Below are 112,445 nucleotides of genomic sequence, written 5' to 3'. Positions count from 1 at the left end.
GCCGAGCGAGCTGCCGGCCAGGTAGCGCTGGGCCGGGTCGGCGCGGTAGTCGCGCTCCAGCAGCGGGAAGATGTCCTTCTCCAGCGACGCGATGAACTTGTCGGCATTGCCGGTGGCGCCGGACAGCGGGTTCATGCGCACTGGCGACAGCTCCCAGCCGCGCATCTGGCCGTAGTCGACGTTGTCGCCGGCATAGCCAAGGCCCACGGTGATGAACTCTGGCACGACCTGGTCGTAAGCCAGGTTGTTGTAGGAGGCGACGATGGTGGCGAAGTCCCAGTAGCCGTCGGTGACGTAGAGCACCGGATAACGACGCTTGGGCTCCTTGGCAAAGGACGCCGGCAAGTGGATGTGCAGCTGATACGTGCGACCGTCAGCGTTCTTGGGCAGCGCGCGCAGCAGCGTGTTGGGAACGCTGTGCTGGGGATAGGCGGGCGCATCAGCGGCCTGCGCCTGAAGGGCGCCGAACAGGAGGGCCAGGGACAAGACGATTCGCTTCATGGCGTGGGCATTGAGTGAATGGCAGCGTTGTCAGTGTAGGCCTGCAACAGCGCCGGATCACACGCAGTGGCACCCCACCGGCATGGCCAGTGGGGTGCACCCGAGCGGAAGCGGCTTCAGCGCGCGGTACCGCGCCGCAGCAGGTTGACGATCGCCAGCAGCACGATGGCGCCGACCAACGAGACCAGCAGTCCGGCGACGCTGAAGTCGTTGCTGTTGATCGTTCCCGTACCGAGCATGGGCGCGATCAGCCAGCCGCCGAGCAGGGCGCCGACGATGCCGACCACCACGTTGAGGATCACGCCCTGTTGGGCGTCCGTTTTCATGATCAGGCTGGCGACCCAGCCGATCAGCCCGCCGACGAGCAGCCAAACGATGAAGTTCATGAGAAGGTTCCTTTCAGTTGAAACGATGGAATTGCGGACACCTTGGACGCAAAGGTGTGCAGGAATTGCACCTTCTCGCCCCTGCCACCGATGGCCTGGCAACCGCCAGCCGGATAGCGGCAAGCGGCGGTCCTGCCGCAAGCCGCGCAGCGGCGCGACGACCCGGCGACAATCATCCCGGTGAGCCTGCCTAACAAAATTTCCCTGTTCGTTTCCTGTGCCGGCGGCGTCGAGCCGCTGCTCGAGGAAGAGCTCAAACGCTTCCTGCCGCCCGGCGTGCGCAGCAAGGTTGAACCGCTGCGCGGCGGCTGCGGCCTGATCGGCACGGCCGAGGACGTGCTGCGCATCAACCTCGAAAGCCGCCTCGCGCAACGCGTGCTGGTCGAGCTGATCGAGGGCCCCTACCGCCATGAAGAAGACCTTTACACGCTGGCCCGCCGCGTCGACTGGCGCGACTGGATCACGCCGCGCGAGACGATCCGCGTCGACACCATCGCCCAGCGCTCGCCGCTGAAGAGCCTGAACTTCACCACGCTGCGCATCAAGGACGCGATTTGCGACCAGCTGCGCGAGCACACCGGCGAGCGCCCCAGCGTGGACACGCATTCGCCCGACCTGCCGGTGCTGCTGCACGTCGGCCCGGAGCGCGCGGCGATCTATGTCGACACCTCGGGCGAGCCGCTGTTCAAGCGCGGCTGGCGTGTCGACAAGGGCGACGCGCCGCTGAAGGAGACGCTCGCCGCCGCCATGCTCGCCGCCGCCGGCTGGCGCGGTGAGTCGGCATTGCACGACCCCTGCTGCGGCTCCGGCACCATCCCCATCGAGGCCGCACTGATCGCCTGCGACTCCGCGCCCGGCCTGCTGCGCCGCTTCGCCTTCGAGCGGCAGATCCCGTTTTCCACGCCGGCACTGAAGGCCACCTGGGGCGAGATGGCCCAGGCCGCCCGCGCCCGCGTGCATGCGCCCAAGGTGCCCATCTACGCCAGCGACGTGGCCTTCCGCATGGTCGACTTCGCGCGCCGCAATGCCGAGCGTGCCGGCGTGGCGCAGTACATCCAGTTCAACGGCGGCGACGCGCTGGAGCGGCCCGCGCCCGTGCTGCCGGAGGGCATGCCGGGCAGCATCATGATGAACCCGCCCTATGGCGAGCGCATCGAAGTGCGCGGCAAGGCGGCGATGTCCCGCGACGCACAAGGTTCCGAGGAGCTGGACGCCGGTGACGACTTCTTCCCGCGCCTGGCCGCGCACTGGAAGCGCCAGTACACCGAGAACCCCGCCGGTTGGACGGCCTGGATGCTCAGCCCTGACATGAAGCTGCCCAGCAAGATGCGGCTGAAGGAAGCGCGCCGCGTGCCGATGTGGAACGGCCCCATCGAATGCCGGCTGTTCCGCTTCGACCTCATCAAGGGCTCGGCGCGCAAGCCGCCCGGTGACGCTCAGGCGGCCGACGCGCGCTGACGCAGCTTCAGCCACGCCAGCGCCGCCGCGCACAGCGCGATGGGCACGAGGCTGGCCCAGTTCATCCACTGCCAGCCGCCGGTCGTGACCAGCGCGCCTGACGAGAACGACGTCAGCGTCATGGTCGCGTAGACGCCAGTGTCCATCAGCCCTTGTGCGCGCGTCTTTTCCTCGGGGCGGTAGGCCTGCGTGAAGAGCGTCGTGCCGCCGATGTAGAGGAAGTTCCAGCCGATGCCGAGCAGCAGCAGCGCGCCGAGGAAGTGATCCAGGTCCTGCCCCGACAGCGCGAAGGCCACGCAGCCGAGGTTGAGCAGCACGCCGACCGCCATGACCGGCAGCACGCCGACGCGCTTGATCAGCGGCCCGGTGAAGAAGCTCGGCACGAACATGCCCAGCACATGCCACTGCAACACCGTGCCGGCGTCGCTGAACGGCAGGCCGCACTGGCCCATGGCGATGGGCGTGGCGGCCATCAGCAGGCTCATGACGCCGTAACCGAGCGCACTTGCGGCCATCGCAACGATGAAGACCGGCTGGCGCATCAGCTCCGCGCCCGACCGGCCGCCTGCGCCGGGCGCTGGCCGAGGCAGCGCCGGGAAGTCGATCAGCGAGATCAGCGCCAGCCCCACCAACGCGACGACGATCAGCAGCAGATAGGCCCCCGCGAACGGCGCCACCAGCAGGTTCTGGCTCTCGCGTGCCAGCAGCGGGCCGATGAAGGCGCCCAGGCAGCCGCCGCCAAGCACCCAGGAGATGGCCGCCTCGCGCTTGTCCGGCGCGACGATCTCGGTCGCTGCGAAGCGATAAAGCGCCGCGTTGGCGCTGTAGTAGCCACCCACCAGCGTCGCCGCGACGACGCCCCAGAACTGCTGATGCAGCACGCTCCACAGCGCCAGGGCGGAACTGACGATGGCCACGCCCAGGCCGATCTGGAAGCCGCGCCGCCGGCCGAAGCGCAGCTGATGCCGGCCCACCATGCGCGCCGTCAGCGCGCCGCCGGCCACGTAGGCGCAGATCGGCAGCGTCGCCATCCACGGCACGGGCGCCAAAGCCAGGCCGACAAGGCCGTTGATGGCGATCAGGCAGACATTGTTGGTGAGGAAAAAGCCCTGCGCCAGCACGAGCAGCGCGAGCTTTCGGTTCACGACAGGGCGAGCCAGGCGAGCACGGCCAGCGGCGCGGTGTCAGCACGCAGGATGCGGGGGCCGAGCGAGACGGCCGCGAAGCCACGGGCGCGGGCGGCGTCTTCCTCAGCGTCGCTCAAGCCGCCCTCGGGGCCGCTCAGAAAGAGCGCTCGCCGCTGCGCAAATGGGGCCAACTGCTGCGCCGCCTGAGGGCTCAGCAAGCCGCGCCACTCATCATCGGCCGGCGCCGGCAGCGCGGCGAGCCAAGCGGCGAGCGGCATGACGGGCTCGACGCGCGTCGGCACCGTGCGCCCGCTCTGCTCGGCCGCAGCAATGGCCACACCCTGCCAGTGCGAACGTTTCTTGTCGGCCCGCTCGCCAGAGAGGCGCAGCACCGAACGGTCCGAAACCAGCGGCTGCAGCGCCGCAGCGCCCAGTTCAGTGGCCTTCTCGACAAGAAAATCCATGCGGTCATTGGCCGGCATGACGACGGCCAGAGTCACTGCACGCGCAAGTTCGCGCTGCGGCTGCTCTGGCGCGAGCAGGCTCACACGCACCTCGCTGCGTCCCATCGCCGTGACCTCGGCGCGCCATTCCGGGCCGCTGCCGTCGAAGAGCGTCAGCGCGTCACCCGGCTGAAGCCGCAGCACCTGCACATGGCGCGCCGCGCCAGCAGGCAAGGCAATCTCGCCGGGCTGCAAGAGCGGTGTATCGACGAAGAAACGAGGCAAGGCGTAGGGCTTTCTGCGGGCCGAGCGCCGGGCCGCTCCCAAGCCGGCCCGTCTGGCGATGTGCGACCGGGGCAAGCCCCGCGAGCATCGCCGTCCCCTCGGGGGACCGACCAGTCTTGCGCGCGTTCAGCGGCAAGACTGGGCGAGGGGCTCACTATTTAGCGGCGATCTGCGCGTCCAGTTCCTTGCAGGACGGCGAGCACACCGGCTGCGACTTGCCGAGGAGTTTCTTGGACTTCAGCATCGCACGGGGGCGATGTTTGCCGCATAGGAAGCAGGACATGGTTGCTGCGCCGAAAGACGAGGTCGCCGCAAATGGCGAGCCCGGAGCTTTGGAACGGTAGCGCAGGCCATCTGCTTCGATGGTGGTCTTGGTGGTTTCTTTGGCCACACTGGTCCTGTCGAAGAGTTTGAAAAGGGGACGGCGCCGGAGGCGCTCGGGCCCTGTATTTTCCACCATGTCTGAGAGAGCCGCCCTAGGGCTTTCAACACCCCTTGAACTTGGCCGGTCTCTTGCCCGCCCAGGCGGCCTGTCCCTCAGCCAGATCGGCCGAGTCGCGGGCCTTCAGGATGTCGGCGGCCAAGCGACTCTCGTCGAGCCGGCCGGCGGCGATGGCATTGAGGTGATGCTTCATCGGCAGCAGGGCCAGGGGCGCCATGGCCAGCAGTTCGGCCGTCAGCGCGGCGAGCGCCGCATCCAGCGTGTCGACGTCAGGCAGCAACTGGTCCAGATAGCCGCAGGCCAGCAGGGCCGCCGCGTCCAGCGTGCGGCCCGCAAGCAGCACCTGCCTGGCCGTGGCCAGGCCCAGGCGGCTGACAAAGCGGCGCAGACCACCGGCATAGAAATGCAGGCCAACGCGCGCGGCCGGCACGAACATGTCGACGGCCGGCGCGCCGAGGCGGAAGTCGCAGGCCAGCGCCAGGTCGGCCGCGCCGCCGTAGACGCCGCCATGCAGCCGCGCCACGGTGATCGGCCGCGCGGCCTCCAGTGCATCGGCCAGTTCACCAAAACGCGCGCCGGCATCGACGGCGACGAGCGCGCCGAGGTCGAAGCCGCTGCAGAAATGCCTGCCCTCGCCGGCCAGCACCAGTACACGCACAGCGGCGTTCGCATTGACGTCGGCGATGAAGCCGCGCAGCGTCGCGAGGTCGTCCACCGTCAGGCGGTTGGCCTGCCGCGGCCGGCGCAGCGTGATGCGTGCGACGCCTTCCTCGACGTCCAGATGCGGCCCCTGGCCGCTCATGGGCGGCGCCGCGCGACGCGATTGCGCAAGGCGTAACCGTCGTTCAGCCGCGCAAACGTCGCGCCCCGCTCGGCCTCCGCCAGCTCGCGCAGCGCCTGGGCCTGGGTGGCGCGCAGGCGGGCGTCCTGGTGCAGCACGAGCTCGGCGATGAGGGCCCAGTCCACCTCCAGCTCGGCCGGCCAGACCAGCGCCTCGGGCGGCAGCTGGACGAGCAGTTGGTGCAACGCGCCGACGGTCGTCTCCGCAGGGACAAGGGCGGCCAGTTCGGGCCAGCGGCCCAGTACCGGCGCTTCCAGCCGCTGCGGCCGCCACAGCGCGCACAGCCACTGCGGCGCATGGTTCTCGACGACCGGCCCTCTGGGCGCCTGCACGACCTCCGCACTGGCGCCGCGCACGCGCCGCACCAGCGCCGTCCACGCGTGGGGCTGCCAGCTCGTCAGCAGCTGGGCGGGGCGCTCGGCGCGGGGCACGGGCAGGTTGACGCGCGGCACATCGTTGATCGGCGGCGGCGGCGCCACATGAGGCAGCTCGATGTCCTCGATGTCCTGCATCTCGTAGCCGCGCGCCTTCAGCCGCGCCTTCTTGGCTTCGTCGATGTTGGTGCGGCCCGCGTCCAGCAGGCGGCCCAGATCCAGGTCAACAGGCGGCGGCGCAGGCGCACGCCAGCCGTCGAGGACGCGCGCGGGATCGAAATCGTCGGTCTTGGCCATGGCTGTGCGGCATTGTGACGACGTAAGCTCGCACACCGTCCCCCCATGCCACGAACCGTCATGCCGATGCACACCCGCCGCCGCCTGCTGGGCCTGGCGCTGTCCGCCGCCCTGCCCCTGATCAGCGCCTGCACGGCACCGCCCGCCATCCCGGCGACGCGGTCACAGGCCCCGAAGCTGCTCGTCCTCGTCGTCATCGACGGACTGCCGATGCGCCAGGTGAGCGGCTACCGCGACCAGCTCGCCCCCGACGGCTTTGCCCGCTTCCTGGACCGCGGCCGCTGGTTCGCCAACGCGCATTACGGCCACGGCCACACGGTCACGGCGGCCGGCCACGCGGTGATGCTCAGCGGCGCCTCGCCGCAGCGCAGCGGCATCATCAGCAACGAGTGGCGCGACCCGGCCACCGGGGCACCCGTCTACAACACCGGCGACGCGGCCTACCAGTACATCGACAGCCCCACCGCGCCGCTGTCGGGTACCAGCCCGCGCAACCTCAAGGTCGAAACGCTGGGTGACGTGCTGCGCACCCGCTCGCCCGAGTCCAAAGTCATCGGCATTTCAGGCAAGGACCGCGGCGCCATCCTGCCGGCGGGCCACAAGGGCACGGCCTATATGTACATGAGCGAGACCGGCCGGTTCGCGTCCAGTACCTATTACATGCAGGCCCATCCGCAATGGGTGACCGACTTCAACGCCGCCAAGCCGGCCGACGCCTTCTTCGGCAAGACCTGGGCGCCTCTCCTCCCCGAGTCGGCCTATGCCCGCTCCGTGCCCGATGGGCAGACCTGGCAGATCGCCAGCGGCAACGGCAACCGCCTGCCCGCCGTCATCGGCGACAAGATGGACGGCCCCGGTCCGCGCTTCTACAGCGGCGTGGCCGCCTCGCCCTTCGGCGACGAGCTGACGCTGGCCTTCGCGCGCGCCGCCGTCACCCATGAAAAGCTGGGGCAGCGCGGCGTGCAGGACATCCTGTCCGTCAGCCTGTCCAGCCACGACTACGTCAACCACGCCTTCGGTCCGGAGTCGCGCCTGTCCCACGACCACACCCTGCACCTGGACCGCCATCTGCAGGCCTTCTTCCAGTTCCTCGACAAGACGGTCGGCGCCGGCAACTATGTCCTCGCGCTGACCGCCGACCATGGCTTCACCGACACGCCGGAATGGGCCGCGACCCAGGGCCGCGACGCCGGCCGCTTTGCGTCGTCGCCGTCGCTGGCGGTGGTGAACGGCGCGCTGGCCGCGAAATTCGGCGTCGCCAAGCTCGCCCGCGACTTCTCCGCCGCCGGCCTTTTGCTGAACGACAAGCTCGTCGCCGAGCGCGGTCTGAAGTTCGCCGACGTGCAAGCCGCCGCGCGCGATGAACTCCTGAAGCTGCCGGGCGTGGCCACCGTCTTCACACGCGAACAACTGCTTGGCAGCGACACGGCGACGCCCTACCTGGAAGCGATGCGCAAGTCCTTCGACCCGACGCGCGCCGCTCAGCTGCAGGTCGTGCTGAAGCCGAACTGGATCCACAGCTATCGCCCCGGCGGCAGCAGCCACGGCACGCCATACGAAACCGATACCCACGTGCCCCTGTTGTTCTGGGGGCCGGGCTACGTCGGCCAGGGCGAGGTCAAGGCGCACGTCGAGATCGCCGATCTGGCGCCGACGCTCGCCGCCATCGCTGGCCTGCCTGCGCCGGCACAGGCGCAGGGTCGTGATTTGCAGCTCAAGCCCTGAGCAGCAGTTCGGTCGCCGACTCGCCCCACTGCGCTTCGGTCAGCGCCAGCCCGCCCAAGCGCTCGCACAGGCCGGCCGCCTGGGCGGGGCCGGTGGCCGGCAGCACCAGCAACAGCCGCCCGTCCGCCAGCCGCGCACAGCCGTCTTCGCCGCGGATGCGCGCCAGCAGTGCCTGAGGGTCGGCGCCGGGCGCCGTCGTCGCGACGCACAGCGGCCAGGCGCGCGGGTCGCTGAGCAGGGATTGGAGCAGGGCCAGCCCGCCCGCCTCCGACAGCAACTGGCCCGAGGGCGGCCGGGGCCGGCTCAGCGCGCTGATGTCGACGCCCGTGCAGGCCCAGCCGCCGTCGACCGTCGACTGTTCCACCCACCACAACCGGCGACCGTCCTGCCACGCCTGCTCGTAGCCCGACCGCAGCGCGCGCTGCCGCCGCCCAGGCGCATCGATCGGGCCGATGCCCGCTGCATGCGCGGCGTCGACGATCTCGGCCCGCGTCGGCTGCTCGTCGTCGCCGAGAGCCCAGGCCGCGCGGTAGGCTGCATTGGCCAGCCGGAGCCGGCCGTCGGCGTCGAACAACGCCAGCAGGAGCGGGCCATCGGCCAGCGTCTGCCACCAGAGATCGCTTGAAGTCACCCGCGCATTGGAACCCAGGCTGTCAGGCGCTAGGCGTGTCCGCTGACGCTTGGGCGCAACTGCCGCCTTAGGATCGCTGCCACAGCAGCAGGAGAGCCGCATGAAATGGGAAGGCCAGCGAGAAAGTGACAACGTCGAGGACGCGCGGGGCGGCGGCGGGCGCGGCGGCCTGCCGATCGGCGGCCGTGGCCTTGGGGTCGGCGGCATCGTCGTCGCCCTGCTGGCGTCCTGGGCCTTTGGCATCAACCCGATGACGGTGCTCGGCCTGCTCGACGGCGGCGGCGGCCAGCCCGTGCAGACGTCCGCGCCGGCCGAATCCCGCCCGCAGGACCCGGCCGGGCGCTTCGTCAGCGTCGTGCTGGCCGACACCGAGGACGTCTGGGGCGCTTATTTCCAACGCAGCGGCCAGCAATACGCAGCTCCCAAGCTGCGCCTCTTCCGCGGCCGCGAGCCCACCGCCTGCGGGACCGGCGAATCAGCCATGGGGCCTTTCTACTGCCCTGCCGACCGCAAGGTCTACATCGACCTCGGCTTCTTCGACACCCTGCGCGAGCGCCTCGGTGCGCCGGGCGATTTCGCCCAGGCCTATGTCATTGCCCACGAGGTCGGCCACCATCTGCAGAACCTGATGGGTACCACCGAGAAGCTCGACCGCGCCCGCGGCCGCGTCTCCGAGCGCGAGATGAACGCAATGAGCGTCAAGCTGGAACTTCAGGCCGACTGCTATGCCGGCGTCTGGGCCAAGCTGTCCCAGCAAGGCAAGGGGTGGCTGGAGAAGGGCGACGTTGAGGAAGCGCTGAACGCAGCCGCGCAGATCGGCGACGACACGCTGCAAAAGCGCAGCCGTGGCAGTGTCGTGCCGGAAAGCTTCACCCACGGCAGCAGCGCCCAGCGCTCGCGCTGGTTCCGGCGCGGCCTGGACACTGGCGAGCTGAAGGCGTGTGACACCTTTTCGTCAGCCGCGTCCTGACCGTTAAAAATCCCCCCCGAAACCGCCCACCCAATCAAGGGGGCGTCAAATGACCCTCTCCAGGCTTTGTGTGAAACACTTCCGTCCAAAGCGCCGGACCGTCTATTAGGATCGGCCCCTTTCCAGAACAGAGCAAAACGGTTCCACGAGGCCCACTGTCATGAGCGAACACCAACCCCAGCACCCGCAGCAGATGCCCGAAGCGCAGCCTGCGGCTGTGGCGCCTGGTGTGTCCAGGGTGCGCCGCAACCTGCTGCGAGCCGGCGCCATCGGGGCCCCGGCCCTGATTTCGCTCAAGCCCGCATCCGTCATCGCCTGTTCCTGCAAGCTCCCGTCCGGCTTCACGGTGTCCGGCAACGCCAGCCGCGGCCCGAAGAACTGCGTCGACTACGGCCGCAAGGCCAGCACCTGGCGCGCCGACAGCAATTGCAAGAACAGCTCGTCACCCGCCTACTACTACAGCGGTGGTTCTACCTTCTCGATCAGCAAGACCACGCTGATCAGCAGCCTTGGCCTGAGTCTCGGCACCTATACCGGCACCACGGTGGACGCTTGGCTTCAGAAGGGTGACAGCAGCGATCAGGGCCTGTTGATGGCCTGCTATCTCGAGGCCGTCGCCAGCGGCAACGACAGCACCTGGCCGAAAAAAGACAAGTTCGTGACCATGTGGAACAGCGGCGTCATCGCCGGCAGCTACACGCCGCCCAACCAGACGACACCCTGGACCAAGGCCAAGGTCATCGCCTACCTGAAGTTCCTGACCAACCAAGCCTGATTGCCATGCTGCTGGGCGGCCCGGCTCAGATCTGGCTGGCCACGCCCGCGGCGGGCCGGTTGCTGTTGCAGGAATTCGAGGACGGCTCCGTCTGCTTCGATCCGGAAACCGGCGAAACCTTGTTGCTCTCCCACCTTTCCAGCTTTCTGCTGGACCTCTGGAAGCAGAACGCCGTCGCCCCACTGACGCGCGACCGACTGCTGGCAGAGGTGCTTGCCGCCGACGACTCGGCAACCGACGCCGGCGCTGCGGCAGAGCTGATGGATCAGTCCTTGAACGAGTTGCAACGGGCCGGCCTCGCAGCCAGCAGCGCCAGCGCGTGACGCGGGTCAAGGACCTGGGCGCCGCAGGCTGCAGTGCCGCGCTGCGGCGCGGCCTCGACATCGTCACAGGGCCTTTCAACTGCTCGCTGCGCACCGACGTGGACAGCATCGCCGCCGAATTGGCGACTCTGTACGCCGAGCATGAACTCGCGCCTGAAGGCGACATGATCGACTTCCACGTCGAGGTCGCGTCGACGCCCGGCCTGCGCCGCTGGTTGCGTCCGCAGGTGCAGTTCCTGGCCGACGGCGTCACGCCCTTCACGCCGTTGCCGCGTGCCCAGGCGCTGCCGATGCTGGAATGGGGCCTGAACTGGTGTGTCACGGCATATAGCCATCACCTGCTCGTTCTGCACGCGGCCTGTGTGGCGCGGGACGACCGCGCCGTCATCCTGCCAGCGCCACCCGGCTCGGGCAAAAGCACGCTATGCGCTGCACTGGTCAATCGCGGCTGGCGGCTGCTCAGCGACGAGCTGACGCTGGTGGACTTCGACGCCGGTCAGGTATGGGGCCTCGCGCGGCCGGTCAACCTGAAAAACGCGTCCATCGATGTGATCCGCCGCTTCGCGCCCGAGGCGTTTCTGACGCAGCCCGTGCACGACACCAGCAAGGGCACGGTCGCGCTGATGGCGCCGCCGGCGGCCAGCGTGCGTGCCGGCAGCCGGCCGGCGCGGCCCTGCTGGATGGTGCTGCCGAAGTACGAGGCCGGCGCCGCGGCGACACTGCAACCCATGCCACGCGGCCAAGCCTTTCTGCAGATCGCCGACAACGCGATGAATTACCCAGTCCTCGGCCGCCAGGGCTTCGAGACGGTGGGCAAGTTGACCACGCGTTGCGAGCATTTCAACTTCCGCTACGGCAATCTCGACGAGGCAATGCAGGTCTTCGACGACCTGGCCCGCAGCCACGCATGACGCCGTCACTGCTGACCGGCGTGCTGCGAGATGCGGACCTGGCGCGGGGTCTGTCGATGCCGCAGTGGGACGTGTTGGTCCGCCAGGCCCGCCACGCCAACCTGCTCGGGCGCCTGCACCACCATCTCACCGCTGCCGGCATCGACGTACCTAGGCGGCCGGCCAACCATCTGCAGTCCGCGGCGACGATGGCGGACCGCCAGCATCTGTCGGTGCGCTATGAGGTCAGGACGCTGCTTGGCGCCCTGCAACCGCTGCGGGTTCCGCTCGTCCTGCTGAAGGGCGCCGCTTATGTGATGACTGACCTGCCCGCCGCCAGAGGCCGGGTCTTCTCCGACGTGGACATCTTGCTCCCGCGCCCAGTGCTGGACGAAGCCGAGTCGCTGCTGGCGCTGAACGGCTGGAGCGGCGACAAGCTCGACGCCTACGATCAGCGCTACTACCGCCGCTGGATGCATGAGCTGCCGCCGCTGATGCATATCTTCCGCGGCACGGCGCTGGACGTGCATCACACCATCCTGCCGCCCACCGGTCGCAACCACGTCGATGCGGGCGCCCTCCTGCGCGACAGTGTGGAACTGCAGGGCTGGCCGGGTGTCCATGTGCTCGCGCCGGTGGACATGGTGCTGCACAGCGCAGCCCACCTCTTCCACGAAGGCGAGCCGGACAATCTGCTGCGCGACCTGAGCGACCTGGATCTGCTGATGCGGCATTTCTCGGCCCAGCCTGATTTCTGGCAGCGCCTGCTGGCGCGTGCGCAGAGCCACGGGCTGCAGCAGCCACTGCGCTTGGCGCTGCGCTACTGCCGGCAGGAATTGCTGACGCCGATTCCTGATGAAGTGTTGCGGCAAGGCGGCGCCGACCGCTCCACAACCTGGGGTGAACGCGCGCTGGACTTCATTTACGCCCGAGCGCTACGGCCAGCCCACGCCAGCGCCGCCGATGCCTGGACGGCCTGGTGCTGCCGCGCGCTCTACGTTCGATCACACCGGCTGCGTATGCCGCTGCCGCTGCTGGCCTATCATCTGTTGCACAAGGCCCTGCGCCCGCCACAATCGATCACGCTGGACGACAACCAACGTTGAACTCAGCGCACGCCAGTGGGCGGCACATGCTCTGTGGATATGGTCTAACCGCTGAGAAGCGGCGGATTCTTCAGGCAGTGCGGCGCGACAGCCAGGCCAGCGGCGAATCCTGCGACGTGCGGCTCGACTGCGATTCAAGAAAATCGCTGGGGCCCTGGCTACGGTACTCGCTGACGGCGCCACCATCGAGGCAGGCATCCAGGCCGAAGGCAGTGCCCAGGTCGGCCGGATCCGGTTCACTGCGAGCGGCAGCGTCACGGCGGAAAAAACGCAGCGCTGGGACGAATCGCATGGCAAACCTCTTTGGCTGAAAGGCCGATAAACATTTCGGCTCAGTGCAATCAGTGTGCGGGATTCATATGACAAGCGAACCCCGCAACTGTGAGTAAATATTGCCCCTGCTGGGATTACCACACGTTCAGGGTGGGTCCGCCCCCAGTAGGCAACCCGGTTTGTGGCTGATTCACGTCAATCGCTGAGCGTTGCGCGATTGCAAAAGACGGTAAGTCTGCCTAACTGTGTTGAGCCAAACCGGTGCGGATGCACTTAAGCTGCGCGCCTCTCTCGATGTTCGGGCTTTCCCGCATGACCTCTCTCGCACTGAAATGGATCGCCAACGGCATGATCGGCCTCGTCGTGGCTGGCACGTTGTGGATCGCGCACACAGTGCAGCCGGGCGACCCAAGCGCGATTCTGGTGGCGCAAGCCGTAGCTGCACCGGCAGCAAGCGCTTCGGCGCCGGTCCGCCGCTGATCAGCCCAAGGCGCGGCGGGCACCGTCCGCGAGCGCGTGCCCGATCTGATCCAGCAGGGCACCGCGCCCTTGCAGCTGCCACTGATGCCAATAGAGTGTCACGTCGGCGCTGATTTCCGGCCGCAGAACCACCAGTTGGCCCGCCTCCACGAGCGGTCGCACCTGGATTTCGGGCGCCACGCCCACGCCCCAGCCCATGACGACGGCCGCCACATAGGCCTCGCTGGATGGCACGAAGCGCTCTCGCAGCCGGGGCGCGCGGACGCCGAAAGCTTGCGACACCCACTGCACCTGGCTGTCGTCCTTGCGGTTGAAGACAAGAAAGGGCGTGTCGGCGAAATTGCCGGCATGCAATCCGTTGGGTAGCTGCGTTTCCAGGAAGCCGGGGCTTGCCACGGCCACATAGCGCATGACACCCAGTGGCTGCACCCGGCAGCCCTGCAGCGCTTCGGCCACCGTCGACACGCAACCGAGAACGGCGCCCTGGCGCAGGCTGTCATGGGTAAAGTCCTGGTCGTCGACGACGATCTCCAGCCCGTAGCCCTGGCGCAAACCTTGCTGCACCAGGTCGTCCAGCGCCGGCAGCACCCAGGTCGCCAGGCTGTCGGCATTGACGGCGATGGCCAGGCGGGACTGGGGCGCGACACGCTCGCCGAGTTCGCGGGCCACGTCCACCCGCAGCGCCTGCAATTGGCGGGCGAAGCGCAGCAGCACCTTGCCGGCCTCGGTGAGGCGCAGCGGGCGCGAGCGCACGACGAGCGGCTGGCCGACCTGCGTCTCCAGCCCGCGCAGTCGCTGGGAGACGGCGCTTTGCGTGATGGACAGGCGTTGGGCGGCGCGCTCAAAGCCCTGTTCATCGGCCAAGGCAGCCAGGCAATGGAGAGCGGCGGGATCGAACTCGTTCATAAGCCGTCCTAATGTACGGCGATCAATATGAATGACGCTTCTTGAAATGAGGCGGGGTGAGGAGAATCCGGCGATGCCCGCCGCTCTCGTCACCAGCCCCGCACCCGCCGCCTTTGCGCAGGGCTGGGCCATGGGGGCCGGTCTCATCCTCGCCATAGGCGCGCAGAACGCGCTGGTATTGCGCCAAGGACTCAGGCGCGAGCATGTCGGCGCCGTCGTGGCGGTCTGCACGCTGTCGGACTGGCTTCTGATCGCGCTGGGCGTCTTCGGCCTGGGCGCGCTGATCCAGGGCAGCCCGCTGCTGCTGGAGGTGTTCCGCTTCGGCGGCGCCGCCTTCCTGCTGGGCTACGCGCTGCTGGCTGCCAAACGCGCCTGGCGGCCGGCCGCCAGTTTGGAGGCCAGCGGGCCGGCGGCCAGCCTCGGCGCGACGCTGTCGACCGCCTTCGCCCTCACCTATCTGAACCCCCACGTCTACCTCGACACCGTCGTGCTGCTCGGCGGCCTGGGCGCGCGCCAGCCGCCGGAGTTGCGCGCGGCCTTCGCGGCCGGGGCGGCCGTCGCGTCGGCGATGTGGTTCGGCCTGCTCGGCTTTGGCGCGGCGGCTGCAGCGCCTCGTCTGCAAAGCCGCCACACCTGGCGGGTCATCGATGCGCTTGTCGCTTTGCTGATGACCGGCCTGGGTTTACAACTGCTCCTGCAACCGCTTTAGGCGCCCGTTCATGAAGATCGTTGTCCTCGGCGCCGGCATCATCGGCATCGCCACCGCCTGGTATCTGCTCGACGAAGGCCATGAGGTCATCGTCGTCGACCGCCAGCCCGACGCCGCGCTGGAGACCAGCTTCGCCAACGGCGCGCAGATCTCGGTCAGCTTCTGCGAGCCCTGGGCCAACGCGGGCGCGCCGTTCAAGGTAGCCAAGTGGCTGCTGCGCGACGACTCGCCCCTGCTGTTCCGCCCAACCCTGGACCCGAACCAGTGGCGCTGGGGCCTGGCCTTCCTGATGCAGTGCACGACCGCCGCCTTCGAGCGCAACGTCGAGGAGCTGGTGCAGCTCGGCCGCTACTCGCACGCGTCGTTGAAGGAACTGGTGGCGCAGACCGGCATCGACTACTGCAGGCTGGAGCGCGGCATCCTCCACTTCTTTTCCAGCCAGGCCGACTACGACAACGGCGCGGCCGGCGCCGAGATCATGCGCCGCCACGGTGTCGACCGCCGCGTGCTGAACCGCGAGGAGGTGTTGAAAGTGGAGCCCGCGCTCGCCGGCTTCGGCGCCAAGGTCTGCGGCGGCACCTTCACGCCCAGCGACGAAAGCGGCGATGCCAAGGTCTTCACCCAAAAGCTCGCGAGGCTGTGCGCGGCGCGTGGTGCGCAATTCCTGTACGAGCATGACGTGTTGGGCTTGCAGCGGGCCGGTGACGGCATCGAGGCCGTCCAGATCGCCCATACGCGCAACGGCGAGCGCAAGACGCTCAAGGCCGATGCGTTCGTCGCAGCCATGGGGTCCTATACGCCCGCGCTGCTGCGGCCGCTGGGCGAGCATCTCAACATCTATCCCGCCAAAGGCTACTCGGCGACGCTGCGGTTGAAAAAGCCCGAAGCCGCGAGCGTCGTCAGCCTGCTGGACGACAGCCGCAAGATCGCCATCTCGCGCCTGGGCGACCACATCCGCATCGCCGGCACGGCCGAGTTGTCGGGCTTTGACCTGAGCCTGGATACACCCACCGCCCGCGTGCGCTGTGCGGCCCTGGTGCGGCGCTACGAGGAGCTCTTCCCCGGCGTGGCCGACACCAGCGAGCCGCACTACTGGGCTGGCCTGCGCCCCAGCACGCCGACCAACATTCCCTACATCGGCCGCAGCCACAAGGCGCGCAACCTGTGGATCAATGCCGGCCACGGCACGCTGGGCTGGACGCATGGCGCCGGCTCGGGCCGCGCGCTGGCCGAGCTGGTCGCGGGCCGCAAACCCGAGATGCAGTTCGGCTTCTACTAGAGCGTCTTCAGCAGCGCCTCGACATCCTTCTGCTGCGGGAACTTCGGGCCCAGCCTGGCCAGGCTTTCCAGCTCGACCTTGGCCGCCGGCTTGTTGCCGGACTGGATCAGGATCTGCGCAAGGTTCAGCTTGTAGCTCGGCTGGTCCGGTTGGTCGGCGATGAGCTGGCGCTGTGCGCTGACGGCCTTGTCGAACTGCTTGTCGTTGGCCAGCACGGTGGCGTAGGTGTCACGCAGCGCGCCATCCTCCGGTTTGAGCTTGAGGCCGCGCTCGGCCAGTTCGCGCGCGCCGGGCTTGCCGGCCTTGCTGCGCAGCCAGGCGACGTTGTTGATCAACGGAATGACGTCGGGGTGCTTGGCCAGCAAGGCCTCGTAGCGAACCAGCGCGCCGTCGAAGTCGCCGCGCGCCAGCGTCACGTCGGCTGCGGCGGTCGTGAAGGCGTTGTCGCGCGGATGGGCGGCCTGCCACTGGCTCTCGAAGGCCAGGGCCTCATCGCGCTTCTTGGTGGACAGCAGCAGCGCGAACAGGCGCGGCGCAGCATCGCCCGGGTCGGGAAGCGCAGCGGCCTTGCGCAGCAGCGCGATGGCGGGCTCGGGGCGCTGGCGGCTCAGTTCGACGTCGGCCTCGACGACCAGGGCGTAGGCCTCCTGCGGATACTTCTTCTGGCGCTCGCGCAGTGCGGCCACGGCCTCGTCCGTGCGGCCCTGGCGAATGGCGAGCTGGATCAGCAGGCGCTGGGCGGTGACCGAGCCCGGCTCGGCCCCCAGGGCCCGCTTGACCTCTCGCTCGGCGCCAGCGTAGTCCTTGTCCATGAAGCGCAGTTGCGCCAGGCCCAGCCAGCCGTGTGCGCGTGCCGGTGCCAGCGCGGTCAGGCGGGAGTAGGTCTTGCCGGCCTGGGCCTTGTCGCCCGCGGCGAGCTGGGTGCGCGCCAGGCGCTCCAGCAGGTCGGGGTTGTGCGGCTGGGCGGCGGCCGCCTCCTGGGCGGCCTGGGCGGCTGCGGCCATGTTGCCCAGGCGCAGCTGGTGGTCGATCAGCGCCAGGCGCAGGCCCGCCTCGTTGGGTTCCTCGCGCACGGCGGCGCTCAGCACCTCGGTCACGCGCTCGACCGGCGCGCGGGTTTGCACCAGCAGTTCGGCCAGGGCCAGGCGGGCCTGGGGGGAGCCCTTCTGGTTGGCGATGAAGTCTTCCAGGCGCTTGATGGCCGCGTCGCTGCGGCTGGCCTGCATGTCGATGGCGACCAGGCCGAGCACGGCGGGCAGGTAGCCGGCGTCGGCCTTCAGCGAGGCGTCAAAGGCGGCCTGGGCGGCCGGCGTGTCCTTGCGCACGAGGTGGATGCGCCCGCGCAGCGCGCCCGGCACGGGGCTGTCCTTCATCTTGGGCGCGAGCTTGTCCAGCGCGACGAGGGCGCCGGCCAGGTCCTGGCGGCGCATCAACGCGTTGACCACCATCAGGTCATAGTTGCTGCCGGTGTCCTTGGCGGCCAACTCGCGCAGCTGGTTCAGCGCGGCATCGGCCTTGGCTCGGCCGGCGCCCCCGGGCGCTGCGGAGTCGCGCGCAATGGCCGTCAGCGCCAACGCCGCCTGGGTCGTGGTGTCATCGGGACGCACCTTGGCGGCAGCGCTGAAAGCTTGGTCGGCGGCCTCGAAATTGCCCTGCATCAGCTGGGCCTTGCCGGCCAGCATAAGGGTCTCGGCGTCGGCCTTGCCGTTTTCCAGCGCGGGCCGCAGCGTCTCCAGCGTCTTGGCCGGCGCACGGCGCTGCAGTTGCAGGCTGGCGAACTGTCGGCGCAGGCCGGGTTCTTCGGGCGCGAGCTTGAGGGCCTGGTTCAGCAGGTTCTCGGCTTCGGCCAGCTCGCCCAGTTGCTGGTGGGCGCCCGCGGCCAGGCGCAGCAGCGGCAGGTAGTTGGGCATGAGCTTGAGCAGCGGCAGAGCCAGCTCACGCGCCTTGGCCGCATCGTTCCTGGCCAGCGCCAGCTGGGCCTGCAGGAAGCGGCCCTGCGGCTTCTTGGCCAAGGCTGGCGGCATGCCGTCGACGAGCCGGGCGGCCGCGTCGATATCCTTCCGGCCGAAGGCCAGGCGCACCAGCAGCGAGCGAGCCTCGTAGTTGTTCGCGTCCAGCGCCAGCACCTGCTTGAGCAGCGGCTCTGCGTCGTCGACCTTGCCGCGCGCCAGCAGCACCTCGGCCTTGAGTTGCAGGGCCTTGTTGGCCTTGGGAGTGCGCGCCAGCAGCACGTCCAGCGCGGCCAGTGCCTCGTCGGCAAAGCCGGCGGCCAGCTTGGTGCGCGCGCCGACGACGACGGCGCCTTCATCCTCGGGCGTCAGCTGCAGCGCCCGCACGGCGGTGGCCTTGGCCTCGGTCAGGTTGGCCTGAATCAGATAGGCCAGCGACAGCTGCTGCAGCAGCGTGGACATGGCCTTGGGGTCGGCCAGGCTCTGGTCAGAAAATTCGCTGATCAGCTTGCGCGACTGGCCCGACTGCAGCAGCGTCTGCGCCAGCAGCGGCGCCAGCACGTCACGCGGCGTGCCCAGATCCCAGGCGCGGCGCAGTTCGATCTCTGCGCCGGCCATGTCGCCGGCGTCCAGCAGCGCCTTGCCCAGCAAGTGGCGGCCGGTCGCGTTCTCGGGGTTTTTCTGGAGCAGGTTCTTCAGCTCGATGACGGCGCCCGCCGGGTCCTTCTCCTCGAAGCGCTTTTGCGCGGCGGCAAGCATGTCCTGCTCGGAGCGTTGGCCGCAGGCGGCAAGGGCGGCGACCAGCAGGAAAGGGGCGAAATGGCGCGTCTTCATCGTGTCTCCAGAACAGGCGCGCGATTGTGTTCCTAGAATCCCGGGCCCTCGTCAGTGAAGCCCCCAGGGGCAGGCACGCTCCGGCGTGACGTCATGAACACCATCCCCAGCTTTTGCGCCATCGACTTCGGCACCTCGAATTCGGCCGTCGCCGTTCCCGACAACGCGGGCGCCATGCACCTCATCGAGCTGGAGCCCGGCCAGCGCACCATGCCCACGGCCGTCTTCTACTTTGCCGAGGGCCGGCACGACGCCGATGGCCCGCCGCGCGCCTTCGGCCGGGCCGCCGTGGCCGCCTATGTCGACGGCCACGACGGCCGGCTGATGCGCTCGATGAAAAGCATCCTCGGCTCGCCCCTCATCGACCAGACCACCGATGTCGGCGGCGGCCGCGGCGCCAAATACTCGGACATCGTCGCCGGCTACGTGAAGCGCCTGCGCCGCCTGGCGCAGGAGCCGACCCGCGCCGTGCTGGGCCGGCCGGTGTTCTTCGTCGACGGCGAGCCCGAGCGCGACGCCACCGCCCAGGCCCAGCTCGAGGCCTGCGCCCGCGCGGCGGGCTTCCGCGAGGTGCACTTCCAGTACGAGCCCATCGCGGCGGCGTTCGACTTTGAGCAGCAGGCCACGCGCGAGCAGACCGTGCTCGTCGCCGACATCGGCGGCGGCACGAGCGACTTTTCCGTCGTGCGCGTCGGCCCGGAGCGCATGACCCGCCTGGCGCGGCGCGACGACATCCTGGCCAGCCACGGCGTGCACATCGCCGGCACCGACTTCGACCGCCACATCGAGCTGGCCGGCCTGCTGCAGGAGTTTGGCTACCGCGCGGTCGGCCCCAGCGGACGCGAGGTGCCCAGCGGCATCTACTTCGACCTGGCCACTTGGCACCTCATCAACACCTGCTACTCGCCGCTGCGCGTGGCCGAGTGGCGCGGCATGAAAAAGTGGTTCAACGATGTGCGTCACCACGCACGGCTGATGACCGTGCTGGAGGAACGCCTGGGCCACGAGCTGGCCGCGCGCGCCGAGGGCGCCAAGATCGCCATCTCCGGCGGCGCCGACACGACGGTGGACCTGAGCCACGTCGAGGCCGGCCTGGTGCTGCCACTCAGCGAGAAGACCGCCGTGGACGCGCTGCGCGCCGACCTCGACCGCATCATCTCCACCGCCCACGAGACGGTGGCGCTGGCCGGCCTGAAGGCCGACCAGATCGACGCGCTCTATTTCACCGGCGGCTCGACCGGGCTGCGCCTGTTGGTGGACGGCATGGCCGCCGGTTTCCCCGCTGCGGCGCGCGTCACCGGTGACCGCTTTGCCTCGGTCGCCACCGGTCTGGGGCTGCACGCCCAGCGCTTGTTCGCCTAGCCAACTGTTAGGCTGCCCGGCTTCATCTTTCCGAGCCGCGCCTCATGTTGAAAGCCCTCACCTGGGCCACCGCCGCCCTGGCCGCCACCGCGGTCCAAGCTGCCGAACCCACGACCTACCAGCAGCCCTCCGCCGAGATCCGCGCGGTGCTGGACGCGCCGGCCCTGCCGGGCCATTCACTGTCACCCGACCAGCGCACGCTGGCCAGCATCGGCCTGCGGCGCTACCGCAGCGTCGCCGAGCTGGCCCGGCCCACCCTGGGCCTGGCGGGCTTGCGCATCGACGCCGCCGCCAACAGCCCGCAGCTGACGACCAACATCGAGACGATCTCGCTGCGCGAACTGGCCAACCCCGGCGCCGCCGAGCGCGTGGTCAAGCTGCCGGGGGGCGGCAGCTTCTCGGCACTGCGCTGGTCGCCGGACAGCCAACACTTCCTGCTCAATCGCCGCACCGCCAACGCCACCGAGCTGTGGGTAGGCGACGTGGCCACGGCCCAGATCCGCCAGCTCAAGGGCGTCAGGCTCAACACCGTCCTCGAAAGCGCCGTGGCCTGGGTCTCGCCTGACGAGATCATCGCGCTGACCGTGCCCGACAAGCGCGGCCCCGCTCCGGTCTTCGACGCGCCGAGCGGCCCCAGCATCCAGGAATCCATGGGCCGCACCTCGCCCGAGCGCACGCGGCAGGACCTGCTCAGGAACAGCCAGGACGACGCGCTGTTCAGCCACTACGCCAGCTCGGCGCTGCGCCGCATCAAGCTGTCGACCGGTGCCTCGCGCGAGATCGGCACGCCGGGCCTGTACAGCAGTCTCGAAGTCGTCGGCACCCAGGGCGCGCTGATCACCGAACGCTTGGTGCCGCCGTTCAGCTACCAGGTTACGTGGATGGACTTCGCCCGCCAGGTCGAGCTGCGTGATTTCAACGGCGGGCTGCTGCGGGACCTGGGCGCCGTCAAGCTCAAGGAGGGTGTGCCGGTCGAGGGCGTGATCACCGGCCCTCGCAACTTCTGGAGTTCTCCGCAGGCCGACGGCGCCGTCTACTGGGTCGAAGCCCTGGACGGCGGCGACCAGCGCAACAAGGTGCCGTTCCGCGACAAGCTGATGCGCCTGAACCCGCCCTACCAGGGCGAGGCCCGCGAGGTGCACCGCAGCGTGGGCCGCCTGGCGAGCCTGAGTTTCGTCGAGGCGGGTGACCGCGCCATCGTCTCGGACTTCGACCGCGACCGCCTCTGGATCGCCGCCGACCTGATCGCCCTGGACGGCTCGGCCAAGCCGCAGCGCCTGCAAGACCGCTCGCTGCGTGACCGCTACGGCGACCCGGGCCAGCCGTTGACGCGCGTGCTGCCCAATGGCCGCGCCGTCGCCCGCGTGGACGGTGGCGACCGCCTGCTGCTGGCCGGCGCGGGCGCCAGCAAGGAGGGCGACCTGCCCTTCATCGACAGCTACAGCCTCAAGGATGGCAAGGCCACGCGCCTGTTCCGCTCGGGCCCGACGCACTACGAGCGCCCCATCACGCTGCTGGACGGCGGCCGGCTGCTGACCAGCCGCGAAAGCGCCGCCGAGCCGCCCAACCTCGTGCTGCGCAGCGGCACCGGCTTCGAGCAGATGCAGGCCCTGACCCGCAACGTCGACCCCGCGCCGCAGCTGCGCGCGGTCAAGCGCGAGCTGGTCAAGTTCAAGCGCGCCGACGGCGTGGAGCTGTCGTTCTGGCTTTACCTGCCGCCCGACTTCCAGCCCGGCGAGCGCCGGCCGACGCTGGTCTGGGCCTACCCGCTGGAGTTCACCGACGCGTCCACGGCCGGCCAGGTCAGCGGCTCGGGCAGCCGCTTCGTCACGCTCGCGGGCACCAGCCCGGTCATGATGGCGCTGGATGGCTACGTCGTGCTGATGGACGCCACCATGCCCGTGGTGGGCGACCCGAAGACCGTCAACGACAGCTTCGTCGAGCAGATCACCGCCAACGCCAAGGCCATCATCGACAAGGCCACCGAACTGGGCGTCAGCGACCCGCAGCAGATGGTGGTGGGCGGCCACAGCTACGGCGCCTTCATGACGGCCAACCTGCTGGCCCACACCGACCTGTTCAAGGCCGGCATCGCCCGCAGCGGCGCCTACAACCGCAGCCTCGCGCCCTTCGGCTTCCAGAGCGAACGCCGCACCTACTGGGAGGCGCAGGACGTCTACCTGAAGCTGTCACCGTTCAACTACGCCGACAAGATCAAGGAGCCGCTGCTGCTGATCCACGGCGAGAGCGACGACAACCCCGGCACCTTCCCCATCCAGACTGCGCGCTTCTACCAGGCGCTGGCCGGCACCGGCGGCCAGGTGCGCTACGTGGTGCTGCCGCACGAGTCGCACGGCTACTCAGCGCGCGAATCCATCGGCCACACGTTGTGGGAGATGAGCGCCTGGATGAAACGCCAGACCCGCGATCCCAAGGCCCCTCGCCCAGGCACGCCGGGCTGAACGCCGGCGGGCCTGATCGGTCCCCCTGGGGGACGGCGATGCTTACGGCATTGAGCCGCAAGCACATCGCCATGACGGGCCGGCTTGGGAGCGGCCCGGCGCTCGGCCCGTGGGAATCAGCGCCGGGGCGGCGGGCCCCGGCGGCGCTGCGGGGCAGGTCGGGGTGGCGCCTTCAGGGGCCTCGAGACATCGGCGAGCATCAAGACCGCACTGACCAGACCTTCGACGGCCGCTTCCAGGTCGGTCGGCGGCTCCAGCGACTCGATCTCCTCCAGCAAGGTGTCGGCGTCTTCGAGATCGTCCGGGTCCAGGTGCAGATAGAGCGCCGCCAGCGGCTCCAGCAGCGGCTCCTCGGGCAGCTTCATCAGCGCCGGATGGGCGTCCAGCGCATGGGCAAAGCCGGCCACCCAGGGCAGCACCGTCTCGCTGGGGCTGGCGTCTTCGTCGAGCTCGAACACCCAGGGGTCGAACCACTGCCGGCCGACGATGGCGAGGTTGAGCTCCTTGTGGCGGCGGCGCAGCAGCGCAATGAGCTCGTCGTTGATGCGCGCCGGCAGCGGCCGACCCTCACTGTCCAGCAACGCAGGCAGCCAGCGCTCCAGCGGCACGGCCTCGGGCTGCAGCAGCACGCCGCAGAGGTAGCCGTCGGCCATGCTGACGTCCAGCGGCTCCAGTGGCGCGGGCAGCGCGTCCAGCAGAGCCTGCAGGCGCTCCAGGTCGGCTTCGGAGAGGGCTTGATCGACACGGTGCTGGGAGGCTGACATGGCCGGATTATCGGCAGCACGGCCCTTCCTTATCATCGACAGGAACCGACCGGGCATGCCCGGCGCAGCAGGGACCTGGATCGCCAATGAAAAGCCGTAGCGTTGCCGTCATCGTCGACGCCTGCTATCCCTACCACCGCGGTGTCATCTCCGGCGTGCTGGACGTGCTGGAAGCACGGGGCGTGGCCACCACGCTCTACGTTGGCAAGGAACTGGACACACCGGACTGGGGCCGCGGTCTGGCCAACGAGCTCTACAAGCAGATCGACCCCGGCCTGCATGACGGCACCCTGGTCCTGGCCTCCACGGTGGGCAAGTACGTGTCGGATGCCGAGCTGCTGCAGCGTCTCGCACACGTGTCGGCCAAGCCGCTGGTGTTGATGGCGCGCGATGTGGCCGGTGTCCCCCGCGTCGTGGTGGACGACCGGGCCGGCATGAAGCAGGTGATGGACCACCTGATCACCGCCTGCGGCCGTCGGCGCTTCGTGCTGATGAGCGGGTTGCGGGGCCATCCGGACTCCGAAACGCGCGAGCGGGCCGTGCGGGATGCACTGGCCGAGCACGGCATCGACCTGCCCGAGGACCATGTCGCCTACGGCGGGTTCTGGTCCGCCGATGCCCGCGACGGCATGCAGCGAATCGTTGACCGATCACGGGACTTCGATGCCGTCGTCTGCCTCAACGACCCCATGGCGTTTGCCGTCATCGAAGTGCTTCAACACGCCGGCATCCGCGTGCCGGAGGACGTGGCCGTGACTGGCTTCGACGACACGGTGGACGCGCAATTCAACATCCCGCCGCTGACGACGGTTCGACAGCCGCTGGAGAAGATCGGCCGCTGCGCCGCAGAGCATCTGCTGGACCTTGTGGAAGGCAGGGCGCCCACCGCCGAGCGGGTCGTGCTGGGCACGGAGCTGAGGGTGCGCCGTTCCTGCGGGGCGCCGGTGTCGCAGTGGCTGGGTGGGTTGATGAAACCGGAAGACGACGCGGATCAGCGGCCCATCTCGGCAGTCGAGGCGGAGCTGCTGCGTGCCGTGCGCGGCCCCGCCGAGGCCGCGGTCCTGCTGCATGAATGGCAGACCCGGCTGGCCGACGCCCTGGGCCGCGGCGCGGATCAGCAGTCGCTGCGAACCGACGTGGAGAAGGCCTCGGAACGTGTCGCGCGCTTGCTCGACGAAGCCGGCCGCAGCCGGTTGAACGCGCTGCTTGTGCAGATGTATCCCGTCTTCTCGGCGTTCGAGCACTTCGCCTACCGGCTCGGGCACTTTCATCAGTTGCGCCACGATCGTTTCGCCAGCGAGAACGTGGCCCTGCTCGGCAGCCGCGAAGACCTGCGCTCGGTGCTGGAAGGCTGCGCCTGGTACATCAAGAACCTCGGCCTGGTGAGGTACTTTCTGGCGACCTACGAGCCGGCCACCGCCGGCACGCGTCGGCTGGCGCGGTTGCGGCTCGCGTCGTCCACTGCGGCGCATGTCGACGACGAGGAGCCGTATCCCGCGTCCCAGCTGCTGCCGGATGGCCTGGCGCACGAGCTGGCAAGCGGCCATCTCTTCGTCTACCCGCTGTGCTGTGCGGATGGCGAATACGGCCTCATCCTCTTTGAGGCGCCGCGCGACTGGGACCTCGACCACGAGGGGTTCTCGGGCGCCCTCAGTGCTGCCCTGCATCAGCAACACCAGCGCTCGGCACTGGAAGCGCATGCGTCCGAACTGGAAGCGAAGGTGCGTCGGCGCACGGAACAGCTGGAACGCGAGGTCGACGTGCGTCGGCGCGCCGAGCAGGCGCTGGACGAAGCCAACGGGGAGTTGCGGCGGCTGGCCTTCATGGACGGGCTGACCGGCATTGCCAACCGGGCCGCATTCCAGCAGGCGATTGCCATGGAGGTGGCGCAGCACCAGCGCAGCGGGCTGCCGCTCGGGCTGATCCTGTGCGACGTGGACTTCTTCAAGCGCTACAACGACCACTATGGCCACCTGCAAGGTGACGAATGCCTGAGCCGCGTGGCGCAAGCCATGCAAGGCGCTGCTCGCCGGCCGCGCGACGTCGTCGCGCGCTATGGCGGCGAGGAGTTCGTGCTGCTCTTGCCGGAAACCGATGCGCAGGGCGTGCACAAGGTGGCCGACACCGTTCGCGAGGCAGTGGCCCGGCTTGAGATACCGCATGCAGACTCGGACGCGGCCGGGCACGTCACCATCAGCCTCGGTGCCATCAGCATCTGCCCCGCCCCGGGCACGACCAGCGGCATGCTGATCGACGCTGCGGACCAGGCGCTTTACCGGGCAAAAGCCGACGGTAGAAATCGGGCTGTGATGGGCAGCGGCACCTGACGCGGCGCGCTTGCTGATCGCCGTGAATATTGCCTGCCCGTGGCCGACCGAGCCTTCTAAAGTGGACTTCCCAACGACGCCCTCGACCTTGAGGGCTTGCAGACCCGGCAGCCCGCTGACCGGGTCTTTTTTTGCCCGCTGATCCGTTGAGATGCGGGCTGGATCCGTGTTTGATTCGGCTTTCGCGTGAAGGCTGTCTCACAGGTGGTAAGGCAACCATGCGCTCGCCGCAGGCTTGCCGGCCATACTGAAAACATGCCCTTCGCCGACCTCGCGCTGCGCTTCGACCCCGGCGTCGTCGTGCTGTCCTACCTCACCGCTGCGTTCGCTTCCTTCGTGGCGCTGGACCTGGCGCAGCGGGTGCGCACGCCCGACAAGACGAGCGCGCGCGTCTGGTGGATCGCCGGCTCACTGTCCATGGGCAGCGGCATCTGGGCCATGCACTTCATCGGCATGCTGGCGTTGCGCCTGCCCTTCCTGGTGGGCTACGACGCCGCCATCACCGCCCTGAGCTGGCTGGCCGCCGTGGCCGTGTCGGCCATCGCGCTGCGCGTGGCCGCGTTGGACCAGCTGACGCCCAAACGCCTGGCGCTGGGCGCCGTCAGCATGGGCGCGGGCATCTGCGGCATGCACTACACCGGCATGGCCGCCCTCGTGCTGGCGCCCGGCATCCGCTGGAACTGGACGCTGGTGGCCGCCTCCGCCGCCGTGGCCACCGGTGCCGCCGCCGCCGCTCTCCTCATCTTCTTCCTGTTGCGACGGCTGAGCGCCGCCCAGGCCCGCTGGGGCCAGCTCGCGGCCGCCCTCGTCATGGGCGCCGCCGTGGCCGGCATGCACTACACCGGCATGGCCGCCGCCGGTATCGCCGAGGGCAGCGTCTGCCTGAGCGCCAATTCGCTGGGCGGTGACAACCTGACCACGCTGGTGGCCGGCGCCACGCTGGCCCTGCTGCTGCTGACGCTGTTCACCTCCAACCTCGACGACCGGGTGCGCCGCCGCGCCAGCGTGCTCAAGCAGTCGCTGCGCGCGGCCACGACCGAACTGGCCGAGCAGGCGCTACGCGACCCGCTGACCGGCCTGGCCAACCGCCAGCTGCTGGACGACCGCATCAGCCACGCCATCGCGCGCAGCCGGCGCGACGGCTCGGGCGTGGCGCTGCTGATGCTCAACCTGGACGGCTTCAAGCCGGTCAACGACTCCTTCGGCCATGCCGTCGGCGACGCCGTGCTGCGCCAGGTGGCGAACCGGCTGCAGGCACAGGCGCGGGGCCACGACACGCTGGCCCGCATCGGCGCCGACGAGTTCGTGCTGCTGATCGAAGGCGAATCCGCTGAAGGCGTACTCGCCCAGATCGCGCAGCGCCTGCTGGAATCGCTGGGCGTGCCCATGTCGGTGAACCTCGGGGCCCACGGCCAGGTCAGCCAGATCAATCAGTTGCTGCGGCTGTCGGCCTCCATCGGCATCGCCCTGCACACCGGCCCGGACATCCCCAGCCGCGCCCTCATCGCCCAGGCCGACTCGGCCGCCCAGGCCGCCAAGCGCGGCGGTGGCAATGGCTTCGCCTTTTTCGAGGCCCACATGCAGGACGGCGTGCGCGACCAGCTCGAGCTGGCCCGCGACCTGCGCGGCGCGCTGGAGGACGGCGGCGCCGGCCTGAGCCTGCACTACCAGCCCAAGGTGGCCGGCGACACCGCGCGCGTGCTCGGCGTCGAGGCCCTGCTGCGCTGGCAGCACCCCAGGCGGGGCCCCATCGGCCCGAACAACTTCATCCCGGTCGCGGAGCGCTTCGGCATCATCATTCCACTGGGCGACTGGGTCATCGACGAGGCCTGCCGCCAGATCGCGGAATGGCGCGACCAGGGTCTGAAGCTGCGCGTTGCCATCAACTTGTCCGTGCAGCAGCTGCGCCAGCCGGAGGCGCTGCTGCAGCGGCTGCAGCAGGCGCTGCAGCGCCATCACCTGGACGCCTCGCAACTGAGCTGCGAGATCACCGAATCCGTCGCCATGGAAGACGCCGCCGCCACCGAGCGCACGTTGCAGCGCCTGGGTGCCCTGGGGGTGAGCCTGTCCATCGACGACTTCGGCACCGGCTATTCCAGCCTGTCCTATTTGCGCCGCCTGCCGGTGTCGCAGCTCAAGATCGACCGCAGCTTCATCCAGGACCTGGAGACCAGCGCCGACGCCCGTGCCATCGTCAATGCCGTCATCGAACTGGCCCATGCGCTGGGGCTGGAGGTGGTGGCCGAGGGCGTGGAGACCGAGGGCCAGGCCGAGGTGCTGCGCGCCAAGCACTGCGACAAGCTGCAGGGCTTCTTCTTTGCGCGCCCCATGCCGGCTGCGGCGCTGGCCAAATGGGCCATGGGCCCGCAGGAAGCGGATGCGCGGGTGGACTTCAGCGACTCGCTGTTCGCGGAAGCCCGCTAGGGCCTGCTGACACCTAGACCGCCATGCGCTCCGGCGCGACGTAGAAGCGCCGAAACGCCTCGAAGTCCAGCGTGTCGGCCGCCTCGATGCGGGCCTGCTCGGCGAGCGAATCGGCCGCCATCTTCTCGAAGCGCTGCTGCAGCGCCTCGCTGAAAGGCAGGGCCAGCAGCTGCGCGCGGGTGGCGTCGCTCTGGCGGCGGATGAAGCCGACGTGGCTGTCATCGAAGTCCTGGTCCATCACCGCGAGCACGCGCGCCGACGGACACAGCTCGGGCCGCTGCAGGCGCTCGGCCACGCGCCTGAGCGCGCTGCGGTAGGCGTTGCCGCCGTGGGCTGCATCCAGCGCCTCGGCATGCGCGGCGCAGCCGGCCAGGATCTCGCCGGCCCAGTCCTGCAGGCTGCGCTCGCCGCCCTGCCAGTGCTCCAGCTTCAGCCCCGGCTCGCGGCCGCGTGCGGCCACTCGGTGCTGGTTGCGCGCGTTGGCGGCGATCTCGTCGGGTGTGTCCTGGGGGCTTTCGCTGTGCAGGCAATGCAGCAGGAAGGCATCCAGCACGCGGATGGCGTCGGCGCCGATGCCGACGGGCTCGAAGGGGTCCAGGTCCATCAGCCGCACCTCGATGTATTCGACACCGCGCTCGCGCAGCGCATGCAGCGGCCGCTCGCCGGAGCGGATCACGCGCTTGGCGCGGATGGTGCTGTAGAACTCGTTCTCGATCTGCAGCAGGCTGGTGGAGAGCTGGTTGTAGTCGCCGCCGGGCGTCTGCACGCCGATGGCTTCATAGGCCGGGTAGGGCCGGCTCAGCGCCTCCTGCAGCGAGGCGGCGTAGCTTTCCAGGCAGTTGTAGGTCACGGCGATGCTGGCCTGCGCATCGCTCTGGTAACCCAGGCGGCCCATGCGCAGCGATGTGGCGTGCGGCAGGTAGAGGCTGTGGTCGGACAGGCGCTGCAGGCCGTGCTCGCGGCCGGCGACGAAGCTGTCGCACAGCGCCGGGCTGGCGCCGAAGAGATACAGCAGCAGCCAGCCGTCGCGGCGGAAGTTGCGGATGGCGCCGAAGTAGCCGTCGGTGGACACGCCCGGCAGCGACCAGTTGTAGTGGATGCCCGAAATCGTCTGCATGCGCCGGCCATAGCGCTGGCCCAGGCCCATGCGGTAGATGCTCTTGGCACGGCCGACATTGCTGCTGCCGTAGCGGCCCAGCGGGATGGTCTCGTCGGTCGGCAGGCCGCAGGGCATGGAGCTGACCCACAGGCGCTCGTCGGCCAGCGCGCGGTAGACGGCCTGGTGGATCTCGGTGAGTTCGCGCAGGCAGTCTTCGACGCCGGCATGCACCCCGGTGATGAGCTCGACCTGGGACTCGCTGAAATCGGTGGTGATGTGCGGGTGGGTCAGCGCCGAGCCGAGGGCGATCGGGTGCGGCGTCAGCGCCAGGCCGCCGCCGGGCATTGCGCGCAGGCTTTCCTTCTCGATGCCGCGGCGGATGCCGAGCAGAGTCTCTTTGTTGTTCATGGCGTCCTGGGACCGCTAGCTGGGCCGGAACGGTATCAGAACGGCCCGGGCCTGTTTGCGCTATGGGAATCGGCGCGGCCGTGGCTCAGACAGGCCCTACAGCTGGCCGGGCGCGTCCATGTCGGCCTGACTGGGCCTCAGGTCATGCTCGCCGGCCTGGATGCCGTCGTGGTGGCTGAGGTAGAGCGACACGTCGTAACGCTCCAGCCAGCCGACGGCGTTGAGGCGGTCCAGCACCGGGCCCTTGACCTCGGAGAAGGCCAGCTTCAGGCCCTCGCCCGCCAGCGCCGCATGCAGCTCCTGCAGCGCGGTCAGCCCCGACACGTCGATGTGGTTGACGGGCGCCATCAGCAGCAGCACGCGGCGGGGCTCGCCGACGCTGGCGCGGTGCTCGCGCACATGGCCCAGCACGACGTCGACCAGGCCGCGTGCGTTGGTGAACACCAGGCTCTCGTCGATGCGCAGGCCGACCACCTCCGGCTGGCATTCCACCGCGTAGCGCGCCAGGTTGCGGTAGTGCTGGGTGCCCGGCAGGCGGCCGATGCGGGCGACATGGGGCCGCGCGGTGCGCTGGATCAGCAGCGCCACGGAGCCGACGACGCCGATGGCCAGCGCCGCGCCGACGCTCCACAGCAGCACGGTCGCCGTGACGACCGCCATCAGGAACCCTTCGGCCCGTGCATAGCGCCAGGCCTCAGCGTAGGGCCGCAGCGTGAAGCCGCCCAGCACGGCAACGATGATGACCGCCGCCAGCACCGGCTTGGGGCAGTGGGCCAGCGGCCCGGCCAGCAGCAACATGGCCAGGGCCATGAAGGCGGCGACGAAGACCAGCGTCCAGCGGCTTTGCGAACCGGCCTCGTGCAGCAGGATGCTGCGCGAGAAGCTGCCCGCCACCGGCATGCCGCCACTCAGCGACGCGACCAGGTTGGCCGCTGCCAGGCCGCGCAGCTCGGCGGCGGGCAGCAGCTTCTCGCCCCGGCGCTGGGCGAGCGACTCGGACACCGCCAGGCTGGACACGAAGGCCATCAGCGCCACCAGCGCCGCAGCCGGCAACAGATGCAGCCACAGCGCCGCCTCCAGCTGGGGCAGGCCCATCGGCAGGGCCAGCGACGGCAGCGCGCCGACCTGTGCCACGCCGTCGGCAGCCGGCGTCCATGCCGACAGCGCCATCGCTGCCACCAGCAGCAGCAGCGGCGCCAGGCGCGCCAGCAGCCGGGGGCCGCTGCGCCGCGACAGCAGCAGCAGCGCCAGCGCTGCCACGCCCCAGGCCGCGCTGGCCATGCCAAAGCCGCCCTGCCGGGCCGACGCGACCAGGTCGGGCAGCGTGAAACCCGCCGCCGCACTGCCCAGCAGCACGGGCAGTTGCCCGGCCGCGATCGTCAGCGTGGCGCCGGTCTCGAAGCCCCGCAGCGCCGGCACCGACAGCAGGCTGGACAGTGCATCCAGCCGCAGCAGCGCCGCCGCCGCGAGCAGCAAGCCCACCTCGGCGGCCAGCACCAGCGCGCCGTCCTCCGGCGTCACACCGGCCGGCAGGCCGTGCAGTGCCTGGGCAATCATCAGCGCCAGCACCGCCACCGGGCCCAGGCCCAGCACGGGGCTGGAACCCAGGGCTGCGTAGGCCAGCAGCGGCAGCAGGCTGGCGTAAAGCCCCACCTGCGGCGGCAGGCCGGCCAGCATCGCGTAGGCCAGGCTCTGCGGGATGAGCAGCACGGCGACGACGGCGCCGGCCATCAGATCGGCGCGCCAGGTCGCCTTCATGGCCTCAACGATCCACTTTCACGCCGGACAGTTGCACGACGCGTGCCCATTTCGCCGTTTCGGCGGCAATCAGCGCGGCGAACTCCGGCCCGCCGCTGCCATGCACGAGCAGGCCGCGGGCCGTCATGCGCTCGCGCACCGCCGGGATGGTCAGCGCACTGACGCTGTCGCGCTGCAGCCGCGCGAGCTGCTCGGCGGGCTGGCTGCTGGGCGTGAGCAGGCCGATCCAGGCGCTCGCCTCGTAGCCCTTCAGCGCCGGGCCGCCGGCCTCTTCCACCGTCGGCAGGTCGGGCATGCCGGGGCTGCGCCGGGAGCTGGTCACGGCCAGCGCCAGCAGCTTGCCGGCGCGGATCTGCGGCAGCGCCGAGGGCAGGGAGTCGAACATCAGGTCCATGTTGCCGGCAATGACGTCCTGCTGCGCCGAGGCCGCGCTGCGGTAGGGGAAATGCAGCATGTAGGTCTGGGTCAGCCGCTTGAACAGCTCGCCGGCCAGGTGGGTCGGGTTGCCATTGCCGCTGGAGGCAATGTGCAGCCGCCCCGGCTGGTGGGTGGCGGCGTGCACGAGGTCGGGCAGGCGGCGCACGCCCAGCGCCTGCGCCACGGCCGGGTTCATGACCAGCACCAGCGGCACCGTCGCGACCAGGCTGATGGGCGAGAAGTCCTTCACCGCGTCGTAGGGCAGGCGGCGCGACAGCAGCGGGTTGATGGCATGCGTGCCGACGCTGCCCATCAGCAGCGTGTGGCCGTCGCTGGCGCTGGCAACCTCGGCCGTGCCGATGTTGCCGTCGGCGCCGGGGCGGTTGTCGATGAGAACGGGCTGGCCCAGGCTCCGGTGCAGCTCGGGCGCCAGCAGCCGCGCGGCGATGTCGCTGGCGCCGCCGGCCGGGTAGGGCACGACGATGCGCAGCGGCTTGGTGGGCCAGGCGGCACCACCCGGCTGAGCGGATGCGCCGCTGCTGGCCAGCCAGAGCAGCAAGGCGCGGCGTTGCAGGATCGCATTCGTCATGCCGCGGGTCCCAGCAGCACGTTCAACCGCACCTGGCCGTGCATGCAGGCGGCGTCGAAGTCCTGCAGGATGGCGGCCAGCGTGTCGGCGTCGGGCGCCTCGACGGCGGCGATGCCGACGCCACGGTTGCGGCCCTCGGCCTTGGCCTTGTAGAGCACCATGTCGGCCCAGTTGACCGCCTGCTCCCAGTGCAGGCGCAGGCCGGCGCCAGCGCCGCCAGACCCTCCGAGCGGGAAGCTGGCGAAGCCGATGGACGCGGTGATGCGCAGCGCGCCCTCGGGCGTGTCTATCGTCGCGCCGCCGATGCCGTTCAGCACGCGCGCCGCCATCTGGGCCAGGTCGGCGTTGGGCAGCTCGGGGGCGAAGACGAGGAACTCCTCGCCGCCCCAGCGCACGACGAGGTCGCTGTCGCGCACGGCGGCGCGGATGCGGCGGCCCACTTCGACGATGACGGCGTCCCCGGCCGCATGGCCATGCTCGTCGTTGACGTTCTTGAAGTGATCGATGTCGATCATCATCAGCGCGCCGCGGAAGCCCTCGGCGCCGGCCTGGCGGGCGCGCGGCTCCATGACGGCGAGGAAGTGGCGGCGGTTGGACAGGTCGGTCAGCGGGTCGCGCTCGCTCTGGGCGCGCAGCAGATGCTGGTTGGCCGTCAGCCGCGCCTGGGCACGGCGCATGCGCAGCAGCGTGAGGCCGATCAGCGCGATGGACAGCAGCAGCAGCGCGCCGACGGCGGCGCCGACCTTCTGCGCCAGCCGGCCGTTCTCCAGCTGCTGGTCCTTGAGCTGGCCGTCGCGGGCCAGCAGGTCCAGGTCGCGCTGCTTGGCGGTGGTGTCGTACTTGCGGCGCAGCTCTTCGAGCGCCGCGGAGCGGTTGCGTTCATTGGCGCGGGCGTTCAGTTCGCGCTCGCCGTGGAAGGCGGCCAGCGCCTCCTTGTGCTGGCCGGCCTCGGCCCAGGTGTCGCCCAGCTCACGCAGCTCACGAGCTCGCGGCACGAATTCGGACGGGTCGACGGCGATCTCGGCCACCCTGGCGAGCTCGTGGCGGGCGGCGTCGAACTGGTGCAGCTTGATGTGGGCGACGGCCAGGTTGTGGTGCAGGCCGCGCTCCTGCAGGCGATCGCGGAAGCGCTGCAGCACGGGCAGCGCACGCTGTCCGGCGGCCTGGGCCTCCTTCAGCAGGCCCAGGTGCATGTAGGCGTCGACGAGGTTGGAGCGCAGCTGGGCCGCGAGGTGAGGCGCGTTGGCCTGCTCGGCGAGCGCGAGGCCGGCCTCCAGTGCGGCGCGTGCGGCGGCCACGTCCTTGGAGCGACGCTCCACGACCGCTTCGTAGTTGCGCACGCGCGCGCCGGTCACGGGGTCACCCTGGGCCTCGACGAGAGCAGCGCGGATCTCGGCGCGGGCGGCGTCGATCTGCTCCTGGAACTGCAGCATGACGGCGAGCTGCCCCAGGCTGAGGGCGATCAGGTGCTTGTCGCCGCCCGCGCGGGCCAGCGCCAGCGCACGGCGCGCACCGGCCTCGGCGGCGACAAAGGCGCCTTGCGCGCCCTGCTCGCGCACCTGCATGCGCAAGGCCTCCCAGACGGCGCGGAAGTCGCAGCCCAGCTCGCGCATGGCGCGGGCCTCGTCGCCCGCGGGGCATTGCTTCTCCAGGCCGGACAGCGCCCGCGCCGCCAGGGTGCCGGCCGGCTTGCCCGCGCGTTCCTGGATGAGGGCGCGCAGCAGCCAGCTGCGGTCCACGCCGTCCTGGCGCGGCATCAGCTGCACGGCGACGTTGTCGGCCGCATCGGCCTGGCCGGCGGCAAGCAGCACGCGACCGCGCGCGAACAGCCAGGCGGCCTCGCGCGCCGGCGTGGCGCCGGCGGGCCAGCGCTTGTCCAGCTCGGCCAGCATGGCGCTGGGGTCGTCGTAGGCGCGCCGCGTGATGGTGGCCAGCAGTGCGTGATCCGCCGCCAGGTCATCGGCCGGCGACGCACCCGCCGTGGCGGCGAGCAGGGCCAGCGCGAGCAGGGCGGCCTTCATGCGCTCGCCGCCCTGGCCACGCTGGGGCCGCTGAGCGCCGTCAGGCCCACCAGGCCCTCGCTCCAGGCGGCCTCCAGGCGCGCCGTCAGCTGGGCCGCTGCGATGGCGTCGGTGGCATGGATGCGGTCGACGCCATAGGCCTTGTTGCGGCCGTGGGCCTTGGCCAGGTACATGGCGGTGTCGACCAGGTCGATGGCGCGCTCCCACGGCAGGCGCAGGCCGTGCGGCGGCACTGGCAGGTTGACGAAGCCGATGGACGCGGTGACGGGGATGCGGCGACCTTCGTGCACCACTGGCTGGCCACCGACGAGGTCGAGCATGCGCTGGGCGAGCTGCGGTGCGAACAGGGCCTCGCGGGTGCGGGCGATGATGAGGAACTCCTCGCCGCCCCAGCGCACGACGAGGTCGCCGTCGCGAACCGCCTGTTGCAGGCGTCGCGCCATCTCGATGAGCACGGCATCGCCCGCGGCGTGTCCGAAGCCGTCGTTGATGCGCTTGAAGTGGTCGACGTCGATGAGGAAGAGGCTGGCGGTCAGGCCGTCGGGGCCGGCCAGGCCCTTGATGACGGACTGGAAGTGGCGGCGGTTGGCCAGGCCGGTCAGCGGGTCGGTCTCGCTCTGGCTCTTCAGCGAGGCATTGCTCTGCACCAGCGCCTGGTTGGTGCGACGCACGCGGCGGAAGGCCTGCCAGAGCAGGCCCAGCGACACCAGCACGCAGCCGCCCAGCGCCGCCCACAGCATGCCGGCGAGGTTGCGCTGGTGGACCTGTTCGGCCTTCAGCGCGTTGTCGCGGTTCAGCAGTTCGATGTCGCGGGCGCGCTGCTCGGCGTCCTGGCGCTCCTGCGCCTCGATCAGCAGCTTGCGGGTCTCGTCGCGCAGCACGCGGTCGACCAGGCGGCGGTGCTCGCGCCAGGCGGCCACGGCGCCACCCAGGTCGCCGGCGCGCTCCAGGTAGTCGGCCAGCTCCTTCCAGCCGTCGGAGGCATAGGCAATGGCGCCCTGCTGCTCGTCCAGCGCGATGGCGGCGCTGGTCTCGCGGCGGCCCTCGGCCACGCGGCCCAGCGCGATCTTGGCCAGGCCGATGTTGGAGCGGGCCACGGTCTCGGCGCCGAGGTTGCGCGTGGCGCGGGCCAGCGGCAGGGCCTGCTCGGCCAGCTCCAGCGCCCGCGCCGGGCGGCCTTGGCGCAGGTGGTAGTCGGCAAAGTTGGCCAGGCCCAGGGCGCGCACGGAGTCGGCGCCGGCGGCGGCGGCCTGCTCCAGCGCGTCGGCGTTGGACTGAAGCGTGATGCTGGTGTCGCTGTCGTCCGAGTGGACGATGCCGCGCATCGCATACACCTGGTTCAGCGTCATCGGGTCGGGGTCCTTCAACGCCTCGGCCAGGGCCTGGGCAGCGAGCTGGCGGGCACGGGCCGGCGTGTCGGCGCGCAGCGTCGTGAAGGACAGGTCGGCGAGCGAAAGCGCGATGCGCCAGACCTGGCCGGTCTGCTGGGCCACGCGCAGCGCCATGTGGCCCTCGGTCAGCGCGGTGTCCAGCTCGCCGGAGTCGCCGCTGACGGCGGCGACCAGGCCATGGTGGCGCCAGCGAAAGGCCGGGCCGGCCGCGTTGAGCTGCGCGGCGTCTATGCCGGTGAGCAGCTTGCGGGCCTCGCGCAGGTCACCCTGCGCGCGCAGGTATTCGGCGCCGATGTTGGCCGCGGCGACGCGGGCGTCCGCCTGGCGCTCGCCGGCCGGCCAGTCGCGCAGCTGCTGGGTGAGCTTGTCGCTGAGCTCGCGGTCGCGCGCCATGGCGGCGAGCAGACCGCGCAGGGCCAGGACGTCGACATGGGCCGGGCTTGCGGCGGGCAGGGCCTTGGCACGCTCGCGCAGCTCCTGCTCATAGACAGCCGGTTTGGCGCGGGCGGCGCGCTCGATGCGCTCGAGCTCGCGTGCCAGGCCGGCGTCGCCATGCCCGCTGCTGGCGGCGGGGACCGAGGCCGCGGCGGCAGGCGATGCGGCCGGGTGACCCCCTTCGCCCGGCGAACAGGCGGCAAGCAGCAGCGCGACCACGGCGGCCAGCGCGGTGGTCAGCGTCGATGAAGGGGCCTGGATTCGGTAGGTCACGGCGGCGGGAACGGGAACTTATGGTTCCGAACCGCTCATTTCATCGCGGTTCGGCCGCAGGGGCGCATGCCGCCGGTCCGAGACCGTTCAGATTCCACGCGCCGCGCCCGGTCGGCCGGTGTAGCCGCGCGGCACGGCGCCCAGCAGGCGGCGCGTGTAGTCCTCTTTGGGTGCGGCGATGAGCTCAGCCGTGGCGGCCTGCTCGACGACATCGCCGTTCTGCATGACCAGCACTTCGTCGGCAATGAACTTGACGACGGCCAAATCGTGGCTGATGAAGATGTAGCTAAGGCCGAACTCGTCCTGCAGGTCCTTCAGCAGATTGAGCACCTGGGCCTGCACCGACACGTCCAGCGCCGACACGGCCTCGTCAAGCACCAGCACCTCGGGCTGCAGCGTCAGGCAGCGCGCGATGGCGATGCGCTGGCGCTGGCCGCCGCTGAACTCGTGCGGGTACTTGGCCATGGCGGATTCGTCCAGGCCGACCTTGATCAGCAGGGCGACGGCGCGCGCCTCGCGCTCGGCCGCGTTCGCACCGATGCGGTGGATCTCCATCGGCTCACGCAGCGTCTGGCCGATGGTGAAGCGCGGGTTGAGCGAGGCGTAGGGGTTCTGGAAGACGACCTGGATGCGGCGGCGCATCTGCTGCCAGTCCGGGCCGCTCATCTTCAGCAGGTCCTGGCCCTCGAACAGCACCTGGCCGCCGGTGGGTTCATGCAGGCGCAGCAGGGTCAGGCCCATCGTCGTCTTGCCGGAGCCCGATTCGCCGACGACACCCAGCGTGTGGCCCTTGCGCAGCTTGAAGTTCACACCCTTGACGGCCTTGAACTCGCGCTTGCCGAACAGGCCGTCCTTGAGCCAGAAGCTCTTCTGCAGGCCGGTCACTTCCAGCACGACGGGCGCGCTGTCGTCCTTGACCCGGGCGCTGTTGCCCGCGCCGCGGCCGGCGATGTGGTCGTCGATCACCATCAGCCGCGCCGGGCTCTCGGTGAGGGACGGCCGGCAGGCCAGCAGCGCCTTGGTGTAGGCGTCCTGCGGCGCGTTGAAGATCTGCTCGACTGGCGCGTTCTCGCGCACCTGGCCGTGGCGCATGACGACGACCTGGTCCGAGATCTCACCGACGACGCCGAGGTCGTGCGAGATGAACAGCAGGCTCATCTTGTGGCTCTCCTTGAGCCGCGCCATCAGCTCCATGACCTGGCGCTGGATCGTCACGTCCAGTGCCGTCGTCGGCTCGTCGGCGATGAGCAGCTTGGGCGAGCAGGCCAGGGCCACCGCGATCATCACGCGCTGCTGCTGGCCGCCCGACAGCTCGTGCGGGTAGGCCTTCAGGCGCCGCCGGGGCTCCGGGATGCCGACTTCGTTGAGCAGCTCCTCGGCGCGCACGAGCGCCTGGCGGCGGCTCATGCCCATATGCTTCATCAGCGGTTCGCAGATCTGCGTGGCCACGTTGAAGACGGGGTTGAGCGAGCTCATCGGGTCCTGGAAGACGCAGGCGATCTCCTTGCCGCGAATGGCCTGAAGCTCGCCCAGGCCCGTCTGCAGCAGGTCGCGGCCCTGGAACAGGATGCGGCCGGTGCGCTCGGCGTTGCTGGGCAGCAGGTTGAGCACGGACATGGCCGTCACGCTCTTGCCCGAGCCCGACTCGCCGACCAGCGCGACGGTGCCGTTCTCGGGCACGTCGAAGCTCACGCCCTTGACGGCGATCTGGCGCTGCATGGCGCCATCGACCTTGCCCATGCGGAAGGCGACCTTGAGGTCTTGAATACTGAGCAACATAAATGCCTTAGTCAGTTGGGGTCAGAGCTACTCGCTCCGCTCGGGCGGTCTGACCCGCAATTACTCAAGACCTCTCAACTTGGGATCGAGCGCATCGCGCAAGGCGTCGGTGAACAGTGCGAAGGCCGTGACGAACACCGCCATGAAGGCCGCGACGACGGTCAGCTGCCACCAGTAGCCCAGGATCAGCTCGTTCTGCGCCTCGGCGAGCATCGTGCCCCAGCTCACCTGGTTCACGCCGACGCCAAGACCCAGATAGCTCAGGATGACTTCGCTCTTGATGAAGCTGACGACATGCAGGGACAGCTGCACCAGTGCGACGTGCGACACATTGGGCAGGATGTGCTTGAACATGCGCGACCACTGCGATGCGCCGATGGCCTCGGCCGAGCGCACGTACTCGCGCACGCGGTGCTTCATGAACTCGGCGCGGATCAGGCGGTAGATGCCTGTCCAGCCGGTCAGCGCGAGGATGAGCACGACCGAGGTCACGCCGCGATGGAAGATGGCCGCGAAAGCGAAGATCAGCAGGATGCTCGGGATGGCCGTGAAGACGTTGTAGATCCACTCGAGGAAGTCGCCGATCTTGCCGCCGAAGAAGCCGGAGATGGCGCCGAGCAGCGTGCCGATCAGCGTCGCGACGACGGCCGCTGCGAGGCCGACAACGATGGACACCTCGGCGCCCTTGACGACCTTGGCCAGCACGTCCCGGCCCAGGCGGTCGCCGCCCAGTGGCAGCGTCTCGGCCTTGGCCACCTCGTCGGTCTTGAAGGCCTTGGCGCGCTCGGCCCATTCGGCATAGCGCGGCGCCAGGGGGTCGATGTCGGACAGGTCGACGTTGGGGCCCTTGGGCGCTGCGATGGTGCCGGTGTCCTCGGCCGGCTGCGGGCCGAGCAGCGTCGGCGGCGCGTTCGGCACGCCGACTTCCTGCTGCCAGTTGGATGCGACCAGGTTGGTGGCCGCGAGCAGCACCAGCAGCAGGAAGGCGCCGACGATGCCCATGGACACGACGCCGACGCGGTCGGTCTTGAGGCGACGCCAGGAGGCGGCCCAGACGCCGCCGGAGGAGTTGGATGTCGTGCTCATTTCAGTACGACCCGCGGATCAACAAACTTGTAGAGCACATCGACGAGCAGATTGACCGTCATCGTCAGCGCGGCCAGGTAGATGGCGAAGGCCTGGATGACCGGATAGTCGCCGCGGTTGACGGCCAGCAGCAGCTCGCGACCCAGCCCAGGGATCGAAAAGAACACCTCGATCAGGAAGCTGCCCACCAGCACGCCCGGCAGCAGCACCGACACATTGGTCAGGATGGGAATCATCGCGTTGCGCAGCACATGCTTGAGCAGCACGGTGCCCTCGGTCATGCCCTTGGCGCGGGCCGTGCGCACGTAATCGTGGCCGATCTCGTCGAGGAAGAAGCTGCGGTACAGCCGGATCTGCGGCGCCATCGACACCGCCACGGCCACCAGGATGGGCAGCGGCGCGTAGGTGGTCAGGTTGGTCCAGTGGTTGGCCGTCCAGCCCTGTACGGGGAACCAGCCCAGGCGGAAGGCGAACAGGTATTGCGCCAGGATGACGTAGATCAGCAGCGAGATGGACACCGCCACCGTCGTGCAGACCATCACGGTGCGGTCGGTCAGGCTGCCGCGCACGGTGGCCACGGCCAGCGCGAACGGGATGGCCAGCGCGACTTCGAGGATGAGGATGGGCACCGTCACCGTCAGCGTGGCTGGCAGGCGCGTGGCGAACAGGTTGGCCACCGACTCGTTGGTCGCCCAGCTCTTGCCCCAGTCGAAGGTGACGATCTGCTGGATGAAGATCCACAGCTGCTCCCAGACCGGCTTGTTCAGGCCGAGCTGGTCGCGGATGGACTCGATCTGCTCCGGGCTGGCGTTCAGGCCACCGAGGATGATGGCCGGGTCGCTGCCGAAATACTTGAAGAGGAAGAACACCAGCAGCACGACACCGAGCAAGGTCGGGATCATTTGCCAGATGCGTCGGATCAGATAGGCCGCCATCGGGGCTCCAGGAAACTGCAAAACCCGCCGCCGGTGCCGGGTTACACGGGAAAACCGGGGCGAGTCTATGCGAGGCGACTTGGCCGGCGGCCTGACGGTTTCACTAGACTCCGCGCTTCCCAAGAGCCTGCGCGCCTTTCTGCAATGAAGTCTTCCCTCCTGCTGACCGGCCTGCTGCTGGCCTGCACCATCCTTGTCACCCCAGTCCGGGCCCAGGCGCAGGAGAAGGTGCTGCGCCAGGCGTTCAAGGTGGCCGAGACCGGCTTCGACCCCGCCCAGATCAGCGACCTCTACTCCAAGGCCATCGTCGCCGGCATCCTGGATGCGCCGCTGGAATACGACTTCGGCGCCCGCCCGTTCAAGCTGCGCCCCGCCACGCTGGCCGAGATGCCCGAGATCAGCGCCGACTTCAAGACCATCACGATGCGCGTCAAGCCGGGCATCTACTTCGCGGACGACCCGGCCTTCAAGGGAAAGAAGCGCGAGCTGACCGCCGAGGATTACGTCTACAGCGTCAAGCGCCACTACGACCCGCAATGGAAGAGCCCCAACCTCTACCTGCTGGAAAACGTCAAGATCGTCGGTCTGTCGGAGCTGCGCCAGGAATTGATGAAGGCCAAGAAGCCGTTCGACTACGACCGCGTCGTCGAGGGGCTGAAGACGCTGGACCGCTACACCTTCCAGCTCAAGCTGGGCGTGGCCGACCCGCGCTTCGTCTACCAGTTCAGCGACCCCGGCTTCCTGGGCGCCGTGGCGCGCGAGGTGGTGGAGTTCTATGGCGACAAGATCATGGAACACCCGGTCGGCACCAACGCCTGGCGCCTGGCCGAATGGCGGCGCAGCTCGCGCATCGTGCTGGACAAGAACCCCAACTACCGCGACGTGCGCTACGGGGAGACCGCGCCGCCGGGCTCCAGCGCGCAATTGCAGGCCGAGGTGGCTGCGTTGCAGGGCAGGAAGCTGCCGATGGTGGACCGCGTGGTCATTGACATCATCGAAGAGGCCCAGCCGCGCTGGCTGTCTTTCCTCAGCAGCGAGTCCGAGGTCATCGAGGAAGTGCCCATCGACTTCGCCAGCATCGCCATGCCGGGCAACAAGCTGGCGCCCAACCTCGCCAAGCGCGGCATCACGATGACGCGCTATCCGCGCGCCGACATCTCCTTCAGCTACTACAGCATGGAGGACCCGGTCGTCGGCGGCTACACGCCCGAGAAGATTGCGCTGCGCCGCGCGATCAACCTGGCCGTCGACCTGGACAAGGAGATCCGACTCGTGCGCCGCGGCCAGGCGCTGAAGGCCCAGAGCCCCATGCCGACCGTCGCCTACGGCTACGACCCGGCCTTCAAGTCGGAGAACAGCGAATACAACCTGCCCAAGGCCAAGGCCTTGCTGGACATGTACGGCTACAAGGACGTGGACGGCGACGGCTACCGCGAACTGCCCGACGGCAAGCCGCTGTCCATCGAGTACTCGACGCTGACCGACGGCGAGCGCCGCCAGATGGCCGAGCAGTGGCAGAAGAACATGGACGCCCTGGGCATCCATATCCGCTTCAAGATCGGCAAGTTCCCCGAGCAGCTCAAGGCCGCCAACGCCGGCAAGCTGCAGATGTGGAACGTCGGCTGGGTGGGCACCACGCCCGATGGCGACACCTTCCTCGCCCTGGGCTCCAGCGCGGCCAGCGGCAAGGCCAACAAGCCGCGTTTCTCGCTGCGCGCCTTCGACACCCTCTACGAAAAGCAGAAGGCCCTGCCCGACGGCCCCGAGCGCGCCGCGCTGATGCTGGAGGCGCAGCGCCTGCTCGTTGCCTACGCGCCCTACAAGTTCCATGTCCACCGCATCTGGACCGACATGGCCCAACCCTGGGTGCGCGGCTACAGCCGCAACATCTTCGTGCGCGACTACTGGAAGTACGTCGACATCGACCCCTCCGCCCTGCCCAAGCCATGAAACAACTGCTCGCCGCGCTCGCCACCTGCCTCTGCCTCGCTGCGCCCGCAGGGGCGGCCGAGCCCGTCAAGACGCTGCGTTATGCCTTCCGCATCGCCGAGACCGGCTTCGACCCGGCACGCATCTCCGACATCTACTCGCGCACCGTTACCGCCCACATCTTCGAGACGCTCTACGCCTTCGATCCGCTGGCCCGGCCGACACGGCTGATGCCGCTGATTGCTGCCGGCGAGCCCGAGGTCAGCGCCGACTTCAAGACCTTCACGATCAAGGTCAGGCCCGGCATCTATTTCGCCGACGACCCGGCCTTCAAGGGCAACAAGCGCGAGGTCGTTGCGGCCGACTTCGTCTATAGCATCAAGCGCTTTGCCGACCCGGCCACCAACGCCCAGGCCTGGGTGGCGTATGAAGAGAACAACCTCGTCGGCCTGGCCGAATTGCGCGAGAAGGTCATCAAGTCCAAGAAGGCCTTTCCCTACGACACCGAGATCGAAGGCGTGCGTGCACTCGACCGCTACACGCTGCAGATCAAGACCAGCGCGCCCCGCCCCCGCCTGATCGAATCCATCTTTGCCGGCAACGACCTCTACGGCGCCGTCGCCCGCGAGGTGGTCGAGTTCTATGGCGACAAGATCATGGAGCACCCGGTCGGCACCGGCCCCTTCGTGCTGAAGGAATGGCGGCGCAGCTCGCAGATGGTCTTCGAGCGCAACCCGGGCTACCGGGAGCGCCACTACGAATCCCAACCGGCGGCCGACGACAAGGAGGCGCAGGCCATCTACGCCCGGTTCAAGGGCCGGCGCATCCCGATGGTCGACCGCGTCATCGTCGACGTCATCGAGGAGAACCAGCCCCGCTGGCTGTCCTTCCTGAACAACGAGCACGACTTCATCGAGCGCGTGCCCGAGGACTTCATCACCCAGGCAGCGCCGGGCGGCAAGATTGCGCCCAACCTGGCCAAGCGCGGCATGCAGGCTGTGTTCACGCTGTCGCCGGACATGACCCTGACCTGCTTCAACATGGAAGACCCCGTCATTGGCGGCGTCACGCCCGACAAGGTCGCGTTGCGCAGGGCCATCTCGCTGGCCTACGACGTCAACAAGGAAATCAAAAGTGCACGGCGTGGCCAGGCGGTGCCGGCCCAGGCGCCCATCGTGCCCAACACGAGCGGCTACGACCCGGCCTTCAAGAGCGAGATGAGCGACTACGACCCGGCGCGCGCCAAGGCCCTGCTCGACATGTATGGCTATGTCGACAAGGACGGCGACGGCTGGCGCGACCTGCCCGACGGCAGGCCGCTCGTCATCACGCGCAACACCGAGTCCAACTCCCTGAGCCGCGCCGTGGACGAGCTGTGGGAGAAAGCCATGCGCGCCATCGGCATCAAGCTGGAGATCAAGATCCAGCAATGGCCGGAGAACCTCAAGGCCGCCCAGGCGGGCAAGTACCAGATGTGGCCGGTGGGTTCGTCGGCCGCCTCGTCGGACGGCCAGGAGGCCCTGCAGCGCCTGTACGGGCCGGCCGCAGGCACGGCGAACCTGCCCCGCTTCAAGAACGCCCAATTCGATGCGATGTACGAGCGCATGCAGGCCCTGCCCGACGGCCCCGAGCGCGAGGCCTTGTTCAAGGAAGCCAAACGCATCGCTGTGATCTATCTGCCTTACAAGGTGAATGCCCACCGCATCGTCACCGACATCGAGCAGGCCTGGATGAGCGGCTATCGCCGCCCGCTGTTCTGGCAGGACTTCTGGCAGTTCGTGGACGTGGACCCGGCCAAGCGGCCTGTCCATTGAAAACCGGGGGCGCATCCCAAGGATTCGACCGACCGTCGCAAGCGGCTCGTGGGCACGCGCCCTGCCGTTAGGCTTCAGCTCATCAACCGCCAAGGAGCCCCAGATGAACGACGCAGAAGAACTCAACAAGCTGGCCGACCTGCACGCCCGCGGCGTGCTCAGCGACGACGAGTTCGCCAAGGCCAAAGCCCGCGTACTGGAGCGGTCACAGGGCCATGCGGCGCCAAGCTATGGCAGCACGCCCAGCCCCAACCTGGGCGCCGTCAACGGCCTGCGCCGCGCGCGGCTGGACCGCTGGATCGGCGGCGTCTGCGGCGGCATCGCCCGCACGACCGGGCTGGATTCCTGGGTCTGGCGCCTGATCTTCGTCGTGCTCTTCCTGGCCTTCGGCAGCGGCATACTCCTCTACATCCTCCTCTGGATCTTCGTTCCGGAGGAATAACAGAGGCCGCAAGGCCGACTCCTCAAGTGACTGCCACGGATCCGGCTTTGCCGGGCCGTCGGCAGTGCCCCCTTGAGGGGGCGGCCGCCAGGCCGTAGGGGGTGGTCTCATGAAACAGCTCGCCGGCCTCGACGCCAGTTTTCTGTACCTGGAAACGCCGCAGATGCCGATGCATGTCGGCGCCCTGCACCTGCTGGAGCTGCCCGCCGGCTACGACGGCGACTACATCGAGGACCTGCGCGAGCACATGCGCGTGCGCATGCCGCTGCTCCCGGCGCTGCGCCGCAAGCTCATTGCGATGCCCCTGGGCCTGTCCAACCCCGGCTGGGTGGACGCCGATCCTGACCTCGAGGAACACATCGTCGAGGTGCCGCTGCGAGAGGGCAGCGGCCTGGGCGACCTGGAGGCGCAGGTCGGCGCGCTGCACCCCGTGCTGCTGGACCGCAGCCGGCCGCTGTGGAAGTTCCGCGTTTTCACCGGCCTGGAGCCGGGCCCCGAAGGCCAGGTGCGCGTGGCCCTCTACACCCAGCTTCACCACGCCGCCGTGGACGGCCAGGCCGCCGTGGCGCTGGCCCAGGTGATCCTCGACCTGAGCCCCGAGCCGCGCCCCATCGAGTCCACCGCCGCGCGCGGCAAGAAGCGCGGCCAGCTCGGTACGGTCGGCATGCTGCGCGCGGCCGTCTCGCAGCAGTGGCAGCAGACGGTCAAGCTCGCCCGCTCCCTGCCCAGCGCGGCCAACATCCTGGGCAACATGGCCGTGGGCTATGTCGGCGGCGCGGCGGCGGGCGGCTCGGTCGACAAACTGCGCACGCTGCTCGCCAGCGTGGCCGCGCAGACGAGTTCAATCGTGCGCGGCAAGACAGCAGTGTCCAGCCTCGGCCCGGCGCCGCGCACACGCTTCAACGTCAGCCTGTCCGACACACGCTCCTTCGCCGGTGTCACTTTGCCGCTCGCCGAGCTCAACCGCACACGCAAGCGCCACCACGCGAGCCTGAACGACGCCGTGCTCTTCGTCATTGGCGGCGCGCTGCGGCGCTACTTCGCCAAGCACGGCCCGCTGCCGCGCAAGAGCCTGGTCGCCGCCGTGCCCGTGTCCACCCGCGCAGCCGGTGACACCACGGCCAACAACCAGGCCACCATGACCTTCATGAGCCTGGGCACCCACCTGGCCAATCCGGCCGAGCGCCTGGCCCACGTCATCGCCGCCAGCAAGGCCATGAAGGCGCAGATGGCCCAGCTCAAGAGCCTGATGCCGACGGACTTCCCGAGCCTGGGCATCCCCTGGCTGATGCAGGCCGGCGCCATGCTCTACGGCCGCGCCAAGGTGGCCGAGAAGCTGCCGGTGGTGGCCAATGTGGTCATCTCGAACGTGCCCGGCCCGCAGCTGCCGCTGTATCTCGCCGGCGCGCAGATGCTGACCAACTACCCCACCTCCATCGCCGTACACGGCCTGGCCCTCAACGTGACGGTGCAGACCTACAACCAGTCCCTGGACATCGGCCTGATGGCCTGCGGCGAGGCGCTGCCGGAGATGGGTGAGCTGGCGGCGTATGTGGATGCGGCGTTCATGGAGTTGCAGGCGTTGCCGGTGGCGGAGGTTGCGCCCGACCCGGCGCCCGCGCCCGCGCCGCCAGCCAGGAAGCCGGCTGCTGCGAAGAAACCGGCCGCCAAGAAGGTCGCGACCAAGAAGCCAGTCACCCAGGCGACAGCCAGGCCCCGGGCAAGCACGCCCCGGAAGAAGGCGGTAGCCGGCTAACAATGGCAGGGCCTCGCCCGACCTCGCCTTTCGCATGCCCGCTACACGCTCGCCACGCGCCCCGCGCGCCAACCCGCACCGGCCCCAGACGCCCGCCGCCGCCCAACCCGACTGGCACGACCTGCGCGCCCCCAATGCCTGGCTGCTGATGCTCGAAGGCCGCGCGCCCTGGGAGTACGCGGCCCTGCTGGCCACGCTGCCTTGGATGAAGAAGCTGCCGCACGGCGACGGCCACCCGGTCCTCGTCTTCCCCGGCCTGGGCGCCAACGACCTGACCACCGCACCACTGCGCGCCATGCTGGACTCGCTGGGCTATGCCACCCAGCCCTGGGGCCAGGGCTTCAACTTCGGCCCGCGCACCGGCGTGCTGGAACGGGCCAAGGCCGACCTGACCGAGCTGAGCCGCCGCCACGGCGGCCGCAAGGTCAGCCTGATCGGCTGGAGTCTGGGCGGCATCTATGCCCGTGAGCTGGCCAAGGAGTGCCCGGAGCTGACGCGCTGCGTCATCACGCTGGGCACGCCCTTCACCGGCCACCCGCGCGCCACCAACGCCTGGCGGTTCTTCGAGATGGTCAGTGGCCAGACCGTGGCCGACGACCATCAACTGCTCGCCCAGATCCGCCAGGCCCCGCCGGTGCCGACGACGTCCATCTACTCGAAGAGCGACGGCGTCGTCGCCTGGCGCTGCAGCGTCAACGAGCCGTCGCCGCTGGCCGAGAACATCGAGGTCCAGGCCAGCCACGTCGGCCTGGGTGTGAACCCGATTGCGCTGTACGCACTGGCGGACCGCCTGGCGCAGCCGGACGGAGGCTGGCAGCCGTTCGAGCCCAAGGGGGCGAGACGGTGGTTCTACAAGACGCCGGCAAGCGCCGCGGATGAGTAGCGCGCAGCCACCCGTCTTGTCGATCCGCTGCTACTGCGCGGCGGTCAACATCAAGCTGGACGCAGCGCCCAAGAGCGTCGTCAACTGCCACTGCGGCCAGTGCCGCCGCTTGAGCGGTGCGGCCTTCACCACCTGGGTGAGCTTTCCGGGAACGGCCGTCAGCACCACCGGCACTGAGCCGATCAGCTCGTTCCCCGTCACGCCGAACGTCACGCGGCATTTCTGTCGTGTCTGCGGGTCGCATGTCTTCACGGCGGACGCACGCCTGCCGAAGATCCTCGGGGTGCCGGCAGGCGCGCTGGAAGGCAGGCCCATCGGTTCGCCCAGCGCGCACTACTTCGTCGACCACAAGGCGTCATGGCATGCCATCTGCGATGACCAAGCCCAGTTCGGCGGTGAGTCGGGCATGACGCCGACGGGCATCAGTGGCTGAAGGGTTATCGTCCACTCGTTCCTTCTTCCGCTCGCCTGCCGACGCACACCTGACCCGTGCCCTGGACCTTCGCCCACCCCGCCGCCGTCCTGCCGCTGCGGTCTCTCTGCCCCCGCTGGCTCTCCTTCCCCGCCCTGATCCTCGGTGCCATGGCGCCCGACATCAGCTACTACGTCGGCATGCACGGCAAATGGCGCGCGTTCTGCCACACGCCCGAGGGCATCGTCACCGCCTGCCTGCCGGTGTGCCTGCTGATGCTGGCGCTGCTGCTGCGCTTTGCCGGGCCGCTGACGGTGCTGCTGGCTGAACCTCACCGCGCCCTCGTGCGCGAACAGCTGCAACGGCCGCCGCACACCATGTGGAGGGCCGTGGCGGTGGCCGTGCTGTCCGTCCTGCTGGGCGCCGCCACACACGTGCTGTGGGACTCGTTCACGCATCAGGGCCGCTGGGGCGCCGAGTTGCTGCCCGAGCTCGAAGAACCGCTGCTGGACGCCATGGACCGGCAGTTCCACGCCACCCACCTGCTGCAGCACCTGAGCACCGCCGTGGGCGTGGCGGCACTCGCGCTCGTGTACCGGCGATCAATCCGCGCCCGGCCTCGGCCTGCATCCGCCCCAAAGGACGCGCAACGTCGGCGCCTGCTGCTTGCCTGCCTGGCCGTGGCCACCGTCGTCGGTGCCGCATCGGCCTGGGCGCTGACACCCGCCACGCTGCCCGCCTACACCTCTCGCCTGCTCGTGCGCACGGTCGTCTGGAGCACCAGCTGCTTCGCCGCGCTGTTCGTCCTCGCCAGCGTCGCATGGTGGCGCCGGCTGGGCGACGCCTGACCCCTCGTTCACGCCGCCGCGCTTCTCGCGGTAAGGTATCGCCCTCAACCCGGACCTCCCCCCATGCAACACCACACACTCGCCGCCGAAGACAAGGCTGCCAAGAAAGACGCCCCCGAGAAGCAGGAAGAGCAGCTGCTCTTCAAGGGCCGCTTCGTCATGGTCTTCGGCGAGATCGACGACAAGATGGCGCTGGCCACCTGCCGCCGCCTGCTGGCCCTCAGCCAGGAATCCGACGCGCCGATCACGCTGCTGATCTCGTCGCCCGGCGGCCATGTGGAGAGCGGCGACGCCATCCACGACATGATCCGCTTCGTGCGCGCGCCGGTGAACGTCGTCGGCACCGGCTGGGTCGCCAGCGCCGGCACGCACATCTACCTGTCCGTGCCCAAGGAGCGCCGCTTCGCGCTGCCCAACACGCGCTTCATGATCCACCAGCCCGCAGGCGGCGCCGGCGGCCAGGCCAGCGACATCGCCATCCAGGCCAAGGAGATCCTGCGCGTGCGTTCGCGGCTCGCCGCCGTCATTGCCCGGGAGACCGGCCAACCGCTTGAGCGCGTGGCCGTCGACATCGAGCGCGACTTCTGGATGAACACCGACGAGGCCATCGCCTACGGCCTGGTGTCACGCGTCATCGAGCGCCAGGTCGACCTGGGCTGATTTCTTCGACATGCAGGTCTCCGCCAACGGCGTCCGGATCGAAGTCGACATCCGCGGCCCCGAGAGCGGCGAGCCGCTGCTGATGATCATGGGCCTGGGCATGCAGCTCGTCGCCTGGCCCGAAGGCTTGGTCGATGAGCTGGTGGCTCAGGGCTTTCGCGTCATCCGCTTCGACAACCGCGACATCGGCCTGAGCCAGCCCTTCGACGAGCTGGGCGTGCCCAGCGTGCCGCTGGCGGCGCTGCTGCACACGCTGCACCTGCCGGTGAAGGCGCCCTACCAACTCGCCGACCTGGCGCGCGACGCCGTCGGCGTGCTGGACGCTCTAGGCATTGCCAAGGCCCACGTCTGCGGCGCCTCCATGGGCGGCATGATCGCCCAGCACATGGGCTTTGCCCACGCGGACCGGCTGAAGAGCCTGACGCTGATGATGACGAGTAGCGGCGCCCGCAATCTGCCGCGCGAAAGCCTCAAGGTGCGCCGTGTGCTGATGTCGCGCCCCAGGCGCGGCGCCACGCCGGCACAGACGCTGGACAACATCCTTGACCATTTCGTCCGCTTGTACGGCGTCATCGGCAGCCCGGGCTACCCGACCGAGCCGGGCAAGCTGCGCGAGCGCATCGCCGGCGGGGTGCGGCGCTCCATGCGGCCCCAGGCCGTCGCCCGGCAGATCGTTGCCATCGCCGCAGACAGCCACCGCGCCGCGCGGCTGTCGCGCATCACGGCGCCCACGCTGATCATCCACGGCGAAGGCGACGCGCTGATCCCCGTCGCCGCCGCGCACGACCTGGCCCGGCGCATTCCTGGCGCTCGGCTGGAAACCATCCCCGGCTGGGGTCATGACTTGCCCGAGGCGCTGTGGCCACGGCTTGCCGCCGAGGTCGCGGCCATCGCCAAGGGCGGCTGAGTGCCCGCCAGACGCTGATCGGGCGTCGACGCGCTTTACACCTGTAACCGCACCAAACGCGGCGCGCGCGTCAAATAACACACGCAATCAAGGACTTGACGCTGAGGGCCAAGTGCGGCACGCCTTATGCGTACGCTAGCTCAACCCGCGGCTGTTCCGCGCGGGCTTTCCACCCCCCAGGCCGCACATCGGCCAACAGGAGAGCCGCTATGGCCCGTATTTCCTCTTTCACGTCCCTGGCCGCCGGCCTGTGCATGGCATTCGCGGCCTTCACCGCGTCGGCCACCATCGTTGGCGGCGCCGTCACCGGCGGCACTGCCAAGACCAACGGCGGCACCTTCGTGAAGCTGTTCGTGCCGTTCACCGCCTCGACGCCGGACAACACCGTTGGCAACGACAACTTCCAGTCGCCCAACCTCTACGGATTCGACGAGAGCCAGAACATCCTGCTGGCCAACCTGCTCGACATGGACGTCGGTGCCGACATCGCGGCCGGCACCCAGGTCGCCAGCCACTACATCTTCTTTGATCCCGTGTCGGCCACCATCGTCGGCACCGTCGACTTCGACTCCGACATCCTCGGCATCATCACCAGCACCGGCCTGCTGCTGGCCAGCGACATCCTGGCCAACACGGGCGTCAACTACCTGAACCCCGGCCAGCGCGGCCTCGAAGCGGGCGACCTGGTGACCATCAACGGCCCGCGCCAGATCCTGTTCAACACATCCGCCGGCACGCCCGGCGACTACGTGCGCGTCATCACCGCCTTCTCGCCCGGCGCCGTGATTCCCGAGCCGGCCTCCATCGCGCTGGTGCTAGCTGCACTGGCAGGCGTGGGCATCGCCCGCCGCCGCCGCTGAACTAGCGGCGCTTCGTCGGGTCGCCCAGCTGCGCGTTGAGCGCGACGGCGGCCCGTACCAGCGCCAGCGCAGTGGCGCGTTCGAACGGCGTGCTCTCGTCCAGATACAGCGTGCGCAGTTCGAACTTGCCGCCGCCCTGCATGCGCGGCTCCAGGTCGAGCAGGCGCTTGCCACGCCAGAAACCGAACAACACGCGGCTTTCCTCCGCACGTATCAACAGCACCGGGCCCTCGCTGAAGTAGACGAGGTGGCCCCACTTGAGCCTCTCCTCGCTGCCGGGCGCCGCCTCCCGCACCACCGCACGCAGCGCTGCGACGCGGGCCTGGCGCCAGCCGTCCACTGCCGCGACGTAGGCGTCCGGGCTGTCGGCCTCAATGCGGTACATCAACGCGCCTGAGCCTTGACCTCGACCGCTGTGCGCTTGCCGTCCTCGCCTTCGACCGTCAAGGTCAGCGGCACGGTCTCGCCGGCCTTGATCGGGCCTTTCAAGCCCATCAGCATCACGTGATAGCTGCCCGGCTTCAATGCAACGGCCTGGCCGGCCGGCAGCGGCAGCGCGTCCACGGCGCGCATCTTCATGACGCCGTCATCCATCTTCATCTCGTGGATCTCGACCATCGCCGCCACCGGCGAGCTGGCCGAGACGACCTTGACCGGCTTGACCGCAGTGAGCTGCATGAAAGCCCCAGTGGCCTTTTGCGGCGCGACCGTGGCGCGCACCCAGGGGTCGTCGACCTTGACGGCAGGACTTTGAGCCTGGGCGCCAAGGGACGCGAGCAGGACGGTGGCAAACAGCAGACGGCGCATGGCGGGTGGCTTCAACGAACAAGCAGCCATTGTTGTTCTGATGAATCGAAGCCGCAAACCGCCCTCAAGATTTTGCGCGCGCCAGTGGCCAGCCCATCAGGGAGCCGAGAGGCTCCCCGCCAGCTCAGCGCATCACGATCAGCTGAACACGCCGGTTCGTGCTGCGGCCTTCACGGGTGTTGTTGTCGGCCAGGGGCGCTGATTCGCCGTAGCTGATCGTTGCCATGCGCGCCAGCGGCAGGCCGGCGCGGGCCAGGTGCGTGCGCACGGCTTCGGCCCGCTTGAGGCCCAGTTGCTCGTTGGCCGTGTCGGGGCCGGTCGCGTCGGTGTGGCCCTGGATTTCAACGAACACCGGCTGGTTGTCGGCCTTCAGCTTGGCGACGAGTTGATCGAGTTCCTGGCCGGCCTGCGGGGTGAGCTGGGCGCGGCCCGAAGTGAACTTGATCTTGTCATCGGTCAGCACGGTGCTCATCAGCAGGCCGGGCGGCTTGGGCAGGTTGTTGAAGGCCTGGGTTCGCGCCGCAGCCTCTTGCTGCAGCATGGCCGTCATGCGCGCCTCGCTGCTCTGCAGCTTGCCATCCAGCGCCTTGAGGCCATCGTCCTGCGCCTGCACGCGCGTGTTGAGGCCGTCCACGCTGGTCTGCACCGGAGCGACCGTCTCCTTGACGAACTCCTTGGTGGCGCAAGCGCTCAGCATCAGGGCGCTGCAGGCAACGATCAGGGGCGAAAGTCTTGTCATAAGTGGCTCGTGAAGAAGAAAGTGGCGCGACTCTAGGCATTCCTTCACGGACAAACGTACCGAGCTGTGACCAATCCATGCGCCGTTAACGCGCCTCAACAATGCCTTACCTTTGTGCGCTGCGGCGGGACGCGAGCACATTTGAAAACGCTAGCCCTCCAAGCTCTATATAGCCACCGCGAGCGAAGTCCTGCAACAGCCTGTTGACGATGGCGCGAGAAGCGCCCACGCGTTCGGCAATGCGCTGCTGGCCCAGCGGGCCGGGCACGACACGCTGGCCTGGTCGTCCGCCATGTCAGTTGAGCCGCGCGGCGCGGAGCCATTCAGCATTGCGCACGGCCGACGGCGGCAGCCCCAGGGCTTCCAGCACCTCACGGTGCCAGGGCATCACGCGCACGATGCGCTCGCGCACATCGCCGTCGTCGAAGGCGCCCAGCACCTGGTCGAGTTCGTTCGCCGCCAGGGCCAGCTGGCCAGCGGCGACCGTGTCACCGGCCCGCCGCAGCACACGCCACGCGGCCAGGCGCGCGGCCTCGCGGTAGGGGCCCTTGATCGCCGCGCCCTGCGCCTCGGCAGCCAGCTCGGCCAGCACGGCCTGGTGCGCAGCCGCCACGTCGTCGGGCTGGCCGGACGCCGCAAGGGCGTCGGCCAGCCGCAGGCGCGGCGCATGGATGCGGTTGGTCTCGCCCAGTTGCTCGCAGGTCGCCACCATCTCCTGCCAGATGGGCACGGCGTCACTGCAGCGGCCACTGCGCCAGGCCGCCTCGGCCTCGTGGGCACGGCCCTTCAGCGCGTCCACGGTGTTGGCGGCCGCGCGGGACGTCGCCACGCTCGCCGCGCCCGCCTCGCCGGCCTGCGCCCAACGCTCCTGCAGCAGGTAGAGGAAGGCGCGTGCGCGTTGCGTCATCGGCAGCATGACCTGCAGTTCGTACTCGCGCGTCAGCCGCTCGGCGATCTCAAGATGCGCGGTGGCGAGTGCCAGGTCGCCGCGCACGAAGGCGTCCGTGACCAGCGTGCCGTGGCAGTTGGTCTGGAGCAGCGGCCGGTCGGCGCCCTCCATCGCCGCCACGGCGCGCCGCGAGGCATCGGCCGCCGCTGCGTGGTTGTTCTCAGCGGAGTGCAGGTGGTTCTCGATCAGCAGCATCTGCACCTCGTAGACGTCATCGCCGGGCACCTGCAGGCGCTCGCGCGCCAGCCGGGCCCATGGATGCGCCTGCGCCAGATGACCCCGCACCGCATCGAACTCCCGGCGTTCCAGATGGAGGTAGGCGATGTTGCCGATGCATATCGCCGCCGAGGCCGCGTGGTCGGCCGCGACGGCGACCTCTGCGCCGCGGCGCGCCAGCGCCTCGGCCTGGGTCATCAGCCCGCGGCGGTAGGACCACAGCGTGAGCGCGGCCAGCGCACGGGCGAGCCAGTCCTGCCGGCCGTGGGCCTCGCCGAGGGCAAGCATCCGGTCGAGCACCTGGCCCTGGTCATCGGACAGGCCCAGGTGGACGCAGCAGTTGGAGCGCAGCCATTCCAGTTCGAACAGCAGTTCGGCCGGGCAGGGCTCGGGGGCGAGCGCCGCCTCGGCCAACGCGCGGTCGATGAAGTGCAGCGCCTGGCGGCTGGCGTAGCGCCGCGCGGCGAGTCTTGCTGCGCGTTCGAACCAGTCGGCCGCCTGCGCATGCTGGCCGGCGCGCGCGTGATGCTCGGCGGTGATGGCCAGGTACTCGTCGCTGCGGCCACCGACGCGCGCGGTCAGCCACGCGGCAACACGTGCATGCGCCTGGCGCCGCTGCTCCTTCAGCACGGTGTCGTAGCTCACCTGGTGAAGCAGGTGGTGGTGGAAGGCTTCCTCGACAGCGTCCTCGAACACGCTGGTCGGCCGCACCTGCACCATGGCGCGCGCCTGCAGCACCGGCAGCGACGCCGCAGCGGCATCGTCCAGCGCATCCAGCGCCTCGTCCCAGAACACCGGGCCGATGACGCTGGCCAACTGCAGCGCGGTTCGCGCGTAGGGCGTCAGCGCGTCGATGCGGGCCTGCAGCACGCCCGTCAGCGTGGTCGGCAGCCGCCCGGGCTGCAGCCGCGCCGCATGGAAGTGCCAGCGACCCTCGTGCGTCTCGATGACGCCATGGTCGAGCAGCATCTTCACCAGCTCTTCGGCGTAGAACGGATTGCCCTCGGCACGCTGGCGGATCAACGTGCTGAGCATGACGGGCACCTCGTCCAGCCGCTGCAGCAGCGCATCGGTCAGCTCGCCCTGCTCCTGCTCGTCCAGCGCCTGCAGTGTCAGCCGCCGGTGCTGGGCCCACCCCTCGCCCCAGTCGGGCCGGCGCTCGATCAGGCCGGGCCTGGCACACACGAGCGCCAGCAACGGCATCGTCGAGCGCTTGAGCAGCACGGCCAGCGCGTCCAGCGAGGCGTCGTCGCTCCACTGCAGGTCATCGAGCAGCAGCACGACGGGCGAACCGTCGCTGGCGCTCAGCCGCTCCAGCCACACGCGCAGCGCCGCCAGGCCGCGATCGCGCAGCAGGCTGGCGTCGGTGCCCAGGCGCACCAGCGCCGGCGTGCCGCTGAAGTCCAGGCCGATGAGCTGGCCCAGCGGTTCGGGCGCGGGGTCGTCCGGCTGGGCCAACCAGGGCGCCAGCCCGGCGATGAGCTTGGCCTTCGCGACCTCGGCGCTGTCGCTGTCGGCAATGTGGAGCCGGCGTGACACCATGTCGCGCAGCAGGCCATAGGGCTGCAGGCCGCCCGAGGGCTGCGAGCGCGCCTGCATCAGCCAGCAGGTGGCCGCGTGCGCCGACAGCCGGTGCTGGAACTCGTGCAACAGCCGGCTCTTGCCGAGCCCGGCCTCGGCGATCAGCGTCAACGCGCGCGGTGCGCGGTCGGCGAGAACGCCTTCAAAGGCGGCATCGAGCTGCGCCAGTTCGGCACGACGGCCGACGAGGGCAGTCTCCAGGCCCTCGATGCCACGCGCGACCAGCCGGAAGGCGCGCGGCTTGCTGCCGCGCACCAGCCAGCTGGCGATAGGCGCGTCGTGGCCCTTGACGGTCAACGGCGGCTGCGCGTCGGCATCGAACACCCCGCGCACCAGGGCCCAGGTGTCCTGGCTGACGCGCAACACGCCCGTGGGCGCGGCCTGCTCCAGCCGCGCGGCGATGTTGACGGCCAGGCCGCTCAGGCTCTTGTCCTTCTCGATGCCGCCGCCCATCACCACAGTGCCGGTGTGGATGCCGACGCGGGCGTCAAAACCCTCGTGGCCATGCTCGCGCCGCACGGCATTGCCGCGCCGAGCCGCTTCCTGCAGCAGCGCCAGCCCGCACAGCACGGCGCGCTCGGCGTCGTCCTCGCGCGTGCCGCTGACGCCGAATGCCGCCTTGATATTGTCGCCGGCATAACGCATCACTTCACCGCCGTGGCGCTGCACGATGGCGGTGAATGCCGCGAGCGCGCCGTCCACCACCGACTGCGCGTCCTCAGGGTCCAGGTGCTGGATGAGCTGCGTGGAGCCGACGAGGTCCAGGAACAGCACGCTCACCTGGCGCAGCCGACGCTCCGGCTCGGCCGTCTCGGGGGCTGCGGCCCGCAGCTGGCGCAGCAGCGGCGCCAGCGCTGCGTCCACCACGCCATCGCCCAGCGCCTCACGCTGGCGTTCCAGCGCGCCGATGGCATCGATCAGGGCCTGCTGGTGGTCATCGTCTGTCGGCATTGCCGACGATGATAGGCCGCTAGGGTCTCGTCGACTTGACGGCAACGGGTCGTTGCCACCCTGGTCATAGGGCCCGGAGCACCGTCATCACACGGGCCATCACACGCGCCATCAGCTGCGTCGCTGCGTTGGAACGTGGACATGCAGGGACCGGGGTGCGAACAGCGCAGCGAACGTGCTTGACGCGACTGTCTATGTGTACTATCGTACTAGTACACGTTTGCAGTAAACCATGGACCCCACCCGCTTCGTTCACATCAACACCGGCTCGCCCGAGCCCATCTACCGCCAGCTCATAGAGCAGGTGAGGCGGCGCGTGGCGGCCGGGCAGCTGAAGGCCGGCGACGAGATTCCGTCGGTGCGCGAGTTGGCACAGGCGCTGGCCGTGCACCCGATGACCGTCTCCAAGGCCTATTCGCTGCTGGAGAGCGACGGCGTGCTGGAGCGGCGACGTGGCCTGTCCATGGTCGTGGCGGCCCAGCACCAGCGGGCGCAATCCACCGCCGACCGCGTCGAGCTGCTGAGGCCGACGCTGGAGAAAGCTGCCGCCGAATCGCGCCAGCTGGAACTGCCCAAGGCGCAAGCCCTGACCCTTTTCAAGAAGATCCTCGACGAGCAGGGGGCCTCCTGAGGCTACGGAAGGTGGATGCGTTGCCACTCAAAAGCCCGCGAGCAAGGCGCGAAACGAAGCTGGGGTCGACCCCAGCGAGGCTTCGCAACGCCGCGCGCGGGCTTTTGAGTGACAACCCTTCGGGAGAGGGTCTGCGCGGGCGCATGGCGTCGTTGCGCAGCTTGCCTGGGATGAGCCCGGGCGGCGTCGCACGCCCAGCCCTGCGCCCGCGCAGACCCTCTCGCACCACCTTCCGTAGCCTCAAGAGGCCCCTTCCATGAGCCCTCACTTCCCCCACACCGAAAGCGCCAGCGCCGAGTTGAACGGCCTGAGCCTGTCCTACCCCAAGGGCGACCTCGTACTGAATGGCCTGGACTGGCAGCTGCTGCCCGGCCAGGTCGTCGGCCTGCTCGGTCGCAACGGCGCCGGCAAGACGACGCTGCTGGAGGCCCTGCTGGGCCTGCGCGAGCCGCAGGCCGGCACGGTGAAGCTGTTCGGCCACGATGTGCAGCAACTGGACGACGCCACCCGCGCCCGCATCGGCTACGTGCCCCAGCACAGCGACCTGTTCGAAGGCTTCACGCCGGCCCAGCTGCTGTCGTACTTCCGCAGCTTCTACCCGCGCTGGAACGAGGCCAAGGTGGAGGGCCTGATGTCGCGCTGGGACATCGCCCGCGACAAGCCCATCCGCAAGCTCAGCGGCGGCCAGAAGCAGCGGCTGTCCATCATCCGCGCGCTGGCCCACGAGCCCGATCTGCTGGTGCTGGACGAGCCCGTGGCCAGCCTGGACCCGGCCGGCCGGCGCGACTTCCTGCGCGAGCTGGTGGGCGAGGTACTGGACCGAGGCGCCACCGTGGTGTTCTCAACCCACATCCTGTCCGATCTGGAGCGCGTGGCCTTCAACCTGGCCTTCATGAGCGGCGGCCGCATCGCGCTGCAGGCGCCGCTGGACGAGCTGCTGGACCAGGTGCGGGCCTTCACCGGCACGGTCACCGAGATGGCCACGCTGATGGCCCGCCTGAACGCCCAGCCGCTCAAGCGCACGCCGCTGGAGGCCGGCCGCGAGCGCGTGCTGGCGCGGCTGCCGGCGGGCGGCGAACTACCGGGCGGTGTGGCAGCCGAGCGCGTGAACCTGGACGATCTCTTCACGGAGCTGACCTGATGACCGCCACCTCCCGCCACTCGCAGGTGCTGCTGGCCTTCTGGCGGCAGCGCGACATGGACGCACCGCTGGGCCGGTGGCTGGTGACCGCGCTGCTGGTGATGATCTGCATGGCCGGGTTGATCGCGCTGCCTCCCGAAGTGGGATGGCTGTTGATGGCCGGCGTGCTGCTGCTGGTGGGCCTGGGCGTCTGGCTGGCGGTATGCGGCAGCCTGCAGGAGCAGAACCAACCGACCGCCGCCCGCACCGTGCCGGGCCATCTGCGCACCTTGAAGCGCGCCGCGCTGCTGGGTTGGGCGCTGTGCACCGCGCTCTCCACTCTGCTGCTGTGGGCCATCTTCCCGCCCGGCGACATCGTTCCCATCCTGCTGCTCAGCTGCGGCTTCATCGCCGTGTTTCTTCTGTGGTCCTCACGCACGGTGTGGCTGTGGTTGCTGATCACGCTGCTGTCGCCGCTGCTGGGTGCATTCGCCGATTCGCTGGCACCCGCCGGGCGGGCGCTGGCGGCGCTTTGGCACGAGCACACGGCTGCAATGCTGGTGGCCGGCCTGCTGGCCCAGGCGGCGCTGGTGACGCTGGCCTTCGGTGCGGGCGATGCTGGGCACCGCTCGCGCCACGCCCGTCAGACGGTGATGCGCAACGCCATGCGCATGCAGCTGGACGGCCGGCAAGCCAACGCGGCGGTCTGGGGACGCCCCATCGAATGGCTGACGCGTCCGTTCGGGTTGGCGCTCGAGGCCTGGCAGCGCCGGCTGGTGGCGCGCGCCGACAACCGCAGCCCTGGCAACGTGATGGCGCGCGCCGCCATCGTCCTGCACGGCTTTCAGCATTGGATGTACCAGCTGATGGGCCTCGTCGCGCTGTCCACCCTCGTGCTGATCGCGTTCTTGGCGGTTTCCCACCTCACACAGGTATCGCTGAAGACCTTCCTGCCGGGCGCCTTCGGCATGGGTGTCGCCATCGCGAGCATGGGCTTCAACCCCGGCTTTGCGCTGCCCATGGCGCTGTGGCAGAGCCGGCGCGAGCAGGCCCTGCTGTGCCTGCTGCCGGGCATGCCGCGCGGTGCGGCGCTGAGCCGCGCCGTGGCGGCGGGCCATCTGCGCAACGCCGCTGCGGCCTGGCTCGGCACCAGCCTCGTGCTTCTGGCGCTGGGCATCGCGGCCGACAACCGCTGGCTGCTGTGCCTGCCGCTGGGGGCGCTGCCGGTGATGGCGGTCAACCTCACCCGCCGCCCGGCCATCATGCGCGCACCTAAGACCATGACGACCGTGTGGCCCGTGCTCTCGTTCCTTGCGGCGACGGGGCTGCTGTATGGCTTGTCACAACTGGGCGTGCCGCTGGCGCTCCTGGCCGCCATGGTTGCCGCGCTGTCGGCCGCCCTGCTGGCCTGGCGCTGGCGTGCGCTCGATGCGGCGCCGTCGGCGCTGCCGGTGGGTCGGCTGGCGTGACGATGCCTACTGGTTGATCTCCGGCTCGGCCAGTTGCGCGAGCAAGGTCAGCGATTCCTGCCAGCCCAGATAGCAGGCCTCGGCGGGGATCATGTCCGGAATGCCTTCCTGCCTGATGTGCACCTCGGTGCCGCAGAACACGGCACGCAGCTCCACCGTCGTCGTCATCTCGCCCGGCAGGTTGGCGTCATCGAAGGTGGCCGTGTAGCGCAGCTTCTCGCCAGGCACCAGCTCCAGATAGCGCCCGCCGAAGCTGTGGCCGCCGCCGGTCGTGAAGTTGGTGAAGGACATGCGGTAGCTGCCGCCGACCTGGGCGTCCATCTCATGGACGGTGCCGGTGAAGCCGTGCGGCGGCAGCCACTTCGCCATCGCGGCCGGCGTCGTGAAGGCGCGGTAGACGCGGTCGGGCGGGCAGCGCAGCACACGGTGCAGGGTGACGGTGTTGGTCATGGATGCTTCCTGGAAGGGACAGAGGACGACCCTCTGAGGTGACGACGAACGGGGCGCCGTGTATTCGACCTAAATCGGCAGCTCGGTGAAATACCGCCCGCCATGAAAGATCAGCGGCTGCGCGCCGGGCCGCGAGGTGCAGCGCTCCACCTCGCCGACGAAGATGACGTGGTCGCCCTCTTCATAGCGGCTGCGGTTGGCGCACTCGAAGACGGCCACGGCCCCGTCCAGCACCGGCGCGCCGCCGGCGCCCTCGCGCCAGGCCACGCCCGCGAAGCGGTCGATGTCGCGCGTGGCGAAGCGCTGCGCCAGTTCCTTCTGGTCGGCCGCCAGGATGTTGATGGCGTAGTGCGTGCCGTGCGTGAACACCGGCAGCGAGCCGGCGCGCCGCGCCAGGCTCCACAGCACCAGCGGCGGGTCCAGCGACACCGAGTTGAAGGAATTGGCGGTCAGGCCCACGAGGTCGCCATCCGGCGAGCGCACCGTCACGATGGTCACGCCGGTGGCGAAGAGCCCGAGGGCGGCGCGGAATTGCTGGCTGTCCATGGCGTGATTGTCGCCAGTCCTACGAAGGCCGAGGCGGCGGCATCGCACAATGCCCACCATGCAAGCCGACGACTTCCAGGTCCGCGACGATCTGCAGTTCACCACCCCCCCGCCCCGCCAGTTCGGCGCCTGCACCGATTGCGCCAGCGGCCGTTGCGCGCCAAGGCAACGCGGGCGGCGCCTGTTCACCAGTTTGCTCGCCGTGACGGGGACGGCAGCCTTTCTGCCCGCCTGGGCGCGCGAGGGCGTGGATGTGGGCGCCAAGAGCAAATTCACCGGCTTCGTGTCGGCCGCAGAGCTGGAGCAGGCCGGCGGCCAGCAGTACGCGCAGATGATGAGCCAGGCCGGCCAGCAGCGCTCGCTTGCGCCCATGGACCACCCCCAGCTGCAACGGCTGCGCTACATCGCCCAGCGCATCATTCCGTTCAGCTACGAATGGAACGACCGCGCTCGGCAGTGGAAGTGGGAGGTCAACCTGCTCGGCGACCCTCAGCTGAACGCCTTCTGCATCCCGGGCGGCAAGATCGCCTTCTTCTACGGCATCCTCGAAAAGCTCAAGCTGGACGACGACGAGGTCGCCGCCATCATGGGCCACGAGGTGGCCCACGCGCTGCGCGAGCATGCGCGCGAGCGGGTCGGCAAGTCGCTCACCACCGGCATCGTCGTCGAGGGCCTGTCAGCACTGTTCGGCCTCGGCAATCTGGGCCGCACGGTGGCCGGTTATGGCGGGCAACTGTTCAACCTGAAGTTCAGCCGCGATGACGAAACCGAGGCCGATCTCGTCGGCATCGAACTGGCCGCCCGCGCCGGCTACGACCCCGGCGCCGCCGTGCGGTTGTGGCAGAAGATGATGGCCGCCAACAAGGGCGCGCCGCCCCAGTGGCTGTCCACCCACCCGGCGAACGGCACGCGGATCAGCGCCCTCCAGGCCAACCTGCCCAAGGTGAGCGGGCTCTACGCCCGCGCGCCCCGGCCGGACCAGCGCTTCCCGGTCGCGCCACCGCTCAAGCGGGGCTGAGCGGGCCTTGACTCACCAACGGGCAGGTAGCGTCTTCAAGCGCTGATATTCGCCAGCGGCGACGCGCCGCAGATAGCCGCCCAGCTCCAGGTCCTTGACCAGCTTGGACACCATCTCGCGCGAGCAGCCCAGGCGCTGCGCCATGCCCTGGTGGGTGAGTTCCAGGTGGCGGCCGTCGCCGGTGAACTCGTCGACGAGGTTCCTCAACCGGCCGTAGACATCGTTGAGCGCCAGCTGCTTGGTCGACAGCGTGGCCGCGCGCGCGCGGCGGATGACCTTGGTCAGCAGCTCGAAGGCGAACTCGGGGTGCTCGCTGATGTGGGTCAGCAGGGTGGCGCGCGTGACCATCACGAGGCGGCTGGCCTGCTCGGTGATGACGCTGGCCGAGCGCGGGCCGCCGTCCAGGCTCATCTCGCCGACGTACTCGCCGGGGCCATAGACGCCGTAGGTGATCTCGCGGCCGCGCACGTCGCTGCTGAAGGCTCGCAGCGAGCCGGCCAGGATGAGATAGAGGTTGTCGCCGACCGAGCCCTCCTCGATCAGCACGACACCCTTGCGGTAGCTGCGCGCAATGCCACGTGAGGCGAGCAGACGCAGGGAGCTGGGCAGGGCCAGAAGTTCGTTGTCGATGAAATCGTCAGCCATCCGGGCGCGCGGTGGGCATATGGCCCGGCCGCGTGCTGGCATGGTAGTTCAACGAGTGAAATGAGCCGCCAAGGCGGCGGCACCCGTCAATTCATCACTTTGGGCGGCCGCAGCGACGACACCAGCGGCGGCAGCAGCGCGAGCTGGCGCATCAGCTCGCCGATGCTGTCGGCGCCACTCTTGGCACGGATGCTCTGGATCTGGCTGCGCACCGTCGAGATGGCCACGCCCTGGCGGGCCGCCACATCGGTCGGCTTGACGCCGTTGGACAGCGCCTTGAGCACCTCGGTCTCGGCCGGCGTGAGCTGGTAGCGCAGTGCAAACCACTGCGCGGCCAGTTCGCCGCAGAGCGTGCGCCGCTCCAGGATGAGCAGCACGGCGGCCTGGCTGACGTCGCGGTTCAGCGGCACGACGACGACGTTGGCGCGGCCACATTCGGCGCGCTCATCGCCCAGACGCAGCAGGCAGCGCCGGCCGCTCGCCTCGGCGCCTTCCAGCGCCTCGGCCAGCGGCACGGCGTCGGTCAGCAGCCGCGCACGCAGATGCGGGCCGACGATTTCGAGCGGGTGGTTGTCGTCCAGCGATGCTCGCGCCGCCAGGTTCACGTGCAGCAGGCGCCCGGCGCCATTGAGGAGCACGACGCCATGGTCTAGCTCCTCAAGAACGAGGCCCATCCACTGGCTGGACAGCGAGGCGGCCTTGCGGCGCTCCTCGTTGGGACGGCCCGGGAATTGGCCCGGTTGAACAAACTCATTCATCCACATGGCAACACTCCTCGGCCCGCCCGCTGCGAACCTTCCTCAAAGCGTAGGAGAGCACGTTTCCTGTTTGGCGTAAATGTTGCGAGGTGTGTTTGTGAACGAATTACAGGCCCCCGTCAGCTGAGCAGAGCGCAATGACAACTAGGGATTGCGCCCGCGCCACGCCTGTTGCGTGCACTACGCCACAACGGTATGAGCTCATGACGGAAGCGTCGTTGGCTTTCTTGTCATCGCCCGTCAGACTGGCGGCGTTGTCCCTTCAACCGAGCTGCCAAACGACCTCCGATGTGTGAGCTTTTCGCCCTCAACAGCCGCCTGCCGGCCGCCGCCAACTTCTCGTTGCGCGGCTTTGCCGCCCGCGGCGGCCGCACGGCAGACCATGTCGACGGCTGGGGCGTGGCCTTCCACACGGGCGAGCGCTGCGAGGTGTTCGTCGAGGACCGGCCGGCCGCCGAGTCGGACCTGGCTTCGCATTACGGCCTTCACCCGGTGCCGGCGGGCAACATCATTGCCCACATCCGCAAGGCCACGCAGGGCGCGCGGTCGGTCGAGAACTGCCATCCCTTCCAGCGTGAGTGGGCCGGCCGCACCTGGGTGTTTGCCCACAACGGCGACCTGAAGGACTTCCACCCCACACTGACTGGCGCCTTCCTGCCGGCCGGCCAGACCGACAGCGAGCGCGCCTTCTGCTGGCTGATGCAGCGCCTGCAGCAGCGCTTTGGCGACCGCCTGCCCGACTGGCCCGAGCTGGCCGCCACGCTGACGCCCTGGTTGCACGAGATCGCCGAGCACGGCCGCTTCAACCTGCTGCTGACCGACGGCCGCGCGCTGCTGGCGCACGCCTCCACCAAGCTGCACTGGCTGCGCCGCCAGCCGCCTTTCGCCCACGTGCGGCTGCGCGACGGCGATCTCAGCGTCGATCTCGCCACGCTGAACGGCCCGCTGGACCGCATGACGCTGGTGGCCACCGAGCCGCTGACGCACGACGAAGCCTGGGCCGCTTTCGAGCCGGGCGAGGTGCGCGTGTTCGAGCAGGGCGACTGCATCTATCTGAGCGAAGGCATCCCCGCGCAAGCTGCCGCCTGACCGGCCTGCTGCGAACATGCGGGCATGAGAGTCCCGTTGCGCCTCGCCGCCTTTGCCGCTCTCGCGGCCTTCCTTCTCCACGCCGCCGCTCATGCCGGCACGGCCATCGTCATCGGTGGCGCCACCAAGAGCGACAACGATGCCGTCTGGCAACGGGTCGTCGACGAGGCGGGCGGCGCCGGGGCACGCATCGCCGTGTTCGCGACGGCCGCCGCGAACCCGGAGCGCAGCGCCGGGCTCATCGTGGCGGCGCTGAACCGCCGTGGCGCGAACGCCGAGGCCATCCCCGTGGCGCCACGCCAGAAGGATGTGGACTGGCAGGCCAACCTCAACGATCCCGCGCTGATCGCCAAGGTTGCCGCGTCCAAGGCGGTTTTCTTCTCGGGCGGCTCACAGGGCTACATCGTCGATACGCTGCAGCCCGGCGGGGAACCGACGGCCATGCTCAAGGCCATCCGGCAGGTGTTCGACGCCGGCGGCGTCGTGGCCGGCACCAGTGCGGGTGCGGCCATCATGAGCCGCATCATGTTCCGCGACGCGCCGGACACGATGCAGATCCTCAAGGGCCAGTGGCGCGACAAGCGCGAGTACGACCATGGTCTCGGTTTCATCACGCCGGGCCTGTTCGTGGACCAGCACTTTCTGAAGCGCGGACGCATCGGCCGCATGCTGCCGGCGATGCGGGCGCTGGGCTACAAGCTGGGCCTGGGCATCGAAGAGAACACGGCGGCGGTCATCAAGGGCGACGACGTCGAGATCGTCGGCGGCCGCGGCGCGCTGCTGGTGGACCTGAGCGAGGCGTCATCGGACGCGAGGCTGCCGGCCTTCAACCTGCGCGGCGCGGTTATCAGCTACCTGGACCGCGGCGACCGCCACGACCTCAAGACCGGCGTCACCACGCCGGCGGCCCACAAGCTGCGCGACCAGAAGATCGACCCGGCCGCCGCCGACTACCGGCCGTACCTGCAGTTCGACCACTACTTCCTGGACATCCTGGCCGACAACATGATCGTCACCGCGATGTCGCAGCTGCTGGACGGCCGCTCGCCCGAAGTGCGCGGCCTGGCCTACCGTGTGCGACCCAGGCCGGGCGACCTGTCGCCCGAGCTGGGCTTCGAGTTCCGCCTCTACAAGGGGCCGGGCATGATCGGCTGGTTCAGCAACGCGCTGGGTGGCGATGACTACACGGTGCTCAAGGTGCGGCTGGACGTGACCCCTGTGCGCATGGCCGAGCCGCTGTTCACGCCGCTGGTCGCACCGCTCGTCACGCCGGTTTTAGCGAACTGACGCCAGCGGCCGCACCTGCTCGACGAGGCTGACGAGGAAACGCCCGGGCTCCTCATGCGGCGCAAGGTGCGCCGAGTGCTCGAACCAGACGATCTTCCTGACGGGCGCCTTCAGCTGCGCCATCCAGGGCTCGATGACCGAGGCCGGCGTCGTCAGGTCATGGCGACCGAGGAACATCAACATCGGGAAAGCGACTTCGCGGATGCGCGTGTGATCCACGCGTCGCATGTCGGGCAGCAGCGCGGGCACGGACAGCTGGCCGCCCTGGTCGATGGCCAGGCGGTCCTCGAACTCGTAATACGGAGACAGGCGTGCCGCGCGGAAGTAGAAGTTCGCGTCGCTGCGGTAGGCCGCGAGGCCGCCGTAGGCCTGAACCCATTTGCGCGCGACGTTGACCTTGGCGAACGGGATCTCGCCGTCGCCCGGGTAGGGCGCGATGGCCCGCAGCTCGGCCAGCGCCGTGGTGTCCTTGCGCCGGTGCGCCTCGGCCAGGAGCGCCTCATACTGCGCGCGCTCGTTGGCCTGGAGATTCATCAGCGGGCCGACGCCGACATAGGCCGCCACCCACGTCGGCTGGCGCTGCGCGGCGTCCAGGCCGATGACGTTGCCCCAGGAATGACCGAGCAGGATGACGCGCGACACCTCCAGCCGCAAGCGCACGTGGGCCATCAGCTCGACCAGGTCGGCGGCCATCTGCTCGCGCGTCAGCTTCTGCTGGTTGGCTGCCTCGCCGCCGTGGCGCAGCGTCTTGCCGGTGCCGCGCTGGTCCCACTGCACGACGGTGAAGAAGTCCTCCCAGCTGCGCTGGTAGGGCCAGCTGCGCCCCATCTCCGCGGCGCCGGGGCCGCCGTGCACGTAGATGAGCACCGGGTTGGCGCGGTCGGCACCGCGGATGGTGATCCACTGCTTCAGCCCGCCCAGCTCGACGGCCTCGCTGATCTCGACGGCATTGGGCGCGACCAGACGTTGCTGCTCGGCAATCATGGGCCGCACGGTGGCGTAGCCGGGTTCGGCGGGTGGCGGCTCGGTGGCGAAGGCGGCCGCTGCGAGCAGGCCGGTCAGAGCGACAAAACATTTCATGCCGTGGACGCTAACACCCCAACCGCCGCCACACGCGGCTGGCGCTGGATGCCCAGCAGCAGCGCCAGCCCGGGTACGCGTCGCGCGCCAAGATAGGTCAGCGTGCAGAGCGCGAAGGTCAGCGCAATCAGCAGCACCGCCTCCAGGCCCCAGGGTAGCGCCAGCGGCTTCAGCGCCTGCGTCAGCAGCACGATGACGCTCTGGTGGAGGATGTAGAGGCAGAACACCGCGGCACTCGCCTGGCGTAGCCAGGGTGACTCGCGCGAAAAGGCGCGCTGCGCCCAACCGCAGGCGGCGACGATGGACCACCACGTCAGCGAGCCGCGCAGCACGCGGGCCGCCACCAGCAAGGCGTCTGGCGGAGCCACGGCGGCGTAGCGGCTGCCGAAGGCCAGCAACACGGCCCAGGTCGCCAGCGACAGGCCGAGCGCCCACCACCGCAGCCGCAGCGCCACGGGCCACAAGCCTTGCGCGAGCGGTGTGCGGCTGGCCCAGCCCAGGGCGAACACCCAGCCGTACTGGAGGTGGTTGTAGAGGTCGTGCACCAGGTCATGCGTCGTGGGCCAATGCGGCATGACGAAAACGCGCAGCAGCGCCAGCGGCACGGCCGGCAGCAGAAGCCAGGCCCAGGCCGGCAGATCGAGTGCGCGCGGCTTCAGGCGGAGTGCGGTCAGGCCGGCGGCCAGCCCGGCGCCCACCACCGTGTACAGCCACAGGTAGGGCAGAAACCACAGGTGGTTCCACGTCGGCACGACCATGCAGTCATCGCCACGGCAGTATTTGCCGCCATGGAGGTAGGCCGACCAGAAGTCGAGGTAGCCGCCATCACCGGGCAACTGCGCCGGCACCTTGGTCAGCACCTCGAAGTAGGCCTGCGGCGTGACGATGACGGCCATGCCGAAGAGCAGCGGCAGCAGCAGGCGCAGGGAGCGGTCCTTCAACGTGCCGAGCGCGCCGCGCTTCGCCGCAAGCCCCTGACAGGCGGCGCCGGCAATCAGGAAGAGCAGGCTCAGCCGCCACGGCGAGCTGAGCTGCATGAAGGGCTCGAGCACGGCGCTGGCGGCGGGGCTCTTCACATGCCAGTCCCAGGTGACGTAGTACATGCCGACGTGATACGGGATCAGCAGCGCGAAGGCGGCGACGCGCAGGCCGTCGAGGAAGGGCAGGCGTGGGGTGTTCATGGCGACAGCTTCGCTGGGTCGGCGGGTCGGTGCGAGCCCGCCGGGGCGAGCGGAGCGCAGGCCGGGGCGAACGGGTTACGAACCGGTTCCAACCTGCGTCCCTAGAATCCGCGCCGCCCAAAAAAACAATGGAGACATCATGGGACGAGGGATGGAACGCGTGGCCGCCACGCTGGCTTGCGCGCTGGCGCTGGTGGCATGCGGTGGCGGTGGCGGCGGGGGTGGTGGCCCGGGCGGCGGCGGCAGCAGCGGCCTTTCCGTCACCGCGGACAAATCGGCGCTGCAGTTCGTCGGCTTTGCCGCTTCGCTGCCGCGGCCCCAGAGCGTCAACTTCACGCTCGCCAACGCCCCTGCCGGCAGTGAGTACTACGGCCAGATCGTGCCCGATGTGCCCGGTGACTTCCAGGCCAGTTTCACTCCCACCAGCGCAACGACCGCAGTCGTGGCCGTGAGCTGGGTGCGTCCCGAAGCGCTGGCGCGGTCGGGCTCCATCACGTTCCGGCTCTGCAACGACATCAACTGCAGCAAGGTGGCCTGGACGCAGTCCATCCCGTACACGGCCAGCATCTTCAGCATTGCGATGGACCAGCAGGTGTTGAGCGGCCACGAAGGCGTGGCCGGCCAACCGATCAACGTCGCCGTGACGCCGGCCGACGCGAGCAATCAGCTGGCCGTGGCGGCGAGCATGACCAGCGGCGCGGGCTGGCTCTCCGCCACGCACGCCAGCGCGGCGAACCTCGCCATCGGCACCACGGGCGCCAACCTGATCAAGGGCAGCTACCAGGGGCTGGTGCGCGTGTCCATCGCGGGCCAGGCCGATGGGCCGGCCATCCACATTCCCGTCGCGTTCACGGTCGGCGATGGCATCGTGGCGCCGCCGGGAGCGACGGTGGCGCTGGGTTTCACCACCACGGCCGCGTCGACGGCTGCCAGCGCCGCCGTCGGCTTCCGTGGCACGCAGGCGCCTGCCTGGACAGCCAGCAGCGACCAGCCCTGGCTGGTGTTGACGCAGGCCTCGGGCACCGGCGCCGGCTCGGTGACGTACACCGTCGATCCTGGCAAGACGGACGCCATCCCCAACTGGGGGTCGGCCACGGCCCAAGTGAAGATCAGCGCCGTGGGGCTGAGCGACGTGAGCTTTCCGGTCACGCTCAACAAGAAGCTGCCAGAGGTCTACACGGCATCGCCGGGTGTCGTGCGAGAGGGGGCGGCCAGCACCGTGCGCATCACCGGCCGAGGGTTGTCTCAACTGGCTCAGGCCGGTCAGATACGCGTTGGCGCCCTGAACGGCGTGACGGGCAGCATCACCTCGGATACCTCGGCCGTGCTGACGTTGCCGGCCTTGCAGGCCGGCCGGTTGACGGTGGCCGTCGGCAATGCCGTCAACGTGGCGACGTCAACAACGACCGTCGGCGCCGCGGCACCCGGCGCGCTGGCGGCGGCGAGCGTCGCCTCCAGCGGCGAAAAGCGCTCGTCGCTGTTCGATCCCACGCGCAACGCGGTGTTCGCCGTCAACTGGACGCAGAACACGCTGGTGCGCTTCCAGCTCGTCAACGGCCAATGGCAGGTGGCCGGCCTGCCGGTGGCCGGCATCGGCGACATGGCGATGGCCCCCGACCGGCGCACCCTCTTCGTCACGTCGGGCGCGGCCACGCTGCTGGCCGTCGACCCCGACACGATGCAGGTCCGTACCAGCCACACGGCGCCGGCTTCGGCCATCGACAGCTCGCTGTCCACCGGCATGGGCCGCACGCGCGGGCTGCCGGTCACCGCCAACCTGCGGCTCTGGTTCAGCGGCGCCCAATGGAGCTCGCTGCGCTACTTCGACATGCTGAATGGCAGCTTCGGCGTGCTGCAGGCCAACACCATGTTCGGCAACTTCTATTCGCCATCGTTCTATGCCTCGGGAGACGGCACCACGATGCTGGTCGGCCAGGGCTCGCTGTCCCCGCCGCTGCCCGGCTATGTGTACTCAACCGGTACCGACAGCGTCGTCACCACGCCGAACGTGCCGCAGGTCTACCAGATCGCCGTCTACAACGAGGATGGCAGCCGCGTGCTCGTCGACAACGAGACGTTGTACAAGGCGGCTGACTTCACGCTGATCGGCGCGGTGCCCACGCCTTCAGGCATCGGCACCACCGCCGTGCTTTCGCCTGACGGCCGGCGCGTCTATCGCATGGTCACCGCCAACATCAATTCCCTGTTCGTGGACCACATCGACGTCTACGACGCCACCCAAATCAACCCCGGCTCTTCGGAGCTGATCAAGCTGGGCGAGCTGGCCTTGCACGGCCAGGCGGCCGGTTGCGGCAGTGACTCCATGTGCGACCCGGTCGGCTCGTTCATCATCAGCCCGCTGGGCGACACCCTGTTCTGGTTGGGCAACCAGCGGCTGGTGGTGATTCCCATTTCCGGCTTGATGTCCAGCCTGCAATCGGTCAACCCGCGCCTGCGGCCGGCGGCCACGCGCTAACCGTTGCCCAGCAACTCCAGCGCCGCCCGGTAGCCGCGCGACACGCGCAACGTTTCGCCGCAGGCCAGCGTCAGCACCGCCTCGCCGCTGCCCAGGCGCTCGATGCGCTGCACATGCGCCGCGTTGACCGCATGGCTGCGGTGCACGCGCAGGAAGCGCGCCGCCCAGCCGGGGCGGGCGAGCGCGTCGGCCAGCGTGGCGCGTTCCAGGAGCGTGCGCGGCGGCATGTGCAGTTCGATGTAGTTGTCGGCGGCGGAGATCCATTGCACGTCGGCCAGGCGCACACGCTCGCCGTCGACCCACCACTCGCCCACCGGCGCCACCGGCCGCGCCAGTTGCTCGCGCACGCGCGCCAGCGCAGCGGCGAGGCGCTCGGCCGTGTAGGGCTTGAGCAGGTAGTCGAGCGCGGCGAGTTCGAAGGCCTGGAGGGCGTGCTCCGCGTGGGCCGTGGAGAAGACGACGCAGCGCACGCCGGCCGCCCGCAAGGCGGCAGCGAGCTGCACGCCGTTGCCGCCCGGCATCTCAATGTCGAGCAGGGCGAGGTCGGGCGGCGCGGCGAGCGTCTTCACCAGCGCCAGCGCGGCGGGTGCGTCGGGTGCGTCCAGCAACTCGGCAACGTCGGGCTCGGCGGCCAGCAGGCGGCGCAGCCGGGCTCGGGCGGCGGGTTCGTCGTCGACGATCAGGATGCGCATGGCAGGTCCAGCCGCAAGGTCATGCCCGCACCATCCGCGCCGAAGTGCACGTTCGCCGCGCCGCCGTAGCGGGCTTCCAGCCGCTCACGCAAGTTGCGCAGGCCCAGGCCGCCGTCGGGGTCCGGCGGCGCCTCGGGCACGGGGGTGTCGCCGTGGTTGCTGACGCTCAGCCGCAGGCGGTCGCCCTCATGAACGGCAGCGACGACGACCGTCACGCGGCCACGGTGGCGCGCCACGTCATGCTTGACCGCGTTCTCAACCGGCGCCAGCAGCAGCAGCGCCGGCAGCCGGCAGCCCTGCGCGACATCGTCTGCCTCGATCCGCACGACGAGCCGCTCGGGCCCGAAACGCGCCTGCATCAGCGCCAGGAAAGGCTCGACCAGCGCCAGCTCCTCGCGCAGCGTGTGCTCCACGCGCGCCTGCGCCACCAGCGTCTGGCGCAGCAGGTCGGCCAGCTGGCAGAGCAGGCGGTCGGCGCGCGGGACGTCCTCGTACATCACGGAGCTGATGAGGTTCAGCGTGTTGAACAGGAAGTGCGGTTGCACCTGGTCGGCCAGGCGCGCCAGGCGCACCTCGGCCAGCTCACGGCGGGCGCTTTCGGCGGCATGCGCCAGCCACACGCCGCGCGAAATCAGGCAGAAGCTGATGTAGCTGACGGCGTCCTTGCCGCCTTCGAAAACGAGCAGCGTCGGCACGTCGTCGGGGCGGTAGTCCACGCCGACGAGGCCATAGACGAGCAGGCGCAGCCCGAACATGCCAGCGATGTGCAGCACGCTGAACAGGGGCAGGGCCAGTGCATGCGCGGCCAGTTGCTGCGGCCAGGACCACCCGCGCAGACGGCCGACGAGCGCATGGATGCCCAGTGCCAGCACGCCGATGACGAGGACGGAGCTGAACTCCCACAGGAAGGGCTCCCACGGCCGGTTGCCGCCTCCGAGCCGGTAGGCTTCGAGCGCCGATGCGCTGAGCAGCAGGCCGACGACGGTCAGCAGCGCGAGATAGGGCAGGCGCCAGCGGGGCGGCAGGAGGGGCATGGGCGCGAGCGTAGCCGGGCCTCGTTGGCCGGCGCCGCAGTTCGCCCCACGGGGCGTGCCGTTCGCCCCGTCAGCGGCGGGCGCGTGGCCGCTGGTCGCCGGCGCTGCGCTCGCCGCCCTTGACGAGATCGCCTCGGCGGTTGGCGTCCAGGCCCGGCGTGGCGCGCAGATCGGTGTCGACCTGTCCCTGCTTCAGGTCCTTGGCCGCACGCTCGATGTGCGCGTTCGGGCCCAGGCCCTCGCCCGCGGAAGCAGCCTGCTGGTCGCGGTCGTGGGGCAGCGAGGGCCCTTCGGGGCGAGAGGCGTCACCGGGCGTGCGCGGCTGGTCTTTGCTGGATGGCGATGTCATCGGAACCTCCGTCGGTGGTGACAAGCCACTGTCCTCGCCGTTGCGGCGGGCGCGCATCGTCCGGCCGCCCGTCGGGCTGTCGGCGAGCGCCGACAGCCGCAATGCGGGTTTCGTCCTACAACGGGCGCCGTCGGCGTCCGGGGCGCAAACGGGCAGGCGGGGGAGAGCATCTGTTGCATGTCCCAAGCGCTGCCCGCTCCCTTCACGCCTGCCCCGGCGCAATCCGGCACGGCGGTGGGCAATGCGCGTTGGGAAGGCGAAGGTCGGCAGTGGCGGCTGGTGCTGTCCGGAGAATGGCACGATGCCGAACTGCCCGCGCCGCCGGCCGGGATGCCGGTCGCAGAGGGCACACAGGTCGGCTTCGACAGCACGGCTCTCAAGCACTGGCAGCCCGCCTTCGCGGCGGCGTTGTGGCAGGTCCTGGCACCGTTGGCACGCGGTGGCGTGGACCTCGACATGTCCGGTCTGCCGCGCGCGCTGCAGCCGCTGTTGGGCTTGAGCCTGCCGCAGCCCGACGTCGCGCCGCAGGGGCAGAAAGCCGCCGCCGCTGACGAGCCGGTGAGCGAGCCCGAATGGCGCAAGACGCTGGTGTTCGTCGGCGACCTGCTGGCGGCGCTGGGCCGGCTGGCGCGTGGCCGCAGCGCCATGCGCATGAGTGACTGGTTATGGCAGATCGAGCAGACGGGGCCGCGCAGCCTGCCCATCGTGCTGCTGGTGAGCACGCTGGTCGGGCTGATCGTGGCCTACATGGGCGCGGAGCAGCTGCAGCGCTTCGGCGCGCAGAGCTTCATCGCCAACCTGGTGACCATCGGCGTGGTGCGCGAGATTGCGGCGCTGGTGGTCGGCATCGTGCTGGCGGGGCGAGTCGGCGCCGCGTTCGCGGCACAGATCGGCAGCATGCGCGCCGGCGAGGAGATCGACGCGCTGACGACGCTGGGCGTGGACCCGGTGGAGCATCTTGTGCTGCCGCGCATGCTGGCCCTGCTCGTCACCGGCCCGCTGCTGACGCTGTGCGCCGGCGTGGCCGGCCTGGCGGTGGGCGGCGCCGTGGCCGTGGGCCTGTACGACGTGCCGGCGATGGCCTATCTCGCGACAACGCGCGACGCGCTGGCCGGCTGGGACCTGTTCGTCGGCCTGCTCAAGGGCAGCGTCTACGCGGTGCTGGTGGCGCTGGCCGGCTGCCGGCAGGGCCTGAACGCGGGCCGCAGCGCGCAGGCCGTGGGCGAGGCGACAACCGCGGCGGTCGTGCAGGCCATCATCTGGATGGTGGTGGCAGCCTCGCTCCTGACGGTCATCTTTCAGCGGCTGGGCGTCTGATGGCCGAGGTGCTGATGCGCGTGGAAGATCTCAGCCTGCATGCTGGCGGCCGGGAGCTGCAGCGCGGCTTGAACTTCGACGTGCTTGCGGGCGAGGTGCTGGCCATCTGCGGCGCCAGCGGCTGCGGCAAGAGCACGCTGCTGCGCCACATGATCGGCCTGCAGACGCCGCAGAAAGGCCGCGTGACCTGGATGGCCGGCAACCAGCAACGCGACGTGCATGGCGACGACCCGCCGCGCCGCGAGATCGGCGTCGCCTTCCAGGCCGGCGCGCTGTGGAGCAGCATGACGGTGGGCGAGAACCTCATGCTGCCGTTGGAGCTGTACACCGGGCTGGACGAGGCGCAGCGCGAGCGCCAGGCACGCTTCAAGCTGGCGCTGGCCGGCCTGTCCGATGCGGCGGTCTTCGGCGTCGAACCGTCCGCACTGTCGGGTGGCATGAGGAAGCGCGCAGCCATCGCGCGGGCGCTGATGCTGGACCCGCCGCTGCTGTGCCTGGACGAGCCCTCGGCCGGGCTGGACCCGCTGACATCCGCGCGGCTGGACGATCTGATCAAGCGGTTGAAGAACGACCTCGGCACCGGCATCGTGCTGGTCACGCATGAACTGGACAGCCTGTTCGCGGTGGCCGACCGTGTGCTGTTCCTCGACGTGGACGCGCATACCGCGACGGCGCTCGGCCCCCCGGCAGAGCTGCGCGACCAGGGGCCCGCGCCGGTGCGCGAGTTCCTGACGCGCGGCCAGGCGAACACCGAGATCGACACGAGGAAGAAGAACACCGAAATGGAGGCCGCATGAAGCGCCGCCGCGCCAGCCCCTTCGCCATTGGCGCCTTTGTCGTCGGCGCGCTGGCCGTGCTGACCGTGGCCCTCATCGCGCTGCCGGGCCAGAACTGGTTCAAGCGTCCCGAGCGCGTCGTCATGTTCTTCTCGGGCTCGGTGTTCGGCCTGCAGAAGGGGGCGCCGGTCGTGTTCCGCGGCGTGCGCATCGGCGACGTCACCGACATCACGGTCCACTACGACAGCAAGGCCGACAGTTTCGCCATCCCGGTCATTGCCGCGCTGGACGCCGACGCCGTGCGCGGCCTGGACGGCCGCATGGGCAACGACGACATCGGCCATGCACTGCCGACACTGATCAAGCGCGGCCTGACCGCGCAGCTCGGCACACAAAGCCTGTTGACCGGCCAGCTCTATGTGGACCTGGACTTCCGCACCAAGCCGCGCGGCAAGGTGCATGGCGGCTACCAGGGCGACGCGACCGAGATCCCGACCAGCGCCACCGCCTTCCAGGCGCTGAAGGACCAGCTCGAAAGTGTGGACCTGCGCAAGATCGTCGACGACCTCAGCCAGATCGCGAATTCGGCCCGCCAGCTGATCGCCGCGCCGGAGCTGAAGCAGGGCCTGAAGGACTTTGCCGCCACGGCCGGCCATGCACGCAAGCTGGCGGCGCAGCTGGACCGCCGCGCCACACCGCTGACCCAGGGCGCCGAGCGCGCGATGGCCAGCGTGGACCGTGCCGGTGACAAGGTAGCCAGCGCTGCCGACAAGCTGGGCACCGGCGCCGACCGCGCCGGTGAGCTGCTCGACCCGAAAGGCCCGGTCGTTCGCGACCTGCAGCGCGCGATCAGCGAACTGGCGCGCGCCAGCGCCTCGCTGCACGAAGCCGCCGACAGCGACGGCCCGCTGCTGCAGCAGACCGAACGCACGATGCGCGAACTGTCACAGGCGGCGCGCGCGCTGCGCCAGCTGGCCACCTCGCTGGAAGCGCAGCCCGAGGCGCTGCTGCGCGGCCGCAAACCCGATCCGGCGCCTGCCGGGGAGCCCGCACGATGAAGCCGAACGACATGACCCTGCAGCGTCGCGACGTGATGCTCATGCTCGCCGCCACAGCCCTGACCGGATGCGCCACGCGCGACACGCCACCGCGCCGGCTCTACGCACTGACCGGCACGCCGCCATTGCCGCCCGACGCCAAGCCCGGCAAGGACGGCCGCGCCTGGGTGCTGAGCTCGCACATCGCAATGCCCGAGCTGCTCGACCGCGACCAGATCCTGGTTGCCGAAGGCAGCGCCGGCCTGGCGCCCTGGCCCGAGGCGCGCTGGGCCGAACCGCTGCGCGATGCGTTGCCGCGCGTGCTGGCCGAGGATCTGTGGCGGCTGCGCCAGCCCTACCCGGTCACGCTGGGCAAAGGCACACCGCCAGGCGACGGCGCGGAGTCGCTGCGCTTGGTGGTGCAGGTGGACGAATGGCTGGCACGCCCCGACGGCGCAGGCCTGAAGCTCGTCCTGCGCGCCCGCTGGCGCTGGGCGCCGCTGCATGCGCCGGCCGGCACGGCGCTGCCGGCGGAAGGCAGCACCACGCTAGAGGTCGCCTGCGCCCATCAGGCCGACGCGCTGGCCGACGCTCATCGCCGCAGCGTCCTGGCGCTGGCCGCGCGCATCGTGGCGGCCAGCTGAGGGCGGGCGAGCCAGAGGGTGGCAGTGGCTGCGACGGCCTCAAGCCGGTCGGAGCCACCCGTCCTGGTCAGCTCAGGGCTGCGCCGTCAGCCTTGCCGCAAACGCCTTGTGCACCGCCAGCAGCGCGGTGGCGCGGCCGGTCTGCACCTGGATCAGCGCATCCTGCGCCGTCAGGCGTTCCTGTTCGGCGGTGAGCAGCGAATAGAAGTCGGCCACGCCGGCTTCATAGCGCCTCAAGGCCAGGTCGCGGGCGCGCAGCGTGGCATCGGCCGCAGTGGCCTGGAAGCTCGCCTGCTGCTCGACTTCACGCAGCGTCGACAGGCTGCCCTGCGCGTCCTGAAGCGCCACCAGCTGCGCCTGCTCGGCACCGGCCACAGCCACGTCGAAGCCGGCGCGGGCGGCACTTTCCTCGGCACGGCGGGCGCCGAAGTCCAGGAAGTTCCAGTTCAGCGCGGCGGCCAGGCTGTGGATCTGCGTGCCGCTCTTGAACAGGTCACCGGCCTTGCCGGCACTCCAGCCGATCTGGCCCGTCAGGCCCAGGCTGGGCCAGCGCGCAGCCCAGGCGACGTTGGCGCGTGACGCGGCCGCCTGGGCGCGCACGGCGGCGGCCTTCACGTCGGGCCGTTGCGCCAACAGCGCTGCCGGGTCGGGCAGCGTGCCAAGGCTGACGAGGCGCGGCTCCGGCATGCCGGGCAGCGGGTCGCTGTCGGCCTTGTCGCAATCGGCAGGTGGCTGGCCGCGCAGCACGTCGAGCTGCAGGCGGGTGAGGCAGGCCGCGTTGCGCAGCGCGGGCACGCTGGCCGAGGTCTGGGCGACAAGAGCTTCGGCGCGCGCCTGGTCCAGCGCGGTGCCGCGGCCGGCACCGACGCGCGCCTTCACCAGGTCGAGCAGCTGGTTCTGCACCACCAGCGTCTCCTTGGCGAGCTTGAGGCGGTGGCCGAGGCCGATCAGTTGGGCCTGCAGGTTGAGCGCGGCGCCGGCCAGGCTGAGCTGGGCGGCGTCGCGGTCGAGCGCGGCGCCCTGCGCCTCATAACCTGCCGCCTGAGCGGTCGACAAGGCGCGGCCCCAGAGGTCGAGCTCCCAGCCGGCCGTGGCGTTGACGCCGTAGCTGCTGAAGGTGTTGAAGACGCCCTGGTCGTTTGGCGCACGCTGGCGGCTGGCGCTCGCGTTGGCGCCGACGGACGGCAGGCGGCGGGCACCGGAGGCATCGGCCAGCGCCTCGGCCTGGCGCAGGCGCGCGGCGGCGGCACGCAGGTCGCGGTTGTTGGCCAGTACTTCATCGACGACGCGCTGGAGTTGCGCGCTGTCGACGAAGGCGGCGGTCATCGTCGCCGCGCCCGGGTTGGCGGAGGGCAACTGCGTGAAGCTTGCTGGAGCCAGGTTTTGCGGCCCTTGGGACAGGCCCGGTGCTGCACAACCGGCGAGCACGGCGGCCGCAGCGAGAAGGGTGAGGCGGGCTTTCATTTCAGTGGCCCTTCGGGTTCGTGGGTTCATCGTCGATGCCCGGGTGGAAGGCATGGGCCGAGGCTTCGATCTGCGCCTTCAGTTCGCGAGCACGGGCGCGGCGCTTCTCGGTGCCCTTGCGCAGCAGGCTGTAAAACACCGGCGTCAGGAAGATGCCGAAGAAGGTCACGCCCAGCATGCCGGCGAACACGGCGATGCCCATTGCGCGGCGCATCTCGCTGCCGGCGCCGCTGCCGAGGATCAGCGGCAGCACGCCCGCGCAGAAGGCGATGGAGGTCATCAGGATGGGGCGCAGCCGCAGGCGGCAGGCCTCGATGACGGCGTCGGTGACCGACTTGCCGCGCTCCTCCAGCTCCTTGGCGAACTCCACGATCAGGATGGCGTTCTTGCACGCCAGGCCGACCAGCACGACCAGCGCCACCTGCGTGAAGATGTTCAGGTCCCCCGCCTGGCCGAACGGCGGGAAATGCGAGATCCACACGCCGAACAGCGCCGACAGGATGCACATCGGCACGATCAGGATGATGGCCAGCGGCAGGCTCCAGCTCTCGTACTGCGCGGCCAGCACCAGCACCACCAGCACGACCGAGAACAGCAGCACGGCCGCCAGCGTCGGGATCTTCAGCGTCGTGCCGGGCACGGCGACGTCGCGGGTCAGGCGGTCCTGGTAGCTGAGGTCGGTGAACTCGTAGCCGAAGCCGCGTGGCAGCGTCTTCAGGACCTGCTCGATCTCCGCCTCGGCCTGGCCCGACGAGAAGCCGGGGTTGGGCGCGCCGTTGATGTCGGCCGACGGGAAGCCGTTGTAGCGCGTCACGCGGGTGGGGCCGAAGGTGGGCTCGACCGTCATGAGCGAGCCCAGCGGCACCATCTCGCCGGCACCGTTGCGCGTCTTGAGCTGCGTGATGTCTTCGGCCTTGGCGCGGAAGGGGGCGTCGGCCTGCACGATGACCTGGTAGGTCTTGCCGAACTTGGTGAAGTCGTTGACGTAGAGCGAGCCGAGGTTGATCTGCAGCGTGTCGTAGATGGACGCGAGCGGCACGCCGATCTGCTTGGCCTTGGTGCGGTCGACGTTGGCGAACAGCTGGGGCACGTTGATGTCGTAGTTGGAATACGGCGTGCCGATTGACGTGTTCTGGTTGGCATAGACCTGGCCCAGCGTGCCCCAGACGGCACCGTACAAGGCTTGCTCGCCCTGGCTGCTGCGGTCCTGCACCTGGATCTTGAAGCCGCCCGCGATGCCCAGGCCGTCCACCGGTGGCGGCGGCACGACGAACATGCGCGCGCCCTGGATTTGCTGGATGGCGCCGTTGACCTGGCCGAGGATGGCTTCCTTGCTCAGGTCGCGCGAGGTGCGCTTCTCGAAATCGGCCAGGCCGAAGAAGACGATGCCCTCGTTCGGCGCGGCCGAGAAGCCGGCACCCGACAGGCCGGGGAAGGCCACCGAGTCGACGATGCCGGGCACCTTCAGCGCGATGGCGCTCATCTGGCGGATGACTTCCTCGGTGCGGTCCAGGCTGGCGCCGGCGGGCAGCTGCGCGATGCCGATCAGGTACTGCTTGTCCGGCGCGGGCACGAAGCCGCTGGGAATGCGAGAGAACACCAGCGCGGTGGCGCCGAGCAGCAGCGCATAGACGACCAGCGCTGCGGACTTGCGCTTCAGGATGCCCGTGACGCCACGGCCATAGGCCTCTGAGCGGCGGTGGAAGAAGCGGTTGAACCAGTGGAAGAAGCGGCCGAACACCTTGTCCATGCCGCGCATCAGCGCGTCCTTGGGCGCGTCATGCGGGCGCAGCAGGATGGCGGCGAGCGCGGGCGAGAGCGTCAGCGAGTTGAAGGCCGAGATCACCGTGGAGATGGCGATGGTGACGGCGAACTGCTTGTAGAACTGGCCCGACAGGCCGGGCACCAGCGTGAGCGGGATGAACACCGCGCACAGCACCAGCGCGATGGCGATGATGGGGCCCGAGACCTCCTGCATCGCCTTGATCGTCGCGGCGCGCGGCGTGAGGCCGTCCTGGATGTTGCGCTCGACGTTCTCGACCACCACGATTGCGTCGTCCACGACGATGCCGATGGCGAGAACCAAGCCGAACAGCGTCAGCGTGTTGATGGAGAAGCCCAGCAGCAGCAGCACCGAGAACGTGCCGACGATGGACACCGGCACGGCCACCAGCGGAATGATGGACGCGCGCCAGGTCTGCAGGAAGATGATGACGACGAGCACGACCAGGCCGACGGCCTCGAACAGCGTGCTGACCACCTTGCTGATGGACGTCTGCACGAAGCGCGTGGGGTCGTAGACGATGGCGTAGTCCACGCCCGCGGGGAAGCTGGGCTTGAGGCGCTCCATCGTCTCGCGCACGTTCTCCGAGATGGCCAGCGCGTTCGAGCCGGGCGCCTGGAAGATGGCGATGGCCGCCGCTTCCTTGTTGTTCAGCAGGCTGCGCAGTGCATACGTGTTGGCGCTGATCTCGACGCGGCCCACGTCACGCAGGCGCACCATGGCGCCGGTGGCGGGCTCGGCGCGCACGATGATGTTGGCGAACTCCTCCTCGGTGGTGAGGCGGCCCTGGGTGTTGATGGCGAGTTCGAACTCCGTGCCCTTCGGCGAAGGCGACGCGCCGACGACGCCGGCCGCGACCTGCGAGTTCTGCTCGCGGATGGCGCCGACAATTTCGCCGGCCGTCAGGTTGCGGGCGGCGAGCTTCTGCGGGTCCAGCCAGATGCGCATGGCGTAGTCGCCGGCACCGAAGGTCTGCACCGAACCCATGCCGGGCACGCGCAGCAGGTCATCGCGCACGTTCAGCGAGCCGTAGTTGCGCAGGTAGAGCGCGTCGCGCGAGTTGTCCGGGCTGACCAGGTGGACCACCATGGTCAGGTTGGGGCTGCTCTTCTCGGTCGTCACGCCGATCGTGCGCACGATGTCGGGCAGGCGCGGCAACGCACGGTTGATGCGGTTCTGCACCGCCGTCTCGGCGGCTTCGGGGTTGGTGCCGATCTTGAACGTGACCGTCAGGCTCATGCCGCCGTCGCCGGTGGCCTGGCTGTCGAAATACAGCACGTTCTCCAGGCCGTTGATCTGCTCCTCCAGCGGCGCGGCCACCGTCTCGGAGATCACGCGCGGGTTGGCGCCGGGGTACTGGGCGCGCACCACGACCTGCGGCGGCGCGACCTCGGGGTACTCGGAGATTGGCAGCAGTGGGATGGCCAGCGCGCCGATCAGGAAGATGAAGAGGGACAACACGGTCGCGAAGCGCGGCCGGTCGATGAAGAAGCGTGAGATGTCCATGGGGGGTGCCGCCTTTGCTTACTTCGAGGCGGCGGGAGCCGGGGCCGCGGGAGCAGCCGGAGCAGCCGGGATGGGCATGCCCTTGTCGTCCACCTTCAACACCTGCGGCGTGACCGGCGCACCCGGCATGGCGCGCTGAATGCCGTCGACGATGACGAGCTCGCCGGGCTTGATCCCGTCCACGACACGCATGCCGTCGAACAGAGCACCGGGCTTGACCGGGCGCGGTTGCACGATGTTGTTGGCGCCGACGATGAAAACGACCTTGCGGGTCTGGTCGGTGTTGATGGCACGGTCGGGCACGACGACGCCGGTGTAGCTGGCGCTGCCGCCCAGCTTGAGGCGGGCATACAGGCCGGGCGTGAACTCGCCGCCCTTGTTGTCGAACACGGCGCGGGCGCGGATGGACGCGGTGGCCGGGTTCAGGCGGTTGTCCACAAAGTCCAGCTTGCCGGTGTGCGGGTAGCCCTGCTCATTGGACAGGCCCATCTGCACGATGACGTCGGCCGGCTTGGCGGCGCGCATGTACTTGAGATAAGCCGCCTCGCTGGCGTCAAAGTAGGCATGGACGCGATCGCTGGAGACGATGGTCGTGAGCACCGCATCGCCTTGGCCGACGAGGTTGCCCGGCGTCACATTGGCGCGCGAGGTGCGGCCGCTGACCGGCGCCGTCACGTTGGCGAACTCGACGTTGAGGCGGGCCTGCACGAGGGCGGCCTCGGCGCCTTTCTGGTTCGCCTCGGCGCTGCGCAGTGACGAGCGGAGCTGGTCGATCTCCTGCTGGCTGACGGCGTTGACACTGACCAGCTTCTCGGAGCGACCCAGGTCGGTGCGCGCCAGGTCGGCCTGCGTCTTCAGCGCGGCGATCTGCGCCTCGGCGCGCGCCACTTCAGCGCGGAAGGCGCGCGTGTCGATGGTGAACAGCGGGTCGCCCTTGCGGACGAACTGACCTTCCTTGAAACGCACGGCCTCCACGGTGCCGGCGACGCGCGAGCGCACTTCGACGGTGTCGGGCGCTTCCAGGCGCGCGGTGAATTCGTCGAATTCCTGGATCTGGCGCTGCGTGGCGGGCGCCACCGATACCGGCGGCGGGCCGCCTGCACCACCGTGGGCGCCAGCGCCGTCCTGCTTCTGGCCGCAGGCGACGAGCAGGAGGGCTAGGAGGGGGGTCAGGGTCAGCGCCAGGCTGGTCTTTTTCATGGGGGGCTCCGAGTGCAAGCGCGCGACTGTAAGCACATCGCCGTAACACTGTTACCCCTCAACCTAAAGACCGTCCAGGCTGCTGACATTCCTTGTCAACAGTCGGGAAGTGTGAACAAAAGGAAAAGCCGCCCACGGGCGGCTTCTCTGGTCCGGCAAAGCCGGCAAGGGCTGATCAATGGACGCCGTGCATCCACTTCTTCATCAGCGGCGTCATGGCCATCAACACCAAGCCGGCGGCGATGGGGATGATGGTGAAGATCAGGAAGAACGTGGACATCGAGTAAGTCGACGAGATCTGGTCGATGTAGGAACCGGTGGAGCCGGCGATCTTGTTGGCAATGGCGGAGTTCAGGAACCAGACACCGAACATCAGCCCCAGCAATCGAGCCGGCGCCAATTTGGAGATGTAGCTCAGGCCGACCGGCGACAGGCAGAGTTCGCCCATGGTGTGGAAGAGGTAGGCCAGCGTGAGGAACATCATGCTGACCTGGGCCGTCTTGGCGCCTGCCGGAATACCGGCCGAACCGTAGGACAGCACGGCGAAGCCGAGGCCCAGCAGCACCAGGCCGACGCCGAACTTGACCGGGCCCGACGGATTCCACTTCTCCTCCCACAGCTTGGAGAACATCGGCGCCAGCACGACGATGAAGAAGCTGTTCAGCACGCCGAACCAGGTGGCCGGCACTTCGGTCTGGTCCATGCCGAACTCGCGGCCCAGCATCCACAGGCACAGGCCCCAGATGATGGCAAACGCAACGGCCAGCGACAGGTTGGCCATCGCATACTGGCCCGCAGTGGAGCGGTAGAGCTTGAACAGCAGCCACGACAGGATGGCAGCCGGCACCAGCGTCATCGCCGTGTTGATGATCTTGAAGATCAGGCCGCTGGTGCCTGTCAGCGTGCGGTCGGTGTAATCGGCCGCGAAGATGGTCATGGACCCGCCCGCCTGCTCGAATGCGAACCAGAAGAAGATCGTGAAGAAGGAGAACACGAAGATCGCCTTCAGACGGTCCGCCACGACCTGCTTGGGCGTGTCGTCCAGCGCCTCACGCGCGCTCTTGGCGGCGGCGTCAATCTTGTCGCCGACGGCACCGAACAGGCCCTGGCTGAGCCAGAACTGGATGGCGCCCAGGATCATGAAGAGGCCGGCCAGGCCGAAGCCGAGGTTCCAGGACACCTTCTCGCCGATGTAGCCGCACAGCGAGATGCCGAAGAAGGCGCCTGCGTTCACGCCCATGTAGAACAGCGTGTAGCCGCCGTCACGGGCGCCCTCGTTGTCCTTGCCGTAGAGCTGGCCGACGATGGCCGAGATGTTGGGCTTGAACAGGCCGGTGCCGATGACGATCAGACCCAGGCCGATGTAGAAGGTCGTCGTCGTCTCCATGAACAGGGCGATGTGGCCCGCCGCGATGACGAAGCCACCCAGCAGAACCGAGCGCCGCGTGCCCAGCAAGCGGTCGGCGATGTAGCCGCCCAGGATGGGCGTCAGGTAGACGAACAGCGTGTACCAGCCGTACAGGCTCAGCGCCTGTTCGCGGCTCCAGCCCCAGCCGCCCTTGCTGGCCTCCGTGATCAGGAACAGCACGAGCAGCGCCCGCATGCCGTAGTAGGAGAAGCGCTCCCACATCTCCGTGAAGAAGAGGACGAAGAGCTGGTTGGGTTGGCCGAGGATGGCCGCTGCGCGCCCGGGCGCCGGGGTGGTGGAGGTTGTCACGTCTGGTGTTCCAAGTGAACTCGGGAGGCGCGGGCTGTAACCCGCTGGAAAGGGCGGAATTGTCCGGTCGGCAGTGGACAAATCGCCGGCAGGAGACCCAGGGATTGCCCGCACTAGATGAAGCAGAAGCTGGCGGCGCCCGCAGCTGCGTGGCTCAACGCGCGCCGCGTGACGCAGGCAAAAGTTGCGGCTCGCGCAGCATTCCGGCAAGCAGGCCAGGGCCCAGGCGCCCGACGTAATGCCAAGCGGTTCCCTTGTAGCTGGCCATGCTGGAACCCTGGTCCGGCCAGCGGGTGCCGGGCAGCGTCTGCCGCCACAACTCCTGGCCCGTTGTGGCTGCGCCAATGAATAGCATCAGCAGTACCGCAACACGCCAGCGAGCTGGCAGCTTTGACTCGCTCAGCACCTGGGCGATGCACAGCATCAACAGGGTCAATGGCGCGATGCCCGCCCGCATGACAAGGTCGTTGGATCCCCCAAAACGCACCAGCGGGAGCAGCACCAACAGTCCGCAGGCGGCCCAGAATACCCAACCCCTGCGGCCTGGCCCGGCAAGAAGCAATACAGTTGCGAGCAGACCCCATTCCAACAGTTGGAAGCACGCGAGCTGGTACCAGTTCGCCTTGACAGCGAGCACGTCAACAATCTCGCGCCTCTCGATCGGCAACAAATCTTTGACAATGCCAAAGCTGACGAAGATGGCCAGCAAGGCCAGCAGCGGCATCACCGCCAGGGTTCCAGGTCGCAACAACTCGTGCAGCCAGCGTTGCATGGGCTGATGCTGCAAGGTGGCCAGGGTGAGCAAGGGCACCAAACCCACACAGGCCAGTGGCGACCACAGCGCTGCAGCGCCGAGCAGCAGTGCCGCCGGGGCGAGCGCCAGGCCGTCTTCTCGATGGCGCCAGATCAGCGCCGCCCCCAGCCAGGCAGGCAGCGCGTGATTGGGAACCCAATAGAGCAGCGTTGTCTGAGACGAGTACTGCAGCCCCGGCAGCCACCATTCGAGGTGCTCGCCCGGCTTGGGCGAACGCATCTGCTCCAGGAGGAATCCAAGAATGTCCATGCCACTGAACAGCAGCATCAAAGCCAACAGTCCGGCGAGGGCGGAAGGGTGTCGCTTGGGCCACGACTGGATGATGAGCGCCAGAAACAGCAGCGTTCCCAACGCCGTCCACACGCCTTGAAAAACGCGCGCCGTCTCAACGCCCCCAAGCCACGCGCCTAGCCCGGCAGGGATGAGGTAATAGCCCATCGAAAAGCGAAGTACCGCCTCGCCGCCAACCATCTCGCCATAACTCACCGGCCACGCGCCGACCGTCAGATCGCGCAGCACCACCATGCGAAGGCTCCAGTCTTCGGACAGCGGCAGGCGGCCCAGCAGACCACTGCTGCCGACCCACAGTAGCGTGACGGCACCGAGCGCGAGCCAAAGCGCCGGGCCGAGCGCCCGTTCTCCTCGCCGTGAGCGTGTCACCACCGCGTGGCTACTGACCGCAAGCAGTCCGGTGAAAAGGAGTGCGATTGGCCAGTGCCACCAGCCCCATAAGAACAAGAGCATCGGCGCAAGCAAATAGCCTAGCGCCGTCAGCTCCATCCGGTCTAGCTGGCGTGGATCTGAATCCGCACTCAAGGCGTCTGGCACGCCGTATCTTGAGCGCCCACCTCGCGGCAGAAAGAGACATGACTGATACGGCGGCGAGCCATGAGGCTACCGGCACCGCTTGGCCTGCTTGTAAAGAAGAGCCTTGGAATCATCTGCAGAAATGATACGCAGACGTAGTTGCCATCACGGCGCTGCGGCGCGCGCGTTGCGGCCGCCGGCGACCATCAGCGGGTCGCGCTCAGGCAGGATGTAGACGAGGCTGGGGCCCTTGCCCAGCGTCGGCAGCACGACCTCGTCGAAGAAGGCAGGGTCGACGACGACGCAGCCTAGCGTGATGCGGTGGTCTTGAGCGTTGGCCGAGGCCAGGCGCTCCTCGCGGCGCTGGACCGCTGAGACCGGGCGCAGGCGATGGATGGCGAGGTTGCTGTCGTAGTTGAACCAGACCACCCGCTCGCCGCTCAGGTTGCGACCGGGCACCGCCTCGAAGCGGCCGGCCGGCGTGACGCGCTCGTGCGATTGAAGGTCGCTTGGCGCCTTGCCGCGCGCGCTGGCCGGTTCAATGTCGCCGGGCGTCAGGCCCAGCAAGGCGGCGGTGCGGCCAACCAGGCGGCCATCGGCGGCGTAGACCGACAGCATCGCCTGACGCTTGTCGACGATGGCGAAAGGCCGGCTATCGCGGGCGTCATGCGCCACTGGCCGCGCTGCAACCTCCGCGGCCGCAGGCGCCATTGAGATGACGCCCCAAGTTGTAACGATGCCCGTGATGCCGACCCTGACCCGGCTTGCCCAACTGCTGCCCACTCGATGCCCCGCTGTACTTGGGTGGCGCGACCTCGCACCAGCCCGACGGGCAGTCTAAAAAAGCAGGCGCTCGGCGCACAGCCGAGGACTTCACGGTTTTGCGTTGTTACTTTTTCCTGTAGACGCTTGCGCCAAATATTGCGTGGCGGCTGCGGCAGGGAAGAAAGCGGTCAGCGGCTGACGCTCGGGCAGCACATAGACGATGCCGCGCCCCTGCCCGATATGGGGCCAGACGGTTTCATCGAAGAAGGCGACCGGCACGTTGATGCAGCCCCAGCTGATGCGGTTGTCCTTGGCCGTGGGCGTGGCCAGGCGCTCCAGCCGGCGCTCCTTTGGGTTGGTGGCGCGTACGCGGTGCATGGAGACGGCGGCGTCGTAGTCGACCCAGACGACGTCGTGCCCGAGCGAATTGCGCCCGGGTGAGGACTCGAAGCGCCCGGCCGGCGTGGTGCGTTCGTGCGGTTTGACGTCCTCGATGGCCTTGTCGCCGACGCCGGCCACGGTCTCGTCGCCCGCCGCGTAGCCCAGCAGGACCGGGCTGGTACCGATCAGCTGGCCGCTCGGGGCGAAGACATAGACCTGGGCGCGCCGTTTGTCGACGATGCCGAAGGGGCGCGCGCCGTTGTCGGCCTCGCGAACTGCCCACGCGGCCACCTGGGCGACGTCGCTGGGAGCCTTGACACTGCCGAAGTCAAGTCGGCGCTCAGCGGCAGGCGAAGCGGGTGCAGCGCCGGGAGATGCGGCGACGACGGCCGGGTGCGCAGTGGATGCAGGTGCGGCTCCGCGCTGGACGCGGGAACCAGAAAAGGCGTAGAGAAGGCCCAGGACGACGGCGGCAACCGCCGCGCCCTGGCCCAGGCCGACGAGGATGTCACGCCGCCTGGCGGCAGCGGCGTGATCCTCGGGGGGCGATCCGAAACGCATGGTCAGTGACGGAAACGCTCAGCCTTGAAAACCGCTCAGTTGCGGTCGGCGCGGGGAGCCGGCTCGTAGCTGGTGCTGGCGTCGGTCGACGGTGTGATCGACGTGCTGTTGTCAACCGTGCTGCTCGTGCTGGCCGTGTTGTTCAGCGGCGCCTGCGTCGCTTGCGTGGCCTGCGAATTGGCATCGCTGGATGGTGCGTTATCGACCGGCGGCGGGTTTGTGGCAGCGTTCTGTTGCGACATTGCGGCAGAGTTGTCGGTCAGCGGCACGGCGTTCGGGTCAGCGGGCGTCTGCTCGCTGGGCATGGCGCCTGCAGCCGTCGTCGAATTGGTCTGCGGCGACTGCTCTTCAGTCTGCGCCCAGGCGAAACTGATGCCGGTCACGAGGGCAGCGGCGGTCAGGGAAGTGGTAAGGGTCTTGATGGTGGACATGTGGAACTCCTTTAAAAAAGCGGGGACCGGTATCTCCACCGGCTGGAACCCACTCTAAGTTCCTGACTATCCAGGGGGCGTCGGCCCGTCGCCCAAGCCCCTGTAGGACCTTCCCCACCTCCGAAATGACTCGTTACGCCCTACTCACAGTAGCGTTAGGTTTCTAACCCTCGGCAATACAAAGCCTCGCCTTCAGAGCGCGAAGTCGTAGTCGATGGTCAACGGCGCGTGGTCGCTGAAGTGCTCACCCGTGTAGATGGCTTCCGTCCTGGCCAGTGCGGCGATACCGGGCGTGGCCAGGTGGTAGTCGAGCCGCCACCCCACGTTGTTGGCGCGTGCGGCGCCACGCGCGCTCCACCAGGTGTACTGCTCGGCCTTGCCGTTCAACGTGCGGAAAACGTCGACAAGGCCGCCGCCTTCCGTCAGATCGAACAGCCGCGTCAGCCAGGCGCGCTCTTCAGGCAGGAAGCCGCTGTTCTTCTGGTTGCCCCGCCAGTTCTTGAGGTCGATTTCCTTGTGGGCGATGTTGACGTCGGCCACAAGGATGAACTCGCGCTCGGCCTTCAGCGCCATCAAATGGGGGTACATCGCGGCCAGAAAGCGGTACTTGACCTGCTGGCGCTCCTCGCCGCTGGTACCGCTGGGGAAGTAGACGCTGATGAGGCTAAGCTTGCGGCCGGGCTTGTCGAAGCGCTTCTCCACCCAGCGCCCCTCGCTGTCGAATTCCGCAATCCCTAAGCCGGTAATGACATGACTCGGCACCTCCTTCGTGTACAGGCCAACGCCGGAATAGCCCTTCTTCTCGGCGTAGTGGAAATGGCCCTCGAGCCTGTCGCAACTGCGGAACTTCGCCTCCACGACATCCGCCTGCGCCTTGAGCTCCTGCACCCCGACAGCGTCGGCCTGCTGGCGGTCTAGCCACTCGAAAAACCCCTTGCTGGCGGCGGAGCGGACGCCGTTGAGGTTGGCGGTGATGAAGCGCATGGAGGAATCGGCCGGGAGCTGGGTTTCTTCAGTATCGCAGTGCAGCAAACGCACAACAGCGCCGCGCGCCGTCATCACGAAACGGTCATGTGATCTTTACTATTTCGTAGCAATCAGAGGCATCACAAGTGCCCGTTCTGCCCGTCCCGCTCGTCTACTCCGCCAAACCCGAGGATTTCCCATGCCGTATCACCGCATTTCGCCGACGCTGCTTGCTCTAGCGCTTGGCGTGGCCTTTCCGATGCAGGCCGCCGTCGCGCAGACCGCCGCCGAGCCCGAGGCCAAGAAGGACGTGAACCAGCTGCAGGCCGTCATCGTCACCGGCAGCCGGCGTGCCGAGAACCTGAAGGAAGTGCCGCAGTCCATCTCGGCCATCAAGTCCGAGGAACTGGACACCTACAACGCCAGCGGCCAAGACATCCGTGCCTTATCTGGCAAGGTGCCCAGCCTGAACATCGAATCCGACTACGGCCGCACCTTCCCGCGCTTCTACGTGCGCGGCTTCGGCAATACCGACTTCGACATGAACGCGTCCCAGCCGGTGGGCCTCGTCTATGACGACGTCGTGCAGGAAAGCATTGCGCTCAAGGGATTCCCGGTGTTCGACATGGAGCAGGTCGAACTGCTGCGCGGCCCCCAGGGCACGCTGTTCGGTCGCAACTCGCCGGCGGGCGTCATGAAGTTCGACTCGGTCAAGCCGGGCAAGCGCTTCGAAGGCTATGCCAACCTCGGCATCGGACGCTGGAACTCGGTCAACCTGGAAGCTGCCGTCAACGTGCCGCTGAGTGACGACTGGCAGATGCGCGTGGCCGGCATCGTGCAGCGCCAGGACAACCGCGTGCACAACCCCATCGCCGCGACAGCCGGCGCGACGGCCGACCTCGAGGGCTACAACGACAAGGCGCTGCGCGTGCAGGCCGCCTACAAGAACGGCGGCTTCTCCGGCCTGTTCAAGGTCCAGGCCCGTGACTTCAAGGGCACCGCGACGACCTTCCGCGCCAACATCATCAAGAAGGGCACGAACGACTTCGTCGACGGCTACGACGACGCGTTCTACCCGACCGACGGCTACAACTCGCAGACGCTCAAGTCCAGCGAAGTCAGTGCCCGTCTGCGCTGGGACTTCGACGGTGTGTCGCTGTACTCCATCACTGCCCACGACCGCGCCAAGTTCTACAGCCGCGGCGACGTGGACGGCGGCTTCGGCGCACCGTATGCCCCGCCGTCCGGCCCGAACTACGGCGGCCAGCTCGCCAACATCCCGTTCGACGCGCAAACCGCCGACGGCATCCCCACGCTGCGCCAGACGACGCAGGAGTTCCGCCTGCAGTCCAACACCAGCGCGCCGCTTCAGTGGATCGCCGGCCTGTACTACTTCAACGAGAAGCTGCAGGTGGACAGCTTCAATTTCGACACCTTCGCCGCCGGCGACCCGCAGAACGGCTACGCCGTGCAGAACCAGAACGCCAAATCCTGGGCCGCGTTCGGCAACCTGAATTACGCCGTCACGCCGGACTTCAAGGTTCGCGGCGGCATCCGCTACACCGACGACAAAAAGGACTTCACCGCGTCGCGCACGCAGACGCCGTTCGGCGGCAACAACGTCGGCCCGCTGACGACCAACCCCAAGTCGACGAACTGGAGCTGGGACCTCGGCGCCAACTACAACCTCAACAAGGCAGTCACCGTGTTCGCACGCGTCGCCACCGGCTACCGCGCGCCGTCCATCCAGGGCCGCGTGCTCTTCGGTGACACGATCTCCGTGGCCAACCCCGAGAAAGTGCTCTCGGTCGAGGCCGGCTTCAAGGCCGACCTGCTCGACAACACCGCCCGCGTCAGCGCCACGGTGTTCAAGTACCGCGTCAAGGACATGCAGCTCACCGCCGGCAGCGGCAGCGTGAACCAGAACCGCCTGATCAACGCGGCCAAGGCCGAAGGCCAGGGCTTCGAGATCGATGCGCAGGCCATCATCGCGCGTGACTGGCGCACCACCCTCGGCTTCTCCTACAACGACACCGAGATCAAGGACCCCAACCTGTTTGCCGCCCCCTGCGGCGCGGCCTGCACGGTGCTCGACCCGGCAGGCGCGCTGCCCGGCACCGTCAGCATCAACGGCAACCCGCTGCCGCGCGCGCCGAAGGTGGTCTGGAACTGGACGCTGAAGTACAGCACCGAGATCGGCAACGGCGAACTGACCGTGCTGACCGACTGGGCCTTCAAGGACAAGTACAACATGTTCCTGTACGAGGCCGTCGAATACCGCGCGAAGTCCGCGCTGGAAGGCGGCCTGCGCGTGGGCTACGGCTGGGCCAATGGCAAGTACGAAGTCGCCGCTTTCTCGCGCAACATCACCAACCACCGCCAGGTCGTCGCCGCGATCGACTTCAACAACCTGACCGGCATCGTCAACGAGCCGCGCAGCTACGGGGTGCAATTTAAAGCCTCGTTCTAGCCCCGGCCATCTCTCGCATTTCGGGCCGAGCGCCGGGCCGCTCCCAAGCCGGCCCGCGATGGCGATGTGCTTGCGGCTCAATGCCGGAAGCATCGCCGTCCCCACGGGGGACCGACCAGGCACGCCCGCGTTCAGCGGCGCGTGACTGGGCGAGGGGCTCCATGTAAACCATCACAGGCCCGGCCCGTTCTAGGGGTCGGGCCTCATTTTTTGACCCATAGAATCTTTGTCACATGTCGTCCGCCGTCGATTCGCTCGCCCAGTCCTTTGTCGCCTTTGCCGTCCAGGCCGGCGTGCTGCGTTTCGGCGAGTTCAAGACGAAGGCCGGCCGGCTCAGCCCTTACTTTTTCAACGCCGGTCTGTTCGACGACGGCGCCAAGCTCGGCCGCCTGGCCGGCTTCTACGCCGAGCGCCTGATCGCATCGGGTCAATCGGGGCTTCAGTTCGACATGATCTTCGGCCCGGCCTACAAAGGCATCACGCTCGCGGCGGCTGTGTCCATGGAGTTGGCGCGACGCGGCCACAACGTGCCGTTCGCCTACAACCGCAAGGAAGCCAAGGACCACGGCGAAGGCGGCACCCTGGTCGGCGCGCCAGTCCGGGGCCGGGTGCTCATCATCGACGACGTCATCTCCGCCGGCACCTCGGTGCGCGAGTCCATCCAGATGATCGAAGCCGCCGGTGCCAAGCCTTGCGGCGTGTCCATCGCGCTGGACCGCCAGGAGAAGGCGGCAGAAGGTGGCGTCGACAGCGCGCAGTCCGCCGTGCAGCAGGTCCAGCAGCGCTACGGCCTGCCGGTCGTTGCCATCGCTGGCCTCGCCGACCTGCTGGCCTATCTGGATGGCGCGCCTGAGCTGGCCGCCCACCGCCCCGCCGTGCTGGCCTATCGCGAGCGATACGGAGTCTGAACCAGCGATGCGCAAGCTGACCGTCGCTGCTGCGGCCCTGCTGACCGCTCTGTCCGCTTCTGCCGCCAAGGCCCAGGACGCGGCTGCGGGCAAGGGCATCTACACCTGCACGACGGCCGATGGCCGACGCCTGACCAGCGACCGCCCCATCCCGGAATGCACGTCGCGCGAGCAGCGTGTGCTGAACGCCGACGGCTCACAGCGAACGACGCTGCCGCCCTTCCTCAGCCCGGAAGAGCGTGCCGCCAAGGATGCCGCCGACCGCCGCGCCGCTGCCGACCGCCTTGCCCAGCTGGACGCCATCCGCCGCGATCGCACGCTGATGCAGCGTTACCCGACGGAAGCGGCCCACCAGCGCGCGCGCAACACCGCGCTGGACGACGCCAACAAGGCCATGCGCATCTCCGAGCGCCGCATCAAGGACCTCGGGCAGGAACGCAAGCCGCTCACCGACGAGGCCGAGTTCTACAAGGGCCGGCCGCTGCCGGGCAAGCTCAAGCAGACTCTGGATGCCAACGACGCCGGTGTCGAGGCGCAGCAGCAGCTCATCGAGAACCAGAAGGCCGAGATCGTGCGCATCAACGCCCGCTTCGACGCCGAGCTGGCGCGGCTGCGCAAACTTTGGGGCGGCGCGACACCGGGCTCCATGCCGCCGCTGAACGATCTGCCCAAGTCGGCACCGCCGACGACGCCCAAGCGCTGAAGCCGCGTTGCGGCTTCAGGAAAACCCGCGGGCTTAGCCGAGCTTCTTCTTCAGCAGCTCGTTGACCAGCGCCGGGTTGGCCTTGCCCTTGGTCGCCTTCATCGCCTGGCCGACCAGTGCGTTGAAGGCTTTGTCCTTGCCCGCGCGGTATTCGTCAACCGACTTCTGGTTGGCCGCCAGCACCTCGTCGAGGATGGCCTCGATGGCGCCGGTGTCGCTGACCTGCTTCAGGCCCTTGGCCTCGATGAGGGTGTCCACGTCGCTCGCCTCGCCGCTCCACAACGCCTCAAAAACCTGCCGCGCGGCGTTGTTCGAGATCGTGCCGTCCGAGATGCGCCCGATCAGCTGGCCAAGCAACGTGGGGCCGACCGGCGCGGCGTCGATGTCCTGGCCTTCGGCATTCAACCGACGCGAAATCTCACCCATCACCCAGTTGGCGACCAGCTTTGGTGCCGCGCCAGTCGCTTTGGCGGCTTCGTAGTAGCGCGCCGTCGCCAGGCTCTGCGTCATCATGGTTGCGTCATAGGCCGGCAGGCCGTCCACGCTCTCGAAGCGCGCCGCCATCACGCGCGGCAGTTCGGGCATCTCGCCACGCACCCGCTCCACCCATTCAGGCGCGATGACCAGCGGCGGCAGGTCCGGGTCGGGGAAGTAGCGGTAGTCGGCCGAGTCTTCCTTGCTGCGCATCGCGCGGGTCTCGCCGGTGTCGGGGTTGAACAGGATCGTCGCCTGCTGGATCTTGCGGCCGTCCTCGATCTCGTCGATCTGCCAGTTGACCTCGTAGTCCACCGCCTGCAACAGGAAGCGGAAGCTGTTCAGGTTCTTGATCTCGCGGCGCGTACCGTAAGGCTCGCCGGGCTTGCGCACCGACACGTTGACGTCGCAGCGGAACGAGCCCTCCTGCATGTTGCCGTCGCAGATGCCTAACCACATCACCAGCGCGTGCAGCGTCTTGGCGTACTCGGCGGCTTCAGCGCCTGAGCGCATGTCCGGCTCGGAGACGATCTCCAGCAGCGGTGTGCCGGCGCGGTTCAGGTCGATGCCCGACTGGCCGTGATAGTCCTCGTGCAGGCTTTTGCCCGCGTCTTCTTCCAGGTGGGCACGCGTCAGGTTGACCTTGTGCTTGACGTCGCCCACGAAGAACTCGACCGAGCCGCCCTGCACGACCGGGATCTCGAACTGGCTGATCTGGTAGCCCTTGGGCAGATCCGGGTAGAAGTAGTTCTTGCGCGCGAAGATGGACAGCGGCGCGACCTTGGCACCCACCGCCAGGCCGAAGCGGATGGCGCGCTCGACGGCGGCACGGTTGAGTACCGGCAGCGTGCCGGGGAGGGCCAGGTCCACCGACGACGCCTGCGTGTTGGGCGCAGCGCCGAAGGCGGTGGAGCTGCCGCTGAAGATCTTGCTCTGCGTGGAGAGCTGGACGTGGTTTTCGAGGCCGATGACGACCTCATAACCGCGGATAAGCTTGGAAGTGGCCATGTTCAGAATCCTGCCGGGGCGCGCTGGTGCCAGTCGGTCGCCTGCTGGAGGGCGTGGGCCGCGTGTAGCAACTGACCCTCCTTGAAGTAGTTGCCGATGAGTTGCAGGCCAACCGGCATACCGCCTTCGCCCATGCCGACCGGCACGCTCATGCCCGGCAGGCCCGCCAGCGAGCCGGGCAGCGTGAAGATGTCGGCAAGGTAGGCCTGGGTCGGGTTGTCCTTGCCCTCGCCATGCTTCCACGCGACGGTCGGGGCCACCGGGCCGGCGATCAGGTCGCACTGAGCGAAGCACTGCTGGAAGTCGTCCGCGATCATGCGACGGAGCTTCTGGGCCTGCAGGTAATAGGCGTCGTAGTAGCCGTGCGACAGCACATAGCTGCCGATCATGATGCGGCGTTTCACCTCGGGGCCAAAGCCCTCGGCACGCGTCTTCTTGTACATGTCGAGCAGATCGTCGTACTTGGCTGCGCGATGGCCGAACTTCACGCCGTCAAAGCGGCTCAGGTTGGAGCTCGCCTCCGCCGGGGCAATGATGTAGTAGACGGGGATGGCCAGCTCGGTACGCGGCAGGCTGAGGTCCACCAGCGTGGCGCCCAGCTTCTCCAGCTCGGCCAGGCCGGCGCGCACGGCAGCGTTCACATCGGCAGACAGGCCGGCTGGGAAGAACTCCTTCGGCAGGCCGATGCGCAGGCCGGCCAGCGGCTTGCCCGCGCTCGCGCCCTCTCGGGCCAGGAGCATCTGCGCATGGAAATCCTGTGGCGGCTGTTGCACGCTCGTCGCGTCGCGCTCGTCGAAGCCGCTCATCGTCGACAGCAGCAGCGCGCAGTCCTGGGCCGAGCGGGCCATCGGGCCGGCCTGATCCAGGCTGGACGCGAACGCGATCATCCCGTAGCGGGAGCAGACGCCGTAGGTTGGCTTGATCCCCGTGATGCCCGTGAAGCTGGCCGGCTGGCGGATGGAACCGCCCGTGTCGGTACCGGTCGTGGCGGGCGCGAGGCGCGCGGCCACAGCCACGGCCGAGCCGCCGGATGAGCCGCCCGGCACGCGGCCGAGGTCCCACGGGTTGTGCGCCGGGCCGTAGGCGCTGTTCTCGTTGGCCGAGCCCATCGCGAACTCGTCACAGTTCAGCTTGCCAAGCGCCACCGTGCCGGCAGCGTTCAGCCTGGCGACGACGGTGGCGTCGAAGGGGCTGCGGTAGCCGGCCAGGATCTTGGAGCCGGCCGTCGTCGGCATGTCGGCCGTGACGTAGATGTCCTTGTGCGCAATCGGCACGCCGGTCAGCGGGCCGGCATTGCCAGCGGCCAGCACGGCATCGGCGGCGTCGGCGCGGGCCAGCGCGCCGTTGGTGTCGACGTGCAGGAAGGCGCCGAGCCCGGCGTGGGCGGCGATGCGGGCGAGCAGGCCCTGCGTGGCCTCGCGGCTGGAGACGGCACGGCTTTTCAGGGCGGCGGCCAGCTCGGCCACGCCCATGTCGTGAACGGGCTTCATTCGATGACCTTGGGAACGAGGAAAAGGCCGTCCTCGACGGCCGGGGCGCTGCGCTGGTTCAGCTCGCGCTGGTTGCTCTCGGTGACGGCGTCTTCGCGCAGTCGCAGGGCCACCTCTTGCACGGCCGACAGCGGCGTGTACAGCGGCTCGACGCCGGTGGTGTCGACAGCGCTCATCTGGTCCACGATCTTGAAGAAGTCGTTCAGGTTGCCCAGCAGCGCCGCAGATTCAGCCGGTTGCAGTTCAAGCCGGGCCAGGTTGGCGATGCGGCTCACGTCATCGGGAGTGAGGCTCATGAGTCGTTTTCAGAAGTAAGGATTGAGCAGAAAGCCGGGGCCTGGTAACACGATGGCAATGGGCCGCGTTGGGGCCAAATGGGCCGCGAGCAAGGCGCAAACCGCAGCCGGGTTGGGTACCCGGCGAGGATTTGCAACGCCGCGCGCGGTCCTTTTGACCCCAACCCTCCGGGAAGGCCCTTGGCAAGCAGCCACTCGGCGTTGCACCGCTTGCCCGCACGCGAGTGCGGACGGCGCGCTGCGCCTTGATTGGCCGCTTGCCAAGGGCCTTCGCGACCCATTGCCATCGTGTTACCAGGCCCACATTGGCGGGCTCAAAACGAAGGGGTTCAGTTATTATCGCCGTCCATCTTCATGGCCTTCGGGGCTGCTCCTTCAGCGACTGATTTCGTCGCTGTCCGGGCGGCCTCGCTGCTTTAAGCACCCCCATTTTCAGAGCCGCGCCCGCCGGCGAGGCTCCTTTCGCGCCCACCCATGTTCGCCTCCCTGCGCCGCTATTTCTCGACCGACCTCGCCATCGACCTCGGCACCGCCAACACCCTGATCTACGTGCGCGGCAAAGGCATCGTCCTGGACGAGCCGTCGGTCGTTTCCATCCGCCATGAAGGCGGCCCCAACGGCAAGAAAACCATCCAGGCCGTCGGCCGCGAGGCCAAGGCCATGCTGGGCAAGGTGCCCGGCAACATCGAGGCCATCCGGCCGATGAAGGACGGCGTCATCGCCGACTTCACGGTCACCGAGCAGATGCTCAAGCAGTTCATCAAGATGGTCCACGATTCGAAGACGTTCAAGCCGTCCCCGAGGATCATCATCTGCGTGCCCTGCGGCTCCACCCAGGTGGAGCGCCGCGCCATCCGCGAATCGGCCCTTGGCGCCGGCGCCAGCGAGGTCTACCTGATCGAGGAACCCATGGCCGCCGCGATCGGCGCCGGTCTTCCCGTCAGCGAGGCTTCGGGCTCCATGGTCGTCGACATTGGCGGCGGCACCACCGAGGTCGGTGTCATTTCGCTCGGCGGCATGGTCTACAAGGGCTCGGTCCGCGTCGGCGGCGACAAGTTCGACGAAGCGATCATCAACTACATCCGCCGCAACTACGGCATGCTGATCGGCGAGCCCACGGCCGAGTCGATCAAGAAGAACATCGGCAGCGCCTTCCCTGGTAGCGAGGTCAAGGAGATGGAGGTCAAGGGCCGCAACCTCTCCGAAGGCGTGCCGCGCAGCTTCACGATCTCGTCCAACGAGATCCTGGAAGCCCTCACCGACCCGCTCAACCAGATCGTCTCGGCCGTGAAGAACGCGCTGGAGCAGACGCCGCCCGAGCTGGGCGCCGACATCGCCGAGCGCGGCATGATGCTGACTGGCGGCGGCGCGCTGCTGCGCGACCTGGACCGCCTGCTCGGCGAGGAAACCGGCCTGCCGGTGCTGGTGGCCGAAGACCCGCTGACCTGCGTCGTGCGCGGTTGCGGCATGGCCCTGGAGCGCATGGAGCGCCTGGGCTCCATCTTCACGTCCGAATAAGCACCTAACGCGCCGCGCGCGCCATGCCCTTCGGCACCCTAGACCGCTCCCCACCGCCGTTCTTCCGCCAGGGTCCGTCGGCGCTGACCAAGCTCGTGCTGTGTTCGGCACTGGCCCTGGTATTGATGGTGGCCGATGCCCGCTTCAAGCTGATGCACCCGGCCCGCGCCGCACTGGCCCTGGTGCTGCAGCCCGTTCAACGACTGATGCAGACGCCGGTGGACGCCTGGGAGACCGCCGGCGACTACCTGCGCGGCACCAAGCGCGCAATGGCCGCAGAAGACCAGGCCCGGCGCCAGTTGGCCGAGCAGGCGGAGCGCCTGTCGCGCGCCGAGGCGCTGCAGACGGAGAACGAGCGCCTGCGCAAGCTGCTGGACCTGCGGCCGGCGGCGGCGGTGCCGTCCCTGTCTGCCGAGGTGCTGTTCGAGGCGCCCGACCCCTTCTCGCGCCGCGTCGTCATCGACCGGGGCGCGACGCAGGGCGTGGCGGCCGGCTCGCCCGTCATCAACGAGAGCGGCGTGCTGGGCCAGGTGACGCGCGTCTACCCGCTGTCCGCCGAGGTGACGTTGCTGACCGACAAGGACGCCGCCATCCCGCTGCTGAACGCACGCACGCAGATGCGCAACGCCGCCGCCGGCCGCGCCGACGGCAGCGGCATGGAACTGCGCTTTCTTGCTGCCAATGCCGACGTGAAGGTGGGCGACCTGATGACGACCTCGGGCCTGGACGGCGTCTACCCGCCCGGCCTGCCGGTGGCCAAGGTCACGGTGGTCGACCGGCGCGCCGACTCCAGCTTCGCCCAGGTGCTGCTGGCGCCCATCGCCCAGCCCGACAGCGCCCGCCATGTGCTGGTGCTGCAGCCCATGGACCGGCATCTCGCGGCCAGGCAGGAGGCCGAGGTGGCGACGGCGGCCGAAGCCGCATCCGCTGCCGAGGCCAAGGCCACAGCCCGCGAGGTGAAGAAGGCCGCGCGCGCCGAGAAAGCCGCTGCAAAAGCGTCGGGGGCAGCGCCATGATCATGCCGCGCGCCGCGGAGAAGCTGCTCCTGCCCGCCAACCCCTGGTTCATCGCCTTCACGCTCATCGTGGCGCTGATGATCGACATGGTGCCGGTGGGCCGCGTTGCCGCCATGCCGGATGTGCTGGCCATCGTCCTGGTGTTCTGGGGCGTGCACCAGCCCAGGCGCATCGGCGTGCTGTGGGCCTTCGTATTCGGCCTTGCGGTCGACGTGCATGACGGCGCCCTGCTCGGCCAGCACGCGCTCGCCTACAGCGGCCTGTGCTTCGGCGCCGTCATGCTGCACCGCCGCCTGCCGTGGTTCAGCGTCGGCGCGCAGGCCATCCAGGTACTGCCGCTGTTCTTCGCGGCACATGTGCTGGCGCTGGTGGTGCGCATGGTCGTGGGCGGCATGTGGCCGGGCTGGGGCATGCTGCTGGCGCCGGTGTTCGAGGCCGCGCTGTGGCCCGTCGCCAGCGTGCTGCTGCTCGCGCCGCAGCGCCGTGCACCGGACCGCGACGCTCACAGGCCTCTGTAAACCCAAGTGGTCGTCCTCAAGAACCTCCACCAGGAGCTGTCCCGCTTCCGGCTGCGCGTGCTGGCGGCGGGCGCCTTCGTGCTGTTCTGCTTCGGCCTGCTGGTGCTGCGCCTGGTGTGGCTGCAGGTCTGGCAGTACGACAACTTTGCCGAGCGGGCCGAGTCCAACCGCATCGCCATCGTGCCCATCGTGCCCAACCGCGGCCTCATCAAGGACCGCAACGGCGTCGTGCTGGCCAGCAACTATTCGGCCTACACGCTGGAGATCAACCCGGACAAGGTCGCCAGCCTGGACGCCACCATCGAGGCCCTGGGCGAGGTGATCGAGATCCAGCCCCGCGACAAGCGCCGCTTCAAGCGCCTGCTCGATGAAGCCAAACACACCGACTCCCTGCCCATCCGCACCAAGCTGACCGACGAGGAGGTGGCGCGCTTCACCGCCCAGCGCTACCGCTTCCCCGGCGTGGAGATCAAGGCGCGTCTGTTCCGCTCCTACCCGCTGGGCGAGGTGGGTGCCCATCTGATCGGCTACATCGGCCGCATCAACCAGGCCGAGAAGAAAGCCATGGACGAGTGGGAGGAGGAGGACATCTCCAACTACCGCGGCACCGAGTACATCGGCAAGCTGGGCCTGGAGCAGGCCTACGAGAAGGAACTGCACGGGGCGACCGGCTTCGAGCAGGTCGAGACCAGTGCCGGTGGTCGCGCCGTGCGCCGGCTGGACCACAAGCCGCCCACGCCCGGCAACACGCTGAACCTGTCCATCGACATCAAACTGCAGGCGCTGGTGGAGCGGCTGTACGGCGAACGCCGCGGCGCGCTGGTGGCCATCGACCCGCGCAACGGCGAGGTGCTGGCCTTCGTGTCCAAGCCCAGCTTCGATCCCAATCTCTTCGTCGACGGCATCGACGCGGACTCCTGGCGGGAGCTCAATGAGGACATCGACAAGCCGCTGTTGAACCGCGCGCTGCGCGGCACCTACCCGCCGGGCTCCACCTTCAAGCCGCTGATGGCCATGGCGGCGCTGAACAGCGGCAAGCGCGCACCCGGCACCGTCGTCATGGACAACCTGGTCTACAGCTTCGGCGGCCGCAACTTCGGCAGCCCCGAGACCGACCGCGCCGGCCCCAAGGACATGCGCCTGGCCATCGTCAGCTCCTCGAACGTCTACTTCTACAGCCTGGCCAACGAGATGGGCGTGGACCTCATCCACGACCAGCTCGAACCCTTCGGCCTTGGCCGCAAGACCGAGATCGACGTGCAGGGCGAGGTCACCGGCATCCTGCCCTCGCAGGACTGGAAGCGCCGTTACTTCGCCAGGAGCCCGGCGAACCAGAAGTGGTTTCCCGGCGAGACGATCTCGCTGGGCATCGGCCAGGGCTACAACAACTTCACCATGCTGCAGATGGCCAACGCCTACTCGACCATCGCCTCCGGCGGCCAGCGCTTCAAGCCGCGCCTGGTGCGCGAGATTGAGGACGTCGTGCGCCACGAGCAGCGCCGCATCGCCAGCGACGCGTTGGAGCCGCTTTCGCTGAAGCCCGCCGATGTCGCCGTCATCCAGAACGCGATGAACGGCGTGACGCTGGAAGGCACCTCGCGCCTGGCCTTCCTGAACGCGCCCTACCAGAGCGGCGGCAAGACAGGCACCGCCCAGGCCATCGGCCTGAAGGCCGGCGAGAAGTACAGCAACATCAAGGCGGACGAGCGCAAGCGCGACCACTCGCTCTATGTCGCCTTCGCACCTGTGGACAACCCGACCGTTGCGCTGGCCGTCATCGTCGAGAACGCTGGCTATGGCTCGATGTCTGCGGCGCCCATCGCGCGCCGCGTGTTCGACTATCTGCTCGCCGGCGTCTACCCCAGCGAGGAAGACATCGCCAAGACGCAGTTGGGCCAGACCTTCGCGCCCATCGGCGTGCCGCGCAAGGCGGCCGACGTGCCGCTGCTGCCGCCCACTTCGCCTGCGTCGCCAGCGGCGTCCGCAGCCTCCGCACCTGCACCTGCGTCAGGAGCTTCGCGATGACCGTCATCGAGCGCCCGCCGCTGATGAGCCGGCTGCGACCCTGGCTGATCGGCTTCGACATCCCGCTGCTGCTTGCCGTGCTGTGGATGTGTGGCTGGGGCCTGCTGTGCATGTACTCGGCGGGTTATGACCACGGCACCCGCTTCGTCGACCACGGCCGCAACATGGCCCTGGCGCTGGGCCTGATGTTCATCGTCGCCCAGGTGCCGCCGCAGAAGCTGATGGCGCTGGCGATCCCGCTGTACACGCTCGGCCTGGCGCTGTTGATCGCGACCGCCGTGTTCGGCGTCACCAAGAAGGGCGCGACGCGCTGGCTCAGCATCGGCATCACGCAGATCCAGCCGTCCGAGCTGCTCAAGATCGCCACGCCGCTGATGCTGGCCTGGTGGTTCCAGAAGCGCGAGGGCATCCTGCGCTGGCCGGATTTCGTCGCCGCCTTCGCGCTGCTGCTGCTGCCCTTCTTCCTGATCGCCAAGCAGCCTGACCTCGGCACCGGCATCCTGGTGCTGGCCGCGGGCCTGTACGTGATCTTCTTCGCCGGCCTGCCTTGGAAGCTGATCGCCCCGGCCCTGGTGCTCGCCGCGGCCGGCGCCACCACGCTGGTGCTCAGCGAGGAACAGATCTGCCAGCCCGAGGTGACCTGGCCGGTGCTCAAGCCCTACCAGAAGCACCGCATCTGCACGCTGCTGGACCCGTCCAAGGACCCGCTCGGCAAAGGCTTCCACATCATCCAGGGCGAGATCGCCATCGGCTCCGGCGGCCTGACCGGCAAGGGCTTCATGAAGGGCACGCAGACCCACCTGGAGTTCATTCCCGAGCGCACCACCGACTTCATCTTCGCGGCTTTCGGCGAGGAGTTCGGCCTGTTCGGCGCGCTGGCGCTGCTGGCCGGCTTCACGGCGCTGATCCTGCGCGGCCTGATGATCGCCTCCGACGCACCCACGTTGTTCACGCGGCTGATGGCCGGCGCGGTGACGCTGTCCTTCTTCACCTACGTCTTCGTCAACATGGGCATGGTGAGCGGCATCCTGCCTGTCGTCGGCGTGCCCCTGCCCTTTGTCAGCTATGGCGGCACGGCCATGGTGACGCTTGGGCTCAGCCTCGGCCTGCTGATGTCGATCGCCCGTGTCAAGAAGCTGGTGAAGACGTAGCCGGTACCTCGGCAGGAAAGCGGATCGTGAACCGCGCGCCCGGCCCCTGCCCGTCCGGCGACTCCCCGCCCGCCGCGCGGCGCAGACGCGTGTCGTCCAGCGTCAGTTCGGCCTCGTGCTGCTGCACGATCTCCCTGACGATGGCCAGCCCCAGGCCCGAGCCCTCCGCACCGCTGCCCAGCGAACGGTAGAAGGGCTGGAAGACCTTCTCCCGCTCAGCCGGCGCAATGCCCGGCCCGGTGTCTTCCACCTGCAGCACGACGACCTGGCCGAACGGATCCTCCACGACACGCACCGTCACCAGGCCGCCGGCCGGTGTGTAAAGCAGTGCGTTGTCGACGAGGTTGCGGATCAGCTCGCCGATCAGCACCGGCTGGCCCTGCACGCGCAGCCGGCTGTCTTCCGGCACGACGCCGTCGTAGCCGAGGTCGATGCGCCGCTCCAACGCGCGTGGCACGAAGTCGCGCACCGTGTCGACGGCGACCTCGGCCAGGTTGAGCGGCTCACGCCGCATGGCCTGCTCGGCATCCTCTGCTCGCGCCATCGACAGCAGCTGGTTGACCATATGGGCCGCCCGCTCGCTGGCGCGGGCGATGTGGGCGAGCGAGCGCTTCAACTCCTCGGGCGAGGCGCGGCCGGCGTCGATCTCGCGCTGGATCAGCTCGGCCTGCGTGCGCAGCCCCGCCAGCGGCGTCTTCAGCTGGTGCGCCGCATCGGCCAGGAAATGCTTCTGCCGGCTCATCGATGAATCCAGCCGCGCCAGCAGGTCGTTGATGGCCTGCACCAGCGGCGCTACCTCGTCGGGCACGCGCTGCTCGTCGATGGGGGACAGGTCTGAACTCTCGCGCGAACGGATGCGCCGCTGCAGCTCGTTCAGCGGGGCGATGCCGCGCGCCAGCGCCAGCCACACCAGCAACACGGCCAGCGGCAGGATGACGAACTGCGGCAGGATGACGCCCTTGATGATCTCGTTCGTCAGCCGCCCACGCTTGCCCAGCGTCTCGGCCACCTGTACCAGCATGGTCCTGGCTTGCCCCGCCTGGCCCTCGGGTGCGACCCAGAGGTAGGCGACCCGCACGGCATCCGCGCCCACCTCGTCATCGCGGAAGTGCAGCTCCCAGGGCACGATGGCGCCGTCCTCGCTGGGCACCGGCAGCGTCGCGTCGCCGCTGAGCAGCTCGCCGCGCAGGCCGAGCACCTGGTAGAAAACGGTGTCCGAAGCGTCCACCCGCAGCAGCGCCGCTGCCTCGGGCGCCAGGGCGTAGCGGTCGCGGCTGCGCGCCGGCGCGTCGGGGGCAGCCACCTGCTGCCCCAGGCTGCGCGCCATCTCGCCCAGCTCGCGGTCGTAGGGCCGGCTGGCAATGCCCTGGGCCACCAGCCACGTCAGCGCCACGCTGATCGGCCAGATCAGCAACAGCGGCGCGAGCATCCAATCAAGGATCTCGCCGAACAGCGAACCCTGCTGCTGCGGGTTGGCGCCGTTCTCTGCCGGCATTTACGACGAGATTTTCTCTAGGCAGTAGCCGAGGCCGCGGACCGTCGCGATGCGGATCGGTCCCTGTTCGATCTTCTTGCGCAACCGGTGGATGTACACCTCGATCGCGTTGTTCGAGACCTCCTCGCCCCACTCGCACAGCCGCTCGACGAGCTGGTCCTTGCTGACCAGCCGCCCGGCCCGCTGCAGCAGCACCTCCAGCAGCGACAGCTCGCGCGCCGACAGCTCAAGCATTTGCTCGTTGATGTAGGCCACGCGACCGGTGGCATCGAAGGTCAGCGGCCCATGCTTGATGACGCTGCTGGCCGTGCCCAGGCCGCGCCGGGTCAGTGCCCGCACACGCGCCTCTAGCTCCTGCAGCGAGAAGGGCTTGGCCATGTAGTCGTCGGCGCCCAGGTCCAGGCCCTTGACGCGCTGCTCGACGCTGTCCGCTGCGGTCAGGATCAGCACCGGCATCGTCGAGCCGCGCGCGCGCAGCTTGCGCAACACCTCCAGCCCATGCAGGCGCGGCAGGCCGAGGTCCAGGATCACGAGATCGAACTCGTGCGTGGCCAGCGCCGAATCGGCCTCCGTGCCGCTGCTGACGCGGTCCACCGCATAGCCCGACGCGCGCAATGCGCGCAACAGCCCATCGGCCAGCACTTGGTCATCTTCGGCAATCAGGATGCGCATCGTCTTGTCTCCGCTGCGGATGTTAGGCGTTGGCCAGCTGGCTCACGCCATGAGCCAGCTGGCACCTAGCATGCTCATCAATCCTGGGGACAAACCACTGTACAAACATACAGATTGGCCCATAATTCACTCACTGCATCTGGAGACCAGCATGGACGCCCCCGTCAAAGCCCTGAACACCGAAAAAGCCAAGGCCCTGCAAGCCGCCCTCGCCCAGATCGAGAAGCAGTTCGGCAAGGGCTCCATCATGCGTCTGGGTGAAGGCGAGGTCATTGAAGACATCCAGGTCGTCTCCACCGGCTCCCTTGGCCTGGACATCGCGCTGGGCGTCGGCGGCCTGCCGCGCGGCCGCGTCGTCGAGATCTACGGCCCCGAGTCTTCGGGCAAGACCACGTTGACGCTGCAGGTCATCGCCGAGATGCAAAAGCTCGCCGGCACCTGTGCCTTCATCGACGCCGAGCACGCGCTCGATATCCAGTACGCCCAGAAACTCGGCGTCAATCTGCAGGAACTGCTGATCAGCCAACCTGACACCGGCGAGCAGGCGCTCGAGATCGTCGACGCGCTGGTGCGTTCCGGCTCGGTGGACCTCATCGTCATCGACTCGGTTGCGGCGTTGACGCCCAAGGCCGAACTCGAAGGCGAAATGGGCGACAGCCTGCCCGGCCTGCAGGCCCGTCTGATGAGCCAGGCGCTGCGCAAGCTGACCGCCACGATCAAGAAGACCAACTGCATGGTCATCTTCATCAACCAGATCCGCATGAAGATCGGCGTCATGTTCGGCAGCCCCGAAACGACCACCGGTGGCAATGCGCTGAAGTTCTACGCCTCCGTGCGCCTGGACATCCGCCGTATCGGCTCCATCAAGAAGGGCGAGGAAGTCATCGGCTCCGAGACCAAGGTCAAGGTCGTCAAGAACAAGGTCAGCCCGCCATTCAAGACAGCCGAGTTCGACATCCTCTATGGCGAGGGCATCAGCCGCGAGGGCGAGATCGTCGACATGGGCGTCGTCGCCAAGATCGTCGAGAAGTCCGGCTCGTGGTACGCCTACCAGGGCGAAAAGATTGGGCAAGGCAAGGACAACGCTCGCGAGTTCCTGCGTGAAAACCCCGACGTGGCCATCGAGATTGAGAACAAGATCCGCGAATCGCTGGGTGTGGCGCTGCTGACCACCGCGACACCGGAATAAGCCCCTCCGGCGGTTTGCCATGGTGCGTGCGCCGCTGTCGCTGAAGGCTCGCGCCATCGGCCTGCTGGCTCAACGTGATCACAGCCGGATCGAGCTGCGGCGCAAGCTGATGCGCATCGAACGGCAACGGCATGCTCGCCTCGCGGCGGCTCAAACTGCGGACGACGGTAACGACGCCGGTTCAGACTACGACGCTGAACCCAGCGAGTCTGCGGTCGACGCCCTGCTCGATGCCCTTGCCGCCAGCGGCTATCTGGACGAATCCCGCTTCGTCGAATCTCGCCTGCATCTGCGCGCCCGCCGTTTCGGCGCCCAGCGCATCCAGCAGGAACTCGCGCAGCATGGGCTGAAATTGGACGCCGAGCAGCAGGCCGCTTTGCGCGGGACCGAGTTGGAGCGCGCCCGCGAGGTCTGGCTGAAACGTTTCGGGGCTGCACCTGCCCGAGGCGTCGCCGAACAGGCACGCCAAAGCCGGTTTTTGCTTGCCCGGGGTTTTGCCCCCGAAGTGGTGCGCCGCTTGCTCAAGGCCTAAGAGCGGCTTGCCAGAGCGCGCAGGGGTGATTTTCACCCCCCGTGCTACATTGCCGGCTGCCCCGAAACGGCGGTTCACCGGTTACAAGCCTCTGGCCCCCTAAGGCAAAGCGACTCCGAAAGCTGGCAAAACCGCTGTACCGGCACCGGCCGGTTTGTTTCGCTTGCTTCCCGCCCATGCCCGCAGTCCACCCCACCGTCACGCGCCGCCCGCTGCACCGCCGCGCCCTCGATGTGCGAGTGTTTGCGCGTGATGATGGCCTGTTCGACGTCGAAGCCAGCCTCAGCGACACCAAGTCGCATGACGTGCCCCTGGCCGGCGTGCCCCGCAAGGCGGGCGATCCCATCCACGAGATGCACCTGCATCTGACCGTCGACGCGACGTTGACGATCACCGCCGCCTCGTCCGAAACGCTGTGGATGCCTTACCCGCAAGCCTGCGGCGAGCACCGCGACGCCTATGCCCGGCTCGTCGGCCTGAATCTGATGAAGGGCTTTCGCCAGGCCGTCACCGAACGTCTCGGCGGTACGCGCGGCTGCACGCATCTGACCGAGCTCTGTCAGATCCTGCCCACGGCCGTCATCCAGGCCATGGCCGGCTCGGTCATCGATACCCGCGAAGGCGATGCAGCGGGCAACCCGCCCTTCCAGCTTGACCGCTGCCACGCGTTGCGCCGCGACAGCGCGACCGTCGCCCAGTTCTATCCTCGTTGGCACCAACCGACCGAGCCAGCCACCCAAGAATCCTGACTTCCCCGACCCGAAAGACCAGCCATGAAAATCCACGAATACCAAGGCAAAGAAATCCTGCGCCAGTTCGGCGTGCCGGTGCCGCGCGGCATCCCCGCCTTCACGGTGCAGGAAGCCGTTGAAGCCGCCCAGAAGCTGGGCGGCCCGGTCTGGGTCGTGAAAGCCCAAATCCACGCGGGTGGACGCGGCAAGGGTGGCGGCGTCAAGGTTGCCAAGACGATTGATGACGTCAAGGAGAAGGCCGAAGCCATCCTGGGCATGCAGCTCAAGACTCACCAGACCGGCCCGGAAGGACAGAAGGTGCGTCGCCTCTATATCGAAGACGGCGCAGACATCAACAAGGAGCTCTACGTTTCGCTGGTCACCGACCGCGGCACGCAGACAGTCGCCTTCATCGCGTCGAGCGAAGGCGGCATGGACATCGAGGAAGTGGCCCACTCCACGCCCGAGAAGATCATCACCGAGATGATCGACCCGCTGGTGGGCCTGACCACCGAGCAAAGCAAGAAGATCGCTGCGGCCATCGGCCTGAGCGGCGCGTCCATCGACCAGGCCGTCGACATCTTCGCCAAGCTCTACAAGTGCTACATGGACACGGACGCGTCGTTGGTTGAAATCAACCCGCTGAACTGCGACTCCAAGGGCAATCTGATGGCCCTGGACGCGAAGTTCAACTTCGATGCCAACGCGCTGTTCCGCCACCCCGAGATCGTCGCCTACCGCGACTTGGACGAAGAAGACCCGGCTGAAGTCGAAGCCAGCAAGTTCGACCTGGCCTACATCAGCCTGGACGGCAACATCGGCTGCCTGGTGAACGGCGCCGGCCTGGCCATGGCCACGATGGACACCATCAAGCTGTTCGGCGGCGAGCCGGCCAACTTCCTGGACGTCGGCGGCGGCGCCACGGCTGAGAAGGTCACCGAAGCCTTCAAGATCATGCTGAAGAACAAGGCCGTCAAGGGCATCCTCGTCAACATCTTCGGCGGCATCATGAAGTGCGACACCATCGCCGAAGGCGTCATCGTCGCCTGCAAGGCCGTGAACCTGTCCGTGCCGCTGGTCGTGCGCATGAAGGGCACCAACGAAGACCTGGGCAAGAAGATGCTGGCCGAATCCGGCCTGCCCATCATTGCGGCCGACTCGATGGCCGAAGCGGCCACCAAGATCGTCGCCGCTGTCGCCTAACGCCAAGGCCCATGCCATTGCGGGACAGACCGCCCGAGCGAAGCGAGTAGCTCTGTCCCCAACTGATTAGGAACAAGAAATGTCCATCTACATCAACAAAGACACCAAGGTCATCACCCAGGGCATCACCGGCAAGACCGGTCAGTTCCACACACTGGGTTGCCAGGCGTATGCCAACGGCAAGAACGCCTTCGTCGCCGGCGTGAACCCGAAGAAGGCCGGCGAGAAGTTCAGCGAGATTCCCATCTACGCGACCGTCAAGGAGGCCGCGTCGCAGACGGGTGCCACCGTCTCGGTCATCTACGTGCCGCCCGCCGGCGCTGCCGCCGCCATCTGGGAAGCCGTCGAGGCCGACCTGGATCTGGCGATCTGCATCACCGAAGGCATCCCGGTCCGGGACATGCTGGAAGTGCGCAACAAGATGAAGGCCAAGGAAGCCGCCGGTGGCAAGAAGACGCTGCTGCTGGGCCCGAACTGCCCCGGCCTGATCACGCCGGAAGAAATCAAGATCGGCATCATGCCCGGCCACATCCACCGCAAGGGCCGCATCGGCGTTGTCTCGCGCTCTGGCACGCTGACGTATGAAGCCGTGGCGCAACTGACCGAGATCGGCCTGGGCCAATCGTCGGCAGTCGGCATCGGCGGCGACCCGATCAACGGCCTGAAGCACATCGACGTGATGCAGGCCTTCAACGACGACCCGGACACCGACGCCGTCATCATGATCGGCGAGATCGGCGGCCCGGACGAGGCGGAAGCTGCCCGTTGGTGCAAGCTGAACATGAAGAAGCCCATCGTCGGCTTCATCGCCGGTGTCACCGCGCCCCCCGGCAAGCGCATGGGCCACGCCGGCGCGCTGATCTCCGGCGGCGCCGACACGGCCGATGCCAAGCTCGCCATCATGGAAGAGTGCGGCTTCACGGTCACACGCAATCCGTCGGAAATGGCCAAGCTGCTCAAGGCCCTGCTGTAATCCGGGCCCTGCCCTGAGTACAAGCCGCCGGGTCATCGCCCGGCGGCTTTTTCATTGCCCGCCATGGAACATCTCGACGCCGCGTTCTTCTTCGCCCTGCTGAAAATCATCTGGGCCGACATCCTGCTGTCCGGCGACAACGCCGTCGTCATCGCCCTGGCGACGCGCCGGCTGCCACCCAAGCAGCAGCGCCGCGCCATCATCGGCGGTGCCGCGGCGGCCATCCTGATGCGGGTGCTGCTGGCGCTGTTCGCCATCCAGCTGCTGCAGCTGCCCTATCTGAAGCTGGTCGGCGCGGCACTGCTGGTGTGGATCGGCATCAAGCTGATGAGCCAGACCGACGAGGAAGCCGAGGTCGGCGAGGTCGACGGCCTGTGGGCCGCAGTACGCACCATCCTGCTGGCCGACCTCGCCATGAGCCTGGACAACGTGGTCGCCATTGCCGCCGCCGCCAGCGCCGCCGCCGCGCCGATGCGCCCCATCCTGCTGCTCATCGGTCTGGGCCTGTCCATTCCGCTGATCATCTTCGGTAGCACGCTGTTGCTGAAGCTCATGCAGCGCTTTCCGGTCATCATCACTGTCGGCGCGGCACTGCTTGGTTTTGTGGCCGGCGAGATGGCGGTGACCGACACGGCGTTGGAAGGCTGGTTCAACACCAACCTGCACGCATTGGGCTACACGGTGGGCATCGCGGGTGCGGTCCTCGTGGTCGCCATCGGCCTGATGCGCTCGCGCCGGGGCTCCGCCTAAGATCGGCGACATGGCTAGCAGCGGCAAACCCGGCACGGCAGGCGGCTTTTGGCAGCGCCTCATCGGCAGGGTCACTGACGCCGGCGACGTGGGCGAGCCCTCCACGCTGCCCGCCGTGCAGCAGACGCACGCTCCCGGCGCCTCCTCGGCTCAGGCCGCAACGCCGCCCGACCTGCACGATTTCGAACTCGGCGCTGAAATCGGCCGCGGCGCGATGGCTATCGTCTACAAGGCCACGCAGCGCTCCACCGGCCGCCAGGTCGCCATCAAGCGCCTGGCGCTGAGCCGGGAGTTCTCGTCGGAAGACTTGGCCGATGTGCGCGAGCGCTTTATGCGCGAAGCCCGCGCGGCACGGGCGCTGGAGCACCCGGACATCCTGCAGGTCGTCGACGCTGGACAGGACGGCCGCGACGCCTGGCTTGCCCTGGACTACGTGCTCGGACGTGACCTCAGCCTCTTCGCCAAGGCCGGCCAGCTGCTGCCGGTGCGCGAGGTCGTGCAGATCGGCGTGCGCCTGGCGCGCGCGCTGCACTATGCCCACAGCCAGGGGATTATTCACCGCGACATCAAGCCAGCCAACGTCATGCTGGACCGCGTCAACGGCAGCCTCAAGCTGATGGACTTCGGCATCGCCCGCGTCGGCGACGGCAGCCGCACGCGCACCGGTCTCGTGCTCGGCACGCCCTCCTTCATGTCGCCCGAGCAACTCGCCGGCCTGACGGTGGACGGCCGCAGCGACCTCTATTCCCTGGGCGTGCTGCTCTATCAACTGCTCACCGGCACGCTGCCGCACCAGAGCGACTCCATGGCGCGGCTGATGCAGCAGATTGCCACCCAGCCGGCGCCCGACGTGCGCATCCGCCGTCCCGGCCTGCCCGAGTCCCTCGCGCTGGTGCTGGCCGTCGCGCAGGAGAAGCGGCCCGAGCTGCGCTACCCCTCCGGCGAGCAGATGGCGCGCGACCTCGAAGCGGTCCTCATCATGGACCTGCAGAACGAGCCGGCTGTGCCCGAGCCCGTCAAGTCCCCCGATGCGGCCTTCGCACAAACACTGCGCTTGACGCCGGAGGAAGCAGGGCAGAATCGTCGCTCCCCTGCCGAGCCCCACGAGCCACCTCAAGCCTCATGATCCTGGAGTTCTTCAGCGCCACCGACGTGGGCCGCGCTCGCGACAACAACGAAGACTCGGTCGCCCTCGATGAGGCAGCCGGCCTTGCCGTGCTGGCCGACGGCATGGGCGGCTACAACGCCGGCGAAGTGGCCAGCCAGATGCTGACCGGCTTCGTCAACACCGAACTCGGCCGCTGGCTGAAAGATGCCGGCCGCGAAGCCCGCGCCGGCGAGGTCAGGCGCGCGATGGACATCTGCGTGGACAACGCCAACCGCGCCATCTTCAACGCCGCCAACACCAACCCGCGCTACGCCGGCATGGGCACGACGCTGGTGCTCGGCGTCTTCCGTCCTGAAGGCCTGCTGCTCGGCCATGTGGGCGACTCGCGCGCCTACCGCCTGCGCGCCGGCCGCCTCATGCAGATCACCCGCGATCATTCCCTGCTGCAGGAGCAGATCGACGCCGGCCTGCTGACCGTGGAGGAAGCCGCCTTCTCCAGCAACAAGAACCTCGTCACGCGCGCCGTCGGCGTCGAAGACACCGTGCTGATGGAGTTGCATCTGCACGAAATCCAGGCCGGCGACGTCTACCTGATGTGCTCGGACGGCCTCTCCGACATGCTCGACGACGACAGCATTGCCAATCTGCTCAATGGCAACCCGGCCCTACCCGAGGCTGCGCAGGCGCTGATCAACGCGGCCAATGACAGCGGCGGTCGCGATAACATCGCTCTCATCCTGGCCCGCGCAGACGGCCGCCAACGAACCGAAGGCCGGGGCTGGTGGCCTTTCGGGCGACGTGGCGGCAACTGAGTCCTCGCCTGAGAGTCACGGCACGTACAACAGAACTTGAGGTCATTCATGGGCAAACTGGTGGTTTCGCTCGACGGTGTCGTGATCAAAGAGGTGCAGATCACCAAGGACAAGACCACACTCGGTCGGCGGCCCTACAACGACATCGTCATCGACAACCTCGCCGTCTCCGGCGAGCATGCTGTCCTGCAGATGGTCGGCAACGACGTTTTCATTGAAGACCTCAATTCCACCAACGGCACGTACATCAACGGCAAGGCCATCAAGAAGCAGCTGCTGGCCAACCACGATACCGTTGAGATCGGCAAGTACAAGATCAAGTTCCTGCTCAATGACGGCAACGACTACGAGAAGACCATGATCCTCAAGCCCGGTGCGGCAGTGCCGGCGCTGGGCGGACTGGGCTCCTCCTTCGGCGGTCTCGGCAGTGCGCCCGTCATCGGCCCGGCTTCCATCAAGGTGCTGACCGGCGCCGCAGCCGGCCGCGAAGTGGCGCTCAGCAAGGTCGTCACGACGCTGGGCAAGCCCGGCGTGCAGGTGGCGTCCATCACCAAGCGCCCCACCGGCTACGTTTTCGCCCACGTCGAGGGTGCCCAGCGCCCCAGCGTCAACGGCATACCGCTGACGGGTGAATCCATCGCCTTGCGCAGCGGCGATCTCATCGAGCTGGCCGGCACACAGATGCAGTTCATCCAGGGCTGAAGCCCGACCCCGACGGTGCGGCCCGGCTGGATTGGCGGGGGCCGGCAACGCGAACAGCCGGGGTCGTGGCTGCTGTGACTTCCTCACGATCGGGATACCCCCAACTCGGTAATCCGACCGCCTGCGATACCGGTCCGCTGCGTACATTCTTGGCTCCACCTCGCCTGACGCGAGGCCCCGATTCCCGAGCCAACGCATCGCATGAACATCCGCGTCCTGGGCTGCTCCGGCGCCATCGCCGCCGGCTACAAGACCACAGCCTTCCTGCTCGACGACGATGTCCTCATCGACGCCGGCACGGGCGTGGGCGACCTGCCGCTGGATGCCCTGGCCGCCATCGACCACATCCTGCTCAGCCACTCCCATCTGGACCATGTGCTGGGCATCCCGCTGCTGGCCGACGCCGTGCTGCGCCTGCG

Annotated in this window: 101 protein-coding genes (2 of these 101 cut by a window edge); 53 read left to right on the top strand and 48 right to left on the bottom strand. The window is 68.7% G+C overall.

All coding sequences use genetic code 11. The features are described from left to right. Both AC0IZJ_RS18450 and AC0IZJ_RS18445 read right to left on the bottom strand, forming a co-directional pair. A protein-coding gene (locus AC0IZJ_RS18450; RefSeq protein WP_471852688.1) for an alpha/beta hydrolase crosses the window boundary here: on the bottom strand, positions 1-501 show its 5' portion. 366 nt of this gene lie to the left of the window's left edge; 501 of the gene's 867 nt are visible here — the first part of the coding sequence; the start codon lies at positions 499-501; its stop codon lies off the left edge, out of view. 116 nt (positions 502-617) lie between these two features. Further along, positions 618-887, bottom strand: coding sequence for a GlsB/YeaQ/YmgE family stress response membrane protein (locus AC0IZJ_RS18445; RefSeq protein ID WP_471852687.1), 270 nt, complete (start codon positions 885-887; stop codon positions 618-620). A 180-nt stretch (positions 888-1,067) separates the two neighbouring features. Here AC0IZJ_RS18445 and AC0IZJ_RS18440 point away from each other — a divergent pair, with 180 nt between their 5' ends. Next, a complete protein-coding gene (locus tag AC0IZJ_RS18440) occupies positions 1,068-2,345 on the top strand; it encodes a THUMP domain-containing class I SAM-dependent RNA methyltransferase (RefSeq protein ID WP_471852686.1) in 1,278 nt (425 codons plus the stop codon). On the opposite strand, the gene AC0IZJ_RS18435 is transcribed toward AC0IZJ_RS18440, so the two are convergent. The 5 genes from AC0IZJ_RS18435 to AC0IZJ_RS18415 form a co-directional block, all read right to left on the bottom strand. Continuing rightward, on the bottom strand, positions 2,324-3,490 hold the full coding sequence (locus AC0IZJ_RS18435; RefSeq protein ID WP_471852684.1) for an MFS transporter: 1,167 nt from the start codon (positions 3,488-3,490) through the stop codon (positions 2,324-2,326). The genes AC0IZJ_RS18440 and AC0IZJ_RS18435 overlap by 22 nt on opposite strands. After that, positions 3,487-4,200, bottom strand: coding sequence for a 16S rRNA (uracil(1498)-N(3))-methyltransferase (locus AC0IZJ_RS18430; RefSeq protein WP_471852683.1), 714 nt, complete (start codon positions 4,198-4,200; stop codon positions 3,487-3,489). Before AC0IZJ_RS18430 ends, AC0IZJ_RS18435 begins: the two co-directional genes overlap by 4 nt. A 154-nt stretch (positions 4,201-4,354) precedes the next feature. Then, positions 4,355-4,591: a hypothetical protein gene (locus AC0IZJ_RS18425; RefSeq protein ID WP_056266878.1), complete on the bottom strand. Its 237-nt coding sequence runs from the start codon at positions 4,589-4,591 to the stop codon at positions 4,355-4,357. Between the two features lie 94 nt (positions 4,592-4,685). Then, positions 4,686-5,444: an enoyl-CoA hydratase/isomerase family protein gene (locus tag AC0IZJ_RS18420; protein WP_471852682.1), complete on the bottom strand. Its 759-nt coding sequence runs from the start codon at positions 5,442-5,444 to the stop codon at positions 4,686-4,688. After that, positions 5,441-6,154 (bottom strand): hypothetical protein, encoded by a 714-nt coding sequence (locus tag AC0IZJ_RS18415; protein ID WP_471852681.1) that lies wholly within the window; start codon positions 6,152-6,154, stop codon positions 5,441-5,443. Before AC0IZJ_RS18415 ends, AC0IZJ_RS18420 begins: the two co-directional genes overlap by 4 nt. A gap of 45 nt (positions 6,155-6,199) precedes the next feature. On the opposite strand from AC0IZJ_RS18415, the gene AC0IZJ_RS18410 reads away from it, so the two are divergent. Beyond that, positions 6,200-7,879 carry an alkaline phosphatase family protein gene (locus tag AC0IZJ_RS18410; RefSeq protein ID WP_471852679.1) on the top strand — a complete coding sequence of 560 codons (1,680 nt, stop codon included), beginning with the start codon at positions 6,200-6,202 and terminating at the stop codon, positions 7,877-7,879. Here the strand turns inward: AC0IZJ_RS18410 and AC0IZJ_RS18405 are convergent. Continuing rightward, positions 7,869-8,510: a hypothetical protein gene (locus AC0IZJ_RS18405; protein WP_471852678.1), complete on the bottom strand. Its 642-nt coding sequence runs from the start codon at positions 8,508-8,510 to the stop codon at positions 7,869-7,871. The two genes, AC0IZJ_RS18410 and AC0IZJ_RS18405, sit on opposite strands and share 11 nt — an antisense overlap. A 100-nt stretch (positions 8,511-8,610) precedes the next feature. Here AC0IZJ_RS18405 and ypfJ point away from each other — a divergent pair, with 100 nt between their 5' ends. The 5 genes from ypfJ (at position 8,611) to AC0IZJ_RS18380 (ending at position 12,574) form a co-directional block, all read left to right on the top strand. Continuing rightward, positions 8,611-9,480 (top strand): KPN_02809 family neutral zinc metallopeptidase, encoded by an 870-nt coding sequence (gene ypfJ, locus AC0IZJ_RS18400; protein ID WP_471852677.1) that lies wholly within the window; start codon positions 8,611-8,613, stop codon positions 9,478-9,480. Between the two features lie 160 nt (positions 9,481-9,640). Continuing rightward, positions 9,641-10,255 carry a hypothetical protein gene (locus AC0IZJ_RS18395; protein WP_471852676.1) on the top strand — a complete coding sequence of 205 codons (615 nt, stop codon included), beginning with the start codon at positions 9,641-9,643 and terminating at the stop codon, positions 10,253-10,255. Between the two features lie 5 nt (positions 10,256-10,260). Beyond that, positions 10,261-10,578, top strand: a complete 318-nt coding sequence (locus tag AC0IZJ_RS18390) for a hypothetical protein (protein ID WP_471852675.1) — start codon at positions 10,261-10,263, stop codon at positions 10,576-10,578. Next, a complete protein-coding gene (locus AC0IZJ_RS18385; protein ID WP_471852674.1) occupies positions 10,575-11,489 on the top strand; it encodes an HprK-related kinase A in 915 nt (304 codons plus the stop codon). Before AC0IZJ_RS18390 ends, AC0IZJ_RS18385 begins: the two co-directional genes overlap by 4 nt. Continuing rightward, positions 11,486-12,574: a nucleotidyltransferase domain-containing protein gene (locus AC0IZJ_RS18380; protein ID WP_471852672.1), complete on the top strand. Its 1,089-nt coding sequence runs from the start codon at positions 11,486-11,488 to the stop codon at positions 12,572-12,574. The genes AC0IZJ_RS18385 and AC0IZJ_RS18380 overlap by 4 nt, the downstream gene beginning before the upstream one ends. A gap of 70 nt (positions 12,575-12,644) precedes the next feature. Here AC0IZJ_RS18380 and AC0IZJ_RS18375 read toward each other — a convergent pair whose 3' ends face one another. Beyond that, positions 12,645-12,866, bottom strand: coding sequence for a hypothetical protein (locus tag AC0IZJ_RS18375; RefSeq protein WP_471852670.1), 222 nt, complete (start codon positions 12,864-12,866; stop codon positions 12,645-12,647). Positions 12,867-13,141: 275 nt separating this feature from the next. On the opposite strand from AC0IZJ_RS18375, the gene AC0IZJ_RS18370 reads away from it, so the two are divergent. Then, on the top strand, positions 13,142-13,327 hold the full coding sequence (locus tag AC0IZJ_RS18370) for a hypothetical protein (protein WP_471852668.1): 186 nt from the start codon (positions 13,142-13,144) through the stop codon (positions 13,325-13,327). Here the strand turns inward: AC0IZJ_RS18370 and AC0IZJ_RS18365 are convergent, their stop codons facing one another. Then, positions 13,328-14,233 (bottom strand): LysR family transcriptional regulator ArgP, encoded by a 906-nt coding sequence (locus tag AC0IZJ_RS18365; RefSeq protein WP_471852667.1) that lies wholly within the window; start codon positions 14,231-14,233, stop codon positions 13,328-13,330. A gap of 73 nt (positions 14,234-14,306) precedes the next feature. On the opposite strand from AC0IZJ_RS18365, the gene AC0IZJ_RS18360 reads away from it, so the two are divergent. Both AC0IZJ_RS18360 and AC0IZJ_RS18355 read left to right on the top strand, forming a co-directional pair. Then, entirely contained in the window at positions 14,307-14,942 is a 636-nt protein-coding gene (locus AC0IZJ_RS18360; RefSeq protein ID WP_471852665.1) for a LysE/ArgO family amino acid transporter, read from the top strand. 10 nt (positions 14,943-14,952) lie between these two features. Next, positions 14,953-16,221 carry a D-amino acid dehydrogenase gene (locus AC0IZJ_RS18355; protein WP_471852663.1) on the top strand — a complete coding sequence of 423 codons (1,269 nt, stop codon included), beginning with the start codon at positions 14,953-14,955 and terminating at the stop codon, positions 16,219-16,221. On the opposite strand, the gene prsT is transcribed toward AC0IZJ_RS18355, so the two are convergent. Next, a complete protein-coding gene (gene prsT, locus AC0IZJ_RS18350; protein WP_471852661.1) occupies positions 16,218-19,004 on the bottom strand; it encodes an XrtA/PEP-CTERM system TPR-repeat protein PrsT in 2,787 nt (928 codons plus the stop codon). The two genes, AC0IZJ_RS18355 and prsT, sit on opposite strands and share 4 nt — an antisense overlap. 93 nt (positions 19,005-19,097) lie before the next feature. On the opposite strand from prsT, the gene AC0IZJ_RS18345 reads away from it, so the two are divergent. After that, positions 19,098-20,366, top strand: coding sequence for an Hsp70 family protein (locus AC0IZJ_RS18345; protein WP_471852659.1), 1,269 nt, complete (start codon positions 19,098-19,100; stop codon positions 20,364-20,366). A gap of 44 nt (positions 20,367-20,410) precedes the next feature. Next, on the top strand, positions 20,411-22,828 hold the full coding sequence (locus AC0IZJ_RS18340; protein ID WP_471852657.1) for an alpha/beta hydrolase family protein: 2,418 nt from the start codon (positions 20,411-20,413) through the stop codon (positions 22,826-22,828). A gap of 116 nt (positions 22,829-22,944) precedes the next feature. On the opposite strand, the gene AC0IZJ_RS18335 is transcribed toward AC0IZJ_RS18340, so the two are convergent. Further along, positions 22,945-23,592, bottom strand: a complete 648-nt coding sequence (locus AC0IZJ_RS18335) for a YecA/YgfB family protein (RefSeq protein ID WP_471852655.1) — start codon at positions 23,590-23,592, stop codon at positions 22,945-22,947. Between the two features lie 86 nt (positions 23,593-23,678). Between AC0IZJ_RS18335 and AC0IZJ_RS18330 the strand changes: the two genes are divergently transcribed. Together AC0IZJ_RS18330 and AC0IZJ_RS18325 are read left to right on the top strand one after the other, a co-directional pair. Beyond that, entirely contained in the window at positions 23,679-25,919 is a 2,241-nt protein-coding gene (locus AC0IZJ_RS18330) for a diguanylate cyclase domain-containing protein (protein ID WP_471852653.1), read from the top strand. 255 nt (positions 25,920-26,174) lie between these two features. Further along, the gene (locus AC0IZJ_RS18325; protein WP_471852651.1) at positions 26,175-28,343 is read left to right on the top strand and encodes a putative bifunctional diguanylate cyclase/phosphodiesterase; all 2,169 of its coding nucleotides are present in this window, start codon (positions 26,175-26,177) and stop codon (positions 28,341-28,343) included. A gap of 13 nt (positions 28,344-28,356) precedes the next feature. Here the strand turns inward: AC0IZJ_RS18325 and gshA are convergent, their stop codons facing one another. The 8 genes from gshA to AC0IZJ_RS18285 form a co-directional block, all read right to left on the bottom strand. After that, positions 28,357-29,850 carry a glutamate--cysteine ligase gene (gshA, locus tag AC0IZJ_RS18320; protein WP_471852649.1) on the bottom strand — a complete coding sequence of 498 codons (1,494 nt, stop codon included), beginning with the start codon at positions 29,848-29,850 and terminating at the stop codon, positions 28,357-28,359. Positions 29,851-29,946: 96 nt separating this feature from the next. Beyond that, positions 29,947-31,608: a SulP family inorganic anion transporter gene (locus AC0IZJ_RS18315; protein WP_471852647.1), complete on the bottom strand. Its 1,662-nt coding sequence runs from the start codon at positions 31,606-31,608 to the stop codon at positions 29,947-29,949. A gap of 4 nt (positions 31,609-31,612) precedes the next feature. Continuing rightward, a complete protein-coding gene (locus AC0IZJ_RS18310) occupies positions 31,613-32,614 on the bottom strand; it encodes a Bug family tripartite tricarboxylate transporter substrate binding protein (RefSeq protein WP_471852645.1) in 1,002 nt (333 codons plus the stop codon). Further along, positions 32,611-34,635, bottom strand: a complete 2,025-nt coding sequence (locus AC0IZJ_RS18305) for a GGDEF domain-containing protein (RefSeq protein WP_471852643.1) — start codon at positions 34,633-34,635, stop codon at positions 32,611-32,613. Before AC0IZJ_RS18305 ends, AC0IZJ_RS18310 begins: the two co-directional genes overlap by 4 nt. After that, the gene (locus AC0IZJ_RS18300) at positions 34,632-36,734 is read right to left on the bottom strand and encodes a GGDEF domain-containing protein (protein WP_471852641.1); all 2,103 of its coding nucleotides are present in this window, start codon (positions 36,732-36,734) and stop codon (positions 34,632-34,634) included. Before AC0IZJ_RS18300 ends, AC0IZJ_RS18305 begins: the two co-directional genes overlap by 4 nt. Before the next feature lie 87 nt (positions 36,735-36,821). Continuing rightward, entirely contained in the window at positions 36,822-38,513 is a 1,692-nt protein-coding gene (locus AC0IZJ_RS18295; protein ID WP_471852639.1) for an ABC transporter ATP-binding protein, read from the bottom strand. Positions 38,514-38,573: 60 nt separating this feature from the next. After that, the gene (locus AC0IZJ_RS18290; RefSeq protein WP_471852638.1) at positions 38,574-39,599 is read right to left on the bottom strand and encodes an ABC transporter permease; all 1,026 of its coding nucleotides are present in this window, start codon (positions 39,597-39,599) and stop codon (positions 38,574-38,576) included. Continuing rightward, positions 39,596-40,534: an ABC transporter permease gene (locus AC0IZJ_RS18285; RefSeq protein ID WP_471852637.1), complete on the bottom strand. Its 939-nt coding sequence runs from the start codon at positions 40,532-40,534 to the stop codon at positions 39,596-39,598. Before AC0IZJ_RS18285 ends, AC0IZJ_RS18290 begins: the two co-directional genes overlap by 4 nt. A gap of 144 nt (positions 40,535-40,678) precedes the next feature. Between AC0IZJ_RS18285 and AC0IZJ_RS18280 the strand changes: the two genes are divergently transcribed. The 10 genes from AC0IZJ_RS18280 (at position 40,679) to AC0IZJ_RS18235 (ending at position 51,045) form a co-directional block, all read left to right on the top strand. Next, positions 40,679-42,484, top strand: coding sequence for an ABC transporter substrate-binding protein (locus tag AC0IZJ_RS18280; RefSeq protein ID WP_471852636.1), 1,806 nt, complete (start codon positions 40,679-40,681; stop codon positions 42,482-42,484). Continuing rightward, complete coding sequence (locus AC0IZJ_RS18275; RefSeq protein WP_471852635.1) at positions 42,481-44,277, top strand: ABC transporter substrate-binding protein; 1,797 nt, start codon at positions 42,481-42,483, stop codon at positions 44,275-44,277. Before AC0IZJ_RS18280 ends, AC0IZJ_RS18275 begins: the two co-directional genes overlap by 4 nt. Before the next feature lie 103 nt (positions 44,278-44,380). Beyond that, positions 44,381-44,719 (top strand): PspC domain-containing protein, encoded by a 339-nt coding sequence (locus tag AC0IZJ_RS18270; RefSeq protein WP_471852633.1) that lies wholly within the window; start codon positions 44,381-44,383, stop codon positions 44,717-44,719. 109 nt (positions 44,720-44,828) lie between these two features. After that, entirely contained in the window at positions 44,829-46,475 is a 1,647-nt protein-coding gene (locus tag AC0IZJ_RS18265) for a wax ester/triacylglycerol synthase family O-acyltransferase (protein WP_471852632.1), read from the top strand. Positions 46,476-46,509: 34 nt separating this feature from the next. Then, complete coding sequence (locus AC0IZJ_RS18260; RefSeq protein WP_471852631.1) at positions 46,510-47,358, top strand: esterase/lipase family protein; 849 nt, start codon at positions 46,510-46,512, stop codon at positions 47,356-47,358. Positions 47,359-47,374: 16 nt separating this feature from the next. Then, complete coding sequence (locus AC0IZJ_RS18255) at positions 47,375-47,791, top strand: GFA family protein (RefSeq protein ID WP_471852630.1); 417 nt, start codon at positions 47,375-47,377, stop codon at positions 47,789-47,791. A 56-nt stretch (positions 47,792-47,847) separates the two neighbouring features. Beyond that, positions 47,848-48,618, top strand: coding sequence for a DUF4184 family protein (locus AC0IZJ_RS18250; RefSeq protein ID WP_471852629.1), 771 nt, complete (start codon positions 47,848-47,850; stop codon positions 48,616-48,618). A 63-nt stretch (positions 48,619-48,681) separates the two neighbouring features. Continuing rightward, positions 48,682-49,278, top strand: coding sequence for an ATP-dependent Clp protease proteolytic subunit (locus AC0IZJ_RS18245; protein WP_471852628.1), 597 nt, complete (start codon positions 48,682-48,684; stop codon positions 49,276-49,278). A 10-nt stretch (positions 49,279-49,288) separates the two neighbouring features. Beyond that, positions 49,289-50,185 (top strand): alpha/beta fold hydrolase, encoded by an 897-nt coding sequence (locus AC0IZJ_RS18240; RefSeq protein ID WP_471852627.1) that lies wholly within the window; start codon positions 49,289-49,291, stop codon positions 50,183-50,185. 209 nt (positions 50,186-50,394) lie between these two features. Continuing rightward, positions 50,395-51,045 (top strand): PEP-CTERM sorting domain-containing protein, encoded by a 651-nt coding sequence (locus AC0IZJ_RS18235; protein ID WP_471852626.1) that lies wholly within the window; start codon positions 50,395-50,397, stop codon positions 51,043-51,045. 1 nt (position 51,046) lies between these two features. Here the strand turns inward: AC0IZJ_RS18235 and AC0IZJ_RS18230 are convergent, their stop codons facing one another. The 5 genes from AC0IZJ_RS18230 to AC0IZJ_RS18210 form a co-directional block, all read right to left on the bottom strand. Beyond that, positions 51,047-51,430, bottom strand: coding sequence for a DUF1801 domain-containing protein (locus tag AC0IZJ_RS18230; RefSeq protein WP_471852625.1), 384 nt, complete (start codon positions 51,428-51,430; stop codon positions 51,047-51,049). Beyond that, entirely contained in the window at positions 51,430-51,852 is a 423-nt protein-coding gene (locus tag AC0IZJ_RS18225; protein ID WP_471852624.1) for a copper chaperone PCu(A)C, read from the bottom strand. Before AC0IZJ_RS18225 ends, AC0IZJ_RS18230 begins: the two co-directional genes overlap by 1 nt. Positions 51,853-51,976: 124 nt before the next feature. Further along, entirely contained in the window at positions 51,977-52,591 is a 615-nt protein-coding gene (locus tag AC0IZJ_RS18220) for an OmpA family protein (protein WP_471852623.1), read from the bottom strand. A gap of 106 nt (positions 52,592-52,697) precedes the next feature. Continuing rightward, complete coding sequence (locus AC0IZJ_RS18215) at positions 52,698-52,859, bottom strand: helix-turn-helix domain-containing protein (protein WP_471852621.1); 162 nt, start codon at positions 52,857-52,859, stop codon at positions 52,698-52,700. A 27-nt stretch (positions 52,860-52,886) separates the two neighbouring features. Further along, positions 52,887-56,288 carry an ATP-binding protein gene (locus AC0IZJ_RS18210; RefSeq protein WP_471852619.1) on the bottom strand — a complete coding sequence of 1,134 codons (3,402 nt, stop codon included), beginning with the start codon at positions 56,286-56,288 and terminating at the stop codon, positions 52,887-52,889. A 232-nt stretch (positions 56,289-56,520) separates the two neighbouring features. Here AC0IZJ_RS18210 and AC0IZJ_RS18205 point away from each other — a divergent pair, with 232 nt between their 5' ends. The 3 genes from AC0IZJ_RS18205 to AC0IZJ_RS18195 all read left to right on the top strand — a co-directional run bounded on the left by AC0IZJ_RS18205 (position 56,521) and on the right by AC0IZJ_RS18195 (position 59,508). Beyond that, complete coding sequence (locus AC0IZJ_RS18205; protein ID WP_471852617.1) at positions 56,521-56,919, top strand: GntR family transcriptional regulator; 399 nt, start codon at positions 56,521-56,523, stop codon at positions 56,917-56,919. Positions 56,920-57,175: 256 nt separating this feature from the next. Next, entirely contained in the window at positions 57,176-58,060 is an 885-nt protein-coding gene (locus AC0IZJ_RS18200; RefSeq protein WP_471852615.1) for an ABC transporter ATP-binding protein, read from the top strand. Further along, on the top strand, positions 58,060-59,508 hold the full coding sequence (locus AC0IZJ_RS18195) for a hypothetical protein (protein ID WP_471852613.1): 1,449 nt from the start codon (positions 58,060-58,062) through the stop codon (positions 59,506-59,508). The genes AC0IZJ_RS18200 and AC0IZJ_RS18195 overlap by 1 nt, the downstream gene beginning before the upstream one ends. A 6-nt stretch (positions 59,509-59,514) precedes the next feature. Here the strand turns inward: AC0IZJ_RS18195 and AC0IZJ_RS18190 are convergent, their stop codons facing one another. Further along, positions 59,515-59,958 (bottom strand): SRPBCC family protein, encoded by a 444-nt coding sequence (locus AC0IZJ_RS18190; protein ID WP_471852611.1) that lies wholly within the window; start codon positions 59,956-59,958, stop codon positions 59,515-59,517. A 69-nt stretch (positions 59,959-60,027) separates the two neighbouring features. After that, positions 60,028-60,504, bottom strand: coding sequence for a flavin reductase family protein (locus AC0IZJ_RS18185; RefSeq protein ID WP_471852609.1), 477 nt, complete (start codon positions 60,502-60,504; stop codon positions 60,028-60,030). A gap of 58 nt (positions 60,505-60,562) precedes the next feature. On the opposite strand from AC0IZJ_RS18185, the gene AC0IZJ_RS18180 reads away from it, so the two are divergent. Continuing rightward, positions 60,563-61,522 (top strand): M48 family metallopeptidase, encoded by a 960-nt coding sequence (locus AC0IZJ_RS18180; RefSeq protein ID WP_471852607.1) that lies wholly within the window; start codon positions 60,563-60,565, stop codon positions 61,520-61,522. Positions 61,523-61,534: 12 nt separating this feature from the next. On the opposite strand, the gene AC0IZJ_RS18175 is transcribed toward AC0IZJ_RS18180, so the two are convergent. Continuing rightward, positions 61,535-62,167 carry a Crp/Fnr family transcriptional regulator gene (locus AC0IZJ_RS18175; RefSeq protein WP_471852605.1) on the bottom strand — a complete coding sequence of 211 codons (633 nt, stop codon included), beginning with the start codon at positions 62,165-62,167 and terminating at the stop codon, positions 61,535-61,537. 86 nt (positions 62,168-62,253) lie between these two features. Next, positions 62,254-62,931, bottom strand: a complete 678-nt coding sequence (locus tag AC0IZJ_RS18170; RefSeq protein WP_471852603.1) for a helix-turn-helix transcriptional regulator — start codon at positions 62,929-62,931, stop codon at positions 62,254-62,256. 282 nt (positions 62,932-63,213) lie between these two features. Between AC0IZJ_RS18170 and AC0IZJ_RS18165 the strand changes: the two genes are divergently transcribed. Together AC0IZJ_RS18165 and AC0IZJ_RS18160 are read left to right on the top strand one after the other, a co-directional pair. Beyond that, on the top strand, positions 63,214-64,014 hold the full coding sequence (locus tag AC0IZJ_RS18165) for a class II glutamine amidotransferase (RefSeq protein ID WP_471852601.1): 801 nt from the start codon (positions 63,214-63,216) through the stop codon (positions 64,012-64,014). Positions 64,015-64,038: 24 nt separating this feature from the next. Next, positions 64,039-65,301, top strand: a complete 1,263-nt coding sequence (locus tag AC0IZJ_RS18160) for a cyanophycinase (protein ID WP_471852599.1) — start codon at positions 64,039-64,041, stop codon at positions 65,299-65,301. Here the strand turns inward: AC0IZJ_RS18160 and AC0IZJ_RS18155 are convergent. Beyond that, complete coding sequence (locus tag AC0IZJ_RS18155) at positions 65,290-66,381, bottom strand: alpha/beta fold hydrolase (protein ID WP_471852597.1); 1,092 nt, start codon at positions 66,379-66,381, stop codon at positions 65,290-65,292. The two genes, AC0IZJ_RS18160 and AC0IZJ_RS18155, sit on opposite strands and share 12 nt — an antisense overlap. Next, the gene (locus AC0IZJ_RS18150) at positions 66,378-67,562 is read right to left on the bottom strand and encodes an acyltransferase family protein (RefSeq protein WP_471852595.1); all 1,185 of its coding nucleotides are present in this window, start codon (positions 67,560-67,562) and stop codon (positions 66,378-66,380) included. Before AC0IZJ_RS18150 ends, AC0IZJ_RS18155 begins: the two co-directional genes overlap by 4 nt. 139 nt (positions 67,563-67,701) lie before the next feature. Between AC0IZJ_RS18150 and AC0IZJ_RS18145 the strand changes: the two genes are divergently transcribed. Then, positions 67,702-70,038 (top strand): hypothetical protein, encoded by a 2,337-nt coding sequence (locus AC0IZJ_RS18145; RefSeq protein ID WP_471852593.1) that lies wholly within the window; start codon positions 67,702-67,704, stop codon positions 70,036-70,038. Here the strand turns inward: AC0IZJ_RS18145 and AC0IZJ_RS18140 are convergent. The 3 genes from AC0IZJ_RS18140 to AC0IZJ_RS18130 all read right to left on the bottom strand — a co-directional run bounded on the left by AC0IZJ_RS18140 (position 70,035) and on the right by AC0IZJ_RS18130 (position 72,113). Further along, positions 70,035-70,730, bottom strand: a complete 696-nt coding sequence (locus tag AC0IZJ_RS18140) for a LytR/AlgR family response regulator transcription factor (protein ID WP_471852591.1) — start codon at positions 70,728-70,730, stop codon at positions 70,035-70,037. The genes AC0IZJ_RS18145 and AC0IZJ_RS18140 overlap by 4 nt on opposite strands. Then, complete coding sequence (locus AC0IZJ_RS18135; RefSeq protein ID WP_471852588.1) at positions 70,718-71,764, bottom strand: sensor histidine kinase; 1,047 nt, start codon at positions 71,762-71,764, stop codon at positions 70,718-70,720. The genes AC0IZJ_RS18140 and AC0IZJ_RS18135 overlap by 13 nt, the downstream gene beginning before the upstream one ends. A gap of 70 nt (positions 71,765-71,834) precedes the next feature. Next, positions 71,835-72,113 carry a hypothetical protein gene (locus tag AC0IZJ_RS18130; RefSeq protein WP_471852586.1) on the bottom strand — a complete coding sequence of 93 codons (279 nt, stop codon included), beginning with the start codon at positions 72,111-72,113 and terminating at the stop codon, positions 71,835-71,837. Between the two features lie 177 nt (positions 72,114-72,290). Here AC0IZJ_RS18130 and AC0IZJ_RS18125 point away from each other — a divergent pair, with 177 nt between their 5' ends. From AC0IZJ_RS18125 to AC0IZJ_RS18110, 4 genes are read left to right on the top strand one after another with little or no spacing between them, the layout of a single operon-like run. Further along, positions 72,291-73,430, top strand: a complete 1,140-nt coding sequence (locus tag AC0IZJ_RS18125; RefSeq protein ID WP_471852584.1) for an MlaE family ABC transporter permease — start codon at positions 72,291-72,293, stop codon at positions 73,428-73,430. Beyond that, positions 73,430-74,227 (top strand): ABC transporter ATP-binding protein, encoded by a 798-nt coding sequence (locus AC0IZJ_RS18120; protein ID WP_471852582.1) that lies wholly within the window; start codon positions 73,430-73,432, stop codon positions 74,225-74,227. The genes AC0IZJ_RS18125 and AC0IZJ_RS18120 overlap by 1 nt, the downstream gene beginning before the upstream one ends. Further along, entirely contained in the window at positions 74,224-75,264 is a 1,041-nt protein-coding gene (locus tag AC0IZJ_RS18115) for an MlaD family protein (protein WP_471852580.1), read from the top strand. The genes AC0IZJ_RS18120 and AC0IZJ_RS18115 overlap by 4 nt, the downstream gene beginning before the upstream one ends. Continuing rightward, positions 75,261-75,887 (top strand): PqiC family protein, encoded by a 627-nt coding sequence (locus AC0IZJ_RS18110; protein ID WP_471852578.1) that lies wholly within the window; start codon positions 75,261-75,263, stop codon positions 75,885-75,887. Before AC0IZJ_RS18115 ends, AC0IZJ_RS18110 begins: the two co-directional genes overlap by 4 nt. A 72-nt stretch (positions 75,888-75,959) precedes the next feature. On the opposite strand, the gene AC0IZJ_RS18105 is transcribed toward AC0IZJ_RS18110, so the two are convergent. The 9 genes from AC0IZJ_RS18105 to AC0IZJ_RS18065 all read right to left on the bottom strand — a co-directional run bounded on the left by AC0IZJ_RS18105 (position 75,960) and on the right by AC0IZJ_RS18065 (position 88,300). Then, the gene (locus tag AC0IZJ_RS18105; protein ID WP_471852576.1) at positions 75,960-77,351 is read right to left on the bottom strand and encodes an efflux transporter outer membrane subunit; all 1,392 of its coding nucleotides are present in this window, start codon (positions 77,349-77,351) and stop codon (positions 75,960-75,962) included. Position 77,352: 1 nt separating this feature from the next. Beyond that, complete coding sequence (locus AC0IZJ_RS18100; protein ID WP_471852573.1) at positions 77,353-80,640, bottom strand: efflux RND transporter permease subunit; 3,288 nt, start codon at positions 80,638-80,640, stop codon at positions 77,353-77,355. Between the two features lie 18 nt (positions 80,641-80,658). Then, positions 80,659-81,840: an efflux RND transporter periplasmic adaptor subunit gene (locus AC0IZJ_RS18095; protein ID WP_471852570.1), complete on the bottom strand. Its 1,182-nt coding sequence runs from the start codon at positions 81,838-81,840 to the stop codon at positions 80,659-80,661. Between the two features lie 175 nt (positions 81,841-82,015). Continuing rightward, complete coding sequence (locus AC0IZJ_RS18090; RefSeq protein WP_471852567.1) at positions 82,016-83,557, bottom strand: peptide MFS transporter; 1,542 nt, start codon at positions 83,555-83,557, stop codon at positions 82,016-82,018. Positions 83,558-83,711: 154 nt separating this feature from the next. After that, the gene (locus AC0IZJ_RS18085; RefSeq protein WP_471852564.1) at positions 83,712-85,151 is read right to left on the bottom strand and encodes a hypothetical protein; all 1,440 of its coding nucleotides are present in this window, start codon (positions 85,149-85,151) and stop codon (positions 83,712-83,714) included. A 192-nt stretch (positions 85,152-85,343) separates the two neighbouring features. Continuing rightward, a complete protein-coding gene (locus AC0IZJ_RS18080; RefSeq protein WP_471852561.1) occupies positions 85,344-85,853 on the bottom strand; it encodes a L,D-transpeptidase in 510 nt (169 codons plus the stop codon). Between the two features lie 198 nt (positions 85,854-86,051). After that, positions 86,052-86,885, bottom strand: coding sequence for a hypothetical protein (locus AC0IZJ_RS18075; protein WP_471852558.1), 834 nt, complete (start codon positions 86,883-86,885; stop codon positions 86,052-86,054). Between the two features lie 35 nt (positions 86,886-86,920). Then, complete coding sequence (locus AC0IZJ_RS18070) at positions 86,921-87,316, bottom strand: hypothetical protein (protein ID WP_471852556.1); 396 nt, start codon at positions 87,314-87,316, stop codon at positions 86,921-86,923. A 192-nt stretch (positions 87,317-87,508) separates the two neighbouring features. Then, positions 87,509-88,300, bottom strand: a complete 792-nt coding sequence (locus tag AC0IZJ_RS18065) for an exodeoxyribonuclease III (protein ID WP_471852554.1) — start codon at positions 88,298-88,300, stop codon at positions 87,509-87,511. Between the two features lie 181 nt (positions 88,301-88,481). Between AC0IZJ_RS18065 and AC0IZJ_RS18060 the strand changes: the two genes are divergently transcribed. The 3 genes from AC0IZJ_RS18060 (at position 88,482) to AC0IZJ_RS18050 (ending at position 92,363) form a co-directional block, all read left to right on the top strand. After that, positions 88,482-90,752: a TonB-dependent receptor gene (locus AC0IZJ_RS18060; RefSeq protein WP_471852551.1), complete on the top strand. Its 2,271-nt coding sequence runs from the start codon at positions 88,482-88,484 to the stop codon at positions 90,750-90,752. Positions 90,753-90,985: 233 nt separating this feature from the next. Next, positions 90,986-91,660, top strand: a complete 675-nt coding sequence (pyrE, locus tag AC0IZJ_RS18055) for an orotate phosphoribosyltransferase (protein ID WP_471852549.1) — start codon at positions 90,986-90,988, stop codon at positions 91,658-91,660. Between the two features lie 7 nt (positions 91,661-91,667). Beyond that, positions 91,668-92,363 carry a hypothetical protein gene (locus AC0IZJ_RS18050; RefSeq protein ID WP_471852546.1) on the top strand — a complete coding sequence of 232 codons (696 nt, stop codon included), beginning with the start codon at positions 91,668-91,670 and terminating at the stop codon, positions 92,361-92,363. A gap of 33 nt (positions 92,364-92,396) precedes the next feature. Here the strand turns inward: AC0IZJ_RS18050 and gatB are convergent, their stop codons facing one another. Genes gatB through gatC form a run of 3 tightly spaced genes read right to left on the bottom strand, consistent with a single transcriptional unit; the run spans position 92,397 to position 95,631 of the window. Continuing rightward, positions 92,397-93,845, bottom strand: coding sequence for an Asp-tRNA(Asn)/Glu-tRNA(Gln) amidotransferase subunit GatB (gene gatB / locus AC0IZJ_RS18045; RefSeq protein ID WP_471852543.1), 1,449 nt, complete (start codon positions 93,843-93,845; stop codon positions 92,397-92,399). A gap of 2 nt (positions 93,846-93,847) precedes the next feature. Then, a complete protein-coding gene (gene gatA, locus AC0IZJ_RS18040; protein WP_471852540.1) occupies positions 93,848-95,335 on the bottom strand; it encodes an Asp-tRNA(Asn)/Glu-tRNA(Gln) amidotransferase subunit GatA in 1,488 nt (495 codons plus the stop codon). After that, positions 95,332-95,631: an Asp-tRNA(Asn)/Glu-tRNA(Gln) amidotransferase subunit GatC gene (gene gatC, locus AC0IZJ_RS18035; RefSeq protein WP_471852537.1), complete on the bottom strand. Its 300-nt coding sequence runs from the start codon at positions 95,629-95,631 to the stop codon at positions 95,332-95,334. The genes gatA and gatC overlap by 4 nt, the downstream gene beginning before the upstream one ends. Before the next feature lie 474 nt (positions 95,632-96,105). Between gatC and AC0IZJ_RS18030 the strand changes: the two genes are divergently transcribed. From AC0IZJ_RS18030 to rodA, 5 genes are read left to right on the top strand one after another with little or no spacing between them, the layout of a single operon-like run. Continuing rightward, positions 96,106-97,149 (top strand): rod shape-determining protein, encoded by a 1,044-nt coding sequence (locus tag AC0IZJ_RS18030; protein ID WP_348009276.1) that lies wholly within the window; start codon positions 96,106-96,108, stop codon positions 97,147-97,149. 23 nt (positions 97,150-97,172) lie between these two features. Beyond that, positions 97,173-98,165 (top strand): rod shape-determining protein MreC, encoded by a 993-nt coding sequence (mreC, locus tag AC0IZJ_RS18025; RefSeq protein ID WP_471852533.1) that lies wholly within the window; start codon positions 97,173-97,175, stop codon positions 98,163-98,165. Then, positions 98,162-98,683 carry a rod shape-determining protein MreD gene (gene mreD / locus AC0IZJ_RS18020; RefSeq protein ID WP_471852530.1) on the top strand — a complete coding sequence of 174 codons (522 nt, stop codon included), beginning with the start codon at positions 98,162-98,164 and terminating at the stop codon, positions 98,681-98,683. Before mreC ends, mreD begins: the two co-directional genes overlap by 4 nt. 6 nt (positions 98,684-98,689) lie before the next feature. Beyond that, complete coding sequence (gene mrdA / locus AC0IZJ_RS18015; RefSeq protein ID WP_471852527.1) at positions 98,690-100,708, top strand: penicillin-binding protein 2; 2,019 nt, start codon at positions 98,690-98,692, stop codon at positions 100,706-100,708. Next, a complete protein-coding gene (rodA, locus tag AC0IZJ_RS18010; protein WP_471852524.1) occupies positions 100,705-101,859 on the top strand; it encodes a rod shape-determining protein RodA in 1,155 nt (384 codons plus the stop codon). Before mrdA ends, rodA begins: the two co-directional genes overlap by 4 nt. On the opposite strand, the gene AC0IZJ_RS18005 is transcribed toward rodA, so the two are convergent. Both AC0IZJ_RS18005 and AC0IZJ_RS18000 read right to left on the bottom strand, forming a co-directional pair. After that, entirely contained in the window at positions 101,837-103,354 is a 1,518-nt protein-coding gene (locus AC0IZJ_RS18005) for a sensor histidine kinase (protein WP_471852521.1), read from the bottom strand. The genes rodA and AC0IZJ_RS18005 overlap by 23 nt on opposite strands. Beyond that, positions 103,355-104,026, bottom strand: a complete 672-nt coding sequence (locus AC0IZJ_RS18000) for a response regulator (RefSeq protein ID WP_394468476.1) — start codon at positions 104,024-104,026, stop codon at positions 103,355-103,357. 151 nt (positions 104,027-104,177) lie between these two features. Here AC0IZJ_RS18000 and recA point away from each other — a divergent pair, with 151 nt between their 5' ends. From recA to AC0IZJ_RS17950, 10 genes are all read left to right on the top strand, one after another. Next, positions 104,178-105,215 (top strand): recombinase RecA, encoded by a 1,038-nt coding sequence (gene recA / locus AC0IZJ_RS17995; RefSeq protein WP_471852517.1) that lies wholly within the window; start codon positions 104,178-104,180, stop codon positions 105,213-105,215. Positions 105,216-105,234: 19 nt separating this feature from the next. Continuing rightward, positions 105,235-105,747: a RecX family transcriptional regulator gene (locus AC0IZJ_RS17990; protein WP_471852514.1), complete on the top strand. Its 513-nt coding sequence runs from the start codon at positions 105,235-105,237 to the stop codon at positions 105,745-105,747. Between the two features lie 176 nt (positions 105,748-105,923). Then, the gene (locus tag AC0IZJ_RS17985; RefSeq protein WP_471852512.1) at positions 105,924-106,496 is read left to right on the top strand and encodes a DUF2889 domain-containing protein; all 573 of its coding nucleotides are present in this window, start codon (positions 105,924-105,926) and stop codon (positions 106,494-106,496) included. Between the two features lie 24 nt (positions 106,497-106,520). Then, positions 106,521-107,681 carry an ADP-forming succinate--CoA ligase subunit beta gene (gene sucC, locus AC0IZJ_RS17980; RefSeq protein ID WP_471852510.1) on the top strand — a complete coding sequence of 387 codons (1,161 nt, stop codon included), beginning with the start codon at positions 106,521-106,523 and terminating at the stop codon, positions 107,679-107,681. Positions 107,682-107,760: 79 nt separating this feature from the next. Continuing rightward, entirely contained in the window at positions 107,761-108,654 is an 894-nt protein-coding gene (sucD, locus tag AC0IZJ_RS17975; RefSeq protein WP_471852508.1) for a succinate--CoA ligase subunit alpha, read from the top strand. A gap of 63 nt (positions 108,655-108,717) precedes the next feature. After that, positions 108,718-109,404 carry a TerC family protein gene (locus tag AC0IZJ_RS17970; RefSeq protein ID WP_471852505.1) on the top strand — a complete coding sequence of 229 codons (687 nt, stop codon included), beginning with the start codon at positions 108,718-108,720 and terminating at the stop codon, positions 109,402-109,404. 10 nt (positions 109,405-109,414) lie between these two features. Then, a complete protein-coding gene (locus tag AC0IZJ_RS17965) occupies positions 109,415-110,530 on the top strand; it encodes a serine/threonine-protein kinase (protein ID WP_471852502.1) in 1,116 nt (371 codons plus the stop codon). Next, a complete protein-coding gene (locus tag AC0IZJ_RS17960) occupies positions 110,527-111,324 on the top strand; it encodes a Stp1/IreP family PP2C-type Ser/Thr phosphatase (RefSeq protein WP_471852499.1) in 798 nt (265 codons plus the stop codon). The genes AC0IZJ_RS17965 and AC0IZJ_RS17960 overlap by 4 nt, the downstream gene beginning before the upstream one ends. 48 nt (positions 111,325-111,372) lie before the next feature. After that, positions 111,373-112,026, top strand: coding sequence for an FHA domain-containing protein (locus AC0IZJ_RS17955; protein WP_471852497.1), 654 nt, complete (start codon positions 111,373-111,375; stop codon positions 112,024-112,026). 201 nt (positions 112,027-112,227) lie between these two features. Continuing rightward, positions 112,228-112,445 carry the 5' portion of an MBL fold metallo-hydrolase gene (locus AC0IZJ_RS17950; protein WP_471852495.1) on the top strand. Its footprint extends 568 nt past the window's final position, so the window shows 218 of its 786 coding nt (coding positions 1-218); its start codon is at positions 112,228-112,230; the stop codon falls past the right edge of the window.

This window comes from Roseateles sp. AC306 (assembly GCF_979253795.1).
The sequence above is the reverse complement of the archived record's forward strand: the minus strand, read 5'-3'. Positions and strand labels throughout refer to the sequence as shown.

Bases quoted from the DNA above. Each gene is read 5' to 3' on its own strand.
- AC0IZJ_RS18445 (WP_471852687.1), bottom strand. From the start codon at position 887: ATGAACTTCATCGTTTGGCTGCTCGTCGGCGGGCTGATCGGCTGGGTC.
- AC0IZJ_RS18210 (WP_471852619.1), bottom strand. From the start codon at position 56,288: ATGCCGACAGACGATGACCACCAGCAGGCCCTGATCGATGCCATCGGC.
- gatA (WP_471852540.1), bottom strand. From the start codon at position 95,335: ATGAAGCCCGTTCACGACATGGGCGTGGCCGAGCTGGCCGCCGCCCTG.
- AC0IZJ_RS18235 (WP_471852626.1), top strand. From the start codon at position 50,395: ATGGCCCGTATTTCCTCTTTCACGTCCCTGGCCGCCGGCCTGTGCATG.
- ypfJ (WP_471852677.1), top strand. From the start codon at position 8,611: ATGAAATGGGAAGGCCAGCGAGAAAGTGACAACGTCGAGGACGCGCGG.
- AC0IZJ_RS18140 (WP_471852591.1), bottom strand. From the start codon at position 70,730: ATGCGCATCCTGATCGTCGACGACGAACCCGCCGCCCGAGCCCGGCTG.
- AC0IZJ_RS18330 (WP_471852653.1), top strand. From the start codon at position 23,679: ATGAAAAGCCGTAGCGTTGCCGTCATCGTCGACGCCTGCTATCCCTAC.
- AC0IZJ_RS18105 (WP_471852576.1), bottom strand. From the start codon at position 77,351: ATGAAAGCCCGCCTCACCCTTCTCGCTGCGGCCGCCGTGCTCGCCGGT.
- AC0IZJ_RS18160 (WP_471852599.1), top strand. From the start codon at position 64,039: ATGAGAGTCCCGTTGCGCCTCGCCGCCTTTGCCGCTCTCGCGGCCTTC.
- AC0IZJ_RS18030 (WP_348009276.1), top strand. From the start codon at position 96,106: ATGTTCGCCTCCCTGCGCCGCTATTTCTCGACCGACCTCGCCATCGAC.
- AC0IZJ_RS17955 (WP_471852497.1), top strand. From the start codon at position 111,373: ATGGGCAAACTGGTGGTTTCGCTCGACGGTGTCGTGATCAAAGAGGTG.
- AC0IZJ_RS18070 (WP_471852556.1), bottom strand. From the start codon at position 87,316: ATGTCCACCATCAAGACCCTTACCACTTCCCTGACCGCCGCTGCCCTC.
- AC0IZJ_RS18220 (WP_471852623.1), bottom strand. From the start codon at position 52,591: ATGACAAGACTTTCGCCCCTGATCGTTGCCTGCAGCGCCCTGATGCTG.
- AC0IZJ_RS18050 (WP_471852546.1), top strand. From the start codon at position 91,668: ATGCGCAAGCTGACCGTCGCTGCTGCGGCCCTGCTGACCGCTCTGTCC.
- AC0IZJ_RS18325 (WP_471852651.1), top strand. From the start codon at position 26,175: ATGCCCTTCGCCGACCTCGCGCTGCGCTTCGACCCCGGCGTCGTCGTG.
- AC0IZJ_RS18375 (WP_471852670.1), bottom strand. From the start codon at position 12,866: ATGCGATTCGTCCCAGCGCTGCGTTTTTTCCGCCGTGACGCTGCCGCT.
- AC0IZJ_RS18190 (WP_471852611.1), bottom strand. From the start codon at position 59,958: ATGACCAACACCGTCACCCTGCACCGTGTGCTGCGCTGCCCGCCCGAC.
- AC0IZJ_RS18345 (WP_471852659.1), top strand. From the start codon at position 19,098: ATGAACACCATCCCCAGCTTTTGCGCCATCGACTTCGGCACCTCGAAT.
- mreC (WP_471852533.1), top strand. From the start codon at position 97,173: ATGCCCTTCGGCACCCTAGACCGCTCCCCACCGCCGTTCTTCCGCCAG.
- AC0IZJ_RS18100 (WP_471852573.1), bottom strand. From the start codon at position 80,640: ATGGACATCTCACGCTTCTTCATCGACCGGCCGCGCTTCGCGACCGTG.
- AC0IZJ_RS18420 (WP_471852682.1), bottom strand. From the start codon at position 5,444: ATGAGCGGCCAGGGGCCGCATCTGGACGTCGAGGAAGGCGTCGCACGC.
- AC0IZJ_RS18125 (WP_471852584.1), top strand. From the start codon at position 72,291: ATGTCCCAAGCGCTGCCCGCTCCCTTCACGCCTGCCCCGGCGCAATCC.
- AC0IZJ_RS18240 (WP_471852627.1), top strand. From the start codon at position 49,289: ATGCAGGTCTCCGCCAACGGCGTCCGGATCGAAGTCGACATCCGCGGC.
- AC0IZJ_RS18225 (WP_471852624.1), bottom strand. From the start codon at position 51,852: ATGCGCCGTCTGCTGTTTGCCACCGTCCTGCTCGCGTCCCTTGGCGCC.
- AC0IZJ_RS18120 (WP_471852582.1), top strand. From the start codon at position 73,430: ATGGCCGAGGTGCTGATGCGCGTGGAAGATCTCAGCCTGCATGCTGGC.
- AC0IZJ_RS18180 (WP_471852607.1), top strand. From the start codon at position 60,563: ATGCAAGCCGACGACTTCCAGGTCCGCGACGATCTGCAGTTCACCACC.
- AC0IZJ_RS18150 (WP_471852595.1), bottom strand. From the start codon at position 67,562: ATGAACACCCCACGCCTGCCCTTCCTCGACGGCCTGCGCGTCGCCGCC.
- AC0IZJ_RS18355 (WP_471852663.1), top strand. From the start codon at position 14,953: ATGAAGATCGTTGTCCTCGGCGCCGGCATCATCGGCATCGCCACCGCC.
- gatB (WP_471852543.1), bottom strand. From the start codon at position 93,845: ATGGCCACTTCCAAGCTTATCCGCGGTTATGAGGTCGTCATCGGCCTC.
- AC0IZJ_RS18085 (WP_471852564.1), bottom strand. From the start codon at position 85,151: ATGGAGCTGACGGCGCTAGGCTATTTGCTTGCGCCGATGCTCTTGTTC.
- AC0IZJ_RS17985 (WP_471852512.1), top strand. From the start codon at position 105,924: ATGCCCGCAGTCCACCCCACCGTCACGCGCCGCCCGCTGCACCGCCGC.
- AC0IZJ_RS17965 (WP_471852502.1), top strand. From the start codon at position 109,415: ATGGCTAGCAGCGGCAAACCCGGCACGGCAGGCGGCTTTTGGCAGCGC.
- AC0IZJ_RS18380 (WP_471852672.1), top strand. From the start codon at position 11,486: ATGACGCCGTCACTGCTGACCGGCGTGCTGCGAGATGCGGACCTGGCG.
- gshA (WP_471852649.1), bottom strand. From the start codon at position 29,850: ATGAACAACAAAGAGACTCTGCTCGGCATCCGCCGCGGCATCGAGAAG.
- AC0IZJ_RS18395 (WP_471852676.1), top strand. From the start codon at position 9,641: ATGAGCGAACACCAACCCCAGCACCCGCAGCAGATGCCCGAAGCGCAG.
- AC0IZJ_RS17970 (WP_471852505.1), top strand. From the start codon at position 108,718: ATGGAACATCTCGACGCCGCGTTCTTCTTCGCCCTGCTGAAAATCATC.
- AC0IZJ_RS18065 (WP_471852554.1), bottom strand. From the start codon at position 88,300: ATGCGCTTCATCACCGCCAACCTCAACGGCGTCCGCTCCGCCGCCAGC.
- AC0IZJ_RS18155 (WP_471852597.1), bottom strand. From the start codon at position 66,381: ATGAAATGTTTTGTCGCTCTGACCGGCCTGCTCGCAGCGGCCGCCTTC.
- AC0IZJ_RS18315 (WP_471852647.1), bottom strand. From the start codon at position 31,608: ATGAAGGCGACCTGGCGCGCCGATCTGATGGCCGGCGCCGTCGTCGCC.
- AC0IZJ_RS18135 (WP_471852588.1), bottom strand. From the start codon at position 71,764: ATGCCCCTCCTGCCGCCCCGCTGGCGCCTGCCCTATCTCGCGCTGCTG.
- AC0IZJ_RS18360 (WP_471852665.1), top strand. From the start codon at position 14,307: ATGCCCGCCGCTCTCGTCACCAGCCCCGCACCCGCCGCCTTTGCGCAG.
- AC0IZJ_RS18290 (WP_471852638.1), bottom strand. From the start codon at position 39,599: ATGAGCACGACATCCAACTCCTCCGGCGGCGTCTGGGCCGCCTCCTGG.
- AC0IZJ_RS18270 (WP_471852633.1), top strand. From the start codon at position 44,381: ATGAACGACGCAGAAGAACTCAACAAGCTGGCCGACCTGCACGCCCGC.
- AC0IZJ_RS18310 (WP_471852645.1), bottom strand. From the start codon at position 32,614: ATGACGAATGCGATCCTGCAACGCCGCGCCTTGCTGCTCTGGCTGGCC.
- AC0IZJ_RS17960 (WP_471852499.1), top strand. From the start codon at position 110,527: ATGATCCTGGAGTTCTTCAGCGCCACCGACGTGGGCCGCGCTCGCGAC.
- AC0IZJ_RS17990 (WP_471852514.1), top strand. From the start codon at position 105,235: ATGGTGCGTGCGCCGCTGTCGCTGAAGGCTCGCGCCATCGGCCTGCTG.
- AC0IZJ_RS18295 (WP_471852639.1), bottom strand. From the start codon at position 38,513: ATGTTGCTCAGTATTCAAGACCTCAAGGTCGCCTTCCGCATGGGCAAG.
- AC0IZJ_RS18110 (WP_471852578.1), top strand. From the start codon at position 75,261: ATGAAGCCGAACGACATGACCCTGCAGCGTCGCGACGTGATGCTCATG.
- prsT (WP_471852661.1), bottom strand. From the start codon at position 19,004: ATGAAGACGCGCCATTTCGCCCCTTTCCTGCTGGTCGCCGCCCTTGCC.
- gatC (WP_471852537.1), bottom strand. From the start codon at position 95,631: ATGAGCCTCACTCCCGATGACGTGAGCCGCATCGCCAACCTGGCCCGG.
- AC0IZJ_RS18095 (WP_471852570.1), bottom strand. From the start codon at position 81,840: ATGAAAAAGACCAGCCTGGCGCTGACCCTGACCCCCCTCCTAGCCCTC.
- AC0IZJ_RS18410 (WP_471852679.1), top strand. From the start codon at position 6,200: ATGCCACGAACCGTCATGCCGATGCACACCCGCCGCCGCCTGCTGGGC.
- sucC (WP_471852510.1), top strand. From the start codon at position 106,521: ATGAAAATCCACGAATACCAAGGCAAAGAAATCCTGCGCCAGTTCGGC.
- AC0IZJ_RS18195 (WP_471852613.1), top strand. From the start codon at position 58,060: ATGACCGCCACCTCCCGCCACTCGCAGGTGCTGCTGGCCTTCTGGCGG.
- AC0IZJ_RS18200 (WP_471852615.1), top strand. From the start codon at position 57,176: ATGAGCCCTCACTTCCCCCACACCGAAAGCGCCAGCGCCGAGTTGAAC.
- AC0IZJ_RS18245 (WP_471852628.1), top strand. From the start codon at position 48,682: ATGCAACACCACACACTCGCCGCCGAAGACAAGGCTGCCAAGAAAGAC.
- AC0IZJ_RS18265 (WP_471852632.1), top strand. From the start codon at position 44,829: ATGAAACAGCTCGCCGGCCTCGACGCCAGTTTTCTGTACCTGGAAACG.
- AC0IZJ_RS18285 (WP_471852637.1), bottom strand. From the start codon at position 40,534: ATGGCGGCCTATCTGATCCGACGCATCTGGCAAATGATCCCGACCTTG.
- AC0IZJ_RS18060 (WP_471852551.1), top strand. From the start codon at position 88,482: ATGCCGTATCACCGCATTTCGCCGACGCTGCTTGCTCTAGCGCTTGGC.
- AC0IZJ_RS18205 (WP_471852617.1), top strand. From the start codon at position 56,521: ATGGACCCCACCCGCTTCGTTCACATCAACACCGGCTCGCCCGAGCCC.
- AC0IZJ_RS18115 (WP_471852580.1), top strand. From the start codon at position 74,224: ATGAAGCGCCGCCGCGCCAGCCCCTTCGCCATTGGCGCCTTTGTCGTC.
- AC0IZJ_RS18390 (WP_471852675.1), top strand. From the start codon at position 10,261: ATGCTGCTGGGCGGCCCGGCTCAGATCTGGCTGGCCACGCCCGCGGCG.
- AC0IZJ_RS18000 (WP_394468476.1), bottom strand. From the start codon at position 104,026: ATGCGCATCCTGATTGCCGAAGATGACCAAGTGCTGGCCGATGGGCTG.
- AC0IZJ_RS18185 (WP_471852609.1), bottom strand. From the start codon at position 60,504: ATGGACAGCCAGCAATTCCGCGCCGCCCTCGGGCTCTTCGCCACCGGC.
- recA (WP_471852517.1), top strand. From the start codon at position 104,178: ATGGACGCCCCCGTCAAAGCCCTGAACACCGAAAAAGCCAAGGCCCTG.
- AC0IZJ_RS18335 (WP_471852655.1), bottom strand. From the start codon at position 23,592: ATGTCAGCCTCCCAGCACCGTGTCGATCAAGCCCTCTCCGAAGCCGAC.
- AC0IZJ_RS18175 (WP_471852605.1), bottom strand. From the start codon at position 62,167: ATGGCTGACGATTTCATCGACAACGAACTTCTGGCCCTGCCCAGCTCC.
- mreD (WP_471852530.1), top strand. From the start codon at position 98,162: ATGATCATGCCGCGCGCCGCGGAGAAGCTGCTCCTGCCCGCCAACCCC.
- AC0IZJ_RS18145 (WP_471852593.1), top strand. From the start codon at position 67,702: ATGGGACGAGGGATGGAACGCGTGGCCGCCACGCTGGCTTGCGCGCTG.
- AC0IZJ_RS18230 (WP_471852625.1), bottom strand. From the start codon at position 51,430: ATGTACCGCATTGAGGCCGACAGCCCGGACGCCTACGTCGCGGCAGTG.
- pyrE (WP_471852549.1), top strand. From the start codon at position 90,986: ATGTCGTCCGCCGTCGATTCGCTCGCCCAGTCCTTTGTCGCCTTTGCC.
- AC0IZJ_RS18370 (WP_471852668.1), top strand. From the start codon at position 13,142: ATGTTCGGGCTTTCCCGCATGACCTCTCTCGCACTGAAATGGATCGCC.
- AC0IZJ_RS18075 (WP_471852558.1), bottom strand. From the start codon at position 86,885: ATGCGTTTCGGATCGCCCCCCGAGGATCACGCCGCTGCCGCCAGGCGG.
- AC0IZJ_RS18365 (WP_471852667.1), bottom strand. From the start codon at position 14,233: ATGAACGAGTTCGATCCCGCCGCTCTCCATTGCCTGGCTGCCTTGGCC.
- AC0IZJ_RS18260 (WP_471852631.1), top strand. From the start codon at position 46,510: ATGCCCGCTACACGCTCGCCACGCGCCCCGCGCGCCAACCCGCACCGG.
- AC0IZJ_RS18170 (WP_471852603.1), bottom strand. From the start codon at position 62,931: ATGTGGATGAATGAGTTTGTTCAACCGGGCCAATTCCCGGGCCGTCCC.
- AC0IZJ_RS18305 (WP_471852643.1), bottom strand. From the start codon at position 34,635: ATGAAGGCCGCCCTGCTCGCGCTGGCCCTGCTCGCCGCCACGGCGGGT.
- AC0IZJ_RS18275 (WP_471852635.1), top strand. From the start codon at position 42,481: ATGAAACAACTGCTCGCCGCGCTCGCCACCTGCCTCTGCCTCGCTGCG.
- rodA (WP_471852524.1), top strand. From the start codon at position 100,705: ATGACCGTCATCGAGCGCCCGCCGCTGATGAGCCGGCTGCGACCCTGG.
- AC0IZJ_RS18005 (WP_471852521.1), bottom strand. From the start codon at position 103,354: ATGCCGGCAGAGAACGGCGCCAACCCGCAGCAGCAGGGTTCGCTGTTC.
- AC0IZJ_RS18340 (WP_471852657.1), top strand. From the start codon at position 20,411: ATGTTGAAAGCCCTCACCTGGGCCACCGCCGCCCTGGCCGCCACCGCG.
- AC0IZJ_RS18165 (WP_471852601.1), top strand. From the start codon at position 63,214: ATGTGTGAGCTTTTCGCCCTCAACAGCCGCCTGCCGGCCGCCGCCAAC.
- sucD (WP_471852508.1), top strand. From the start codon at position 107,761: ATGTCCATCTACATCAACAAAGACACCAAGGTCATCACCCAGGGCATC.
- AC0IZJ_RS18415 (WP_471852681.1), bottom strand. From the start codon at position 6,154: ATGGCCAAGACCGACGATTTCGATCCCGCGCGCGTCCTCGACGGCTGG.
- AC0IZJ_RS18280 (WP_471852636.1), top strand. From the start codon at position 40,679: ATGAAGTCTTCCCTCCTGCTGACCGGCCTGCTGCTGGCCTGCACCATC.
- AC0IZJ_RS18130 (WP_471852586.1), bottom strand. From the start codon at position 72,113: ATGACATCGCCATCCAGCAAAGACCAGCCGCGCACGCCCGGTGACGCC.